Source organism: Paraburkholderia sp. GAS41 (assembly GCF_050436545.1).
GTDB lineage: Bacteria > Pseudomonadota > Gammaproteobacteria > Burkholderiales > Burkholderiaceae > Paraburkholderia.
Map to the genome: position 1 here is coordinate 1 of NZ_JBNDMK010000003.1, position 115,343 is coordinate 115,343.

General features: G+C 61.5%; 102 protein-coding genes and 1 pseudogene (1 of these 103 running past the window's edge). 41 read left to right on the top strand and 62 right to left on the bottom strand.

All coding sequences use genetic code 11. The annotated features are described in order from the left end of the window. Together P3T43_RS06160 and P3T43_RS06165 are read left to right on the top strand one after the other, a co-directional pair. A partial coding sequence (locus P3T43_RS06160; RefSeq protein ID WP_429280517.1) for a hypothetical protein occupies positions 1–204 on the top strand: 204 nt, incomplete at its 5' end. Continuing rightward, positions 116–343, top strand: a pseudogene (locus tag P3T43_RS06165) (transposase domain-containing protein); the annotation flags it as partial. The gene P3T43_RS06160 and the pseudogene P3T43_RS06165, both read left to right, overlap by 89 nt. 503 nt (positions 344–846) lie before the next feature. Here P3T43_RS06165 and P3T43_RS06170 read toward each other — a convergent pair. Both P3T43_RS06170 and P3T43_RS06175 read right to left on the bottom strand, forming a co-directional pair. Further along, positions 847–1,665, bottom strand: a complete 819-nt coding sequence (locus P3T43_RS06170) for a YkgJ family cysteine cluster protein (RefSeq protein WP_429280173.1) — start codon at positions 1,663–1,665, stop codon at positions 847–849. A gap of 66 nt (positions 1,666–1,731) precedes the next feature. Then, a complete protein-coding gene (locus P3T43_RS06175) occupies positions 1,732–2,964 on the bottom strand; it encodes a DUF2252 domain-containing protein (RefSeq protein WP_429280174.1) in 1,233 nt (410 codons plus the stop codon). 270 nt (positions 2,965–3,234) lie between these two features. On the opposite strand from P3T43_RS06175, the gene P3T43_RS06180 reads away from it, so the two are divergent. Further along, complete coding sequence (locus P3T43_RS06180) at positions 3,235–5,340, top strand: response regulator (RefSeq protein WP_429280175.1); 2,106 nt, start codon at positions 3,235–3,237, stop codon at positions 5,338–5,340. A 328-nt stretch (positions 5,341–5,668) separates the two neighbouring features. On the opposite strand, the gene P3T43_RS06185 is transcribed toward P3T43_RS06180, so the two are convergent. The 3 genes from P3T43_RS06185 to P3T43_RS06195 form a co-directional block, all read right to left on the bottom strand. Further along, complete coding sequence (locus P3T43_RS06185) at positions 5,669–6,313, bottom strand: HD domain-containing protein (protein WP_429280176.1); 645 nt, start codon at positions 6,311–6,313, stop codon at positions 5,669–5,671. A 95-nt stretch (positions 6,314–6,408) separates the two neighbouring features. After that, a complete protein-coding gene (locus P3T43_RS06190) occupies positions 6,409–6,831 on the bottom strand; it encodes a hypothetical protein (RefSeq protein WP_429280177.1) in 423 nt (140 codons plus the stop codon). A gap of 26 nt (positions 6,832–6,857) precedes the next feature. Further along, a complete protein-coding gene (locus tag P3T43_RS06195; RefSeq protein ID WP_429280178.1) occupies positions 6,858–7,880 on the bottom strand; it encodes a hypothetical protein in 1,023 nt (340 codons plus the stop codon). Between the two features lie 398 nt (positions 7,881–8,278). Between P3T43_RS06195 and P3T43_RS06200 the strand changes: the two genes are divergently transcribed. Together P3T43_RS06200 and P3T43_RS06205 are read left to right on the top strand one after the other, a co-directional pair. After that, positions 8,279–8,704 (top strand): PRC-barrel domain-containing protein, encoded by a 426-nt coding sequence (locus tag P3T43_RS06200; RefSeq protein ID WP_429280498.1) that lies wholly within the window; start codon positions 8,279–8,281, stop codon positions 8,702–8,704. A gap of 335 nt (positions 8,705–9,039) precedes the next feature. Continuing rightward, positions 9,040–9,963 (top strand): LysR family transcriptional regulator, encoded by a 924-nt coding sequence (locus P3T43_RS06205; protein WP_429280179.1) that lies wholly within the window; start codon positions 9,040–9,042, stop codon positions 9,961–9,963. Between the two features lie 265 nt (positions 9,964–10,228). On the opposite strand, the gene P3T43_RS06210 is transcribed toward P3T43_RS06205, so the two are convergent. The 5 genes from P3T43_RS06210 to P3T43_RS06230 form a co-directional block, all read right to left on the bottom strand. After that, entirely contained in the window at positions 10,229–11,413 is a 1,185-nt protein-coding gene (locus P3T43_RS06210) for an NAD(P)/FAD-dependent oxidoreductase (RefSeq protein WP_429280180.1), read from the bottom strand. Continuing rightward, entirely contained in the window at positions 11,410–11,580 is a 171-nt protein-coding gene (locus tag P3T43_RS06215; protein WP_429280181.1) for a rubredoxin, read from the bottom strand. The genes P3T43_RS06210 and P3T43_RS06215 overlap by 4 nt, the downstream gene beginning before the upstream one ends. A gap of 21 nt (positions 11,581–11,601) precedes the next feature. Further along, complete coding sequence (locus P3T43_RS06220) at positions 11,602–12,669, bottom strand: Rieske 2Fe-2S domain-containing protein (RefSeq protein ID WP_429280182.1); 1,068 nt, start codon at positions 12,667–12,669, stop codon at positions 11,602–11,604. Between the two features lie 185 nt (positions 12,670–12,854). Next, entirely contained in the window at positions 12,855–13,514 is a 660-nt protein-coding gene (locus tag P3T43_RS06225; RefSeq protein ID WP_429280183.1) for a M24 family metallopeptidase, read from the bottom strand. Between the two features lie 21 nt (positions 13,515–13,535). Continuing rightward, the gene (locus P3T43_RS06230; protein ID WP_429280184.1) at positions 13,536–14,045 is read right to left on the bottom strand and encodes a GAF domain-containing protein; all 510 of its coding nucleotides are present in this window, start codon (positions 14,043–14,045) and stop codon (positions 13,536–13,538) included. Positions 14,046–14,818: 773 nt separating this feature from the next. Between P3T43_RS06230 and P3T43_RS06235 the strand changes: the two genes are divergently transcribed. Next, the gene (locus P3T43_RS06235; RefSeq protein ID WP_429280185.1) at positions 14,819–16,342 is read left to right on the top strand and encodes a diguanylate cyclase; all 1,524 of its coding nucleotides are present in this window, start codon (positions 14,819–14,821) and stop codon (positions 16,340–16,342) included. A gap of 133 nt (positions 16,343–16,475) precedes the next feature. Here P3T43_RS06235 and P3T43_RS06240 read toward each other — a convergent pair whose 3' ends face one another. Continuing rightward, entirely contained in the window at positions 16,476–17,540 is a 1,065-nt protein-coding gene (locus tag P3T43_RS06240) for a HoxN/HupN/NixA family nickel/cobalt transporter (protein ID WP_429280186.1), read from the bottom strand. A 140-nt stretch (positions 17,541–17,680) separates the two neighbouring features. Here P3T43_RS06240 and P3T43_RS06245 point away from each other — a divergent pair, with 140 nt between their 5' ends. Then, the gene (locus tag P3T43_RS06245; protein ID WP_429280187.1) at positions 17,681–18,799 is read left to right on the top strand and encodes a 3-deoxy-7-phosphoheptulonate synthase; all 1,119 of its coding nucleotides are present in this window, start codon (positions 17,681–17,683) and stop codon (positions 18,797–18,799) included. A 100-nt stretch (positions 18,800–18,899) separates the two neighbouring features. Here the strand turns inward: P3T43_RS06245 and P3T43_RS06250 are convergent, their stop codons facing one another. The 5 genes from P3T43_RS06250 to P3T43_RS06270 form a co-directional block, all read right to left on the bottom strand. Further along, positions 18,900–20,405: a heavy metal sensor histidine kinase gene (locus tag P3T43_RS06250; RefSeq protein WP_429280188.1), complete on the bottom strand. Its 1,506-nt coding sequence runs from the start codon at positions 20,403–20,405 to the stop codon at positions 18,900–18,902. Next, complete coding sequence (locus tag P3T43_RS06255) at positions 20,402–21,088, bottom strand: heavy metal response regulator transcription factor (RefSeq protein WP_429280189.1); 687 nt, start codon at positions 21,086–21,088, stop codon at positions 20,402–20,404. The genes P3T43_RS06250 and P3T43_RS06255 overlap by 4 nt, the downstream gene beginning before the upstream one ends. An 89-nt stretch (positions 21,089–21,177) precedes the next feature. Next, the gene (locus P3T43_RS06260) at positions 21,178–22,659 is read right to left on the bottom strand and encodes an efflux transporter outer membrane subunit (protein ID WP_429280190.1); all 1,482 of its coding nucleotides are present in this window, start codon (positions 22,657–22,659) and stop codon (positions 21,178–21,180) included. Between the two features lie 5 nt (positions 22,660–22,664). Then, positions 22,665–23,888, bottom strand: a complete 1,224-nt coding sequence (locus P3T43_RS06265) for an efflux RND transporter periplasmic adaptor subunit (protein WP_429280191.1) — start codon at positions 23,886–23,888, stop codon at positions 22,665–22,667. 22 nt (positions 23,889–23,910) lie between these two features. After that, on the bottom strand, positions 23,911–27,114 hold the full coding sequence (locus P3T43_RS06270) for an efflux RND transporter permease subunit (protein WP_429280192.1): 3,204 nt from the start codon (positions 27,112–27,114) through the stop codon (positions 23,911–23,913). Positions 27,115–27,586: 472 nt separating this feature from the next. Here P3T43_RS06270 and P3T43_RS06275 point away from each other — a divergent pair, with 472 nt between their 5' ends. The 3 genes from P3T43_RS06275 to P3T43_RS06285 all read left to right on the top strand — a co-directional run bounded on the left by P3T43_RS06275 (position 27,587) and on the right by P3T43_RS06285 (position 30,668). Next, on the top strand, positions 27,587–29,338 hold the full coding sequence (locus P3T43_RS06275; protein WP_429280193.1) for an IlvD/Edd family dehydratase: 1,752 nt from the start codon (positions 27,587–27,589) through the stop codon (positions 29,336–29,338). Positions 29,339–29,557: 219 nt separating this feature from the next. Beyond that, positions 29,558–30,196 (top strand): LysE family translocator, encoded by a 639-nt coding sequence (locus tag P3T43_RS06280; RefSeq protein WP_429280194.1) that lies wholly within the window; start codon positions 29,558–29,560, stop codon positions 30,194–30,196. Positions 30,197–30,284: 88 nt separating this feature from the next. Beyond that, entirely contained in the window at positions 30,285–30,668 is a 384-nt protein-coding gene (locus P3T43_RS06285; RefSeq protein WP_429280195.1) for a hypothetical protein, read from the top strand. Positions 30,669–30,723: 55 nt separating this feature from the next. Here the strand turns inward: P3T43_RS06285 and P3T43_RS06290 are convergent, their stop codons facing one another. Beyond that, positions 30,724–32,433 carry a SulP family inorganic anion transporter gene (locus P3T43_RS06290; RefSeq protein WP_429280196.1) on the bottom strand — a complete coding sequence of 570 codons (1,710 nt, stop codon included), beginning with the start codon at positions 32,431–32,433 and terminating at the stop codon, positions 30,724–30,726. A 289-nt stretch (positions 32,434–32,722) separates the two neighbouring features. Here P3T43_RS06290 and P3T43_RS06295 point away from each other — a divergent pair, with 289 nt between their 5' ends. Beyond that, the gene (locus P3T43_RS06295; RefSeq protein ID WP_429280197.1) at positions 32,723–33,580 is read left to right on the top strand and encodes a PA4780 family RIO1-like protein kinase; all 858 of its coding nucleotides are present in this window, start codon (positions 32,723–32,725) and stop codon (positions 33,578–33,580) included. A gap of 10 nt (positions 33,581–33,590) precedes the next feature. Here P3T43_RS06295 and P3T43_RS06300 read toward each other — a convergent pair whose 3' ends face one another. The 6 genes from P3T43_RS06300 to P3T43_RS06325 form a co-directional block, all read right to left on the bottom strand. Continuing rightward, complete coding sequence (locus P3T43_RS06300; RefSeq protein ID WP_429280198.1) at positions 33,591–34,670, bottom strand: LacI family DNA-binding transcriptional regulator; 1,080 nt, start codon at positions 34,668–34,670, stop codon at positions 33,591–33,593. A 28-nt stretch (positions 34,671–34,698) separates the two neighbouring features. Further along, positions 34,699–35,781: an ABC transporter ATP-binding protein gene (locus P3T43_RS06305; RefSeq protein WP_429280199.1), complete on the bottom strand. Its 1,083-nt coding sequence runs from the start codon at positions 35,779–35,781 to the stop codon at positions 34,699–34,701. A gap of 3 nt (positions 35,782–35,784) precedes the next feature. Next, positions 35,785–36,702: a carbohydrate ABC transporter permease gene (locus P3T43_RS06310; RefSeq protein WP_429280200.1), complete on the bottom strand. Its 918-nt coding sequence runs from the start codon at positions 36,700–36,702 to the stop codon at positions 35,785–35,787. Then, positions 36,702–37,637, bottom strand: a complete 936-nt coding sequence (locus P3T43_RS06315) for a carbohydrate ABC transporter permease (RefSeq protein ID WP_429280201.1) — start codon at positions 37,635–37,637, stop codon at positions 36,702–36,704. The genes P3T43_RS06310 and P3T43_RS06315 overlap by 1 nt, the downstream gene beginning before the upstream one ends. 8 nt (positions 37,638–37,645) lie before the next feature. Then, positions 37,646–38,884 (bottom strand): ABC transporter substrate-binding protein, encoded by a 1,239-nt coding sequence (locus tag P3T43_RS06320; protein ID WP_429280202.1) that lies wholly within the window; start codon positions 38,882–38,884, stop codon positions 37,646–37,648. An 88-nt stretch (positions 38,885–38,972) separates the two neighbouring features. Then, positions 38,973–40,364 carry a GH1 family beta-glucosidase gene (locus P3T43_RS06325; protein WP_429280203.1) on the bottom strand — a complete coding sequence of 464 codons (1,392 nt, stop codon included), beginning with the start codon at positions 40,362–40,364 and terminating at the stop codon, positions 38,973–38,975. Positions 40,365–40,823: 459 nt separating this feature from the next. Between P3T43_RS06325 and P3T43_RS06330 the strand changes: the two genes are divergently transcribed. The 3 genes from P3T43_RS06330 (at position 40,824) to P3T43_RS06340 (ending at position 42,988) form a co-directional block, all read left to right on the top strand. Beyond that, on the top strand, positions 40,824–41,591 hold the full coding sequence (locus tag P3T43_RS06330) for a DUF4410 domain-containing protein (protein ID WP_429280499.1): 768 nt from the start codon (positions 40,824–40,826) through the stop codon (positions 41,589–41,591). Between the two features lie 156 nt (positions 41,592–41,747). Further along, positions 41,748–42,089, top strand: a complete 342-nt coding sequence (locus P3T43_RS06335) for a hypothetical protein (RefSeq protein ID WP_429280204.1) — start codon at positions 41,748–41,750, stop codon at positions 42,087–42,089. 2 nt (positions 42,090–42,091) lie between these two features. Beyond that, positions 42,092–42,988 (top strand): 4-hydroxy-tetrahydrodipicolinate synthase family protein, encoded by an 897-nt coding sequence (locus P3T43_RS06340; protein WP_429280500.1) that lies wholly within the window; start codon positions 42,092–42,094, stop codon positions 42,986–42,988. A 181-nt stretch (positions 42,989–43,169) separates the two neighbouring features. Here the strand turns inward: P3T43_RS06340 and P3T43_RS06345 are convergent, their stop codons facing one another. The 8 genes from P3T43_RS06345 to P3T43_RS06380 all read right to left on the bottom strand — a co-directional run bounded on the left by P3T43_RS06345 (position 43,170) and on the right by P3T43_RS06380 (position 50,244). After that, positions 43,170–44,057: a PTS sugar transporter subunit IIA gene (locus P3T43_RS06345; RefSeq protein WP_429280205.1), complete on the bottom strand. Its 888-nt coding sequence runs from the start codon at positions 44,055–44,057 to the stop codon at positions 43,170–43,172. Positions 44,058–44,207: 150 nt separating this feature from the next. After that, complete coding sequence (locus P3T43_RS06350) at positions 44,208–44,423, bottom strand: hypothetical protein (protein ID WP_429280206.1); 216 nt, start codon at positions 44,421–44,423, stop codon at positions 44,208–44,210. Between the two features lie 58 nt (positions 44,424–44,481). After that, positions 44,482–44,775: a hypothetical protein gene (locus P3T43_RS06355; protein ID WP_429280207.1), complete on the bottom strand. Its 294-nt coding sequence runs from the start codon at positions 44,773–44,775 to the stop codon at positions 44,482–44,484. A gap of 210 nt (positions 44,776–44,985) precedes the next feature. Further along, positions 44,986–45,699, bottom strand: a complete 714-nt coding sequence (locus P3T43_RS06360; RefSeq protein WP_429280208.1) for a response regulator — start codon at positions 45,697–45,699, stop codon at positions 44,986–44,988. A 209-nt stretch (positions 45,700–45,908) separates the two neighbouring features. Beyond that, positions 45,909–47,162 (bottom strand): NRAMP family divalent metal transporter, encoded by a 1,254-nt coding sequence (locus P3T43_RS06365; protein WP_429280209.1) that lies wholly within the window; start codon positions 47,160–47,162, stop codon positions 45,909–45,911. A gap of 80 nt (positions 47,163–47,242) precedes the next feature. After that, the gene (locus tag P3T43_RS06370) at positions 47,243–48,562 is read right to left on the bottom strand and encodes an MFS transporter (RefSeq protein WP_429280210.1); all 1,320 of its coding nucleotides are present in this window, start codon (positions 48,560–48,562) and stop codon (positions 47,243–47,245) included. 170 nt (positions 48,563–48,732) lie between these two features. Further along, on the bottom strand, positions 48,733–49,521 hold the full coding sequence (locus P3T43_RS06375; protein ID WP_429280211.1) for an aldolase: 789 nt from the start codon (positions 49,519–49,521) through the stop codon (positions 48,733–48,735). Between the two features lie 18 nt (positions 49,522–49,539). Continuing rightward, positions 49,540–50,244: a haloacid dehalogenase type II gene (locus P3T43_RS06380; protein WP_429280212.1), complete on the bottom strand. Its 705-nt coding sequence runs from the start codon at positions 50,242–50,244 to the stop codon at positions 49,540–49,542. Between the two features lie 135 nt (positions 50,245–50,379). Between P3T43_RS06380 and P3T43_RS06385 the strand changes: the two genes are divergently transcribed. Then, positions 50,380–51,231, top strand: a complete 852-nt coding sequence (locus tag P3T43_RS06385) for a LysR substrate-binding domain-containing protein (protein ID WP_429280213.1) — start codon at positions 50,380–50,382, stop codon at positions 51,229–51,231. Between the two features lie 310 nt (positions 51,232–51,541). Beyond that, complete coding sequence (gene hpnH / locus P3T43_RS06390) at positions 51,542–53,104, top strand: adenosyl-hopene transferase HpnH (RefSeq protein ID WP_429280214.1); 1,563 nt, start codon at positions 51,542–51,544, stop codon at positions 53,102–53,104. A 201-nt stretch (positions 53,105–53,305) separates the two neighbouring features. Here the strand turns inward: hpnH and P3T43_RS06395 are convergent, their stop codons facing one another. Beyond that, complete coding sequence (locus P3T43_RS06395) at positions 53,306–54,181, bottom strand: TauD/TfdA dioxygenase family protein (RefSeq protein WP_429280501.1); 876 nt, start codon at positions 54,179–54,181, stop codon at positions 53,306–53,308. Positions 54,182–54,594: 413 nt separating this feature from the next. Between P3T43_RS06395 and argG the strand changes: the two genes are divergently transcribed. Next, a complete protein-coding gene (gene argG, locus P3T43_RS06400) occupies positions 54,595–55,929 on the top strand; it encodes an argininosuccinate synthase (protein ID WP_429280215.1) in 1,335 nt (444 codons plus the stop codon). A 124-nt stretch (positions 55,930–56,053) separates the two neighbouring features. Here the strand turns inward: argG and P3T43_RS06405 are convergent, their stop codons facing one another. From P3T43_RS06405 to P3T43_RS06415, 3 genes are all read right to left on the bottom strand, one after another. Further along, positions 56,054–59,164 (bottom strand): bifunctional diguanylate cyclase/phosphodiesterase, encoded by a 3,111-nt coding sequence (locus P3T43_RS06405; RefSeq protein ID WP_429280216.1) that lies wholly within the window; start codon positions 59,162–59,164, stop codon positions 56,054–56,056. Next, a complete protein-coding gene (locus P3T43_RS06410) occupies positions 59,161–59,955 on the bottom strand; it encodes a substrate-binding periplasmic protein (RefSeq protein WP_429280217.1) in 795 nt (264 codons plus the stop codon). Before P3T43_RS06410 ends, P3T43_RS06405 begins: the two co-directional genes overlap by 4 nt. 361 nt (positions 59,956–60,316) lie before the next feature. Beyond that, positions 60,317–60,643, bottom strand: a complete 327-nt coding sequence (locus tag P3T43_RS06415; RefSeq protein WP_429280218.1) for a DUF4148 domain-containing protein — start codon at positions 60,641–60,643, stop codon at positions 60,317–60,319. Here P3T43_RS06415 and P3T43_RS06420 point away from each other — a divergent pair. After that, on the top strand, positions 60,588–60,806 hold the full coding sequence (locus P3T43_RS06420; RefSeq protein ID WP_429280518.1) for a hypothetical protein: 219 nt from the start codon (positions 60,588–60,590) through the stop codon (positions 60,804–60,806). The two genes, P3T43_RS06415 and P3T43_RS06420, sit on opposite strands and share 56 nt — an antisense overlap. A gap of 109 nt (positions 60,807–60,915) precedes the next feature. On the opposite strand, the gene P3T43_RS06425 is transcribed toward P3T43_RS06420, so the two are convergent. After that, the gene (locus tag P3T43_RS06425; protein WP_429280219.1) at positions 60,916–61,806 is read right to left on the bottom strand and encodes a LysR family transcriptional regulator; all 891 of its coding nucleotides are present in this window, start codon (positions 61,804–61,806) and stop codon (positions 60,916–60,918) included. A gap of 110 nt (positions 61,807–61,916) precedes the next feature. Between P3T43_RS06425 and P3T43_RS06430 the strand changes: the two genes are divergently transcribed. Next, complete coding sequence (locus P3T43_RS06430; protein WP_429280220.1) at positions 61,917–62,372, top strand: cupin domain-containing protein; 456 nt, start codon at positions 61,917–61,919, stop codon at positions 62,370–62,372. Positions 62,373–62,438: 66 nt separating this feature from the next. Here P3T43_RS06430 and P3T43_RS06435 read toward each other — a convergent pair whose 3' ends face one another. Genes P3T43_RS06435 through P3T43_RS06445 form a run of 3 tightly spaced genes read right to left on the bottom strand, consistent with a single transcriptional unit; the run spans position 62,439 to position 65,449 of the window. Continuing rightward, positions 62,439–63,413 (bottom strand): 2-dehydropantoate 2-reductase, encoded by a 975-nt coding sequence (locus P3T43_RS06435; protein WP_429280221.1) that lies wholly within the window; start codon positions 63,411–63,413, stop codon positions 62,439–62,441. 3 nt (positions 63,414–63,416) lie between these two features. Then, positions 63,417–64,205 carry a class II aldolase/adducin family protein gene (locus P3T43_RS06440; protein ID WP_429280222.1) on the bottom strand — a complete coding sequence of 263 codons (789 nt, stop codon included), beginning with the start codon at positions 64,203–64,205 and terminating at the stop codon, positions 63,417–63,419. A 47-nt stretch (positions 64,206–64,252) separates the two neighbouring features. Beyond that, positions 64,253–65,449, bottom strand: a complete 1,197-nt coding sequence (locus P3T43_RS06445; protein ID WP_429280223.1) for an amino acid aminotransferase — start codon at positions 65,447–65,449, stop codon at positions 64,253–64,255. Positions 65,450–65,638: 189 nt separating this feature from the next. Here P3T43_RS06445 and P3T43_RS06450 point away from each other — a divergent pair, with 189 nt between their 5' ends. The 3 genes from P3T43_RS06450 to P3T43_RS06460 all read left to right on the top strand — a co-directional run bounded on the left by P3T43_RS06450 (position 65,639) and on the right by P3T43_RS06460 (position 68,107). Beyond that, a complete protein-coding gene (locus tag P3T43_RS06450) occupies positions 65,639–66,595 on the top strand; it encodes a LysR family transcriptional regulator (RefSeq protein WP_429280224.1) in 957 nt (318 codons plus the stop codon). A 226-nt stretch (positions 66,596–66,821) separates the two neighbouring features. Further along, the gene (locus tag P3T43_RS06455) at positions 66,822–67,679 is read left to right on the top strand and encodes an oxidoreductase (protein ID WP_429280225.1); all 858 of its coding nucleotides are present in this window, start codon (positions 66,822–66,824) and stop codon (positions 67,677–67,679) included. Between the two features lie 14 nt (positions 67,680–67,693). Next, complete coding sequence (locus tag P3T43_RS06460; protein ID WP_429280226.1) at positions 67,694–68,107, top strand: VOC family protein; 414 nt, start codon at positions 67,694–67,696, stop codon at positions 68,105–68,107. Positions 68,108–68,159: 52 nt separating this feature from the next. Here P3T43_RS06460 and grxC read toward each other — a convergent pair whose 3' ends face one another. Both grxC and P3T43_RS06470 read right to left on the bottom strand, forming a co-directional pair. Then, positions 68,160–68,468 (bottom strand): glutaredoxin 3, encoded by a 309-nt coding sequence (gene grxC, locus P3T43_RS06465; RefSeq protein ID WP_429280227.1) that lies wholly within the window; start codon positions 68,466–68,468, stop codon positions 68,160–68,162. 174 nt (positions 68,469–68,642) lie between these two features. Further along, positions 68,643–69,611 (bottom strand): AraC family transcriptional regulator, encoded by a 969-nt coding sequence (locus tag P3T43_RS06470; protein WP_429280228.1) that lies wholly within the window; start codon positions 69,609–69,611, stop codon positions 68,643–68,645. Between the two features lie 163 nt (positions 69,612–69,774). Here P3T43_RS06470 and P3T43_RS06475 point away from each other — a divergent pair, with 163 nt between their 5' ends. Further along, entirely contained in the window at positions 69,775–71,172 is a 1,398-nt protein-coding gene (locus P3T43_RS06475) for a dihydrolipoyl dehydrogenase (RefSeq protein WP_429280229.1), read from the top strand. Between the two features lie 49 nt (positions 71,173–71,221). After that, positions 71,222–71,851, top strand: a complete 630-nt coding sequence (locus tag P3T43_RS06480) for a cupin domain-containing protein (RefSeq protein ID WP_429280230.1) — start codon at positions 71,222–71,224, stop codon at positions 71,849–71,851. A gap of 54 nt (positions 71,852–71,905) precedes the next feature. On the opposite strand, the gene P3T43_RS06485 is transcribed toward P3T43_RS06480, so the two are convergent. Next, positions 71,906–72,718 carry a TlpA family protein disulfide reductase gene (locus P3T43_RS06485; protein ID WP_429280231.1) on the bottom strand — a complete coding sequence of 271 codons (813 nt, stop codon included), beginning with the start codon at positions 72,716–72,718 and terminating at the stop codon, positions 71,906–71,908. After that, positions 72,715–74,121 carry an FAD-dependent oxidoreductase gene (locus tag P3T43_RS06490; protein WP_429280232.1) on the bottom strand — a complete coding sequence of 469 codons (1,407 nt, stop codon included), beginning with the start codon at positions 74,119–74,121 and terminating at the stop codon, positions 72,715–72,717. Before P3T43_RS06490 ends, P3T43_RS06485 begins: the two co-directional genes overlap by 4 nt. A 417-nt stretch (positions 74,122–74,538) precedes the next feature. Between P3T43_RS06490 and P3T43_RS06495 the strand changes: the two genes are divergently transcribed. Then, positions 74,539–75,315, top strand: a complete 777-nt coding sequence (locus tag P3T43_RS06495) for a hypothetical protein (RefSeq protein WP_429280233.1) — start codon at positions 74,539–74,541, stop codon at positions 75,313–75,315. Between the two features lie 23 nt (positions 75,316–75,338). Here P3T43_RS06495 and P3T43_RS06500 read toward each other — a convergent pair whose 3' ends face one another. Next, on the bottom strand, positions 75,339–76,109 hold the full coding sequence (locus P3T43_RS06500; RefSeq protein ID WP_429280234.1) for an IclR family transcriptional regulator domain-containing protein: 771 nt from the start codon (positions 76,107–76,109) through the stop codon (positions 75,339–75,341). Positions 76,110–76,246: 137 nt separating this feature from the next. On the opposite strand from P3T43_RS06500, the gene P3T43_RS06505 reads away from it, so the two are divergent. From P3T43_RS06505 to P3T43_RS06525, 5 genes are all read left to right on the top strand, one after another. Then, on the top strand, positions 76,247–77,134 hold the full coding sequence (locus P3T43_RS06505) for a shikimate dehydrogenase family protein (RefSeq protein ID WP_429280235.1): 888 nt from the start codon (positions 76,247–76,249) through the stop codon (positions 77,132–77,134). Between the two features lie 205 nt (positions 77,135–77,339). Beyond that, positions 77,340–78,647: a shikimate transporter gene (shiA, locus tag P3T43_RS06510; RefSeq protein ID WP_429280236.1), complete on the top strand. Its 1,308-nt coding sequence runs from the start codon at positions 77,340–77,342 to the stop codon at positions 78,645–78,647. A gap of 60 nt (positions 78,648–78,707) precedes the next feature. After that, the gene (locus P3T43_RS06515) at positions 78,708–79,538 is read left to right on the top strand and encodes a 3-keto-5-aminohexanoate cleavage protein (protein ID WP_429280237.1); all 831 of its coding nucleotides are present in this window, start codon (positions 78,708–78,710) and stop codon (positions 79,536–79,538) included. 128 nt (positions 79,539–79,666) lie between these two features. Beyond that, positions 79,667–80,551 (top strand): LysR substrate-binding domain-containing protein, encoded by an 885-nt coding sequence (locus P3T43_RS06520; RefSeq protein WP_429280238.1) that lies wholly within the window; start codon positions 79,667–79,669, stop codon positions 80,549–80,551. Between the two features lie 263 nt (positions 80,552–80,814). Next, the gene (locus tag P3T43_RS06525; RefSeq protein WP_429280239.1) at positions 80,815–81,648 is read left to right on the top strand and encodes a hypothetical protein; all 834 of its coding nucleotides are present in this window, start codon (positions 80,815–80,817) and stop codon (positions 81,646–81,648) included. A 35-nt stretch (positions 81,649–81,683) separates the two neighbouring features. Here P3T43_RS06525 and P3T43_RS06530 read toward each other — a convergent pair whose 3' ends face one another. Together P3T43_RS06530 and P3T43_RS06535 are read right to left on the bottom strand one after the other, a co-directional pair. After that, positions 81,684–82,601 carry a LysR family transcriptional regulator gene (locus P3T43_RS06530; RefSeq protein ID WP_429280240.1) on the bottom strand — a complete coding sequence of 306 codons (918 nt, stop codon included), beginning with the start codon at positions 82,599–82,601 and terminating at the stop codon, positions 81,684–81,686. Positions 82,602–82,806: 205 nt separating this feature from the next. Next, positions 82,807–83,556, bottom strand: coding sequence for an SDR family oxidoreductase (locus P3T43_RS06535; RefSeq protein WP_429280241.1), 750 nt, complete (start codon positions 83,554–83,556; stop codon positions 82,807–82,809). 232 nt (positions 83,557–83,788) lie between these two features. On the opposite strand from P3T43_RS06535, the gene P3T43_RS06540 reads away from it, so the two are divergent. From P3T43_RS06540 to P3T43_RS06550, 3 genes are all read left to right on the top strand, one after another. Continuing rightward, the gene (locus tag P3T43_RS06540) at positions 83,789–84,385 is read left to right on the top strand and encodes a TetR/AcrR family transcriptional regulator (RefSeq protein ID WP_429280242.1); all 597 of its coding nucleotides are present in this window, start codon (positions 83,789–83,791) and stop codon (positions 84,383–84,385) included. Between the two features lie 192 nt (positions 84,386–84,577). Further along, a complete protein-coding gene (locus P3T43_RS06545) occupies positions 84,578–85,300 on the top strand; it encodes an SDR family oxidoreductase (protein ID WP_429280243.1) in 723 nt (240 codons plus the stop codon). A gap of 117 nt (positions 85,301–85,417) precedes the next feature. Beyond that, complete coding sequence (locus P3T43_RS06550) at positions 85,418–85,870, top strand: cupin domain-containing protein (protein ID WP_429280244.1); 453 nt, start codon at positions 85,418–85,420, stop codon at positions 85,868–85,870. A 28-nt stretch (positions 85,871–85,898) separates the two neighbouring features. On the opposite strand, the gene P3T43_RS06555 is transcribed toward P3T43_RS06550, so the two are convergent. The 10 genes from P3T43_RS06555 to P3T43_RS06600 all read right to left on the bottom strand — a co-directional run bounded on the left by P3T43_RS06555 (position 85,899) and on the right by P3T43_RS06600 (position 96,520). Continuing rightward, positions 85,899–86,963 carry a maleylacetate reductase gene (locus P3T43_RS06555; protein ID WP_429280245.1) on the bottom strand — a complete coding sequence of 355 codons (1,065 nt, stop codon included), beginning with the start codon at positions 86,961–86,963 and terminating at the stop codon, positions 85,899–85,901. 24 nt (positions 86,964–86,987) lie between these two features. Continuing rightward, the gene (locus P3T43_RS06560) at positions 86,988–87,284 is read right to left on the bottom strand and encodes a Dabb family protein (RefSeq protein WP_429280246.1); all 297 of its coding nucleotides are present in this window, start codon (positions 87,282–87,284) and stop codon (positions 86,988–86,990) included. A gap of 151 nt (positions 87,285–87,435) precedes the next feature. Then, positions 87,436–88,644 (bottom strand): multiple monosaccharide ABC transporter permease, encoded by a 1,209-nt coding sequence (gene mmsB / locus P3T43_RS06565; RefSeq protein ID WP_429280247.1) that lies wholly within the window; start codon positions 88,642–88,644, stop codon positions 87,436–87,438. 1 nt (position 88,645) lies between these two features. After that, the gene (gene mmsA / locus P3T43_RS06570; RefSeq protein ID WP_429280248.1) at positions 88,646–90,175 is read right to left on the bottom strand and encodes a multiple monosaccharide ABC transporter ATP-binding protein; all 1,530 of its coding nucleotides are present in this window, start codon (positions 90,173–90,175) and stop codon (positions 88,646–88,648) included. A 92-nt stretch (positions 90,176–90,267) separates the two neighbouring features. Further along, the gene (gene chvE, locus P3T43_RS06575) at positions 90,268–91,338 is read right to left on the bottom strand and encodes a multiple monosaccharide ABC transporter substrate-binding protein (protein ID WP_429280249.1); all 1,071 of its coding nucleotides are present in this window, start codon (positions 91,336–91,338) and stop codon (positions 90,268–90,270) included. Between the two features lie 98 nt (positions 91,339–91,436). Further along, positions 91,437–92,525, bottom strand: a complete 1,089-nt coding sequence (locus P3T43_RS06580) for a Gfo/Idh/MocA family protein (RefSeq protein ID WP_429280250.1) — start codon at positions 92,523–92,525, stop codon at positions 91,437–91,439. Between the two features lie 24 nt (positions 92,526–92,549). Beyond that, on the bottom strand, positions 92,550–93,542 hold the full coding sequence (iolG, locus tag P3T43_RS06585) for an inositol 2-dehydrogenase (protein WP_429280251.1): 993 nt from the start codon (positions 93,540–93,542) through the stop codon (positions 92,550–92,552). Positions 93,543–93,583: 41 nt separating this feature from the next. Then, positions 93,584–94,465 (bottom strand): sugar phosphate isomerase/epimerase family protein, encoded by an 882-nt coding sequence (locus tag P3T43_RS06590; RefSeq protein WP_429280252.1) that lies wholly within the window; start codon positions 94,463–94,465, stop codon positions 93,584–93,586. 70 nt (positions 94,466–94,535) lie between these two features. Beyond that, positions 94,536–95,459, bottom strand: coding sequence for an intradiol ring-cleavage dioxygenase (locus P3T43_RS06595; protein ID WP_429280253.1), 924 nt, complete (start codon positions 95,457–95,459; stop codon positions 94,536–94,538). A 146-nt stretch (positions 95,460–95,605) separates the two neighbouring features. After that, positions 95,606–96,520: a LysR family transcriptional regulator gene (locus P3T43_RS06600; RefSeq protein WP_429280502.1), complete on the bottom strand. Its 915-nt coding sequence runs from the start codon at positions 96,518–96,520 to the stop codon at positions 95,606–95,608. A gap of 417 nt (positions 96,521–96,937) precedes the next feature. Between P3T43_RS06600 and P3T43_RS06605 the strand changes: the two genes are divergently transcribed. Then, a complete protein-coding gene (locus tag P3T43_RS06605; RefSeq protein WP_429280254.1) occupies positions 96,938–97,978 on the top strand; it encodes a LacI family DNA-binding transcriptional regulator in 1,041 nt (346 codons plus the stop codon). Positions 97,979–98,057: 79 nt separating this feature from the next. Here the strand turns inward: P3T43_RS06605 and P3T43_RS06610 are convergent, their stop codons facing one another. Beyond that, on the bottom strand, positions 98,058–99,242 hold the full coding sequence (locus P3T43_RS06610) for a porin (RefSeq protein ID WP_429280255.1): 1,185 nt from the start codon (positions 99,240–99,242) through the stop codon (positions 98,058–98,060). Between the two features lie 527 nt (positions 99,243–99,769). Here P3T43_RS06610 and P3T43_RS06615 point away from each other — a divergent pair. Next, positions 99,770–100,696 carry a LysR family transcriptional regulator gene (locus tag P3T43_RS06615; RefSeq protein ID WP_429280256.1) on the top strand — a complete coding sequence of 309 codons (927 nt, stop codon included), beginning with the start codon at positions 99,770–99,772 and terminating at the stop codon, positions 100,694–100,696. A gap of 104 nt (positions 100,697–100,800) precedes the next feature. On the opposite strand, the gene P3T43_RS06620 is transcribed toward P3T43_RS06615, so the two are convergent. Together P3T43_RS06620 and P3T43_RS06625 are read right to left on the bottom strand one after the other, a co-directional pair. Next, entirely contained in the window at positions 100,801–105,885 is a 5,085-nt protein-coding gene (locus P3T43_RS06620) for a trifunctional serine/threonine-protein kinase/ATP-binding protein/sensor histidine kinase (protein ID WP_429280257.1), read from the bottom strand. Positions 105,886–106,382: 497 nt separating this feature from the next. Further along, positions 106,383–107,315, bottom strand: a complete 933-nt coding sequence (locus tag P3T43_RS06625; RefSeq protein WP_429280258.1) for a LysR family transcriptional regulator — start codon at positions 107,313–107,315, stop codon at positions 106,383–106,385. 521 nt (positions 107,316–107,836) lie between these two features. Here P3T43_RS06625 and P3T43_RS06630 point away from each other — a divergent pair. After that, positions 107,837–108,298, top strand: a complete 462-nt coding sequence (locus P3T43_RS06630) for a response regulator transcription factor (RefSeq protein WP_429280259.1) — start codon at positions 107,837–107,839, stop codon at positions 108,296–108,298. Between the two features lie 263 nt (positions 108,299–108,561). On the opposite strand, the gene P3T43_RS06635 is transcribed toward P3T43_RS06630, so the two are convergent. Next, positions 108,562–109,485, bottom strand: a complete 924-nt coding sequence (locus P3T43_RS06635) for an AraC family transcriptional regulator (RefSeq protein ID WP_429280260.1) — start codon at positions 109,483–109,485, stop codon at positions 108,562–108,564. A gap of 298 nt (positions 109,486–109,783) precedes the next feature. Here P3T43_RS06635 and P3T43_RS06640 point away from each other — a divergent pair, with 298 nt between their 5' ends. The 3 genes from P3T43_RS06640 (at position 109,784) to P3T43_RS06650 (ending at position 112,471) form a co-directional block, all read left to right on the top strand. Next, positions 109,784–110,518 carry an SDR family NAD(P)-dependent oxidoreductase gene (locus tag P3T43_RS06640; RefSeq protein ID WP_429280261.1) on the top strand — a complete coding sequence of 245 codons (735 nt, stop codon included), beginning with the start codon at positions 109,784–109,786 and terminating at the stop codon, positions 110,516–110,518. Between the two features lie 100 nt (positions 110,519–110,618). After that, positions 110,619–111,170 (top strand): DUF4863 family protein, encoded by a 552-nt coding sequence (locus P3T43_RS06645; protein ID WP_429280262.1) that lies wholly within the window; start codon positions 110,619–110,621, stop codon positions 111,168–111,170. A 146-nt stretch (positions 111,171–111,316) separates the two neighbouring features. Next, positions 111,317–112,471, top strand: a complete 1,155-nt coding sequence (locus P3T43_RS06650) for an epoxide hydrolase family protein (protein WP_429280263.1) — start codon at positions 111,317–111,319, stop codon at positions 112,469–112,471. Positions 112,472–112,634: 163 nt separating this feature from the next. Here P3T43_RS06650 and P3T43_RS06655 read toward each other — a convergent pair whose 3' ends face one another. Together P3T43_RS06655 and P3T43_RS06660 are read right to left on the bottom strand one after the other, a co-directional pair. Beyond that, positions 112,635–112,922 (bottom strand): hypothetical protein, encoded by a 288-nt coding sequence (locus P3T43_RS06655; RefSeq protein WP_429280264.1) that lies wholly within the window; start codon positions 112,920–112,922, stop codon positions 112,635–112,637. 381 nt (positions 112,923–113,303) lie between these two features. Then, positions 113,304–113,957, bottom strand: a complete 654-nt coding sequence (locus tag P3T43_RS06660; protein ID WP_429280503.1) for a porin — start codon at positions 113,955–113,957, stop codon at positions 113,304–113,306. On the opposite strand from P3T43_RS06660, the gene P3T43_RS06665 reads away from it, so the two are divergent. Both P3T43_RS06665 and P3T43_RS06670 read left to right on the top strand, forming a co-directional pair. Continuing rightward, complete coding sequence (locus P3T43_RS06665; RefSeq protein WP_429280265.1) at positions 113,870–114,661, top strand: MFS transporter; 792 nt, start codon at positions 113,870–113,872, stop codon at positions 114,659–114,661. The genes P3T43_RS06660 and P3T43_RS06665 overlap by 88 nt on opposite strands. A gap of 27 nt (positions 114,662–114,688) precedes the next feature. Beyond that, positions 114,689–115,343, top strand: partial view of a lyase family protein gene (locus P3T43_RS06670; RefSeq protein WP_429280266.1) — the 5' portion only. The gene runs 749 nt beyond the window's last position; the window shows 655 of its 1,404 coding nt (coding positions 1–655); the start codon lies at positions 114,689–114,691; the stop codon falls past the right edge of the window.

A 115,343-nucleotide genomic window follows, 5' to 3' on the forward strand; every position in this document is an offset into this window, starting at 1 on the left:
CTACCCAACGATCCATGCAAGGCGCGTCGCACTGAACCCGTGACGAGCCGTACCATGCAAACTCCGCATAATTTCTGGCTGCGCATTATTCCGGCAATGCAATTATGTGCATTGCCGGAAAAATTTTTTATTCGCTGGCTCAGACAGCGGTGGCGAACGGGCAGCCGCGATGTACGCATTGATTGGCACTTGCAGACTGAATGACATTGATCCGCGTGCCTACCTCGACTACGTGCTAACCCATATCTCCGGTCACAAAATCAATCGCATCAACGATCTCTTGCCCTGGTGTGTGGCCGACAAGCTGCACAACCCAGGCAGTCCGCCAGATACCTCTACCTGACTGGCAGCTTCAGTTCACCATCATGCTTTACGCGCACGCGAATGGACGAACGGCCCAGCCGAGGCGCTTACCTTAATCCTGTTTCTTGTCATGGTTGTCCCTGTTCATTGTATTTGGATGAGGAACAAGCACGCTATACGGGACCAGGTAACGCGAAAATCCTAAAATTGCGACCGCCTTTCACCAACACAAACTACCATCTGCAAGCACCTACAAGCGTGACAGGAAATGTCGCAAGGGACTTTCAGACCACAAAACAGATGTCACCGTCGGATTCTAGCTAGCACCGAATCCAACATGTGAACATCTAGCCTGTTGAATTTGCACAAAACAGATGTTTGTGGGTGCGTTGCGTTGCAGGACAAAATTGTCCACAGAAAATGTTCACAACGCTGTGGACAACCCACCTGGATGCGTCTCAAGTCCCTGACGCAGAACGAGAAATGCGGTGCGTCCTCGGGATGCGCAGCTTGCCCGGCCAAAGGGCAAGCCTAAGGCCAACACTAGGCAGCAGGAAAGAACCCAAGATACTCGAACGCCGCAACACTACCGCTATCGGCATAGTCACCCAGCGCACCGACCGACACGAGTGTCTCCACCGTGGCCCGCCGGTTCGATACGAATCGCCAGCCAGACCCCACAGCAGACGGCATCTCGTCTGCCGCCACCGTTCTAGAAGCAGAAGCAGCACCCGCAGCACTCGCCTGCCCGAGCGCCGCCTGCAACGCAGCCTGCAACACCTCACGCCGCGGCGAATGCACGACGAACCCTTCATTAGCCAACGCAGCCGCATCGATCCCAAGCAACGCACATAGCCGCTGCTTGACCGGCGCATCCACTGCATCCGCCACACGCGACCGCTCGATCAGGTCCACCGTCGTGGCATCGACGAGTCGCCCCGCCCGTATCAACGGCGCGCGCCCCGCCGCCCAAGCTTCCGGAGGACACCCCTTGCTGGCCGGCACCAGTTCGATAAACGGATTGATCTCAGCCGGATAGATCCTGCAGACCATCGGCCGCGCCTCATAGATACCGCAGCGCATGTCAGCCTGCAGATTCGGACACGGTCCAACAAACGCCCCCGTCAGGATCACGACGATCCGCGTGGGCAAGCTGCCGCTTTGCGCCGCAAATGAGCGACGACGCTTATGCGCCGCCTGCAGATTGTCCGCAGCGGGCTCCTCGGGCCACGGCAACGCTTCGCAGAGAATCTGCACGTCGTTACCGCGGGCAAGCCACGCGAGTGCTTCTGTCACCGTCAATGGCAAGCGCAGATCGTGACAGCAATTGCCGCACATCGTGCACTCAAAATCGATATCCATACTCGTGCTCAATCAGCCTTTCGACGCGTCATGCGTCGCCTGCCGGCGGCAGGCCGGGGCACTGTATCACGCGTGCCTTTCGAGCGAATAACGCCGGCAGTGTTCGAGGTAGCCGGCCTCATGACCGCTCACCAGTTCGACGATACTTTTCCAGAGCCACGGCGGCGCATCGAGCGTTTTGCTGCGGCTACGCCGCAGCGCGCCGAGCCACGCCTTGCGTTCGATGTCATCCATCTGGCGCGCGTGCGCCTTGCCCACGACGAGCGCGAGAAAGCGCGCCGCCCTCATCGCTTCGGCACGTGTCAGTTGCTCGATTGTCAGCTTCATGTCTTGCGGCAGCAGTTCACGAATCACCACCGAACGTTTGCCGAGCCGCGCCGCGCGCATCCGGTCACCGAGAAACGGCGCGAGGTGGCGCGCGCCCTCCACCACCCGCTGCGCGTTGTCGCGCGGCATGCTCACGCCCGCATAGCGCGGCGCGGCCGCCTGCACCGCCTCCTTGATGTCGATCAGGCACAGATCGTCGCCATCCAGCGCGGCACCGTCGACGTCGAGCAGCACCGCGTAGCGTAAGCGCCCCAGCGAACTGCACCCTTTCACCCAGTACGCTGCATCCAGCACGGTGACCTTCGCGGTGTCGTCGCCGGCGCGCAGTTCGGTTGCCAGACGCGCCATGGTGCGCTTCTCGAACAGCGCGGCAATCTCGCTGCGTTCGCTTTTCGACAACGGCCAAAAGCGCTTGCCAAGCGGGATCTGCGGCTCGATGTCCTCGATGCGCTCTTCGGCCAGTTCCTGCCACGAGCGCCGCAAGGCCTCCTTCATGACGACGCGCACCGCCTCGGGTTTTTCCGCCTGAATATCGGTGTGATCCGAACTGTCGTCGAAGGCGCGCTCGTAGCCGTCCGCCAACGCTTCCATCATCTGGACCGTGGTCACGCCCGGCAGATCCGAGCCGCGCGCAGCGGTCGCGAGCGACAGGCCCAGCCGGATCAGATCGTGCGCCGGGTTGCCGATCACCGTCTGATCCAGATCGCGAATCTGGATCTCCACGCGGCCCTGCGCATTCGCCACCGGCCCCAGGTTGCCGGCATGACAGTCGCCGCAGATCCACACCGCCGGTCCCTCCGGCAGCGCGTGATTTTCGATGCCGTCGAGCCACTCATAAAATCGTGCCGTGTTGCCGCGCACATAGGCGTGCGCCGAACGCGCCATTCGGGCGTTGCGGCGTGTCGTCAGCAACGCCAGGCGGGCGTCCGGTTTCGGAAGTCCGGTACGCGCTGCAGTGGTTTTCTTCGGCATGGTGGATTGAGTCGTCCGGTGAGTTGTGGGGTCGAGGAAAGACCGTCCGTCAGACGCAATCGTCATGCCACGGCCGCCACCCGCCCACAGGCGGCCACCACCGCACCCGATCGGGCGGTCCCGCACGGACGGCTGGGAACGCGGATTGCTACTGACGGGGCGGTCCTCGCCTGCTAAACATCCCGATGCAATGACGATGCAGTGCGACAAATGAAATCCGCGCGGTTGGCCCGAACCCGCTTATGGACTCGATAACGGTGGAGCAGAGCAATGCCATTCACGGCAGACGACCATGGCTGTCCCGGCTGGAAAGGGGAAATGGCCGAACGCATCCGGGCCTTCGACTGGAGGGCGACCGAACTCGGGCCAATCGATGCATGGCAGCAAAGTCTGGTCGCCGCTGTGCAATTTGTACTCGGCTCACCGCTCCCTCTCGTGATGCTGTGGGGCCAGCAGGGCTACATGGTCTACAACGACGCCTACGCGGAATTCGCCGGTGGCCGCCATCCTTACCTGCTTGGCAGCCCGGTCGAAATGGGCTGGCCGGAAGTCGCCTCGTTCAATCGGCATGTCGTGGATACCTGTCTGGCCGGCGGCACGCTGTCGTACCGTGACAAGGAACTGGTGTTGCTGCGCAATGGCCAGCCCGAAGACGTGTGGATGGACCTCTACTACAGCCCCGTGGCCGACGACAGCGGCGCGCCGGCCGGCGTGATCGCGGTCGTGGTGGAGACCACCGGGCGCGTGCTCGGCGAACGCTCGCGGCACCATGCCGAAACCGCGCTGCTCCAGCTCACCGAAACGCTCGAACAGCGCGTCACGGACGCCGTGGCGGCGCGCGCGCTGGCCGAAGAACAACTGCGTCAGGCCCAGAAGATGGAGGCGATCGGCAGCCTGACGGGCGGCGTTGCACACGATTTCAACAACGTCCTGCAGGTCATCAACGGCAATCTTCAGATGCTCGCCGCGGATGCCGGCGACCACCCCGCCACCCAGCGCAGAATCGCCGCGGCCACCCAGGCCGTCAAACGCGGCGCGCAACTCGCCGCCCACCTGCTCGCCTTCGCACGACGTCAGCCGCTCTCGCCGGCCGTGCTGAATCCGCGGCGGCTGCTCGGCGGCATGAGCGAGATGCTGCACCATGCGCTCGGCGAAACGATCCGGGTGGAAACCGTGTTGGGCGCCGATCTCTGGAACGTCCTCGCCGATCGCAACCAGCTCGAAAACGCCTTGCTGAATCTGGCGATCAACGGCCGCGATGCCATGCGCAACGAAGGCACGCTGACGATTCGCGCCGAGAATCTCGTCGTCACCGCTGATGCGGATGTTATTGCTGGGGAGTACGTGGTATTTGCCATCACCGATACCGGTGTGGGCATGTCCGCCGAGGTCATGGAGCGGGCCGTCGAACCGTTTTTCACCACCAAGCCCAACGGTCATGGCACCGGTCTCGGTCTTAGCATGGTGTTCGGTTTCGTGAAACAGAGCGGCGGTCACACGCTGATCGACAGTACCGTCGGCGAGGGCACGACTGTGCGGCTCTTTTTTCCGCGCAGCGATGAAACGGAGACCACCGATTTCATCGATCAGAGCGAAGCGCCAGTTGGTGGGCGCGAAACCATCCTCGTGGTCGAGGACGATGCGGACGTGCGACTGACTGCCGTCGAAATGCTGGCGGAACTCGGCTACAAGGTACTGACCGCGTCGCATGGCGACGCGGCGCTCGAGTTTATCGACAGCGACGTGCGCCTCGACCTGTTGTTTACCGATGTGGTCATGCCGGGCACCGTCAAGAGCGTCGAACTGGCGAGGCGCGCGGCATTGCGTTTGCCTGCGGTGCCTGTGCTCTTCACGTCGGGCTACACGCGAGATGAAATCTTCCATCACGGCAAGCTGGATGCCGGCGTCACGCTGCTGAGCAAACCCTATCGCCGCGATGACCTCGCGCGCAAGGTACGCGGTGTGCTGAACGCGCATCGCGCCGTGCTGGCAGCGGCGTCCGTCACGACTCCCGTGCGCGTGCTGCTGGTGGAGGACGACGCGCCGTCGCGCGAAGCGATGGCCGAGTTGCTCGCGACGTTCGGGCTGCAATGCACGGCCGTCGCCAGTGCCGAGGAGGCACTCGAACTGGCGACGCTGCAGCGTTACGATATCCTGCTGAGCGACGTCACCTTGCCGGGCCTTCCCGGCGATGCGCTCGCCCGCGCGCTGCGACAGGCCCAGCCAGACTTACGCATCCTGCTGATGTCGGGCTTCGGCGAGCAGGCCAATATCGGCGCAGCCATCCCCGGCGTGCGCCTGCTGCCCAAACCCTTCGATATCGCCGCGCTGCGCCACGAACTGACTGGCTGGGGCGGACACTCCGAACCCACCTGAAGAATCGACGGTGCGTGCATGGTCTGCATGCGTCAGCAGCGGACTTGCTCTGAGCAAGCGGCGCGAAACGCACTGCGCGATGCATCAATACACACAGGCGAAAAAAAGACCGGCTCGCGCCGGTCCAAAGGTTCTAACGTTCCGAGGGCGTGCTAGAACCTGAGAGAGCCGCAATTGTGCCCTGCCCTGGAACGTGTGTTAATTCAATAAGGGCCCGAATGTCGCCGCTTATTCCCGTTTTGACAGGAACGAATTCTGCACGGACCGCGACATCCCAATCTGTGAAACTGCAAGCCGTCAAGCGACCTCTCGCCACCCTCCCGAGCGATCAGATTTCATCCGCGAATTCATCGAGAAAGCGCTGCAAGCGCTCGTGGCGCAAATGCGCGAGCCGGGCACCGGTCACTGTCCGGAAGCCTGAGGCCAGCTTGAGCAGCTTCGCGCGAAAATGATCCAGCGCGTATTGGCGGTCATCGAGCGGCCGCTCCAGCGCATGCGGATCGAGCGGGTCATATAACGCGCTGCCCATCCGGCCTGCAGTGTAAAAGCAGCGCGCCACGCCTAGCATGCCGATCGCGTCGAGCCGGTCGGCATCCTGCAGCGCTTTTGCTTCCAGCGTCAACGGCTCGATGCCGGCCGAGAAACTGTGCGCGGCCACGGCATGCGCCACGGCTTCGATTTTCGCTTGCGGCCAGCCGAGTTCGCCTAGCACGCGGGCCGCCTTTTCGGCCGACAGGCGCGAGGCCTGCGCGCGCAACGGTGAACTCTTCTCGGTGGGGACGCAGTCGTGCAGGATCGTAGCGGCAAACAAAACGTGTGCATCGCCACCGTCTTCTGCCTGAATGGCCGCGGCATTCTTCCAGACACGCTGCAAGTGCGAGGTGTCGTGCGATCCGTCGCCGCTCGCGTCGCCCGCGTGCGGCAACAAGGTCGCGGCCAGATCCTGAAACGGGAAAAATGCGGGTTGTGTCATGGGCATCGCCGGTTAAATGAGCCCGCGATTATCGCCTGGACGCGCGCTAGCCGCAGCGTGCCTTTTCCGCTCGCCGCCTGCCGGTTCAGGCAGATTCAATGCGCGTCGATCGATGCGTGCCACTCCACATTGCGCGCGCTGCTGTTGCAATCGTTCATCTGGCCGCTGACGTTGTGGAACGCGTGCTGGTAGGTCCTGGATGATTTGCCCTCGTGGCGCGCAAGTTCGGCGAGATCGAGCACCGCTGCATACTTCAGTTCGCAATGGATCGATTGGGATGAATGCGGCGCAAGACCGGAAGCGGACAGTTGCGTGCTGTCCATCCCGGGGACAGGCAGCGCGAACGCGTTCGTTTCGCCCGCTGCGCCGGCCGTCACGATAACCACCGCCGTGAGCGCGACGATCAGCATGACGAGCCGCGTACGCTTCAGGAAAGAGCGGGTACGGGTCGCGTTTTCCCGCGTATGGGCCAGGTTCATGCCGTGCCGCCCGTGCCTCGCTTCCAGTTCGTGTCGCATAAGTACTCCCGTTGATTGGACGTCGTTCACGACCAGTGCGCCGGAATCCAGACGCGGCCGTACCAGTGACCCGGCACCCACACCACCGGACGCGGCATCGGCGGCGCGACGTACACGACACGCGGTGCGACATACACAGCCCGCGGCGGGGGCGGGGGCGCATACACAACCGGGGGACGCGGCACATAGACAACCGGCGGCTGCGGTACGTACGCGACCGGCGGCGCCACGACAACCGGAGGCGGCGGCACGTAGGCGACCGGCGGCGCCACGACGACCGCCGGCGAGTGCACCACCACGGCCGTACCGCCCGTCGTAACAGTACCTCCGGCAACCACCGTGCCACCCGTCGTGACCGTTGCGCCTGCAACCACCGTGCCGCTGCTCGTGACGGTGTTGCCGTGCACGCCCGTCACGCTGCTCGACGTCGTCACGACGCCGGGCGCCACCCGCGTCGCGCTGCCCGAGTGATCGACGGTGCCGCCATCCGGACCGTTCACCGAGCCCGAGCGGTAGCAGGAATTGCCCGCGCAGTTGGTCGATGCCGAGTGGTTATACGTATTACCGTTCGATCCCGTGACCGAGCCCGACGACGAATACTGGCCCGGCGCGTCGCGCGTCACGCTGCCGGACGTGTTGGCGGTCTTGCCGTCGGGGCCCGTCAACGTGCCCGTGTGGGAACAGGTGCCGCTGGCGCAACTGGTATCGCCGGCATGCTGGACCGAGTTGCCGTAACGGCCTGTCGCCGTGCCTGAATTCGAAAACTGGCCGGGCGACGTGCGCGTCACGGTGCCGGTGTTGGTGGCGACCCCGCCCCAGGGACCCTCGACAGCGCCTGCGTGCGAGCAGCTTCCGCCACCGCAGGACCCCGCGTGTGCGCCGTTATAGGTGCCGCGCGATGTGTAGGCTGTGCCGTGCGAGGTCCAGGCGAGAGCCGGCGCGCTGCCCAGCACGACGACCGCCGTGCAGGCCGCAAGGGCGAATTGCTTGACCGTGGTACGCGCACGCGCAGCGCTGGTCGTGGAAAGCTGAAACGAGAAGATGTTCATGGTGTGTCCTTCGCAGTTCGGGCCACATTGAGCGTTTGGCGTGGCGACGAACGGACTATAAAAGGACCCGTGCGTTGAGCCTATTGCAAAGATATGTCGCGCCATGTCATCGTCCGACAGTCCGCTGGAAGGCCCGCCACGCGGGCGTTTGCGCGTTTTTCCCGGGACCCCGTGACATCGCGTGACATAAACGCCAGCCGGCGTACATGGGCTGGCGCGACGATCTGCGGCAGGTCTGACAAATGCAGCAAAGCCGCCTGAAAGGTATGATGGAAAACCGCCCCTCCAGATCGTCCGGAGCGGGACATACCGCGCAGTCGCGACGAACAGTTACCCGCGTCGCCGCAAGCGGCATGAAGGATGTGCCAAAAACCGAATCTAACCACGGAGTGAACGATATGGCTTTGCACAAGACAGTATGGGTAGCAGTGGCGCTGGCAGCATCGATCAACGCCCACGCGCAGGTCGCAGGCACACAGCCTCTGAGCCTCACCGTTGAACAGTCCAACGTGCTTCTGCAGGGCTGGAGCGTCAAGAAAAGCGTGCTCGGCAAAACGGTCTATAACGACCAGAATGAAAAGGTCGGCACGGTGCGCGATCTGATCGTCGCCCCGGACGGCTCGGTCTCCGCGGCTATCGTTGCGGCGGGCGGCTTCCTCGGCGTCGCCACGCACGACGTCGCGGTGCCCATCGCCGCGCTTGACGTACGCAGCGGCAACCTGTATTTGCCTGGCGCCACCAAGGACGCCATCAAGGCAACGCCTGAGTTCCAGTACGCCAAGGTGCAATCGCCGCCGAAGCCCAAGAAGGCGGCGGCACAGTAATGCGATTCATGACGTCGTGATTGACGACGTGGTGAAGCAAGGTTGTTGCGGCCGGCAAGTCCGGCCGCAACAACGGCTCGCCGCACTTACGTTGCACCCTCAGTCTGTTCTCCCGCCCCCCCGCACCTGGTCGCACCCACTTCAAGACTTTCTCCATACAGCGTCGTCCATGACCGGCATATTGCCGCGGCCATGAGCCCGTCGCAGCAAGGCTGTGCCAGTGAGCATCGTAGATACCCTCGATTGACGCCCGCTATATCCGCCCATATATTTCGAACGCAGCGTACGCGGACAGGCCTTGATGACGCGGCTGAACCACAAGGATCCCGCATGTCATGTCCAGGGAAATCATCGACTCTCATCTCCTCAAGGTGTTGCATACGTTGCTCACGGAGTCCAGCGTATCGCGCACCGCTACCTTGCTGGGACAGTCTCAGCCAACCGTGAGCGTCGCGCTGCGCAAGCTGCGTGAAATGACCGGCGATCCATTGCTGGTACGCAGCGGCAGCCGGATGGTACCCACCAGTCATGCGCTCACCCTGATCGATCCGGCCGCGCAGGCTTTGAGCAGCATCGCCGCGATCCTGCACCCCACCACGAGCTTCGATCCCGCCACCACGAACCGCACCTTCCGCATCGGCTCGCCGGATTACCTGGATGTGTTTTTCGTGCCGGCCATCGTCGACGCGTTTCATCACGAAGCCCCCAGCGCGAAGATCGAATTCAAGCATCTGATGATGGTCGACGGCGGCTATGAACATGGTCTGGAAAGCGGCTTCCTCGATCTGGTGATCGGCAACTGGCGCACGCCGCCCGAGCATCTGCATCTGCAGCCGCTGTGCAAGGACGAACTGGTTTGCCTGATGCGTGCGGGTCATCCCATCAAGCCTGGCCGCCTCACTCAGGGCGTCTATCAGGAGGCCGAACATCTGGCCGTCACCACCTACAACACCACGGCGTGGGGCACGATCGACGTGGAACTCGCGCGCAACGGCCTGTCGCGCACGGTGACCACCACGCTGCCCTATTTCGGCATGGCGCCGTACGTACTGGTGCGTTCCAATCTGCTGTTCACCACCACGCGCGCGCTCGCCACGCATTACACCGGACTGTTGCCGCTCAGGATCGAACCGATTCCCGGCGGCGCGCAACCGTTGACGTATTACCAGTTGTGGCATGAACGGACGCACCGCAGCGCCGCGGCGACGTGGCTGCGCAGAATGGTGGCGCACGTGGCGAAGCATCTGCCGCAGACATAAAAAAAGCGCCGCAAGCGAGGCCTGCGGCGCAATGCGGAGAATCGGCGGCGTTCAGAGGTGACAGGCCCTTTGACGCAACCGGTCCGGCACGAAGTGAGGTCGGTCAGTCGGAAGATTTATTATGTCCGGAGCCCCGCGACAGGCGGGCCCACGCCAAAGTGTCACCATGCCACGTGATACGTGGCAAGCAACCTCAGTCCTCCTGATGGATTCGCTCGCACGGTTCCCTCAGGCGCACTCGCTGGCGTCGCGTGTGCTTCGGCCACTACGTGGCACTGGTCGCCAGCGTCTTGAGCAACGCCGCCTTGCCTGCCGTCGCCGCCCCAACCAGCGCGAAGCCGATCGGCTGGCCATGCTCCAGGTGATGGCAGACGGCGCGCGCGCCGTGAAGCGTATCGTCCGCAGCCGGATCGATGCGCCATTCGCCTTCCAGTTGCGGCAACACCACCACGGCCGGCGCGGCCGGCGTCTTGACCACCACCGGCATCACCGGGAATGCCACGCGTGTCGCTTCGCCGTCGAGCGTACGGGCCAACGCGCGCGCCGCATGCATGATGGGCAAGACGTACGGTTGCAGTCTGCCTTCGAGCGCCGCGCAGTCGCCAAGCGCATAGACATCGGGCGCGCTGGTGCGGCACCAGGCATCGGTGCGGATGCCCTGTTCGACGACGATCCCCGCCGCGGACGCCAGCGCCGTGCGCGGCACGAGGCCGATCGCCGAGACGACGAGGTCGGCGGCCAGCACCTCACCATCGTCGAGCGTCAACTGGTAGCCGGTTTGCAAACGTTCGACACGCGCGACACCGCGTCCGAGATGAAAGCGGATGCCGCGCTCGCCCAGCGCTTTTGCAAACACCGCCCCGGTATGTTCGGGCAGCAGCCGCGCCAGCGGCGTTTTCGCCGGATCGATCAGCGCAACGGCGTGACCCGCCGAACACAGATCATTGGCAAACTCGCAACCAATCAACCCCGCCCCAAGAATCGCCACCGGTCCGCAACCGCTCAAGGCCTGGCGAAAGCGCGCATAGTCCGCGAGATCGTTGATCGAGAGGATGTCTTCAGCGCCGCTGCCGGCGATCCGCAAACGTCGCGGGTCGGCGCCCGTTGCGAGTACCAGCTTGTCATAGCGCAGCGGCGCTTCACCCTCCACCACGATGGTGTGTTCATCCGGCACGATGCGCTCGACACGCCGATGCGTGCGGATCTCGGTCCCCAACTGCTGCGCCATCGCCGCCGCGTCGAAGCTCGCCAGCGCATGCGCTTCCTTCTTCATCGCCAGCGCGTTGGACAGCATCGGCTTCGAATAAAAGCTGCCGTCGTCCTGACTGATCAGGATCAGCGGGACCGTGCTGTTCAGCTTGCGCAGTTCGCGTGCGACGGTATAACCGGCCAAACCCGTGGCGACGATCGCCACCGGCGCCGGCGCGTGCTTCGTTTCGTTTTCGTTCATGCCGTTACCCGTTGCATTTCGAAGTCATGTTTGCCCGTCGCGCAATCGGGGCAGATCCAGTCCTCCGGTACGTCTTCCCAGCGTGTGCCGGGCGCGAGTCCCGCTTCCGGCAAACCCAATGCTTCGTCGTAGCGAAACCCGCAGATCACGCATTCCCAGATACTCATCGCCGCTCTCCCGAATCCTGTTTAACGTACGTACCCCTGGCCCAGACCGATCTCACCCAGCGCGCGCCGGTAAGCGCCGGACGAGCGGTCGGCCAGAATCGGCGCCTCCGCGCTGCGGTCGATCGGCAGGTCCTCGGGACACTGCAACTCGACAATCGCGCGATCTTCCTCGAAGACCTGGCGGTTGAATTCGTAGACATCGTCGAGCGGCAAATCCTTGTCGAAGTTACGCACGATCGGCACGAACAGCCGCGTCTCGCGCGCGGAAACCGGACTCGCCGCATTCAGGATCGACAGCCGTCCGCCCTCCGGGAAGTGCACGGTGAGGCGGGCAAAAAACGGCACGTCGATTTCGAAGATGCGCCGCCACAGAAACCCATCCGGCGCGCGATGCTGCATCGATTTCGGGAAATTGCTCACCGTGCTGACATATTCCGCATGCAGGCCGCGCTCGCGCCGCTCCACGGAATACTGCGGCACGACCGGGTTCGTGCGATCAGCAAAGCTGCCGTGGTGAATCCACGCGAAATGCGCGACGTCGATAAAGCCCTCGGTTTGCCGGCCCGCAGAAGCGCGAATGTCGATCGAGGGCGGCAATATCTGCTGAAACGACGGATCGTCCCAGTTCGGAAACTCGGGCAAGGCTTCGGTGCCGCCGCCAAGCGAAACCCAGATGAGACCGTAGGCTTCCTGCGTGGCGTAGGTGGTCAGATGCAGACGCTCGGGAATCGGCCCGTCCCCTTGCGACGGGATGTGTTTGCACTTGCCGTCGCCGCCGTACGCGAGACCATGGTACGGACAGACCAGATTGCCGTTTTCGACCCAGCCCTGGCTCAGCGGCGCGCCGCGGTGCGGACAGACATCGCGCGCCGAGACGAGCTGGCTGTCCGCGCCGCTGCCGGTGCGAAACACCACCAGCCGCTCGTCCAGCAGCGTCACGCTGAGGGGCTTGTCTTTCACGTCGGCAGCGAACGCCACCGGATGCCAGTAGCGGCTGAGAATGTCCCAGTCGTGGCTATCGAAAGTGCAGTTGCGCGGCTGCGTCGCCGAGCGTTGAAACGTCAAAGGGGCTACTTGCGGGGAAGTCATGTTGTGTCGTCTCCAGGACCTGACGTGGATTCGTCGCAGCCGCGGTGTTATCGGACTGCGTGGACACAACAATAGCGGGATGCGGCAGGCGAACCCATCCCGCGCCGGGCATCTAGTCTATGTAGGGATTCGCATAGCGCAGGTGCGTGACACGCGGCGTGGCGCCGCGTGCCGCACGCCGCGTGTCACGCAAGCAGGTCTTCGTAGAAGGCGCCGAACGGCCGGGTGAGATGGGCGATCTGGATTTCCAGAATCCACAGGCTAGCGTCAGGCCGCTCGTCGAAATCGCCCAGATTGCCGGCCTTGTAGATCGCATGCGGGAAATCGCTCACCCGATGCCCCTTGATATCCACGTTCAGACGCCAGCCGAGTGCCTCGGCGCGTTGCGCGGCGTACTCGTAGAGCGCTGTGCCGCCGGCGCCGGTGGTACGCCAGTGATGCTCGACTTCGTCGAAGATCGTTTTGACCGCTTCGGCGCAGGCCTTCATCTCCGCGTCGTTGCCCACCACGTAGGAGGCGCCGGCATCGCCCTCGTGATGATCCCAGACGACGCCGAGATCCACGAAGAAAATATCGTTTTCGGCGAGTTGCGGATCGCCGTCGGAGCGCTCGTTGAACTTCTTCAGCGTGTTTTCGCCAAAGCGGATCAGGATCGGATGCCAGATACGTTCCATGCCCAGTTCGTGCAGCACGGTCTTGCAGATGGCGTTGGCTTCCGATTCGCGCATGCCCGGCCGGATCTGCTTCGCGACTTCATCAACCACCTTCCACGTCATCACCCGTGCGTGCTGCATCGAGTCGGCGGAAAAGTCCTTGCCGACCGCCTGTGTCGCGCTGCTATTCAAAGCTCACCTCTTTCTGTTCAATTACTTCGCAGCGGCACGCGACCACGCGAGTTCGACGAACACCCGGCATAACGCTTCCATGCCCTTGGCGTCTTCGTCGTCGAAGCGCGCGAGCAGCGGACTGTCGACGTCCCACACGCCGATCAGCGTCCCGTCAGCGGCGATCAACGGCACCACGACTTCCGATTGCGAAGCCGAATCGCAAGCGATATGTCCTGCAAACTCATGCACGTCGCGCACCACCTGGGTGGCACGGGTGTGCGCCGCGGTTCCGCACACGCCCTTGCCGAGCGCGATGCGCACGCAAGCAGGCTTGCCCTGAAACGGGCCGACCACCAGTTCGGTGCCGTCGAAAAAGTAAAAGCCCGCCCAATTCAACCCTTCCAGCGAATGGAATACGAGCGACGAGAAGTTCGCCGCATTGGCGATCCGATCCGGCTCGTCGGCGAGCAGCGCGCGCGCCTGGGCGACCAGTTCCTCGTATTGAGCCGGTTTGGAAAGTTGCGATGAAGCGTTGGAAACCTGAAACATGATGCAAGTCCGTAGCGGAAACCAGGGGAACAGAGCGGCCTCCAGCGTTACCCGCCGAGGAGGCCGTCCGTGTCGTGAACGCGTATCTTACGCCGGTCGGGCCGCCGGCGTGACGGTGCCGCCGTTGCGGACTCAGGTATGGCTTTCGCCCGGAAAGCGCCGGGGCGAGTCAGCCAATAGCGTGGCCGGTTGTAATGCCTGCGTAAATCCATCGGTATCAGTCATCCATTGACTCCTGACAGGTTGAAAGAAAATCAGGGCGCGAAGCGGCAGCTTGATTCGGGTTACTGTTTCGCCATATCGCCACCCCTATTTACACGAGGAACGGGATATCCACGATATCCTGAAGCCGGGAACGGTAAATCCGCTCCCTTCACTAAAATACCCGTGCCACTATCGCTACGACGCAATCTCCGGGGAAAGATTAAACGCCTGTTCGAGAAAGAGCGATTGTCGGATTAAAGGAAAAGATGCGACACTGCCCGAAAAGCGGCGGCTCAATGTCTGAATGACCCGGTTCCAAGGCATTGGCCTCCTTACGGATCAAACTGAAGTGCGTGTACCTATGCGTTTCAAATCCATTATTACGTGACTTAATCTAGGGGATAACCATCAGTCGAAACCACATTCAGCCCGTGGCGTTCAAGTTATCAGTTTATCTGCCGTAGATCAGATTACATGGACTACCGGCATAAACCCGTCAGAAAACCCTTGAATCGGCGAATGCCTTTCTGCTGGCTTTCGTTCACCTTCTTTACTTCCGGGATCAAACTGTGCGCCGCCCGCCCAAGCTGAACTCTCTCGTGCTATTGGCTGTTCTGTTCGTTGCGCTGCACGTGATAAGTCTGCTGGTGTTCAAATCCGGCGCAGCGTCCGCGGTCGCCAGCTATCCGTTCCTGCTGCTGGCGCCCACGCTGGCCTTTGCAAGTTGCTGCTGGCGCGCCGGAGCCGACGAGCGCGAATGGCGCTCGGCGTGGATTCTGCTCGGCGCCGGTATGTGCCTGTGGACATGCGGCATTGTCCTCAGCGCATGGGAGGATATCTTCCAGCACATTCCCGTCAGCGCCGCGTGGTTTTCCGATTTCTCATTCTTCCTCTATGGCGTGCCGGTACTGCTCGCCATCTCGTCCGTTTCGGCGAAACAGCGCATCCTGTTTTTCGTCTGGATGGACGCGGCTCAGGCGCTGATGACCGGCTTCCTCGCCTACGTCAGCATTTTTTCCGTGCTGCCGTTTTCCGCTACCCCGCTCGCACCGATCGCGGCGTCGACGCTGGTTCTGACGTATAACGCCGAGAACTTCATCCTTGCCGTCGCCGCGACGCTCCGGCTGCTTGCCCAGCCACGCGGACGCGAACGCCGCTTCTACGTGGTGCTCTGTAGCTACCTGTGGATCTACGCGGTGTCGGCCTACGTGTATAACAATTGGGCCGCCACCTCGGACGGGCATGGCGTCATGGATACCCTCGTCGATATTCCATTCCTGTTCTTCGCCGTCGCGACCATGGCGCCGCGCCCGCTCCGTAACCGAGTCGAAGAGCAGCAGGACAAACAGACGCTCACGCTGTTCATCGAAAATGTCAGCCCGATCTTCTATACGGTGGCGCTGCTGGCGCTGAGCATGTGGGTGATGCGCGAGCATTTTTATGTCGGCACGGTGGGGATTTTTACCGCCCTCGTCGTCTACGCCACCCGCGCGACCACGCTGCAAGGGCGCTATATGCGGGTGCAACGCGAATTGCACGAGGCGCGCGACCGTCTCGAACAGATGGCGCTCACCGACGCGCTGACCAACACCGCCAACCGCCGGCGCTTCGACGACGCGCTGGCGCTCGAATGGAATCACGCCATCCGCAACCGGCAGCCGCTGGCGCTGCTGCTGGTCGATATCGACTACTTCAAGCTGCTCAACGATCGCTACGGGCATCCTGCCGGCGACCGCTGCCTCGTGTCCATCGCGCTCGCCCTGCAATCGGCCTTGCCGCGCAGCGGCGACCTGCTGGCGCGCTATGGCGGCGAAGAGTTTGCGGCGATCCTGCCCGCCACGGACGAAGCAGGCGCACGCGTCGTGGCTGCGACCATGCAAGCGGCGGTCCACGCGCTGAAAATCCGCAACGAAAGCTCGACGGGGCTTTATGTCACCGTCAGCGTCGGGGTGGCGGTATTCGGATCGCCGCAAGCCGACGCGGCGGAAATCATCGAAGCGGCCGATCAGGCGCTCTACCGCGCCAAGCAGGGCGGCCGCAACCGTATCGAAGCGACCGCGCAGCACGATTTCCTGCGCAACGGCACGCGGTAGGCCGCTTGCGGTGACACAGTGATGCGGTGCTGCGGTGCCGCGGTGCTGCGGTGCTGCGGTGCTGCGGTGATGCGGTGACGCAACGCTGCGGCGCTGCGCTCAGCCACCACTGCCCCACTCAGCCAGGCGCCGATCAGAGCGATTCGACGCGGATCTCCACCTCTTCAAAGCGCTTCCACCGATAGATCGCGGCCGAGAGCAACCAGCTCACGATAAACACGCCGACGATCACGTAGCCGATCAGGCCGAAGTTGTCGTTCAGGCTGCCGATGATGCCCCAGAACGCCCCGGACAGATGCAACTGGCCGCCAATCAGCCCAAGCCCCTCGATACCGCCCACCAGCAGCGCCACCAGCACGGAGATCGTGGTGATCGTGATGTTGTAGTAGAGCTTGCGGATGGGTTTGACGAAGGCCCATCCATAAGCGCCCAGCATCAGAATGCTGTCGGTGGAGTCGACCAGCGTCATGCCCGCCGTGAACAGCGCGGGAAACACGAGGATCGACCAGATCGGCAGACCTTGCGCCGCGCTAGCAGCCGAAATCCCCAGCACGCCAATTTCCGTCGCTGTGTCGAAGCCGAGACCGAACAGAAAGCCCAGCAGGTACATATGCCAGCTTTGGGTAATCAGACCGAACAGCGGCCGGAACAGACGCGCGAGAAAGCCACGGCTCGCGAGCAGCATGTCGAAGTCCTCGTCCACATAAGGCTCGCCGTTGCGCACGCGGCGAAACGCGTGCATCACGCTGCGCAGGATCACGAGGTTCATCAGCGCAATCGCGAACAGAAAGAGCGTCGACACGATCGTGCCGACCACCGCGCCGACTTCCTTCAAACCGTCCATCCGGTGCTGCAGCGTCAAAGCGGTAGCAGCAATGCCCGCCGAAGCGAGCACCACGATCGTGGAATGACCCAGCGAAAACATCAGCCCGACGCTCACTGGTCGCTTGCCGCTTTGCATCAGCTTGCGCGTCACGTTGTCGATGGCGGCGATGTGATCGGCGTCCACCGCATGCCGCAAACCGAACGAATAGGCGAGCAGGCTCGTCCCCATCAGTAACGGGAAACGGTGAAACGCGCTGAATGCCCACGCCCATGCCGTCACGTTGAACAACAGCAGAGACGCGTAAAGCCCGACGATTTTGCGCCGCAGCGGACCGTTGCTTTCGCTGAACAGCGCTTTCATCAGATGTGTCATGGTGGGTCCGCTATCGCGATCCTGAAGTCCGGGCGGCACCATAGTACTTTTTTCAAAAAGATCCTGTCGCCGGGTTAACCGGCCGTCTGCGCGGCAAGTGCGATAATCGAGGGCTGAAACCGCGCACCCAGGAGAGCATTTTGAGCGCCATCGACAATCCTTTACATGACCAGGAAGTCGGCGTTGCCGACGCCACCCAGGACACGACCCGTATCGACGACGTGCGGATCGGCGCGGTACGCCCGCTCATCTCGCCGGCCCTGCTGCAGGATGAACTGCCGGTCCCGGCACGGGTGCAGACGCTGGTCGAGCAAAGCCGCGCGGCCATTGCCGACATCCTGCACGGACGCGACGACCGGCTGGTGGTGGTGGTCGGCCCGTGTTCGATTCACGATCACGACCAGGCGCTCGACTACGCGCGCCGCCTCAAGCTTGCCGCCGACGCCTTGCAGGAAGACCTGCTGATCGTCATGCGCGTGTACTTCGAAAAACCGCGCACCACCGTGGGCTGGAAGGGCTATATCAACGATCCGCGGCTCGACGGCAGTTTCCGCATCAACGAGGGCCTACGCCGCGCTCGGCAACTGCTGCTGGACATCAGCGCCCTAGGTTTACCCACGGCCACCGAGTTCCTCGATCTGCTGAGCCCGCAATATATTGCGGACCTGGTGGCTTGGGGTGCCATCGGCGCGCGCACCACGGAAAGCCCGAGCCATCGCCAGCTCGCTTCGGGCCTGAGCTGCCCGATCGGCTTCAAGAACGGCACGGACGGCGGCGTGCAGATCGCCTCGGACGCGATCGTCGCCGCGGGCGCAAGCCACGCGTTCATGGGCATGACCAAGATGGGCATGGCGGCGATCTTCGAAACGCGCGGCAACGACGATGCCCACGTCATCCTGCGTGGCGGCAAGAAAGGGCCGAACTACGACAGCGCATCGGTCGAAGCATGCTGTGCGGTCCTGCGCGCGGCGGGTCTGCGCGAGCAGGTCATGGTCGACTGCTCGCACGCCAATTCGAACAAGTCGCACCTGCGTCAGATCGACGTGGCGCAGGATCTGGCGCAGCAACTCGCGGCGGGCGAAAACCGCATCATGGGCGTGATGATCGAGAGCAATCTCGAGGAAGGCCGTCAGGATCTGACGCCCGGCGTGCCGCTGCGATGCGGCGTGTCGATCACCGACGCCTGCCTGAGCTGGGTGCAGACCGAGCCGGTGCTCGATGCGCTGGCGAAAGCGGCGCGCGAACGCCGCGCGCGCTGAGCGGTTTGGCGCGCGAACACGTAGCAACAGGAAAGTGAGGTAGCGCGTCTGCGGGTTACTTCGGTGGCGGGTTTGCGAGCTGCCCGCCACCGTGAGCATGTCACATGGACATGCGCCCGGCCGGCGCCGGCTCGGTTGTCACGGTGTTAGTGCTGCTCACGCTGCTGACGGTATTGACGGTATTGACGCTATTCACGTTACGCTCGACCGTCATCACCGCTTCGTGCACGCCAGGCACTTCGATACGCGACGCGTCCACCGAGAACGCGAAGGTATTGATTCCGCCCGCACTTTCCACCGACACCGCACCGCGATGCATCTCGGCAATCGCCTTCACGATCGCCAGCCCAAGGCCGTGATTCTCGCGGCTATTGGTGCGTGACGCTTCGGCCCGATAGAAGCGGTCGAACAGATGATCCAGCGTCGAAGGATCGATCGGCGTGCCGGGATTGCTGACGGCAATGCGCACCTTGTCCTCCTCGCGCGCGATCGTCACCTTGACCGTGTCGTGAGAGGCGCAGTGCTGGATCGCGTTCATCAGCAGATTGGTACAGGCGCGGCCGAACAGCGAGCGGTTCACGAGCGCCATCGCATCGCCGCGCGACACCGCGCGCACCTGGGCCTCTTCGAACGGAATCTCGAGAAACTCCAGCGTGCGGGCCACTTCCACCGCCAGTGAAACCTCCACCAGCCCTGTGGCACGCTCGCCCTGATCGGCACGGGCGAGAAACAGCATGTCGTTGATGATCGCGCGCATGCGTTCGAACTCTTCCAGATTCGATTGCAACGTATGGCGCAGATCGTCGACCGAGCGGTTACGCGTCAGCGCAACCTCGGTCTGGCCGATCAGGATCGTCACCGGTGTGCGCAACTCGTGCGCCACGTCGGCATTGAACGATTCGAGCCGGCCATAGGCGCCGTCGAGCCGTTCCAGCGCGCCGTTGAAGGAATGCGCGAGATCGTTCAGTTCGAGCGGCAGGGAAGCGGTATTCAGGCGCTGCGAGCGATTGTTCGGACTGACCTCGGAAGCATCTTTGGTCAGACGCCTGAGCGGCGCGAGTCCGAGGCGCGTGACCGAATAGCTCAACAGCAGCACCGCCAGACTGCCCAGCGCCGACAGCGCCGCGAGCGCCGCGCCGAACGCCCGCATGGTCCGCACGTTCGGCTGACAACTGGCCGCGACTTGCAGTTGCACCGTGGGCCGCACGCCGCTTGCCGGGATCGAGACCGTGCGCGTGAGCATGGCCTGGCCGCCTTCCTCAGGTTCCACGCGCACATAGCCGCCCGCCCAGCTATCCGTCACCCGTCCCTGAACCGCCTGACCATAATGGAAAGCCGGGTCGGCGCTGGAAACGGAATAAGCCGTGGTGCCGTCGCGCGGCGACATGTCGGTCAATTTCTCGCGCGCCATGTGCCACTTTTCCGCCGTGACCGAGTGATACACGATGATCTTGGCAATCTCCAGGCGGTCGTCGAGCGACTCGCGCAGGTGATGGTTCAGTTGCACGCGCATCACGAGAAACAGTCCCGTGCCGACCAGTGTAAAGACCGACAAGGCGACGAGTGCGAACATCATCGCCAGCCGGCGGGCAATCGAGCGGTTCATGACAGTTCCGCCTCCTCACGGACTTCGAGTACATAGCCCATGCCGCGCACCGTATGCAGCAGCTTGGTGCGAAACGGACCGTCCAGCTTGGCGCGCAACCGTTTGATCGCGGTTTCGACCACGTTCGTGTGACTGTCGAAGTTCACGTCCCAGACCAGCTCGGTAATCGCCGTCTTCGACAGAATGTCGCCCTGGCGGCGCGCCAGCACACTCAGCAACTGGAATTCCTTGGCGGTGAGATCGAGGCGCACACCGTCGCGCGAGGCACGGCGGCCGATCAGATCGACGAACAGATCGCCTACGGAAATCAGCGTCGATTCCTGCGAACGGGTGCGGCGCGCGAGGGCATGCAGCCGCTCCACCAGTTCAAGGAACGAGAACGGCTTGGTCAGATAATCGTCCGCGCCTTCGCGCAGGCCGCGCACCCGGTCGTTGATGTGATCGCGCGCGGTCAGCATGATGACCGGCGTGGATTTGCGCATGCGCAGCGCCTTGAGCACGCTGAAGCCGTCGCGTTTGGGCAGCATCACGTCGAGGACGATCACGTCGTAGTCGAATTCCGTGGCCAGATGCATGCCTTCCTCGCCGTCGAGTGCGATGTCGACCACCCAGCCTTGCTCTGTCAATCCCGAGCGCAGGTAGTCCACCACCTTGTGTTCATCTTCGACGATGAGCAGTTTCATGTACGCCCCCTGATTCCTTACATTATACGAAACGCCTCGTTTTGCCGTCTGCCAGCCGCACACGTCCTCCCAAGGTCAACAGGTGAAACTCAGTTCGACTGATTCATGGCCTGCTGTTTCTCTTCAGCTGGGGCGCTGACATCCCAGCCGCCCCCCAGCGCCTTGACCAGCGAGACCGACATCGTCATCTGCTGGCCGTGAATCTGCACATCCTGGCGCTCGCTCGTGAGCAATGTCTGCTGGGCGGTAATCACGTCCAGATATGCGACGAGGCCGCCGGAATAACGATCGTTGGCAAGCGACAGCAAGCTCTGCGAATCGACCACCGCCTGATGCGACTGCTTGGCCGCGCCATCCAGCACGGACAGTCCGGTCACGCCGTCCTGCACCTGCTGGAATGCGGTGAGCACCGTCTGGCGATAATTGGCCTCGGCCGCCTGGTACCCTTCGCTCGCGAACTTGACGTTGGCCGACCGGCGGCCGCCGTCGAACACCACCTGCGAGACCGCGGCGCCGAGCGTCCACATCAGACTGGGCGCGCTCAGCAGGTCGGCGAAGTTGGTGCTCTGCCAGCCAATGCTCGGCGTGAGCGTCAGAGTCGGAAAGAACGCCGCCCTGGCGACGCCGATCTGCGCATTCGCCGCGGCCATCGAGCGTTCCGCGGATGCCACGTCCGGACGCCGCTGCAGCACATCGCTTGGCACACCCAACGGAATCGACGGCACCGCGGTAGTGACGACCTTCGGCTCGATGACGAATTGCGGTGCGGGTACGCCAACCAGCGCAGCGATGGCATGTTCGAATTGCGCGCGCTGTACCAGCAGCAGTTGCGCCTGCACCTTCGTCGAATCCAGTTCCGACTTCTGCTGCAGCACGTCGAGCCCCGACACCGAGCCCAGATCATGTTCCGAGGTGACGTAGTCGAGCGCCTTCTGCTGCAGGACGACCGACTGGTTCAACACGTCGATCTCGGCATCGAGTTCGCGCAGCGAGAAGTAGTCGCTCGCGAGATCGGTGGTCAACACGAGCCGGGCGTTGGCGAGATCGTCGGCCGATTGCTCGGCCGACGCCTTGGCCCCTTCCACTTCACGGCGGATCCGGCCGAACAGATCGGTGTCCCAATTGATCGACGGACCGACGATCACGCCGTTTTGCACGGTGCTCTGGTTCGGCGTGCCATATGAGGTGAGCGGCCGGTCCTTCGAAATCTTGAAGCGCTCGCCCGTGCCGCCCACATCGACTTCGGGGATCCGTTGCGCCGAGGTATTCGCGAGCGTCGCCTTGGCCTGCTCGTAATGCGCCACTGCCGCGGCGAGCGTCTGGTTCTGGTCGAGCGCCTGGCCCTCCAGCGTGCTGAGCGTCGCGTCGCTAAAGCTCAGCCACCAGGTGGGCGCGATCGGCGCATGCGACGGCTGCGCCACATGCCAGTAGGAATCGGTGCGCCATTCGGGCGGCGCATCGGCATGCGGCTGCTGGTAATCGGGGCCCACGGTACAGGCGGCCAGTAACGCGGCACCCGCAGCGGCACCCACAGCCGCAGCCACCGTGCGCAGCGCAGCGTTCGGCGACACGCGCATCACGCCGCCCCCTTGCTGGTCTTCGACGGTTGTTCGACCTGCACGTGATCGCCATCGGCAATCGAATCGCTCGGATTGATGATGACCTTGTCGCTCGCCTCGATGCCGCTTTCGATTTCGAGCGTATTGCCGAGATCCTGCGCAATCACCACCTTGCGCAAATGCACAACGCCGTTGTTGTCGACCACGGCCATCTGCGTGCCTTGCGCCCGGAAAATCAGCGCATTGCCGGGCACGATGATGTTGGCATGGGTCGTCGCGGGGACCGCGACCTGGACATACGCACCCGGGCGCAGCGCGCCGTCGGCATTCGGCAGCCGCACTTCGATCTGCAGCGAACGGGTCGGCACATCGATCGCGCCGGCAATGTTTTCGATGGTGCCGTGGAACTGCTTGCCCGGCAATTCGGCCTGGGTCACGACCACCTGCTGCCCCACCTTGACGTTCTGCGCATACGCCTGCGGCAGTTGCACGTAGACGCGCAGCGGATCGGACTGCGCCAGCGCGAACAACGCACGGCTCGTGCCGCTGCCGGCGTCGATCAGGTCGCCGACGTCCACGTTACGCTGCGTCACCACCCCTTCGAATGGCGCGACGATGCGTTTGAACGATTCAAGCTGGTTCAGGCGCCGCACGTTGGCATCGGCAGCGGCGAGATTCGCCACGTCCTGCGTATAGGTGCTCTGCCGTTCATCCAGTTCCTGTTGCGAGACCGCGTCGCGTTGGCGCAGTTGCTGCCAGCGCTCGTACGAACTCTTCGCCAGCCCGAGGCTCGACTCGATCTGGTCGCGCTGCGCCTTGGCCTGCTGCAGTTCCTGGTCGATTTCTGGCGTGTCGAGATCGGCCAGCAATTGCCCCGCCTTCACATGCGCGCCGATATCGACATACCAGTGCAGCAGGTAACCCGTGGCGCGCGCAAAGATCGGCGATTCGACATAACCACGCAGTGTGCCTGGCAACAGCGTATTGCCGCTGCCATCGGCCTGCTTCGGGGTGACCACGTTCACATATTGCAACGCGTTTTGCTGGGTCGATTCGGCCACCGAACGGTTTTGCAAAATGTCCGCCACGACGGTGCGCAAGGCGCCGATCGCGAGCAACGCCAGCACGATCCAGATGGCAATCTTGGCGCGCTTCCATTCCTGGTTACGGGGTGGCAACGCGTGTCCGTTCTCAGTGTCCCGCGCGGGGATTGCTAGCGAAGCATGGGTTTTTTCGGTCATCTCAGTCAGCCGTCATTTAACGTTACGCGTGCTTGCCATCGCCGGCGCCTGCGCCGTCGTCGGGGCCCTGCTCGCCATGCGCACCACCGTTACGGCGAGCGAGGCGCGTATGAATCGCCGCAAAAACCAGCGGCACAAAAAAGAGCGTCGAAATCGTGGCAAACAGCAGGCCGCCGATTACCGCGCGCCCCAGCGGCGCATTCTGCTCCGCGCCCTCACCGAGACCGAGCGCCATCGGGATCATGCCGATGATCATCGCGAAGGCGGTCATCAGCACCGGGCGGATCCGGCTCGCACCGGCTTCGAGCGCCGCGGCCAACGGCGGCGAACCGGCGGAGAGACGCTGCCGCGCGAACGACACCATCAGAATACTGTTCGCGGTGGCCACGCCCATGGTCATGATGGCGCCGGTCAACGCCGGCACGCTGAGATGCGTGCCGGTGAGGAACAGCATCCACATGATCCCGGCCAGCGCCGCCGGCAACGCGCTAATGATGATCAGCGGGTCGACCCACGACTGGAAATTCACCACGATCAGCAGATACACCAGCACGATGGCCATCGCGACGCCTACGCCCAAACCGAAGAACGACGTGCGCATGGTCTGCACCTGACCACGCACGACGATCTGGCTGCCGCGCGGCAACGTCGCGCGTGCCTGGTCTACCAGCTTGTTCACCTGCGCCGCCACGCTGCCCAGGTCGCGTTTTTCAACGCTTACATACACGTCGATCACCGGCCGGATGTTGTAGTGCGAAACCAGCGCGAACTGGGTTTGCGCCCCCACGCGCACCAGGTTGCCGAGCAGTTGCGTCGGCCCATTGGCCGTCGCCGAAACCGGCGTGCGCAACAACTGGTCGATCGACGAGATGTCGTATTGGGGCGTCTGTATCGCGACGCTATATTCCACCCCGTTCTTGTTGTTGAACCAGAAGCTAGGCGACGTCTGTGTGCTGCCCGATAGCGAGATCAGCACGTTCTGCGCCACGTTGTTGGCGTTGAGATTCAGTTGCTGCAGGCGGGTGCGATCCATGTCGAGATTGATCACCGGCTCGTCGACCAGCTGCTGGATGTGCGTATCCACCGTGCCCGGGATCAGCCTCACCTGCTTGTAGAGCTTGCGCGCCACGTCGAAGTTGCCTTGCTGGTCGTTGCCGACCACCTGCACGTCGATCGCCGCCGGCAAGCCGAAGTTCAGGATCTGCGTCACGATGTCGGCGGGCTGGAAGAAAAATTCCACGCCCGGAAAGCGCTGCGGCAGGAGCGTGCGCAGCTTGTCGACGTAGCCCTGGGTCGGTTTGTGATCCTTGTTAAGCGCCACCTGAATCTCACCGTCCAGCGTGCCGATCGTGCCGGAATTGCTATAGGATAGATTGATACCGCTATACGGCAACCCCAGGTTGTCCAGAATCGTCACCAGTTCCTTCTGCGGCACCACTTCACGCACGACCTTTTCCACCTCATCGGCAAGACGCGCGGTTTCTTCGATCCGCGTACCGGTGGGCGCACGCATGTGCAGGCGGATATCGCCGGCGTCGACCGCCGGGAAGAAATCTTCGCCGAGTACGAACACGAGTCCCATCGACAGCACGCAGAATCCCAGGAACATCGTGCCGAACCGGCCGCGCCGCACCAGCACACTGCTCAGGATGACGATATACGCCGCCCGCATGCGCTCGAAACCCGCGTCGAAGCGATGATAGAGCCGCATGAACAGATTCGGCTTGCTGCCCTCTTTCGGCTTGTGCGCGTGACCCATCAACAGCATGGCGAGCGTCGGCACCAGCGTACGCGAGAGGATGTACGAGGCGATCATGGCGAACACCACCGCTTCGGCGAGCGGCACGAACAGGTATTTCGCCACGCCGGTCAGGAAGAACATCGGCACGAACACGATACAGATACAGAGCGTGGAGACGAGCGCAGGCACCGCGATTTCGCCGGCGCCTTCGAGAATCGCTTCGTGCAGGTCCGTGCCCATATGCAGGTGCCGCTCGATGTTCTCGATGGTCACGGTGGCGTCGTCCACCAGAATCCCGACCGCAAGTGCGAGCCCGCCCAGCGTCATGATGTTGATTGTCTGACCTAACGCATGCAGCACGATCAGCGAGGTGAGAATCGACAGCGGAATCGACACCGCGATAATGCAGGTGCTGCGCCAGTTGCCGAGAAACAGCAGGATCATGGCCGCGGTCAGCGCGGCCGCGACCAGTGCCTCGCGCACTACGCCCTGCACCGCCGCCTTCACGAACACCGATTGATCGAACAGCGCCTTGACGTCGATATCAGGCGGTAACGCGGCGCGGGCGCCCGGCAGCAACGCCTTCAGGGTATCGACGATCGCCAGGGTCGACGCGCTACCGGTCTTGAGCACCGACATCAGCACGCCGCGATGGCCGTCCTGGCGCACCACATTGGTCTGAGGAGAGTAGCCGTCGCGCACGTGCGCGACCTCGCGCAGATAGGTGGTTGCGCCATTGAGCGTGCGCACCGGCATATCGTTGAGACCTGCAATCGTGGCGGGCGAGCCGTTCATGTTGACGGTGTATTCCTTGGGCCCGATCTTGGCCGTGCCGGTCGGCAGAATCAGGTTCTGCGCGTCGAACGCGTTCACCACGTCGGCCGGCGTCATGCCTTTTGCCAGCAAGGCGCGGGTGTCGAGGTCGACCGACACCAGCCGTGATTTACCGCCGTATGGATACGGCACCGCGGCGCCTGGGATCGTCACCAGCTGCGGGCGCAGGAAATTGAGCGCAGTGTCGTTGAGATCCTGCTCGGATTCCTTGGGACTGGACAGCCCTAGCTGGATCACCGGAATACTGGAGGCCGAGTAACTGATGACCAGCGGCGGCGTGGCCCCTGGCGGCATCTGTTTCAACTGCGCCTGTTCGACCGCGACCGTCTGCGCAATCGCGGTCTGAATGTTGGCGTTCGGCTGCAGGAACAGCTTGATGACCGTGATACCGGCGAGAGACTGCGACTCGATGTGCTCGATGTCGTTGACCGTCGTGGTGAGACTGCGCTCATTGACGGAGGTGATGCGGTTGGCCATATCCTCGGCCGACAGACCCGTGTAGCTCCAGATGATGCTGACGACTGGAATATTGATTTCCGGCAGCACGTCGACCGGCGTCGTCAGCAGGACAAATGGCGTCGCCAGCAGGATCAGAATAGCCATCACGATGAACGTGTATGGCCGCTTTAGCGCAACGTTGACAATCCACATTGAAACGCGCCCGAAAGAATGCTGGAAAGGATGAGAAGTCGCCGCGGCCCAACGTACACGTCACGTTCGCGCCCGATCGACGTTGACGACGGCGCAGCACGACCGCCGGGCGAATCGCGCAACGGATCGACGACACGTCGCGCCCCGTGAGCGAACGCCATACCGCACCTGAGAGCCGCACCGACAACCGTGCCGACAGGTCAGCCCCCGCAAGCGACCCCGTGCCACGGTTAAGCTAAAGGCTATGCTAATTGCTTGGCACCAACGTCTGCATGGCGCCAAAATGGCAAAACTGTCAGGAAGGTTACTGTAATCCAATCTGGCCGGAAGGATGCGCCTGGCAATCTGTTTGGCATCCGGCGCACAATGCTGTTTGCGTCTGAAGATAGCGCGCTCTGCTCGCTGCCGCTCCGGCATGGACGGCAGCTTACGCAAATCGTGCACCGCCCCTTCCCCCTTTCGAGCCCAGCCCATGACCGACAAGCCCGCCTCCCCGCCGCCCGGCGACACGCCCACCGGTCTGCGCAAAGGCTTGACCCATTACGGCGACAGCGGCTTTTCGCTGTTTCTGCGCAAGGCGTTCATCAAAGGCGCGGGTTACACGGATGCGGCGCTGGAGCGGCCCGTGATCGGCATCGTGAATACCGGTAGCGCCTACAACCCCTGTCACGGCAATGCGCCGCAGCTGATCGAAGCGGTGAAGCGCGGCGTGATGCTGGCGGGCGGTTTGCCCATGGACTTTCCGACCATCTCGATCCACGAATCGTTTTCGCAGCCGACCAGCATGTATCTGCGCAACCTGATGTCGATCGACACCGAGGAGATGATTCGCGCGCAACCTATGGACGCGGTCGTGCTGATCGGCGGTTGCGACAAGACGGTGCCCGCGCAACTGATGGGGGCTGCATCGGCGGGCATTCCCGCCATCCAGTTGATCACCGGCGCGATGCTGACCGGCTCGCATCGCGCCGAACGGGTCGGCGCCTGCACCGATTGCCGCCGCTACTGGGGCCGCTTTCGTGCCGAGGAAATCGACGAGCAGGAAGTCGCCGCGGTCAACAATCAACTCGTTGCCAGCGTGGGCACCTGCTCGGTGATGGGCACCGCGAGCACGATGGCCTGTCTCGCCGAAGCCCTCGGCATGACCGTGCCGGGCGGCGCCTCACCGCCCGCGGTCACCGCGGAGCGCATACGCATCGCCGAACTGACCGGCACCCAGGCCGTGCAGATCGCGCATGCGCGCCTCACCGTCGATCAGGTGCTGACCGCCAAGGCGTTCGAGAACGCGATGCGCGTGCTGCTGGCGATCGGCGGCTCGACGAACGGCATCGTGCATCTGAGCGCCATCGCCGGGCGGCTCGGCTTCGAGGTGGATCTGCAGGCGCTCGACCGCATGGGCCGCGAAACGCCCGTGCTGCTCGATCTGAAACCGTCCGGCCAGCACTACATGGAGGACTTCCACCAGGCAGGCGGCATGGCCACCTTGCTGCGTGAGCTGAAGCCGCTGTTGCATCTCGACGCGCTAACCGTCACCGGCCGCACGCTGGGCGAGGAGATCGACGCGGCGGGCCCCGGTTTTACGCAGGACGTCGTGCGTCCGCTCGACCAGCCGATCTACCCGCAAGGCGGCATCGCCGTGCTGCAAGGCAACCTCGCGCCGGGCGGCGCGATCATCAAGCAGTCCGCAGCGGACGCGAAACTGATGGAGCACACCGGCCGCGCGGTGGTATTCGAAAACGCCGAGGACCTCGCGCGCCGCATCGACGCCGATGATCTGGACGTCACCGCCGACGACATCCTCGTGCTGAAGAACATCGGCCCTAAAGGTGCGCCGGGCATGCCCGAAGCGGGCTACATTCCGATTCCGAAGAAGCTCGCCCGCGCCGGCGTGAAGGACATGGTGCGCATCTCCGATGGCCGCATGAGCGGGACGGCGTTCGGCACCATCGTGCTGCACGTCACGCCTGAAGCCGCGATGGGCGGCCCGTTGGCCTATGTGCGCAATGGCGACTCGATCCGCCTGAGCGTCGCGCAACGGCAGATCAGCCTGCTGGTAGCGGATGAGGTCCTCGCCCAGCGAGCCCGCGAGCAGCCGGTCAGCGTGCCGAGCGCCGATCGCGGCTATCTGAAGCTGTTTTTGCAGACCGTCACGCAGGCGGATCAGGGCGTCGATTTCGATTTTCTGCGCGCGACCGAGAGTCGCGGCAGGATACCCAAAGCTTGAGTCACGCGACTGTCGCAACGGAGTTTGGGAGCACCACTGCGCTTCCAGTCAGGCGCGCTTGCGCATGCCCACGCGTGGACTGTCCTGCTGCGCCGCACGCGAACTGTATCTGTAAGCCCCCCCTGCCATCAGGCAGAATAGCTTTGCCCACCCGCAGGTTGGGCACTGACGACCGATCCCGTCACACCCTCCCTCATTCGCCTCTGGAAACCCCGTTCCATGACTGCCAGCGCCTTCCTGTCGGCCAACGTCCTGCTTGCCTACGCCGCCTATTTCATCGGCAGCGCGAGCCCCGGCCCGAGTAATCTCGCCATCATGTCCCTCGCCATGGGATCGGGCAGAAAAGCGGCATTCGCCTTCGCGCTCGGCGTGATGTCGGGTTCGTTCTCGTGGGCGCTGCTCGCTTCGCTCGGGCTGTCTGCGGTGCTTGCCAGCTACTCGCAACTGCTGGTGGCAATCCGCCTCGTGGGCGGTCTCTATCTGCTCTGGCTGGCGTGGAAATCGGCCCGCTCGGCGCTCACGCCGCAGATGTCGCTCGCCAGCACCACGCGCGCACCCGACTCCTCGCAGCGGCTCTACGTGCGCGGCCTGCTGCTGCATCTCACCAACCCCAAGGCGATTCTGGTCTGGCTGTCGATCGTCTCGCTGGCCGTCCCGGCAACCGGTGGCGCTTCGCACACTGCACCGGTCGTGCTTGGCTGTATGGGCATCGGTGTGTTCGTATTCACCAGTTACGCCGTGCTGTTTTCGACTGAGACCGCACGCCGCATCTATGCCTCGATCCGGCGCTGGCTGGACGGCTCGCTGGCCGTCGTGTTCAGCGTGGCCGGCGTCAAACTGCTGACCTCGCGTAACTAGTCCGGCATGCGTCGAAGGTCAGGGCCGCGGCGCTTTGCGCTACTGTGACGGTCATTGCTCGCATCCACGCACAGTAACGGGACACCGCATGAGCCGTGAGGAATCACAGGAGGCGCCGCAACGGCACTCACCATGGCAGATTCGTTTGTATCTGGCGAGTGTCGTCATTCTCGTCGCAGGGTTGATCGGCGCAGCCGTCATTTATGTCACCGCGCCGGGCGAGGACAGTGCGGAACTGACCTATGGTGTCGCCAACGACCCGCGTTACATTCTCGAACTGCAACGCATCGGCGGTAACGCCGAGGTCGTGATGGCCGAGCTTCATCAATGGTTCGACGGTCTCTGGCAGGGCAAACCGCTTGCGTACACGGTGGCGGTGTTATGCACCGCGGCGGCGGCCCTGTGTTTTCTGGCAGCGCGTAGCCGGATCTTCGATCCGGCACACGAGCAGACTGACGATACGGACAGTTAGTCGTCCGCATGACCCAGTGGCGTTTTCCATGACGCGCCGATCGCCGCCGTTCTGGTTAGATCGCGCCCTGCGTTCGCGGATTCGCCGGTACGCCCACCGCAGCCAATGCCTCATGCAAGGTGCTGAAGATGCATGACGCCTTGACGACCTGGGTAATGCCATGCCGGTCCATGTCGGAGCGCAGATAGCGGTTCACCCGCGCAAACACCACCGTGACGTTGCGCTGCGTCAACAGTTCGAGCAGATCGGTCAGCGAACGCGCCGCCGAATAGTCCAGATCCGTGATCGCGCTGGCATCGACGATGAAGGTGCCGATCGGGCTCGGCGCGCGATCGATCAACTGGCGCACATCTTCGACGAAGAAATGGTCGTTGGCATAGAACAGGTCGGCACCAAAACGGTAGACGATCAGCCCAGGCGCCGTCTGCGTGCCAGGTTTCGTGGGCACCGGCTGCCAGCGTCCGTCGGCGCCGGGCACCAGCATCATCGTATGCGGCCGGTAGCTGTGACGCACATGCCGCAGCAGCGACAGCGCCACCGCAATCAGAATCCCATGTTCGACGCCCAGCACCACCACCGCCGTCGCAGTGACGAGAGCAAGCGTAAATTCCCCGGGACTCTCGCGCCGGATCGCCTGCAGGCTTTGCACATTGATCAGCCCAATCGCAATGGTGAACACAATGCCGGCCAGCACGCAGTGCGGCAGGTATTGCAGATAGCGGCTGAAAAACAGCAGCACCACGACCACCACACCAGCAAATGCCACTTGTCCCAACTGACTGCGCGTGCCGGCGCGATCGGCCATGGCGGTCTGGGTCGGGCTGCCGTTGACGACAAAGGCACCCGAGACGGACGCCACCGCATTCGCGGCGGCGAGGCCGAGAATGTCGGCGTTCAGATCGACCTCTTCGTGGTAACGCTGCGCGAACACGCGTCCGGCGGCCGCGCTTTGCGCCACGATCATCACGAAGCAGGAAGCCGCCACGGGCAGCAGATCGAGGGTCTGGCGCCAGCTCGCATGCGGCAGCCGCAAGGGCGGCAGGCCACCGGCGACGGGACCGAGGATCGCAATGCCATGCGCGGAAAACTGGTAGAGGTCGCTAGCAGCGATGCCCCCCACTACGGCCAGCAACGGCACCGGCAGGCGCGGCAGGAAACGCTTCGCGCCGAGAATGCTCCCGACCACGATCGACGAAACCGCGAGCGTCGGCAGACTGACCTGCCCCAGGTGCGCCACGACCTGCGCCAGCTGTTCGGTGCTGTGCGGCGAAGACACGGCAACGCCCAGCATGTCGCCCAGCATGGCGATGCCCACCTGCACGCCCACGCCGGCCAGAAAGCCGACCAGCACGGTGCGCGACAGGAAGTCGGCGAGGAAGCCGAGCTTGAACACCCGGGCCACGAGCAGCAGGATCGCGGTCAGCAACGCGACCATGCCCGCCAGCGCGACGTATTCGCCGCTCGCGATCGGCGCCATGGTGGAGAGCTTGCTGGCGAAAATGGTGGCGGTGGCGGAGTCGGCGGCCACCACCAGATGACGCGATGCGCCGAAGAACGCAAACGCCAGCAGCGGCAGAAACACCGTGTACAGGCCGGTCACGGCCGGCATGCCGGCGATGCGCGCGTAACCGAGCACCTGTGGAATGTCCATCGACGCCAGCGTGATGCCGGCAAACACATCGCGCAGTGCCGAGGCGCGTTTCAGCGGGAGGATGCCCTTCAGGAGGCCGAAACGGCTGGCTAATTTTTCTGGAGACTCTTGCATGCGGGGACGTCGTCGCAATCAGGTGGGAATCCCGCATCCTGCCGCGAGTAGGCACGACAACGCAAGACTCGATTGCGAATCGTGCCTCCTTCAAGCGCATGAGACCCACGAGGCTTACCAAACCGAAAGGCGTCCCCGAAATTCTGCCGATTGCCCCGTACACCTTATAATCCGGCATGACTCTATTTCCGCTCCAGGCTGCTTGCGCTCAGGCAGCCACGCTCACGCGATCCGCCGTTCCCCGCTCCACTTCGCTGGCCTCCCCGTGCAACCTGCCGGCGGTGGCCGCATGAAAACACCCAAGCGTCTCATTCCGCTCGTCGAAGAAGGCCTGATCGACGAAGTCATCAGCCAGTTGATGAGCGGCAAGGAAGCCACCGTCTACGTGGTGCGCAGCGGCGATTCGACCCGGTGCGCGAAGGTCTACAAGGACGCCAAACAGCGCAGTTTCCGCCAGGCCGCCTCGTACCGCGAGGGCCGCAAGGTCAAGAACAGCCGGGAAGCGCGTGCCCTCGAAAAAGGCAGCCGGTATGGCCGCGAGGTGCAGGAACAGCTGTGGCAGAACGCGGAAGTCGATGCGCTGTTTCGTCTGGCCAATGCCGGCGTGCGCGTGCCGCAGCCGTATATCTGCACTGACGGCGTCCTGCTGATGGAACTGGTGACCGACGAGGACGGCAACGTCGCGCCGCGCCTGAACGATGTGGACATGAGCGAAGCCCGCGCGGTCGAACTGCACGCGCTGCTGCTCAACCAGGTCGTGCGCATGCTGTGCGCCGGCGTGATTCACGGCGACCTGTCCGAGTACAACATCCTGCTGGCCGCCGACGGCCCCGTGATCATCGATCTACCGCAAGCGGTGGACGCGGCCGGCAATCTCGAAGCGCCGGCCATGCTGGAGCGGGACGTGGACAATCTCGCGGCCTACTTCGGCCGCTTCGCGCCGCATCTGCTCAGCGCGAGCTACGGCAAGGAGATCTGGGCGCTGTTCGAAGGCGGCGAGCTCAATGTCGACGTGCAACTCACCGGACGCGTCGAACTCGACACCACACCGGTCGACCTGGAAGCGGTCCTGCAGGAACTGGAGGACACCCGTCTCGATGAAGAGGCGCGCATGCGCCACGAACAGATGCTGCGCGACAGCGCCTGAGCGCGCTGCTTCAACCCGGTTTGGCCGCGCCGCGCGGCCGGGGTGATACCGCCGGGCGCGTGCGTTTCGCTGTCCGCGAGCGCGGCGGCGCCGCCCCCACCGAAGCACGCATGGTCACCGTGACGGGAAATTCGCGGAAGATCTCCCATGCCGTTCCATAGCATTCGTTGACGAGCCAGCGCACGGCGTTGCGCGTCAGGTCCGCGGTCGGAATATGCACCGAAGTCAGCGCAGGGGCAGCATAGGCCGCGGAATAGTCGTCGTCGTAGCCGATCACCGAAACGTCGCCCGGCACCGACATGCCCGCCTGCTGAAAGCGCGCGAGCGCGCTCACCGCCATCGTGTCGTTGGCGCAGAAGACCGCCGTAAAGGGCTGCTTCGATTCGAGCAGCGTCTGCGCCGCGGCATAGCCGCCCTCCGGCGAGAAGTCCGATTCGATCAGCGCCACGTCCGCGCGTTCGATGCCGTGACGCGCCAGCTCCGCAAAAAACCCGTCGATACGCGCCTGATTGTCCGAGGCGGCAAAGGGCCCGGCGATCACCGCGATGTCCCGATGTCCATACTCGACCAGGGTGCGCGCGGCCAGCTCGCCGCCGCGCACGTGATCCGCGCAAAATGACGCCTCAGGCAGTTGCCCGAAGGTCCGGTTGAGGAACACCATCTTCGGATGCATCTTGTGCAGACGAATCAGGTCCTCGTCATGCAGATCGTGGCTGATGACGATCACGCCGTCGCAATCGCGGCCAATCAGAAACTCCACCGCCTCCATGGCCTGCTCGCGCGGCGACGCCTCGCCGCAACCCGTGGCCACCACCACGTGACGGTGGACGGTGCGCAATTCGGTATCGGTCTGCTTGAGGATGGTGCCGTAGTACGAGCCGAAAAAAGTCGGCACGAACAGGCCGATCATGCCGAGCGATTGCGTCGCCATGGCACGGCCGATCGAAGACGGGCGGTAGTTCAGCGCCTCGATCGCGGCCTGGACTCGACGAGCGGCGTCGGCCGACACCGGCCCTTTGCCGGAGATCGCCCGCGATGCCGTCGACATACCGACACCCGCCAGTTCCGCCACGTCTTTCAGGGTTGCCACGCAACGCTCCGTCATCAAGCCATGCCGTTCAAAGACGGGCGCCACTGGCCTCGTCGAACAGCGAAATATGGGCGCTGTCGAACGAAAAGGCACACGTGTCGCCCAATGCGATGGGCGACTTGTCCTGATCGATCGACGCGATCTGGGCGCCATGATAATCGAGCCAGATAACCTGATGGTTACCCATCGGCTCGACCAGCGACACGCGGCCGCGCTGCGCCAGATCCGCGCCCACCCGCACATCCTCGGGACGCACACCCAGCACGCACGGCAACGTGGTATCCGGCAAGGTTTTGAACGGATAACGCGAGACGTCGAGATCGAGATGTTCGGTGCGAAAACGCATGCCCTCCTCGCGCCGTTCGAGCCGTCCTTGCAGCATGTTCATGGCCGGCGAGCCGAGGAACGTCGCGACGAACAGGTTGTCCGGCCGCGCATAGACCTCGGCAGGCGTGCCGATCTGCTGGATCACGCCACCGCGCATCACGGCCATGCGGGTGGCAAGCGTCATCGCCTCCACCTGGTCGTGCGTCACGTAGATCATCGTCGCGCCCAGCCGCTGATGCAGTTGCTTCAGTTCGCGGCGCAATTCAGTGCGCAGTTTGGCGTCGAGATTCGAAAGCGGCTCGTCGAACAGAAACACATCCGCTTCGCGCACGATCGCCCGGCCGATCGCCACCCGCTGACGCTGCCCGCCGGACAGTTGCGCGGGCTTGCGCTTGAGCAGCGGTCCGAGTTGCAGCATCTCCGAGGCGCGCGTCACGCGGCGCTCGATTTCCGCCTTGGGCGTGCCATTGATACGCAGTGCAAACGACAGATTGCGCTCCACGTTCATGGTCGGATAGAGCGCGTACGACTGGAACACCAGCGAAATGCGGCGATCTTTCGGATCGGCCCACGTCATGTCCTGGCCGCCAATTTCGATGCTGCCGTCGGTGACGTCGATCAGCCCCGCAATGCTATGCAGCAGGGTGGATTTTCCGCAACCGGACGGGCCGAGCAGCACCACGAATTCGCCCGCATTGACATCGAGATCGAGCGCCTCGATGACCTTGTTCGCACCCAGATCGATCCGCAGGTTACGAATCGACACGTTCGATACATTGGTCATGCTCTATCCCTTGACTGCGCCGGAAGCAATGCCGCGCACAAACCAGCGGCCCGAGATGAAGTAGATGGCGAGCGGCACCATCGAGGTCAGAATGGTGGCGGCCATATTTACGTTGTAAAGCCGCTCGCCCGTCGTGGTGTTGATGATGTTGTTCAACTGCACCGTCATCGGCAGATTTTTGGTGCCGGCGAACACCAGCCCGAGAATGAAGTCGTTCCAGATGCCGGTCACCTGCATGATGACCGCGACCACGATGATCGGGGTCGACATCGGCAGCATCAGTTGCAGGAAGATGCGCCAGAAGCCGCCGCCGTCGATCCGCGCCGCCTTGAACAGTTCCAGCGGAATCGACGCGTAGTAGTTGCGAAACAGCAGCGTCATGATCGGCATGCCGAAGATCGTATGAATCACCACGATGCCCGGCAGCGAGCTGAACAGATGCACGCTCGCCAGCACGCGCACCAACGGATAGACCATCACCTGCACCGGAATGAAGGCGCCCATCAGCAGGATGGCGAACAGTATCCCCGCGCCGCGCGGCCGCCAGAACGACAGGGCGTAGCCGTTCACCGCACCGATGGCGATCGACAGGATCGTGCTCGGCACCACGATGCGCACCGAGTTCCAGAAGCCGACCTGAATGCCGTTGCAGTCGAGCCCGGTGCAGGCCGAGGACCACGCATCGCGCCACGGTGCGAGCGTGACATGCATCGGCAACGCCAGCAGATTGCCCATGCGGATCTCGGTCATCGGTTTGACCGAGGTCACCAGCATCACGTAGAGCGGCAACAGGAAGAACACCGCTGCGGTAATCAGGAATGCATAGACACCAAAGCGCGCGGGCGTGAAATGCGGGCGACGCTTCGGACCTGGACGCGGGCCTGGGACGGCGGATTTATCAACGGAAGAGACCGTATTCATCAAACGTCCTTGCGCAAGGCCACGCGGCTACGCAGATAAAAGAACGGCGCGAGAATGGCCAGCACGGTCGTCAGCAGAACGATCGAAGCTGCCGACGCCAGACCGATGTTGGCGCGACCGAACAGATAGTCCATGATGAACTTGGCCGGCACTTCGCTGGCCGTGCCGGGACCGCCCTGCGTCATCGCCACCACCGCGTCATAGAGCTTGATCACCATCACGAACAGCAGCACGAAGGCTGTGGACATCGAGGTCTTGAGCATCGGCACCACGATGCTCATGTAGACCCGCCAGCGTGGAATGCCGTCGATGCGCGCGGCCTTCCAGATCTCGTCGTCGATGCCGCGCAGCCCCGCCAGCAACAAGGCCATGACGAGCCCGGACGCCTGCCAGACCGTGGCGATCACGAGCGTATACACGACCCAGTCCTGATCGACGATCCAGTCGAAGCGCGCATGCGGGAAGCCGATCCGATGCAACACCTCCTGCACGCCCAGTTCCGGATTGAGAATCCATTGCCAGACGAGACCGGTGGCGACGAACGACATCGCATACGGATACAGGAACACCGTGCGCAGCGCGCCTTCCGCCACCACCCGCTGGTCGATGAAGATGGCCAGCAGAAGGCCGATCACCATGCACGCAATGATGAAGCACACCCCGTAAATCACGATGTGCTGCAACGACACCATCCAGCGGTCGTTGTTGAAGAGCCGCACGTATTGCGTCACGCCGGCGTACTGGTTCGACGGAAAGGTGCGCGACAGCGTCAGCGACACCCGCGCGGTCCAGAGCATGGTGCCGAGATACGCGCAGACGACCGTCACCACCATCGGCACCAGCGCGATCCAGGCGGCCAGCGGCCAACGTCGGCCGAGCGGCTTCGAGCGTCTGGACGGTCGTGCCGTGGTGGAGTTCAGGTCGAGTGCGCGCATCGCAGGGCCTAGCCCTTCAATGCGCTGGCGAAGGCCTTTTGCGCATCCTCGGCCGACTCGTTCTTGTTCCAGAAGTTGGTGATGACATCCGTCAACGCGCCTTGCACGTCCGGCGAAATCAGCATTTCCGGGTTAGGCAACTGACGCGATTTGTCTTTCATGATCGCAATGCCCTCTTTCGCGCAAATATCCAGGCTCGAGGTATCCACGTCCGGGCGGATCGGGATGGAGCCTTTCTTCGCGCTGAAAGCGACCTGCGCCTCAGGCGAGGTCATGACCGTGGCCAGCAGGTTCTGCGCCTTGATGGCATTGGCGTTGTCGGTCTTCGGGAACACGAAGACGTCGCCCGCCACCATGTACGGCGATTTCGGACCAAAACCCGGGAAGCAGCCGAAGTCCTTGCCGGCCACCTGATTGGCCGCGGAGAACTCGCCCTTCGCCCAGTCGCCCATCACCTGCATGCCGGCCTTGCCCGAGATCACCAGCGCCGTCGCGTCATTCCAGTTGCGGCCCGGGGAGCCCGCATCGACGTAGTTGTGCAGACGTTTGAAGGTCGTGAGCACGTTCTTGAAGGCGGGCGAGTTGACCGCGTTCTGATCGCGGTCGCGGTAGACCTTCATGTAGAGATCCGTGCCGCCGACATCGGCAAACACCGCGTCGAAGGTGATTTTCTCCTGCCAGGCCTGACCGCCGAGCGCGAGCGGGATGTAGCCCGCGGCTTTCAGCTTGTCGAGATCGGTGAACAGTTCATCGAAGGTCTGCGGTTCGCCTGCAATGCCCGCTTTCTTGAACGCCGGCTTCGAATAGAAGAACCAGTCCTGCATGTGAATATCGACGGGCGCGGCGTAGAAATGCCCGTTGACCTTGATCGAATTGAGAATCGACGGCGGGAAAATCGTGTCCCAGTTTTCCTTGGCGGCGACCGTGTCGACGTTGTTGAGCATGCCCTGATCGATCAGGTCATGGAACTGCTTCGACGTGTTGAACTGCGCGGCGGTGGGTGGATCGCCACCGACGATCCGGTTGATCGCGGTGGAGCGCGCCTGATCGGCACCAGCGACCGCATTGTCGACCCACAATCCGCCGGCCTTGTTATAGGCGTCCGCGAACTGGCGGATCGCGGCCGATTCGCCGCCCGAGGTCCACCAGTGAATCACGTTGGCCTTCAACGGGTCAGCGTGGGCAACCACACCATTGAGCGCGAGCGCGAGAGCAATCCCACTCACGAGTGTCCTTCTGCTGTGCATTCCGTCTCCTTCAGGCTTTGCGCCCTTGTTTCAGGTGGACATACGAACCAGCTTTGCCTTGTGCCGTTGCAGGCACCTGATACGTGACTCAGTTGCGTTGCTTGCGCTCCGCGAGAAACGTTGCGATCAGTTCGGCACTGCGTTTGAACGTGCGTTTCTGCGTTTCATAGTCGACGTGCACCACGCCGAAACGCCGTTCATAACCAAACGCCCATTCGAAGTTGTCCATCAGCGACCACACGAAATACCCGCGAATATCCACACCCGCCTTGATCGCACTGTCTACCGCGGCAAGGTGGCGCTTGATGAAGGAAATGCGCTGCGGATCGTCGACGCGGCCTTCGATCACCTTGTCGTCCGACGCCATACCGTTCTCGGTGATATAGATGGGCGGCAGGTTCGAGTAGGTCTTGTCGAAGCCGGTCAGCAGGTCGCGCAATCCGTCCGGATGCACTTCCCAGCCCATCTGCGTGCGTTCCACACTTTCCGGCGGGACTTCGGTGAAGCCGTGCGCGCCATCGCTCTCGACGTTGGTCCGGAAGTAGTAGTTGATGCCGAGGAAGTCGAGCGGAGCGGAAATCGTCTTCAGATCGCCGTCCAGCACCAGCGGCTCGGTGCCGGGCCACAGTTCGAACAGATCTTCCGGATACGCGCCTTTGAGCAGCGGGTCGAGAATCCAGGCGTTGTGCTGCACTTCGAACAGATGCGCCGCACGCTGGTCTGCGGCGCTGGCGGAATTCGCGGTACCCCGGCCGACGTTGGCGACGATGCCCTTCTGCGACGCCGGATCGTTCGCGCGCAGCACCGGAATCGCCAGACCATGCGCGAGCAGCAGCTGGTGCATGGCCTGCGTCGCGAAGCGTCCATTCGCGAGCCCCGGCGCATGATGGCCGTTGCCGTAGCCGAGGAACGCCGAGCACCACGGCTCGTTGAGCGTCATCCAGGCATCGACCTGGCCCGCGAGCTCGCGGCTCATCAGATCGGCATAGTCGGCAAAGCGATACGCGGTGTCGCGATTGAGCCAGCCGCCGCGATCCTCGAGGTGCTGCGGCAAGTCCCAGTGGTACAGCGTGACGAACGTCTTGAGGCCCTTCTCCTTGAGGCGGCCGAGCAGCCGCTTGTAGAAATCGAGTCCCTTCTGGTTCGGCCGGCCGGCTTCGTCCATGACGCGCGGCCAGGCGATCGACAGACGGTACGCTTCGAAGTTGAGCGCCGTCAGCATGTCGAAATCGCCTTCCCAGCGATGGTAGTGATCACAGGCCGTCTCGCCTGTATCGCCGGCGAGCACCTTGCCTGGCGTCGCCGAGAAAGTGTCCCAGATCGACGGCAAGCGGCCGTCTTCATGCACGGCGCCTTCGATCTGATACGACGCGGTGGCCGCGCCAAGCAGGAACTGCTTGCGCCAGAGCGAGGAATCGGCGGGTGGGGAGAACGGATCGCCGTTCAGGTCTTGGGACAGAGCGGATGCGTCGTTTGCCACGGATTCTCCATGTGTCGACCGGAGCGGGCGCCTGGGTTGCCGACCCGAGCTGGCGCCTGGGCGCTGACTCCGGTCTCTTGCAAAGCGCTTACTGCGGTCCCATGCAACAGCGTTGCCAGGGTCGTTGAGCAGCTTGGGTGGAAGCGGAGTGGAAGCGCTTCCACAAGACCTGCGAACGATAGCAGTGGGCAATTCCTCGCAGCAATCAGGGTTTGTCTGGATGAGAGCCCGGGGCAGCGCGAGGCGGCGTGACATCGCTCGACATAATCAATGCGTGGAGTTCAAAAGGTCGCTCCGCCATACTTCGTTCCGCTGCCAGTGCAACTGCAACGTACCCGAGAGCAGCAGGTGTATCGCGCATGAATGAGATCGGAGATGAATCTGCATCCAACGGTTTCGCAATCATCGGACGATACGATCAAGCGAGTGATGACACAACCGTATCAGGACAGGACGACCATGTTGAATGCAATTCGATTCGTAGCAAATGAGGGGGCACGCGGCGCCTCGATGATCGTGATAGTGCTTTGCGTTTTGCTGACAGGATGTGCCGGCGGCGTTACCCAGACCGCGCAGTATTCGGCCCAGCCGCAAGTGCGCCCGGACACCATTTACGTCTATTCATTCGATAGCACTCCGGATCAGGTGAAGCTCGACAACGGTGGCATGATCCAGAAAGTCGCCTCGCAGTTCAGCGGCGCCTCGGCCGCGCAAAAACAGACGCAGGAAGCGTTCGAGGTGCGTGAGCAGGTGGCCGATGACATCGTGCAGCAACTGCAATCCATGGGGCTGCACGCCATCCGCGCGGATGCACCTGCTCCGGCGAATCAGAACGTCCTCATCGTGCAAGGCAAGTTCGACACGATCGATTCGGGCAATCGTCGCCGGCGGATCCTGATCGGCCTCGGTGCCGGCAAGAGCGAACTCAGCACGTCGGTTCAGCTTCTGTATAAACCTGCCGGCGGCGCTGCACGGCTCGTGCAAAGTTTCGACGCGGACGCAGACAGCGGCAAGATGCCTGGCATAGCGGAAACAGCGGGCGTGGGTGCGGCGGCCGGCCATCTGGCGACATCGGCGGCAGTGGGCGGAGGCTTGCATGGCGCATCCGAAAGCAAGCACGGCGGCGCAGCGGGCAATGCCAAAAAGCTGGCGGAGTCGATCGCCAAACAGGTGGCGCAAATGGGCAAAACGCAAGGCTGGCTGCCTGCTGAGCGTACCGAAGGCTAATCATTTGGGTCGATGCCCAGCTCTTGTAGGGCATCGACCCGCTGCAACACCACCACCGTATTTTTCCGCCAAAGGCGCAGATCTTAGCGCGATGTTTACACCGGGGGGTCTACTCTAGTCACTGTGTTGAACAACCACAGCAGCGACTCACCTCTCATGGCTCTCTCTCTGTCTCTTCATGTCTTCGACGCCGGACCGCAACGTGCGCAACCCGTCTCCCGCCAGAACGTCATCCCCTTTCCTTCGCCCCGTGTGCAGTTACCGGTGACCCTCCTCGGCGTATCCGAGGACGATGCGCGCACCCAACTCAAGACGTTGTTGCATTCGCCGCTCGGCGTTTATGTCGTCAGCACCGAGATCAAGCACGACCATGTGCACCTGAACCTCGACATCGCCCCCGACGACCTCGACTTCACCATGCACGCGCTGATTACGACCCTCCCCTATGCCATGATCGGACCGCTCAAGCGCCGTCATGTTGGTAAGGAGGCGTCCTGATGATGTACTCAGGTATCTGGTTGCCGCTCGTCACGCCCATGCGCAATGGCGAAGTGGATATCGACGCACTTCAGCATCTGGCTGACTACTATTCGCGCACTGAGATCAGCGGTTTTGTGGCGCTCGGCACGACCGGCGAAGCCGCGTTGCTGTCGGAATCCGAACGGGTCACGGTGTTGCAGGCCATCACCGATGTGGTCCGCGGCCGCTTGCCGGTACTCGTCGGGGTGGGCGGGTCGGACACGCGTGAGGTGGTCCGCGAACTTCGGCGCTACGAACATTGGGATTGCGCCGGCTACCTCGTTTCGCCACCGTCCTACATCTGTCCCGACCAGGCCGGCGTGCAATGGCACTTCGAACAGGTTGCGCTCGCAACCGACCGCTCGATCGTGCTGTACGACGTGCCGCATCGCACCGGTGTGGCCATCGCGCAGGAAACCGTCGCGCGCCTTACTGAATGCGACAACATCGTCGCGATCAAGGAATGCGTCAAGGATCGCTTCGAGAAGCTGCGCAGCGTGCCGATCAGCGTGTTGTGCGGCACGGACGACGCGTTTATCGACTGCCTCGGGCATGGCGGCGCGGGCGGCATTCTGGCGAGCGCCCATCTCTGCGCGGATCTGCTGATCGAGGTGCAGGCGCTTGCCGAAACCCATTGCGTGGACCAGGCCAAGGCGCTCTTCACCCGCTTGCAGCCCGTGATGCGGCTGTTGTTCTCCGCGCCGAATCCGGCTGCGATCAAGGCCATGCTGGCGTTCGATCATCCAATGACGGACGAAACCCGCATGCCGATCGCGCGCGCTTCTGCTGAACTCGTTGCACGACTGAGCGAAGCGCGTGAGGCTTTGCAGGATTTGCGTGAGGCGTTCGCGGGTGGTGTTCTGGTGGGCGCTGCCTGATAGTGCTTGTCACCCGCTCAGTGACGTTCAGTGACGTTTAGTTGCGGTACTTCTGAGCGTCACTTCGTTTGAGCCGGCATGTAATCGTGAAACGCGGCCCATCGCTTCAAGGTGATGGGCCGCGTTTTACGTTGACAGCAGGGTTTCACGACTCTGGAAATAGCATCGGCGACGTTTAAGCTCAAGCCGCCTCATACGCCACAAAAAGCTGGCACACCGCCTGCGCATTGTCACAGGCATGCAATTGCTCGCGGAACTGGTGATCACAGAAACGCTCCGCCACATCGGCCAGCAAACGTAAATGGGTCGTGTTCGCCCATTTTGGCACGAGCAACGCGACGATATCGCTGACGGGTTGGCCATCTGGTGCGTCGAACGCGATCGGCGTGCGGGGACGGACATAGAGCACCATCGCCTCGCGCAACCCCTTGATCTGTCCATGCGGAACGGCCACACCTTGCCCCAATCCCGTCGAGCCCAGCGCTTCACGCGCCGCCAGTCCAGCAATCACGGCCGCGGCCGGCAACCCGTAACGTTGTTCGTAGAAGCGGCCCAGTTCAGCGAACAGGGCCTCGCGGTCGGACACGTCCAGACCCAGCAGGACATGATCGTGCGACATCAACTGAGCGATTGCGCCACCGGCAAGCTCGGCGTCGGCATTGGCTGCCTCGGCCTCGTCCGCTTCATTGGACGCCTTGATGCGCGGCGCGGATTCCGCATGCATCAAGCCGCGCCAGGCATCGGTGGGAGCATCGGGAATTTCGAAGAACTGACCTAATTCAGCGCCCGGCGCGATGTGCGCGACCTGCTGGATCGCGCCATTGATCGCAGTCCTCGGCAGATACAGCGATAGCCGCACGCGGCCCGTTCCAGGCAGCGGTGCGACACGAATGGTCCATGGCTGGTCGCCGCAGTCGCGGATGAGCGCCTGCCGCAAAGGGGTGGCGTGTTGCGCATCGAGCGTGACGTGCATCATCACGTTGCGGCCCGCTGTGGCATGGGGCCGAGGTTGAGCCGTGTTCTTGCCCGAGCCGAGAAAAGCTCGCAGGCTTGTCATTGGGTGCGTCATGTCGCCCCTCGTTTCGTTTGCTTGATATCAGGCTACACGAATTGGCGTCAAGCTCGCGTAAAAATATCGGCATGTGCCAACCGCTTTTCCCGTCGCGCTCACCGCGAGCAAACGCGACCGGAAAAACGGTCGAAGAGCATGCCGCCTGTCTCAGAGGCCGAGAATGCGCCGGGCTTCGAGTTCCGCCAACTCCAGTGCAGCGTCTGCGCTGCGCATGGGTCGGCCGCAGCCGCGTCCAGTGATCTGGCGCAACGCTTTGTCGTTACGCAGTGTGGTCACACGGAGCGCGCCTTTGAACATCTGGCCCGGAGCGGGAAACACGCAGGCCTCTACGGTCATGCTTCCCTTGGTTTGCTTGAACGCCATACGATTCCTTACACTGGTGAGCGCGCCGTCATAGCGCGGCACGCTTTGCTGTTGCGCTTCAATGCGCCGCGCCGTTGATCGCGAGACCCGCAGGACGTGCTTCGAAGCGGTACTGCAAATGGGTCGGATAATGCGGGTCGACTTCGCGCACCAGGCGGTCGATTTCGCGCCCGAGTTCACCGCAGCCTTCAACGCCAAGCAATTGCATGGCTTTCGCAATGCCCTCGCCGAACTTCTCGACCATCAGTGCCGCCAGCGCCGGCGTTTCCACACCCCGTGCGACGTCGCCCACGCGATTCTCCGCATAACGCCGGATCTCCACGATCAACGCCTTGATCTCGTCAGTGTTCATTGTTTTCGAGCCTCCACTATTGACCGCTGTGCTGATGTTCGGTCCGTACATCGCCATCGCCATTCCGAGCGGCGACAGGGTTACCCATACTTAGAACTCCGAATGCTCTAACGGGTCCATCACGATGCTTGTATTTCAGCATATAGCGTGTCAAGAACCCGAAAAACCGCGCGTGCTTGCTGCAAAGATTGTGTAATGACGCGCCGCGCCCTATTCGTCGCGCGGGTCTTCGACGCCGATCAGCCGGTAGCCCACGCCGCTCTCGGTGACAATGTGCTCGGGCTGCGCCGGGTCGCATTCGAGCTTCTGCCGCAAGTGGCCCATGTAAATGCGCAAGTAGTGCGAATTGTCGGCGCGGGCCGGGCCCCACACTTCCTGCAAAAGCTGATGATGCGTGAGCACGCGGCCCGGAAAGCGCGCGAGTGCGGACAGCAGGCGGTATTCGATCGGGCTCAGATGCACGGTCTCCGTGCCGCGCACGACACGTCTCTCGCCCAGATCGAGCGTGATGGCGCCGAAGCGGACCTGCGCCAGCCCCGCGCGGCCGCCGCGGGTTTGCCGGCGTAAATGGGCGCGAATGCGCGCCATCAGTTCCGGCAGGCCGAACGGCTTCGTCAGGTAGTCGTCGGCGCCCGCGTCGAGCGCGCTCACCTTCTCCTCCTCGCGACTGCGACCCGACAGGACGATCACCGGCACCGTCGACCATCCGCGCAGTTCGCGGATCACCTCCGTGCCGTCCATATCCGGCAAGCTGAGGTCGGCGATCACGAGATCGGGACGCCGTGTGGCGGCCTGGGCCAGTCCTTGCAGACCCGTGTTGGCTTCGAAGACTGCCATGCCCTCTGCTTCCAGAGCAGCTCGGACAACACGTCGAATATTTTTTTCGTCGTCGATCAGGACGACGATCACGCGTGGCTCGCTCATGGTGCTAGTCGAGCTCGACGAGCCAGATCATCAAATTCAAAACGAACCTCATTTTTATAGGCGAAATCACTCGACACCGATGCGTGCGCAACCGTGTCGCGACCTGCTTTTTCAGGTCCGCTAAATATATAGCGCGATGCGAATAAAAATGTCGTAAATCCGTGCGTTGTGTGAAACGCGCGGACTAATCGGCAGTGGCTCGTCGTCCGTTAGACGAGGCCCATGGCCGCGCCGACGAGGCCCGCGACGCTCACCAGCACGGCGGTGCCTGAGACCAGCCAAAGATAGAGGCCACGGGGACGCTGCGGCCCGGAAAGCACCCGCATGCCAAGCGCGATCAGCAAGCCGGCCACCAGCGGCAACATCAGGGCGTTGACCACCTGAGCAGCCACGTTCAACCAGATGAGGTCCGGCGCCAGCCACACCAGATAGGCACTGCCGGCGACCGACGCCACGTACACGCCGTAAAACCACGGCGCGCCACTCGGCCGCGCTTCGAGCGACCGATTGTATCCCGCGACTTCGCCAAGTCCCCAGGCGAGCGCGAGCGAGCAGACGATCGCCGCGACCATCGACGCACCGAGCACACCCGCGCTGAACAGGATGCGGCCCGCTTCCGGACCCACGACCGTGGCGAGCGCATGGCTGATTTCGCCGACACTTTCCAGCGCGTGCGGTTTGCCGTCGCCCGCGAGCGTCGTGGCGACGGCAACCAGCACGGCGGCCGTCAGCAACTGCGTCAGCACCGCACCGAGTGCGGTTTCTGCGCGGGCCGCCGAATAATCCCGCGCGGTAAGCTCTTTATCCGCCACCGCGGCTTGCTGATAGAACACCATCCACGGATTGAAGGTCGCGCCAATCAGCGCCGCCGTCATATATCCGAACTGGCGATTGCCGAAGGGAAGATGTCTGATTTGCCGGAACACCTCGCGGATGTCGGGATGCGCCTTCCAAGCGACGACGAAGAACGTCAGTTCGAAAGCGCCAATCAGGATGGCCGCCTTGTCGACGCGCTTGTGCGAGCCCGTGGTAACGATGGCGATCAAGGCGCACACGGCGAGCGGCAAGCTGACCGAACGCGACACGCCGTACAATTCGCCGATGCCCGCCACACCCGTGAATTCCGTCACCAGCGAGCCGAGTACCGCGATGACGAGTCCCGCCGCCGAGATCCATGCCCACACCGGGCCGAAGTTCGACCGGATCAGTTCGCCATGGCCGCGTCCTGTGAAGATGCCCAGCCGCACGGTGAGTTCCTGAACCATGTAAAGCAGTGGAATCAGCGCGAGCAGCACCACCACGAGCTGTAGCCCCCACTGCGCGCCCGCCTGCGCCGCTGTGACGACGTTACCGGCATCGCAATCGGCCAGCATGACGAGCAGGCCCGGCCCCCATAAGGCAAGCCAGCGCAGACGGGGGGAGAGCTTCGGTTGGTTCGGCTGGAACGGGGATGCACCGGACATGCGTTCTGAAAGCTGACAAGGGTTGAGGGGTGGCGCGAAGCGCGCGTCGCTCGATGCGCAGCGCTTCGCTAGTCCGGCATTCAACCGAGCCTGGCCTGCAACTCGGCCGCCCCCCCGCGCCGGTACAACACCAGTGTCGCGATGAACCCGCACAACGCCGCGAAGATCAGCCAATAGGCCGGCGCGGCCTTGTCGCCGGTCATTTCGATCAGGAAGGTGGAGACAGCCGGAGTGAAACCGCCAAACAAGGCCGTCGACAGACTGTACGCCAGCGAGAAGCCCGCGACCCGCACTTCGACCGGCATGACCTCGGTGAGCGCCGCGACCATCGCTCCGTTGTACACGCCAAAGAAAAACGAAAAGTACAGCAGCACGGTCAACATGCGCAGAAAGCTCGGCGCGTGCGCGAGCCATTCCAGTGCCGGATAGGACGTGACGATAGCCAGCGCCGAGATGAACAGCAGCAGCGGACGACGCCCGATACGGTCCGAAACCGCGCCGCCGATCGGCAGCCAGACAAAGTTCGAGACGCCCACCAGCAGCGTGACGACCAGCGCATCCGACGTGCTCAGGTGCAGCACTGCGCGGCCGAAGGTCGGCGTGTAGACGGTAATCAGATAGAACGTGGTGGTTGTCATCGCAACCATCATCATGCCGGCCACGACCGTCTTCCAGTTGACCAGCATCGAGCGGAATACTTCCGAGGTGGCCGGATGATGGCGGCGCGCCTGAAACTCCGCCGTTTCCTGCAGCGAACGACGCAGCACGTAGAGAAACGGCACGATCAGGCAACCGACCAGAAACGGCAGCCGCCAGCCCCACGCACCGATCTGCGCAGACGTGAGCGACAGGTTCAACGCATAGCCAAGCGCCGCCGCGACCACGATGGCGACCTGCTGGCTGGCCGACTGCCAGGCGGTGAAAAAGCCCTTCCTGCCCGGCGTTGCCATTTCAGCCAGATAGACCGACACGCCGCCGAGTTCGGCCCCCGCCGAAAAACCCTGCAGCAGACGCCCGATCAACACCAGCGCCGGCGCCAGCAAACCAATGGACGCGTAGCCCGGGACACAGGCGATCAGAATCGTACCGCTCGCCATGATCCCCAGCGTGACGATCAGGCCGGTGCGACGCCCCACCTTGTCGATGTAGGCGCCGAGGATGATCGCGCCCAATGGCCGCATCAGGAAACCGGCGCCGAACACGGCAAAGGTCTGCATTAACGAGGCGAACTCGCTCGCGGCCGGGAAAAACGTTTTGGCGATGTACGTGGCGTAGAAGCCAAACAGGAAGAAGTCGAACTGCTCGAGAAAGTTGCCGCTGGTCACCCGCAGGACTGCGCCGAACTTCGAAAGTTTCGGCGCCGCGCCGCCCGGCGGCTGGGTCGGTTGATCGGATTGCATGTTGTCTCCTGAGTCGTTTGAATACGGCTCTTTTTATTATGAATGATGCAAGGTCCGTCGTCTCTCATATTAGTCGCTCGTGAGCTCGTGAGCTCGTGAGCCCGCGAGCCGCGTGCCGTGGCGCCGTTTCTGGCGCCCACGCCTGCGCGGCCGGCCCGCGGATGGAGCCGTCACCTGTCGAACGCAATCCCCCGCCCACGGAGTTGCCGCATCGCACTGTCGAGATGCGCGCGCGCGCTTTCCTTGTCGCCGAGACGCATCTGTTCGTAGGTTCGCTGCGCCACCTCGTGGGGCACCGCCTTGAGCGGCCGGTTGCTGCTCATCGCCTTGAGCTGGACCTCGGCGGCCCGCTCCAGGTAGTAGAGGTCGTCCCAGGCTTCCGCGATGCTGGCGCCGGCCACCATCACCCCATGGTTCTTCAGGAACAGGACGTCGGCCTCGCCCATCGCCGCTGCAATTCGGTCGCCTTCCGACTCGTCCAGCGCGAGGCCCCCGTACGCTTCGTCGACGGCAGTGCGGCCGTAGAATTTCAACGCCGTCTGTCCGAGCCACAGCAACGGCGGCCCCTCCAGCAGGCAGAGCGCCGTGGCGTTCGGCATATGGGTGTGAAACGCAGCCTGCACGCGTGGCATCGCACGGTGCAAGCGCGCATGAATGTAAAACGCAGTCGCCTCCGGCTGGCCTTCGCCTTCGACGACGTGTCCATCGAAATCGCAAACCAGCAGCCGTGAGGCGCTGATCTCGGCGAACGCATAACCATACGGATTCACGAAGAACAGATCGTCGTGGCCCGGCACCACCGCCGAAAAGTGGTTACAGACCCCTTCCTCGAAACCGTACTGCGCCGCTAACTGGAAACATGCCGCCAGTTCGATGCGCGCCTGCATGATGGCGTCGGAATCGAGCCGCAGCGCGCGCGACGGGGCGGTCGAGCCGGCGGATAAAAGCGTGTGCGCCATGGTGTCTACCTTTGAAATTTACCAGCCGGCCGCAGCGAATAGCGCCGGCACCTGATCGAGTGTCGCTAGCGTAGCATCGGGCGTGTAATCGGGCAGCAGGCTGCGCCCCGTGCCCCGATCGATCCAGACGCAGCGAAAACCGAGATCGCGCGCGGCCGCGTGATCGAGATGCGGACTCGCGCAAATGTGGACGACGTCGTCCTTCGTCACGCCGAGTTGCTCGTGGGCGTAATCGAACAGCCGCCGCGCCGGCTTGTAGGCGCCCGCCTGCTGAGCCGTCACCACGCGGTCGATGTGGCCGCCAAGCTGCGCGACGTTGCCCGCAATGATGTCGTCGTCGGTATTCGACACGATGCACAGCCGATAGCCCAGTCCCTTGAGTTGCCGCAACGTATCGACCACCTCGGGAAACGGCGGCATGGCGGAAATGCGGCGGGTCAGGACGTCAGCGTCGCTTTCGTCACTGCGCAAACCGAGCTCTTGCAGCGCCAGACGCAGTCCGTCGCCGGCGACCTGACGAAACGAGCGGTGCGGCACCGCCTGCTCCAGCGCGTGTTCGTGCCGGTCGTACACTTCGAGCAGTTTTGCCGGCTCGACGTCGTTGCCAGGCTTCGTGCGCAGGATTTCGCGCACCGCCGCCTGCAGACCTTCGTCCCATTGAATCAGCGTGCCATAGCAGTCGAACGTCAGCCAGACGGGACGGCGGGTGTGATGAAGTGTCATGCGTGGCTCCCGGAAATTAAGAAATGCAGAGACGAAGCGGTTGGATGCGCACAGATTAAGCGGCCCCGCGGACATTTGAAAATTAAATTAAAATATGAACGTCAGTTGAAATTCAAATAACCTAGCGAGCCGATCATGCTGGATCTGGATCTATTGAACACGCTAATTTGCGTCGTCGACGAAGGCAGCTTCACGCGCGCCGGCGAACGCGTGCACCGAACCCAATCGACCGTCAGCCAGCAGGTCCGCAAGCTCGAAGCCCTGGTCGGCCGCACGCTGTTGCTGCGCGACCGCACCGGCAATCAGGTGAGCGCAACCGAGCATGGCGAATTGCTCGCGCAATATGCCCGCCGGCTGCTCGCGCTGGCGCAGGAAGCCGAGGACGCGCTGACGAGCGAGGTGGAAATGACGCCGCTGCGTATCGGCGTGCCGGAGGATTTCGACGCGCGGCGCATGTCGGCCATGCTGTCCGGCTTCGTGAAGGAGAAGCCGGGCGTGCGGCTGGAGACAGTGGCCGGCATGAGCGCCGACCTGCAACGCAAGCTGGCGGCCGGCGAGATCGAGATTGCGCTGGTCAAGCGGGAACCGGGCAGCGGCGAGTGCCTCGCGGCGTGGCCGGAATCGCTGGTGTGGGTGCGCGGTCAGGAGGTCGAACTGGCTCAGGAACCGGCGGATCAACCCATCCCGCTGGCGCTCTTCCCGCACGGCTGCGTCTACCGGCAACGGGCCATCCGCAGCCTGGACAAGGCGCAGCGGCGCTGGCGCATCGCGTTCGGTAGCCACAGTCTCACCGGCATCCAGGCGGCGGTGTCGTCAGGGCTGGGAATCTCCGTCCTGCCCACGACGGCCGTGGTTCCCGAGCACCGCGTATGCACGGGATTGCCGGACTTGCCGCCTACCGAACTGGCGCTCGTCAGCGCCGGCGGCGTACTCAATGCACTTCAGCAGGCCCTGGTGGATTTTCTGCGTGCGGAAGTCACGGCGTAGGCACTGCCGGATGCGCACCGTTGAACGGACTTCGCAACCCGCCGCCGCACGGGCGTCCGCGGGCCGCCGCAGCGGACCGAAACAGGCGCCGTTTCGACTGCAAAGTCCGGTTTGTGCGATCATTGCACTATTTTGAGAATTCGGGCCCCACAAACCCGTCCAGTGCCAGATTGATTTTCGCCCGATCGGGCGGACGTGATCGGCCCTGTTGAGCACACGATCGCGTCCATTTGGCGCGCGAAACGATCTAATGAACACAGTCGCGGGCTCCGTCCGCGGCGCATTACAGTTATTAAGGAGCATTGCCAGTATGGGAGTGCCAATTTCGCAGGCCTGGACGGTCGCCACTTATGTCCTGAAACAGAAGCTGATGCGGCGCAGCCGCTATCCGCTCGTCCTCATGCTCGAGCCGCTCATGCGCTGCAATCTGGCGTGCGCGGGCTGCGGCAAGATCCAGTACCCGGCGCACGTCCTGAAGTCGCAACTCACCCCCGAGCAATGCTTCAAGGCAGTCGAGGAATGCGGCACGCCGATGGTCGCCATTCCGGGCGGCGAACCGCTGCTGCATCCGCAGATGCCCGAGATCGTCGCCGGTCTGGTGGCGCGCAAGAAGTACGTGTACATGTGCACGAACGCCTTGCTGCTCGCCAAGAATCTGCACCTCTTCAAGCCGAGCAAGTATCTGTCGTTTTCGGTTCACGTCGACGGCCAGCGCGAGCATCACGATTTCGCCGTGTGCCGTGAAGGCGGCTACGACATCGCCATGGAAGGCGTGCGCGCGGCAGTCGCGGCAGGTTTCCGCGTCACCACCAACACCACCCTGTTCGACGGCGCCGATCCGAACAGCGTGCGCCTGCACTTCGACGAAATGATGGAAGTGGGTGTCGAAAGCATGATGGTCTCGCCGGGCTACACGTACGACAAGGCGCCGGACCAGAAGCACTTTCTCGGCCGTGCGCGTTCGAAGAAGCTGTTCCGCGCGATCCTGTCGAACCGGAAGAAAAGCTGGCGCTTCAACGCCTCGCCGATCTTCATGGAATTCCTGATGGGCAAGAAGCAGCTCACCTGCACGCCGTGGGGCATGCCCACGTACAGCATCTTCGGTTGGCAAAAGCCGTGCTATCTGCTGCAGGACGGTTATGCGGACAGCTTCGATGAGCTGATGGAAAGCGTGAAGTGGTCCGAATACGGTACGGAAAGCGGCAATCCGAAGTGCGCTAACTGCATGGTGCACTCGGGCTACGAAGCGAGCGGCGTGAACTACACGTTTGGCTCGTTCAAGGGCATGTTCCAGACCGTCAAGGCCATGCTGTTCGACAGCTACAAGGATCCGGGCGCAAACGAGATTCTCGCCGACTGGAAGAAGACGACGCATGAAGTGCCGATGGTCTTCGTCCCGACGAAGCCGCGTTCGGACGCAGCCAAGGCTGAACAGGCGACTTCCGCCGCCATCGCGCAGAGCGCCGCTCCGATCAACCCGGATCAGCAGGAAACCGCGGCTGGCACGGTACACGAGCAGCTCGAAGGCTGGACTCCGGAGCTGACGACCGAAGCCGAAGTTCGCGAAGCCATGGAAAAGGCTTTCGACTATCGCGGCGACGTCACGCTCACGCGCAAGGATGGCTCGAGCATCGCAGGCTATCTGTATGACCGCCAATACGGCGCGGCCTTCAAGGACTGCTTCGTACGGATCATTCCGACCGGCAAACAGACGAAGGAAGTGGTTCCGTACGCGGACATCGGCGCCATTGCCTTCACCGGCAAGGATACGGCGGCCGGCAAGACCTTCGAAAACTGGGTCAAACGCTACTGGGAAAAGAAGGCTGCTGGCGAAACCAACATCCAGATCGAACCGGAATATCTGGGCGACTGAACGTCACCCAGTGTACAAAAATGCCGGCCGGGCTCGCGCAGCCCTGGCCGGCATTTTTTTATCCACGCCACCTCGCTTTCATTCGCTCACCGCGAGGCATGCGCGCAGGCTCGTCGTGCAAATACGTGCATGCGTGAATCCGTTTAACCTCGCGGACTGGATCGCACAGACCCCAGCGAATACTGGCGAACGCCTATGCCGTCAAACCGGCACATCGCCTTCGATAGTTGTGCGATACATCTTGCGGCGCAGATGATCGGGCGTGCCCGCCGCGAGATGCATCAGTGAACGGTTGTCCCAGAACACCATGTCGTGCTCGGCCCATACGTGCCGGTATAGGTGCTCAGGGTGCACGCTGTGGGCGAAGATTGCCTCGAGCAATGCGTTGCTTTCGTTTTCAGGCAGCCCGATCACGCGGGTCGTGAAATGCTCGTTGACGAACAGCGCCTTGCGGCCGGTTTCCGGATGCGTGCGGACCATCGGCTGCAGCACCGGCTTCACCTCGGCAATCTGCTCGGCGGACAAATTGGGACGCCACGGGCTGCGCTTTTGCAATTCCGCGTACTTCGCCAGATACGTATGCTCCGCGAAGCGCCCTTCTACCGCGTCACGCAAATGCGACGGCAGCGTGTCCCACGCGAGATGCATGTTGGCAAACAGCGTATCGCCGCCTTCGGCGGGCAACTCTTGCGCGTGCAGCAGCGAGCCGAGGCTCGGTTTCTCCTTGTACGACAGATCCGAATGCCAGAAATGGCCGGCGTCGCCCAGACCGATCGGTTTGCCGTTTTCGACGATATTCGATACCACCAGCACTTCCGGATAGTCCGCCAGCTGGAACTGACGCAGCACGTGGATCTGCAGCGGCCCGAAGCGGCGGCTAAAAGCGATCTGCTGGTCGGGTGTGATGCGTTGATCGCGGAACACCAGTACGTGGTGATCGAGGTGCGCGCGATGAATGCGCGCAAAATCCTCGTCGCCGAGCGGTTGATTCAGATCGAGGCCCAGCACTTCGGCACCCACCGGGCCGTCGAAGGTGCGAATTTCGATGCGTTGCGGGGCGGCTGGCTGGGAATGCACGGCCTGGGGCGCTTGGGCGGCTTGAGCGGCTTCGGCGGAAACAACGGGGTGGGAAGCAATCGTCACGCGAAACTCTTCGTTCAGTCAGAGCGGAAGCGCCGGACGCGGCGCGATCAGGCCAATCTACCGGCCCACTCGCGCGAGGGCAACGAAGCAAATTCCATACGCTTATCTGCTGGAATGATAAACCCGACGCTCGATAGGACGCGGGACGGTGCCGCCGCTCAGGCTCGCCAAAAACTTTCATGTATATTACGAAACCTGCCCAAAATGCCCGGCATTACCCCGTTTCAGGCCCCATCCGGCCCGCGATACTGCCCAACCCGCGCACCAGACTTGCCTTGTGAGCAGGCACAGTCGATACTTGTCAGTTGCGCGAAATCCCTTCACCCCTCGATTTAACGGCTTTTCTCATGAGCACAATCCTTGAAAGTCTCCCGTCCGGCCAGAAAGTCGGTATCGCCTTCTCCGGTGGACTCGACACGAGTGCCGCTCTGCACTGGATGCGGATCAAAGGCGCCGTCCCCTTCGCCTACACGGCCAACCTCGGCCAGCCCGACGAAGACGACTACGATTCGATTCCCCGTCGTGCCATCCAGTACGGCGCGGAAGGCGCGCGACTCATAGACTGCCGGGCTCAACTGGTCGCCGAGGGTATCGCCGCCCTGCAAGCAGGCGCATTCCACATTTCGACCGCCGGCGTGACCTACTTCAATACGACGCCGATCGGCCGCGCCGTGACCGGCACCATGCTGGTGGCTGCGATGAAGGAAGACGGCGTCAACATCTGGGGCGACGGCAGCACGTACAAGGGCAATGACATCGAGCGTTTCTACCGCTACGGTCTGCTCGTCAATCCGGATCTGAAGATCTACAAGCCGTGGCTCGATCAGGCCTTCATCGACGAACTGGGCGGCCGCGCGGAAATGTCCGAGTTCATGCGGCAAGCGGGCTTCGAATACAAGATGTCTGCGGAAAAAGCCTATTCGACCGACTCGAACCTGCTCGGCGCGACCCACGAAGCGAAGGATCTCGAGAGCCTCGAAAGCGGCATCAAGATCGTCAATCCGATCATGGGCGTGGCATTCTGGCGCGACGACGTGCAGATCGCGAAGGAAGAAGTCACGATCCGTTTCGAAGAAGGTCAGCCGGTCGCGCTTAATGGTGTCCAGTTCAAGGATGCCGTCGAGCTGCTGCTGGAGGCGAATCGCATTGGTGGCCGCCACGGTCTCGGCATGAGCGACCAGATCGAAAACCGCATCATCGAGGCGAAGAGCCGTGGCATCTATGAAGCGCCAGGGCTCGCGCTGCTGTATATCGCGTACGAGCGTCTCGTCACGGGTATTCACAACGAAGACACCATCGAGCAGTACCGCGAAAACGGCAAGCGCCTGGGGCGCCTGCTGTATCAGGGCCGCTGGTTCGACCCGCAGGCCATCATGCTGCGCGAAACGGCACAGCGCTGGGTGGCACGCGCGATCACGGGCGAAGTCACGATCGAACTGCGCCGTGGCAACGACTACTCGATTCTGAGCACGAAGTCGCCGAACCTGACCTACCAGCCGGAACGCCTTTCGATGGAAAAGGTCGAGTCGACCTTCTCGCCGCGTGACCGGATCGGTCAGTTGACGATGCGTAATCTGGACATCACGGATACGCGCGCCAAGCTGCTGATCTATTCGGATGTTGGCCTGCTCGCACCGGGCGAAGCGCTGGCGCTGCCGGAGTTGAAGGACGATAGCAAGTAAAGACGCCGGCCATCAGCCGCTGTCCCTCACGGCCGGACGGAAGCGTTGCTTCCTCCGGCCGGTTCCCCGCCACACGCCCCCTCGCTTCACGCCCAACGTCGAACCGTCTTAACGCCTCGCGCGTCTATTCCGTCACGCATTGCCCCACTTCGAGCCGGCTCAAAAACGTTTCGAAATCCTCAATAGGAAGCGGGCGGCAGAAATAGTAACCCTGATACGCGTGGCACCCTGCCGCAGCGAGAAAGTCCCGCTGGGCTTCGGTCTCCACGCCTTCGGCAATCACCCCGAGGCCCAGACTCTGTGCGAGCGCGACGATGGCTCGGGCAATCACCGCGTCGTTGGGATCGACCAGCACGTCACGCACGAAGGACCGGTCGATTTTCAGCTGATCCAATGGCAGACGCTTCAGGTACGACAGCGATGAATAGCCGATACCGAAGTCGTCCAGCGAGAACACCACGCCTCTCGCCTTGAGCGCGCCCATCTTCTGGATGATGTCCTGGGCATTGTCCACTAGCACGCTCTCCGTCAACTCCAGCTTCAGGCGATCCGGACGCGCGCCGGTTCGACCGAGGATGGTCAGCACTTTCTGCACGAAGTCCGCTTCGCGGAACTGCTGGACGCTGACATTGACGGCAATCGTGAGATCCGCCGTTTCCGGCCGTTGGGCCCAGCGCGCCAACTGGGCGCAGGCGGCCTCCATGACCCAGCTTCCTAGCGCGAGGATCAAGCCGGTTTCTTCAGCCAGCGGAATGAAATCGGCCGGCGGCACGATGCCGCGCGTGGGATGCTGCCAGCGCACGAGGGCTTCAGCGCCCGTGATGCCGGTGCCGTCGACCTGTGCCTGGTAGTGCAACAGGAACTGGCTGTCCTCGATGGCATTGCGCAGTCCCGCTTCCAGCGCGGCCCGCTCCACCACCACCGTCTGCATGTCCGGATCGAAAAAGCACACCGCATTGCGGCCCTTTTCCTTGGACTTGTACATCGCAAGGTCGGCCTGCTTCAGCAGTTCGTCGATCGATGCCTGATGTCCCCTGAACACGGTCGCACCCACGCTCGCCGTGCTGCGGTATTCAATCTCGCCGAGTTGATACGGACTCCCGAGGACGGCGAGGATCCGCTCGCCGAGGACTTCGGTCTGACTGGCCGCCTCTTCCCAGTTTTCGTGCAGGCTTCCCAGCACCACCACGAATTCGTCGCCCCCAACCCGGGCCACCGTGTCGCTTTCGAGCACGCTCGACGCCAGGCGTTGCGCCACTTGCTGCAACAGCAGGTCGCCTTTGTCGTGGCCCAATGTATCGTTCAACGTCTTGAAGTGGTCCAGATCGATGAACAGCAACGCGCCGCACGCTTCGCTGCGGGCGCTGGCCGTGATCGCCTGCTTCAGCCGGTCCAGCAGCAAGGTGCGGTTCGGCAGGTGCGTGAGCGCGTCGAAGAAAGCCAGTTCCTTGATGCGCTCTTCCGCGATCTTGCGCTCGGTGATGTCATGGTGCGTGCCGACGTAGTGACTAACGACCCCATCCTCGCCCAGCACCGCGGAAATCGCGAGCCACTTGGGATACACGTCGCCATTCTTGCGGCGGTCCCAGATTTCCCCTTGCCATCCGCCGTCGCGGTGGATCGCTTCCCACATCTCGCGAAAGAAAGCAGCGTCGTGACGACCCGACTGCAGGACGCGCGGCGTTAAGCCCACGATTTCCTCCGGTGCGTAACCGGTGCACTCGGTGAATGCCGAGTTCACGCGCAGGATTTGCGCGCCGGCGTCGGTAATCATCATCGGTTCCTGCGAGTCGAAGGCGACCGCGGCAATCCGCAGTTCGGACTCGACCTGCTTGCGCTCGGTAATGTCGCGCCCGCTCGTGCGAAAGCCGATGAAATCGCCCTTGGCGTCGCTGATCGGCACCCACGAGACGGAAAGCCAGATCAGCGATCCATCCTTACGAATGCAGCGAAACTCCAGGTCCTCGCCGCGAAGTCCCTGCTGCCCCTTCAGAAGCTCAGCCGTGACGCGCGGCAGATCTTCCGGATAGATCAAGGTGCCCGCGAAGTCGGACATGGCCATGCATTCGTCCACCGTATAGCCGATGTACTCCTCCACGGACGGGTTGATCCAGCGCGGCTTGCCGTCGCGTCCCCACCAGACTTCCCAGTTGACCGTGCAATCGGCGATCGCACGGAATTTCTCCTCGTTCTCGCGCAATTCTCTGGTCATGGCCGAGGCGAGCCGCATCGCGCGGCCCCGGCCGGTCATCATGAGCCACGTGAGGAAGGCGAGCAACAGACTCAGGCCCGTGCCGATGCTGGCGATCAGCCACGCGGCGTTACGGCCGAAGCGGTCCTTGAAGTCGTCCTGGGCGCTCATTGCCAACGTCCAGTCATGACCGCCGACCACCAGATATTCGTTGGCCGAAATATCGGTGGGCAAATGCCGGCCCGCCGCTTCCGGGGTCCGGTGCAGCAGTGCCGTCGCCGTCGGCTCGACGCCGTCGTAGATCGCGATATTGAGGCCGGGCGGCTGTGAGCCATACAGACTGGCGATCACGTCGTGCATGCGGAACGAGGCGAAAACCCAGCCGACCAGATGGGCCCGCCGCTGGGCAACCGTGTCCTGCGGCTGGCCACGCGCGTAGATGGGCAGGTACATGACGAAACCCGGGCGCGCGTTGGCTTCGGTATCCACCGACAGCCGGACCTTGCCGGAAATGGTCGCCATGCCGGAATCGCGCGCCTGCTGCATGGCGCGGCGCCGGACCGGTTCGGTCCAGGCATCGAAGCCGGCGGCGGCTCGATTCAGGCCGATATAGGGCTCGCGCTGGATGATGGGCGCATAGTCGTCGCGCGGACCGGCGGGCTGGATCGCATAGTCGGGCAGCCCCTGGCGCCGCATGGCGGCGACATGGTCGTCCTTGTGTGCCGCCGGCACCCACGCGACGATACCGATCGCCTGGATACCCGAAAAATTGGCGTCGAGATCGAGCGTGCCGACGTAATCGCGGAAGCGCTCGCGGTCCATCGCGTCGGTGGCGGCGAACAGGCTCTGCACGCCGCGCAGCAGCAGTTCGTACGTGCCCATGCGCTGTTCGATCCGGCTGACGGCGTCGTCCAGCGAATAGTCGAACTGCGTGAGCAGCTCGTGATGGGCTGCCTGCCGCTCATGGTCCCAAAGCGCCCACGTGACGCTCAGTGACGCGGAAAAGACCAGCAGCGGAAGGAGAACGAGGCGCGCCCAGCTCACGGCGGCGTCTGGAAATTGACCATCGAATCGGCAAGGTCGTGTTTGAAATACTTCTCGAAGATACGCCGTATGGTGCCGTCGGCACGCATGTCGTTGACGAGAGTGCGCCACTTTTCCCGCTCTGCCGGCGACAGCGCTCGCTTCGACATGATGAGGCCATGTGGGACGGCTGGGTCGTTGAACTCCACGATGGACGTCACGTCGCGGATTTTCTTGTCGTCGATGGCGGGGTAATCGAAGGGCTCGATAATCATCCCCTGGATGCGCCGCAGGATCAGCGCCTGATACAGCGGATCCAGACCGCCGGCCTGACTGACGCGGTTTTCGGCCGTCAGCGTATCGACCAGCCGGTTGGCCGACTCGCTATAGCGGAAGCTGCGGATCACACCGAGCTGGAACTGTTCGTTGTGCTCGAAATCGGCGAGCTGGTGAATGCCGGCGTCATTGCGCACCAGCAGATAGTATTTGTTGCTGAAATACCAGGCGAAATCCGCGTACTGATTGCGCTCGTCATCGGCAATGCCGGACAGGCTGAAATCGAGTGCGCCGGATTCGATCACCTTCCAGATGCGCGCCCGCGACATCAGGCTAACCCTGATCTGGCAACCGCTGCGGCGGATCAGCTCGTCGGCGAAATCCTTGTCGATGCCCGTATCCGTGTCGACCGAATAGAGCAGACCGTGATCGTGCAACGCCAGCGTAAATGAACGCGAACAGGTCGGACCGGCCGCCATGGCGCTGCTGAGGCAGCCCAACATGAGTAGCAGACCGGCAAGGCTACGTCGAATCACAGCGTCTCCATCGTTTGAAGGTGACCAGGACACTGCCTTCATTTTTTGTCAAAAATGAGGCGCACCAAGGATGTCCGCGTCCCCGCGGCTTCGTGGTAGCGCCGACAGCATACGTATTTTCCTGCAACTTTCCGGCGATTTTTTCCGGTCGTCAGCTTACACCGGCCTATTGGCGCCGTGGGAGCACTCAATCGAGACTAGTCCTTACGCCATATCGGCAGCGCCGGACATTTCTGAAGGGTGTATTTGAATTATTTTTTGCGAGCAGGCCAAGCCGGGTCGAGATGCTGTGGTCGTCACAACAGGCGCGGGCGGATAGCGCGTCGCGCCCGCCCCGCTCCGTACATGACGGACTACTGACTCACTGACTCGCCCCTTGACCGATGCCCGCCTTCTTCTCGGCGTCCTGAAGATCCTGCGGATAGTTCGGATCGTTTTGCGACGGGTGATAACCCGCGTCTTCGAGTTTCTTCAGTTCGGCGTCCTTCTTCGCCCGGGCCTGCTTGCGTGCCTCCTTGCGTTGCGCCTTGGTCGTCTTGGCCGTCGACGAGGCGGCCATAGCGGCAGTCGCCGTGTCGCCGGTCGCAGAACTGCTGCTGCTTTGAGCGAACGCCGGTGCAGCGACTCCAGTCATGAGCGCCGCCGATGCCAGCCAAACCGCCATTTTCTTGGAAGATGAAAAGGACATTTTTTTCTCCAGACTAATGCGAGGATTGAAGAGCATCACCGTCAGTGCGGTGCCAGCAGCACTGGCCGCCGCACTAGCCGCCGCACCGTTTTACAGATCGATGCTTCGTTTGATTCCCCAGGACGACATGGCATGGGAACCCTCAATGTACCCGAATAGGTGACCTTACCAAATAGGCCGCGACGATTTCTAAGGCGGCATGAGGCGACTGCGGCCCGTATGAAACGCATCGGGCTGCCACGCATCGCATGCAACGGCGCGGCGACGAAGCATCAAGACCCGCCCTGACCTGTCAACGCGTCGATCAAAGCACGAACTCGCGAAGGCATCATGCGCGAAGCCGGTATCAGGACGTTCACGGGCAGTGGCGCGGGGCGGCACGCAGGCAGCAATTCGATGAGCCGTCCGTCGCGCAAATGATGCTCCACCATGTGCTCGAGCACCTGCGCGATGCCTGCGCCATCGGATGCCGCTTCGACCATCGCATCGCCGTGACTGCTCGAAAAGCGCGCTCGCGGACGTATCTGGACGGCCTCACCATTTTCCAGAAACTCCAGCGGACGTTCCCGGCCCGATGTCGGCATCCGGAACGCGATGATGGAATGCGCCTCGATGTCCGCGACGGAACGCAGCGCACCGTGACGTTGCACGTATTGCGGGGCCGCGCACAGCAACAGATGCTGCTCGCTGAACTCGCGCGCCACGAGGCTCGAATCTTCATTGGCGCCGATACGTATCGCCGCATCCAGACCCTCCTCTACGAGATTCACTCGCTCGTCGCTCAGGCGCATCTCGATGTTGAGCGCGCGATGCGAGGCCAACAGACGGCTCAGTACGGGCACGATCTTGCGAGTCCCATAGCCGATCGGCGCGCCGACCCGCAGCGTGCCCGCCGGTCCATCGGTCGTATCGGTGACGAGTGATTCGAGCAGCGTGATTTCGTCGAGGATACGGCCGCACTGGGCGAACAGCGTGGTGCCTTCCTCGGTCAGACGCAGCGAGCGAGTCGTTCGATGAAACAGCCTGAGTCCCAGTTCGCCTTCGAGGCGCGCGACGCTCTTGGCCACCGACGACGGCGCGAGACCCAGCTCGCGCGCGGCCGCGGCGAAGCTGCCGTTTCTCGCCACCGAAGCAAAGCTCAAAAACTGGTTGAGGTTTTTCATGATCGATTCACGGTATTTTGTCGTCACTCAAACGGCCTGAGCATCGTTTTTCTGCTTCGACAGGCGGGCTATAGTGGTTTGCCAATAGCCACCATTCATCGAGGAAAACCATGTTCGTACTGAACACGAATGCACCTGAATACAATTTCGCGGGCACCCGGGTGCGCATGCTGATGTCCGGCAAAGAGACCCGCGACGCGTTTTGCATGATGGAGATGTTTAGCCCGCCTGGCAAGGGGACGCCATTGCATGCTCACGCCCGCGAGGAAGAAACCATCACCGTGCTCGAGGGTGTGCTCGATGTGATGATCGACGGTAAGACCGTGAGATTGCACGCCGGCGAGACGCTCCTCGTGCCGCGCAATGTCCCGCATAAGCTGGCGAACACCGGCGATGTGCTGTCACGCTATCTGGTTGTGTGCACACCGGGCGGCTTCGACGACTTTGTCGACAACTGCGCCGATGTGCAGGCCGGCCCGGTTACGCCTACCCCGCCGGGCCCTGCCGATATCGCGCGTATGCGTGAAGCCGCACCACGGTTCGGAATCTCGTTGATGCCGGGGTGATCGACCCGAGCCTGCCGTCCATAGAATGAGATCGACGACAGGCTCACGTGCCTGGCACTACGAACCTCAGTACAGCCCCAAGGTTCGCGCGTGCAGGCGGCTCAGACCGAGCAACGCGTCGATGAATGGCGTGGGAACCTCGGTGATCTGGCCCAGCTCGCGCACCGCGCCCACCAAGGCGTCGATCTCTACCGCCTTGCGCGCCAGAACGTCCTGCAGCATGGAGGTTTTCATCGCGCCCAGTTTCAGCGTCACGGCATGCCGGTCGCCAGGGGCCTGGTCGATGGGAATCCCAAAACGCGCGCCAATTTCCTTTGCCTCCAGCATCGCGCTCGTCACGAAGCCACGCACGAGGTCGTCGCCGAGGATCTTGTCGGTGGTGGCGCCCGTGATCGCACTGATTGGGTTCATCGTCATGTTGCCCCACAGTTTGAACCAGACGTCCCGCTGGATCTGGTCCGAAGCGGAAGCGTTGAAGCCGGCGGCAGCGAACGTCTCCACCAGACTCCTGACGCGCTCGCTCGGCACGCCGCATGCCTCGCCCATTATCAGTCCGTTGCCGAGATGATGGCGGATCACACCTGGAGCGTCCTGCAGGCAACTCGCGTGCACCACGCAGCCGACCGTTTGCGCGCTTGGAATCGCCGCTGCGATGGAACCGTCCGGGTCCACCGACGTCAGCCGCTTGCCTGCAAAGCCGGCACCCAGACCATCGCAGAACCACCACGGAACGCCATTCATTGCCGTGACGACGGTGGTGTGGTTCGTCAGCAATGGCGCGATGCCGGCCGCGACCGCGCTCATTGCCGGCGCTTTCACGGCGACGATCACGATATCCTGCGGACCCAGTTCGACGGCGTTCGCGACGGCCTTGACCGTTGCCGTTGTCGTCTTGCCTTCTTCTATCAGCTGCAGGCCGTGTTCGTTGAGCGCGGCGAGCGTCGCACCGCGAGCCATCACGCTGACCTCGTGGCCGGCCTGTGCAAGTCGCACACCCATCCAGCCGCCAATGGCGCCGACGCCATAAATACAGATTTTCATGCCTTATTCCTTATAGCCTGTGTCAACGCGATCGAGTTGCCGTACCAGCGCATCGAAGACGTCCTGGCCCGCGCCGTGACGCGCGTCGAACTGAAGTGAATCGCGCGAGCAGCCCTGTGCGATCGCTTCCGGAATACGCAACGCCGGCCCCATGGAGAACGTCGCCACCTGGATTTCGCAGGCGCGGTTCAGCGTCCATAGCACAGCGAAGGTTTGTGCCAGCGTGGAGCCCCATGCCAGCAGACCGTGGTTGCGCAAAATGACCGCCTGTCGGTTGCGGATATTCGCTACCAGACGCGGTCCCTCGTCGGCGTGAATCGTAATGCCTTCGAAGTCGTGATACGCGATCCGTTCGTACAACTGCGCGCTGTAGAAGTTGGTCTGCTGCAAGCCGCCTTCCAGACAGGCGACCGCCACACCCGCCGTGGTGTGGGTGTGCATGACGCAGTGCGCGTCCGGAATACCTTCATGAATTGCGGCATGAACGGTGAAACCGGCCGGGTTGACGGGATACTTCGAGCCGTCGAGGATACGGCCCTGCGCATCGATCTTCACCAGATTGCTGGCCGTGACTTCACTGTAATGCAGTCCGAAAGGATTGATCAGGAACTGCCGTTCGCCGCCTGTCACGCTTTCCGGCAACCGCAACGTGATGTGGTTATAGATCATCTCGGTCCAGCCGAGCTTGTCGAAGATGCGATAACAGGCGGCGAGTTGGACCCGTGCGTGCCACTCGTCGGGGTGGATTCCCGTTCGAGTGGACGCACCCGCTGGCTCAATGGCGGTACTCATGCAACTCTCCTATGTTTCCCTTGTTCGGCAACCCGAGGTTAGGCAACCTAAGCACCGACGACCTCAGCGATCGAAGACGCCACGTACGCGACATTTCGCTCATTCAATCCGGCGACGCACATGCGCCCTGAGCGCAGCAGATAGACGCCATGGTCGGCACGCAACCGTTCCACCTGGTGTTCCGCGAGTCCCGTGTACGTGAACATGCCGTGCTGCGCCAGGTAGCGCGCCCGCATGACCTCGTCGACCCGGCCAGCGAGTCCTTCATGAATCGCATGACGCATCGCGAGAATGCGTTCGCGCATCCCGCCCAGTTCGGTTTGCCATTGCTGCTGCAACGCCGGGTCGCGCAGCACGCCGGCTACCAGTTTTGCGCCGTGCGTCGGCGGATTGCTGTAGTTGGCGCGAATGGCCGACATCAGTTGGCCGAGCACGCGTACGGCTTCATCGGCAGAGGCACACACGACGTTCAGCGTGCCGCAACGCTCGCCATAGAGCGAGAAATTCTTCGAGAAGGAGCTCGCAACGATAAGCGGAACGCCAGCCTGCGCCAGCAAGCCGATACAGGCTGCGTCCTCGGTGAGCCCTGCGCCAAAACCCTGATACGCCATATCGACGAACGCGATCAGGTCCCGGCGCTGCAATACCGGGACCAACTCGGCCCATTGGGCGGCGCTCAGATCGACGCCGGTCGGATTGTGACAGCAGGCATGCAGCAACACGACGCTTTTTGCCGGAAGACGGTCGATCGCCGCCAGCATATCTTCGAAGCGCAAACCGCCGGAGCTTTCGTCATAGTACGGATAGGTGTTGACGACGAGACCCGCACCCTCGAAAACCACCCGGTGGTTCTCCCAGCTGGGATCGCTGATCCACACTTGCGACGCGGGAAAATAGCGCTTCAGGAAATCCGCGCCCACCTTCAGGGCGCCCGACCCCCCGACCGTCTGCACCGTCGCCACGCGGTTAGCCTTGCGCACTTCGGAGTCCGCACCGAATACCAGCGCCTGGGCGGCCTCGCGATAGTCGGCGAGCCCCGCCATCGGCAGGTAAGGACGGGACGCCTGGGTCGCCAGCAAAGCGACCTCGGCTTTGCGCACCGAATCCAGCATCGGCAGCTTGCCGTCTGCGTCGAAATAAATGCCAATGCTCAGATTGACCTTGTCCGTGCGGGGGTCTAGCTGGAAATCCTCGTTCAGACTCAGAATGGGATCGCCCGGATAGCTGGGAACATGTTCGAACATCAGAAGCTCCTGTGTGTTTTCGGTGCAACGGTTGCCGCCGCCCGGGCGGCGCTATCGTCTCCGGCATTCGTGACGGCCCGTTTGACGACTGAGGTAATGCTGACGAAGTACCCCAGTGTCCGATACCGCCGGCTTGCTGACAATCAATCGATTCTTTATCACTTTTCAGTTTTTCTTTAGAATCGGCCCATGCCACTGACCCGCGTCACGATTCGGCAATACGAGACGTTCCTTGCTATCGCCGATTTGCACAGTATCAGCGCGGCTGCGGACCGGCTCGGTCTGACTTCCTCGGCGATCAGCCAGTTGCTCGCCGAACTGGAAACCGAACTCGGCTTTCGCCTGTTCGATCGCACCACGCGGCGCGTCAATCTGTCGAGCGCGGGCCGCGACTTCCTCCCTGCGGCAGAAACGATACTGCGCCATGTGCGGGCCGCCGAGCAATCCGCAGACGATATCCGCAACCACGCGGCCGGCACCGTGCGCGTCGGCGCACCGCTGGTACTCGCGAGCACGGCGTTGCCCGCTGCCATCGCACAGTACGCTTCGCATAAGCCGAAGGTGGTGATTCGAATCTTCGACACCGTGGTCGAACAACTGGTGGAGCGCGTGGCCAATGGCGACATCGACCTCGCGATCGGCCCGGACCGGCCTGCCGGCAGCCGCGTCAGTTGCGAACCCTCGTTCGATAGCGCGTGGGTCCTGTGGTGCGCGCCCGGTCATCCGCTGGCTTCGCACCGCCAGGTGCGCTGGCAGGATCTGCGCGGCGTGCCGATCGTCGCCACCGGGCGCGACCACGAGCGAGGCGTGGCGCAAATGCTGGCGGACGTTCCCGTTGCGAGCCGCATCATGCCGGTGGAAGTCGTCGACAACGTCACGACGGCGTTTGGACTCGCATCCCAAGGGGTCGCCGTCACGCTCGCGCCGGCTTACGTCGCGCAACTGGCACGCACGTTCGGACTGGTCATGCGGCGCATCACCGACCCGGAGACGATCCGCCAGGTTTGTGTCTACCGTCCGCTGGAGCGGTCCCTCTCTCCATCCGCGGAGGGCTTCGCGGCGTTTATCGGCGCGTGGCTCAAGCGCTGGGACCGCGACACGCAACGCCATCGCGAACGTGCGCGGTCCGCTCGCAGCGTCGATTGATGAACGTTGGTATTCAATCCTCGCCACTTTCGCCAGGCGCTCGTCGCCCACCCCATCGGATCGCATCGAAAAATTGACTTTGCCCACCCCGCTTCCATAATGATCGCCGAAGTGGCTGCATCGGCAAGACGTTGCACATGGCGCCCATCGTCTATGGAATGGGGCGTGGCGGACCGGCATACACGCTCTGGAATCCCTCGAACGACTTCACCGCAGGAGAGACAGCATGGTCGACGTAGCGAAAAGCGGTTTCAAGCGTGTCTGGTTCATCACCGGCGCGTCGCGCGGTCTGGGCGCGTTGATGGCCAAGGCAGCACTTGCCGACGGCAATGCGGTGGTGGCGGCCGGCCGCAATGCCGCGTCGATCACCGACCGCCTCGGCGAATTGCCCGCGCTGTTGGCCGTGGCATTGGACGTGACGGACGAAGCGCAAGCCCATGCCGCGGTGAAAGCCGCGGTAGAGAAATTCGGCCGGATCGACGTTCTGATCAACAACGCGGGCTTCGGTTTGCTCGGCGCCGTCGAAGAGTCCACCGACGCCGATGTGCGCCGCATGTACGACACCAATGTCTTCGGTCTGCTGAATGTCACGCGCGCCGTTCTACCCGTGATGCGCGCCCAGCGGGCCGGCCACATCATCAACATGTCGTCGATCGGCGGCTATCGCGCAGGCGCTGGATTCGGTCCCTACAGCTCCACCAAGTTTGCAGTCGAAGGTCTGACCGAGTCGCTACACGCGGAATTGAAGCCGCTCGGCATTCACGCGACGGTCGTGGAACCCGGCTACTTCCGTACCGACTTCCTCGATGCCTCGTCATTGCTGGTCGCCAAAGAAGTGATCGCGGATTATGACGAGACATCGGGCAATGTGCGCCGCCGCGCCGCCAGCATGAATCACAGCCAGCCGGGCGACCCCGAAAAACTGGCGCGAGCCATGGTGAAACTGGTCGACGCAGAAGCGCCTCCGCTGCGCTTGCCGCTGGGAACAGATACGCTAAAGGCTATCGCCGAGAAAAACACCTACGTCACGCAGGAAACTGAAACCTGGAAGACGTTGTCCGCATCCACTGACTTTTCCGTTTGAGAGGGGTATCGATTATGACGACTGAATCGCTGACGCGCGGCATTGACCACGTCGGACTGACCGTGCGGGATCTCGCAGCCACGCGCGATTTCTTTACCCAATGTCTGGGATGGAAGGAAGTGGGAGGCAAACCGGAGTATCCGGCTGTGTTCGTCTCCGATGGGCAACTTCTCCTGACGCTCTGGCAACTCAAAGATGAAGCCAATCGGGTCGAATTCGACCGCAAGAAAAATGTCGGACTTCATCATCTGGCGCTTCGGGCTGCCAACGAACAGGCCTTCACGACAATTTTCGAGCGCGTCTCCAGCTGGCCCGGCGTCAAGGTCGAATTCGCGCCGGAAGCATTGGGCACTGGTCCGAAACGCCACACCATGGTGTACGAACCCGGCGGCATCCGGCTCGAGTTCGATTTCGATCCGCGTACCTGATCGTTGCCGGAGACCTCGCGTATGCCCGCCGTCGCGGGCATACGCGCGCGGGCTATCGACCCAATAGCGGATCGAGACCACCTGCCGCATCGAGTGCCCGCACGTCGTCGTAACCACCCAGGTGGGACGCGCCGATAAACACCTGCGGCACCGTGCGGCGCCCGGTTCGTCCCGCTAGCGCGGCCGCTGCAGGGCCGTCGCCTTCAATATTGATTTCGCTGTACGTCACACCTTTGCCTCTCAGCAGCGCTTTGACAGCGATGCAATAAGGACACGTTGGCTTGGTGTAGATCGTTACGTGGGGCGTGCCAGCCCCATTCGTCTGCGATGCAATGAGCTGGGCCGGGTCGTCGCGTTTCATGATGATGCTCCTTGAAGAGGGTACCGCCGTGACGGTATGGCTGAACTATAAGATTCAGCGTTTGCCCGGTTAATACCGGGACGGCTCATCAAGATGCTTGATCGGCTCAATCCGCATAGCCCGATCTGCAGACGAATAGACTCATGGACTAACGGCCGGTAAGCCGCCGCCCTTTTACACCGCTTCGACTTTGCCGCCCAAGGTTCGATAGCGCGACGGCGTCACGCCGATCAAACGCTTGAAAATACGCTGGAATGCGGCGTTCGACTGGTAACCCACCATTTCGCCAATTTCGGCCACCCCAAGGTTCGACTCGACCAGTTTGTGACCGGCGAGTGTCATGCGGATATCGGTCAGCATGTCGGTTGCGGAGCGTCCGATCACGTCCTGGAACTGTCGCACGAAGGTGGCTCGCGACATATTGCACAGGGCCGCGAGCTGATCGAGCGTCCACGGTTTATCGGGGGCTTCGAACATCGCGGAGATCGCCGGTTGCAGGCGCGGCCGCGCAGCGAGCGCCAGCAGACCATGCGGCGGCTGCGCGCTGCCGCTCGCGAAGCGCAACGTCAAGGCAAACAGCGCGGCGGATAAATGATTGACGAGGGCTTCGCTGCCCGGCCCTTCATCGACCGATTCCTCCCGCATCAAACCGATCAATCGCGTGAGGCGCGTGTTACATACCGACGCCCCGGCTTCACCCGCGCCGTTCGAGGTGACCCCGCCGTTCTCGGCGCTGCGCACCACGAGACGGTCGGGCAGATGCTCGCGCAGCAGCCGGTCGGGCACCGCGCCAATCAGGAACCGGCCACACAGGATGTCGGCACTCGCGCCCGCGCCTTCGTTCTCCATGACCACCAGCGAGACGTCGCGCCGCTCGGCCAGCGCTGCCGGCTGCCGGCCGCTGCCGTCGTGAAGCCGATGCGCGTCGCCGGTGGGAAACAGTACGATATCGCCCGCGATCAGTGGCTCGGATGGGCCCTCGCCATGCTCCAGCACGGCTTGCCCCGAAAGCAGCACATGGTAGGGAATTTCGCGCACCGCAGCGCTGGCCTGTTCGATTGCCCACGGCGCACCGAAATGGCAGCGCACCTCCAGACGGCCGCTGACGGGAATGAGAGAAAGGACTCGACTGAGCAGATCCATATGAGTCGCTTGAGCAGATTTTTGCGTCGTTTGAGGATTAGCGCCGGGAGGGTATCCGCCTAAAGTGTGTGTCACGCACTTGAGCAGTCAGATTCTACCCGAGCAACCGCACCACCAAGTTAGCGCTGCGGTTGCCCCTTCGCATCAGGATTTCGAGGAAATCATGAACACAGTCAACATTGATGTAGCCATTATTGGCGCTGGTAGCGCCGGTTTGCCAGCCTATCGCGCCGCGAAAGCCGCGGGGGCCTCCGCTATCCTGATCGAAGGCGGACCGCACGGCACGACTTGTGCGCGGGTTGGATGTATGCCGTCGAAGCTGCTGATCGCCGCCGGCGAGGCCGCCCATGCGGCGCGCCACACGGCACCGTTCGGTGTGCACATCGACGGCGCGATTCGTATCGACGGCCGCGAGGTCATGCAGCGCGTAAAAAGCGAACGCGACCGTCTGGTGGGCTTCGTGCTGGATAGCGTCGAGGCCATCCCGGCCAGCGACAAGCTGACCGGCTACGCCCACTTCATCGACGACGGCTTGCTGCAGGTGGGCGACCACACGCGCGTGCGGGCACGCAGCGTGGTGATCGCAACCGGTTCTTCGCCAGTGGTGCCGCCGCTGTACCAGGCCCTCGGCGATCGTGTGATCATCAATGACGACGTATTCGAGTGGTCGGACCTGCCGCGCAAGATTGCGGTCGTCGGCGCAGGGGTGATTGGACTCGAACTGGGCCAGGCGCTTGCCCACCTCGGCGTAGAAGTGACCGTGCTGGGCGCGCGCGGCCGCGTCGGCCCGCTCACGGACCCGGCCATCAAGGCGTATGCGGAGCGGACCTTTCAGGACTCGTTCCGTTTCGAAGCACAGGCCGAGGTCGAAGCGGTGGCGCGCGTGGGCAACGAAGTGCAGATCCGCTTTCGCACCGGCAGCGGGGAACAGGTCGAAGACAGCTTCGACTATGTTCTCGTCACGGCTGGCCGCAAGCCGAATTTCGACCGGCTCGCGCTGCAGAACACGTCCCTGACGCTCAACAGCCAGGGCGTGCCTCTGTATGATCCACGTACGCTGCAGGCGGGGACGCATCCGGTGTTCATTGCCGGTGACGCCAATGGCGTATTGCCGCTCCTGCACGAAGCCGCGGACGAAGGCCGGACCGCAGGAACGAATGCCGCCCGCTTCCCGGATATCACGCCTTTGACTCGGCGCGCGCCCATCTCCGTGCTGTTTTCGCATCCGGGCATCGCGATGGTTGGCGCCCGGCACGTCGATCTGCAGCCGGACACCTTCGTGACCGGCGAAGTCAGCTTCGAAGACCAGGGCCGTAGCCGCGTGATGCTGAAGAATCGCGGACTGATGCACGTGTATGTCGACAAGGCTAGCCGGCAGTTTCTGGGTGCGGAATGGATGGGTCCGGACGCCGAACATATCGCCCACCTGCTTGCCTGGGCGCTTCAAATGAAGCTCACGGTGGATGCCATGCTGGAGATGCCCTTCTATCATCCGGTGGTTGAAGAAGGCTTGCGCACGGCGCTGCGCAATGCGGCGGCCCTGCTGCGGACTGACGCCTAAAGCGGATCACAGGCAGAATGGCTTTGAGCCACGAAATAGAGGGGTAGATATGCAACCGGATCTGATTGAAACCGCAACGTTCGATATCAGCGAAAGCCTGACGGCGATCACGAGCGTGCTGCCCCTCTCGGCTGCCGACGACCCGCGCTGGACAGGCGTCGTAACACTCGCGCCGTCAAATGAGTACGTTTTACCGCCGCTCGCGAGACACGATATCTACGTGCTGCGCGGCAGCGTCGACGCAGGCAGCGGCATGCTCGGCGAAGGCGGATTTGCGAGCCTCTACGAAGCCGGCGTGCTGCGAGCCGGCAGCGAAGGCGCGAGGTTGTTCATCTATCGCGAGCGTGCCGCCAGTCATGGCGAAACCATTACGCAGCACGCGCAGCAACGCGAATGGCGCGCAGGCCAGAACCCCGGCATGCGCATCGCGTCCCTGTCGTCCAGCGACTACCCATTGACGTTAGTCGCGTGGGAACCAGGCACGCGCACACGCGATCACGGTCACCGCAACGGCGAAGAGATCCTGGTTCTGAGCGGCGAACTTCGCAGCCACGACCAGCGCTATCCCGCCGGTACCTGGATACGCCTGCATCGCGGCGCACGGCATGAGCCGTTCACGGATATCCCCACGGTCATCATGTTGCGCAATGGCCATCTGGATGCGGCGCCGCAGCGTTAAGCGAGCGCAGCGAGCGAGCCGGCGTGGTATCGCACACGACGGCTCATTTCCACGCTAGCGCGCCGCGCTGACGGACGCCGGATACAGCGTCTCAAGCGCGTTTTGAAACGTGGCTTGCGAGAACGGCCCCAGATGGACGGCCAGCAATTTTCCCGTGCCGTCATAGAACAGCGTGGTTGGAAACGCCCGCGCGCCGACCGCGCGAGCAACCGCGAGAGAAGGATCGAGCGCGAGATTGCGTAACGACAGTCCTTGCGTCGTCACGAAATCGCTGACCGTCACGCGGGATTCGCCTTGATTGACGAATGCCAGGTCTACGCCGGTGAACTCACGTTGGGCCTCTGCGAGAACCGGCATTTCACCGCGACAGGGTCCGCACCAGCTTGCCCACAGATTGACGACCAGCGGTTTGCCGTCGTTGCGTGCGAGCGTTTGCATAGTGCCGTTCATATCGACCAGTTGCACGGCGGGCAGAAATTCAGACTCTCGGCCCGTGCCGGCAAAAGCGCTCGCGGCACTCCACGTGAATACGCCAGCAAGCGCCGCGATAACAGCCGCGCCGCGTAAATGACGGCGACGCAACACAACCCATAACAACATCAGGGCACCGGCCACTACACCCGGCAGCCGGTCAAAACCCTGGTCACGAAAGTCCAGCATCTTCAGCACATCTCCCTGATACGCAGGCAGATAGTGCGCGACAAACGACAGTCGCGACACCACCAGCCCCACGATCACGCTATTGACAATGGCACCTTCAGCATCGCGAGCGCCTCGTCCGGCGAGGCGTGCGGCTACCACGGCGATTGCGACGCTCACCAGCAAGATGAGCGGCGCAACCGGAAAAGACAGGGGTCCGAGATTCATTGACCGTTCGCGCGTGGCGGAACTTTGGAGAACAGAATATTCAGTCCTTCCGACATCAACGGATGCCCAATGATCGCGTCGCGCACCGCCGTGTACGGCAGTTTGCCGAGCATGGCCATCTGCACGGCAGTCACCACATCGCCCGCATTGGTCCCGAGCATGGCGAAGCCGAGGATCTGGTCAGAATGCGCGTCGACCAGCACCTTCATAAAGCCTTTCGTCGCACCATTGGTGCGGGCGCGCGGAACCACCGCCAGCGGAATCTTCGCAACCCGAACCTCGATGCCACGCGCTTTGGCATCCGCTTCGTTGAGGCCGATACGGCCGAGTTCCGGCTCGATAAACAGCGCGTAAGGAATGATCCGGTCGTTGGTGGTGAGGTTGCCGCCAGCCAGTTGCGACTTCAGCACGCGATAGTCGTCAAAGGATGCATGCGTGAACATCGGGGTTCCCGCCACTTCGCCGATCGCCCAGGTGTTCGCGGCGCTTGTCGCGAGCCGCTCGTCGACCTTGATGAAACCGCGCGCATCTACGTCCACGCCAGCGGCTTCCAGCCCTAAGCCTTTGGTAACGGGCGTGCGTCCCGCTGCAACCAGAACGTGACTGCCCGTCACACGCTCGCCATTGGCCAGCTCCAGCGTGACGCCCTGACCTGAGAGACCGGACACGCTCACCGGCGCGACGCCAACCCGCAGGTCGATGCCTTCTTCTGTCAACGCGGCCTGAATTTCAGCGGCCACGTCTTCGTCTTCACGCATCGCCACGCGCGGCGCTTCCTGAATCAGCGTCACCTTGCTGCCAAGACGCCAGAACGCCTGGGCCATTTCGAGGCCGATATAGCCGCCGCCAATGACGATCAGATGCTCAGGCAGCGACTCCAGTTGCAGCGCTTCCACGTGAGTGAGCGGCTGGGCATCCCGCAGACCGGGAACATCCGGAATCGCAGCCGTCGTGCCCGTATTGATGAACACGCGCTCGCCTTCGATCACCCGCTCCGGCCCTTCGTTCATCCGCACCTGGATCTTGCGCGGCGCGATGAAGTGCCCGGTGCCGAGCACGAGTTCCATCCCCGAGGCGATAAACGCCTTATGGTTGACTTCGACCAGGCCGGCGACGACGCTACGCACGTTCCGCGTGACTTCCGCCATATTGGTTGCGTGACGAGGCGAGCCGTCGTCATTGGCCGGCGCATGCCTGCGCACGTGAGCGACCCGCGCGTTCTGGATCAAGGCCTTGGTGGGAATACATGCCACGTTGATACATGAACCGCCAATCATGCCGCGTTCGATCACCGCAACCCGCTTGCCGGCCTGAGCCAACTCCATGGCAAGGGTCTTGCCACCTTTTCCTCCGCCGAGGAAAACGTATTCAAAGTGTTCAACATGCGGTTCGATGTTCGACATGATGCGATCCTCTTTGGAGTTTGATATGAGTTCGGTGGCCGGTTTGATCGTGCCAGGCAGGCAGCCAGGCAACCCGGATGACGCTCATCAAATTCTAGGAGGATGTTCGGCTTATACCGATGCCCGCGACACTCACAAAGATGCTTGATCGTCTCAACGTCGTGACTGGACAGCGCGGCGCAAGCAGTTTGTGCCCCTACTGAAAGCTGGCGATGAGGATTCCTTGCATGTCGCTGTGCGTGCGCCTGAATGTTTTGCAACCTGGCGTCCTCGCAACTCCACTTGCCTCGAAATGGCTCGGGGATCCATAAATGATTTGTCAGACGGGACGGCTGCCCTCAATATCTGCAGGCAGACGCCAGAGGCATGCTTCGCGCGTCCTTCGGACCTGGCATTTTCAACCTTGCTTCGCGACTCATGGATCTTCTCGTTTTCAAACTCGTGGTCACGCCGCTGTTGCTGGTAGCCGCAAGTATCGCCGTGCGCCGCTGGGGCGAAGCGATCGGCGGGTTCCTCGTGGGACTGCCGCTCACCTCAGGGCCGATTTCGGTGTTCCTCACCCTGGAGCATGGACCCGCGTTTGCGGCGCAGGCGACGGCGGGCTCGCTGGTCGCGACGGCAGCGCAAGCGGCCTTTTGCGTGATCTATTGCAGACTGGTGCGCCTCGGATGGGTCGCTGCCCTCGCGGCTGGTTGCGCCACGTTTGCGATCGTGGCCGCGCTGCTGCAATGGAGCCCATTGCCGGAAAACGCCCTGTTTCTGATCGCCATTCTGGCCGTCACGCTTGCGCTCAATCTCATCCCCAATCGTGCAGCCAGGACCGGCAAGCTCGATCCGCCGTGGTGGGATCTGCCCTTGCGCATGGCGCTCATCGCCGGACTCGTGGTGGGTGTGACGCTGATCGCGTCGTATGTCGGGCCCAAGGTCAGCGGCGTGCTCGCGTCGTTCCCGTTCATGGTGATCATTCTCACGGTTTTCGCGCACCGCATGATCGGCCAGGCGGCGGCACAGCAACTGCTGCGCGGTGTGGTCGCAGGACTTCTGGGGTTCGCGGCGTTTTTCTATGTGCTCAGCCTGACGCTGACACGCCTGAACCTGGTTGCTGCTTACAGTGTCGCGATTCTGCTTACGCTCGCGATACAGGCGGTCTCCCTGTATCGCATGCGCCTGCCTGTCGCGTTGCCCACGGAGTGAGGCGCTCGCCACCGTTGCCGCTGCTAGAGCACATTGAGCATCGCCAGCGCGGTTTCCTGCAGAGGCTGCAATACGCGGCCCAGCGCGCCTTCGGTCTTTTCCTTGCCCATCGGCATGTTGGTGCTGAGCGCCGCGACCACTTCGCCGTGGCGGTTTTTCAGCGGCACGGCGATACCTCGCACGCCAATCTGAAGTTGCTGCTCGATGACAGCAAAGCCATCCGCGCGCGCCTGGCGGATCGTCTCCATTAGACGTGTCTTGTTGGTCAAGGTATGGGGCGTAAAAGGCAGCAACTCGGTACCGTCGAGCCATTCGCGCACGGAATCCATGTCGGGTCGATGCGCCAGCAGGACGACACCGGGCGAGGCCAGTGCAGCGGGCACGCGTGCACCGAGGACGAAGCCCGTCGTCATCACCCGCGAGGTGCCGTTGCGGGCGATGAAAACCAGTTCCCATTCATCCAGCACGCTGACATACACCGACTCGTTGATTGCCGCGCTCAATTGCTGCAGGTACGGCTGAACCCGCTTGGGCAAGCGCGCTGAGTCGAAGTACGACCACCCGACCCGCAACACCCGCGGCGTCAGGCCGAACTGCTTGCCGTCGCCTTGCACGTAGCCGAGGTGTTCGAGCGTCAGCAGATAGCGGCGCGCCGCCGTGCGTGTCATGCCGGTGCGCGCTGCCGCCTCGCTGGGCGTCATGCGCGCGTGCTCGCTGTCGAACGACTCGAGAATCGCCAGCCCTTTCTCCAGACCGGCAATCCAGTCACGCTTATCCAATGGCGGTCTGGTCATAGAGAAAACCCTTATTTTGCGCGTTCAACGTACCGTGATGCGCGATTATCGCGCGAACCCTGTGCGTTGTGCTTGGGACTTCGCGTGCTGCACTCGTAAGCTTCATGTATCGGAAACGCCCAACCTCTGGAGTGGCGATGAAAATTACCGGACGTACCCGGGTCTTCTACTGTATGGCAGACCCCATCGATCAGGTGCGCGCACCTGAGGTCTTCAACGAAGTCTTCGAGAGGCACGACGTCGACGCGGTGATGATCCCGATGCGCGTGCATCCTCTGCAACTCGAAGCCACGTTGCGGACGCTGTTCGAATCGCCCACGGTTGGCGGCGTTTCCCTGTCGATCCCGCACAAGGCGGCGGCCGCGGCGATCGTCGACCATTGCTCACCGGGTGCGAGCGTGGCCAATGCCGTCAATGCGGTCCGCAGGAGTGCGGCGGGTGGACTGGAAGGTGAGCTGTTCGATGGCGAAGGCTTCCGGCGCTCGCTCGATTGCGCCGGGATTGCCTATGTAAACCAGCGCGTGCTGCTGATCGGCGCTGGCGGCGCGGCATCGGCGCTCGCCACTGCGCTGGCCGCGGCAGGTGTCGCGGAAATCGCAGTCTACGACCCCAACCGTGCGAGAGCCGAACAACTCGTCAAGGTGCTGGGCGGCTCATTCGGAATTCGGGCGACGAGTGCCGCCGACAACGATCCGCGCGGCTTCGACCTGATCGTCAACGCGTCGCCTCTTGGTCTGGAACAGTCCGACCCGCTCCCCGTCGACGTCAACGCGATCGCGCGGCACGCGGCGGTGTGCGACATCCTGATGAAAAACCAGCCTACGCCGCTGCTGCGCGCGGCACTGGCGCGCGGCCTCGTGGCCGAGCCCGGCTTCGACATGCTGATCCAGCAGACGCCGCTCTACCTCGATTTTTTTGGCTACCCAGAACTGGCCGCATCAGTCCGCCTGGACGACACCTATCTGCGGGAAATGCTGGTCCCTGCCCACATGCGGTTGCCGCGCGATCTTATGACGTACCACTGAAACGGGTTGGCGCCGACGCCTGGTGCAATCCCTGAAAATGAGCGTTAATCGCGCACTTCCGTTCGATTAACGATCTGCTACCCCGCAGAAAGCATTGCCCGTTCTACCGCACGCCTCTATTCTGGAATCACCAGTCGCGCAGCGAGCGCCTCTGCCGGCCAGCCGCAAGTCGAACCGGTAAAACGAAACACATTCGAGACACGCCATGACATTCGCAATCCGATCTCCCGAAGTCCCGACCTTCGTCAGCACCGAAAAGAGCCGCGCGCGTAAGGCCGCGCTGGGCAGCTTTGTCGGCGCGGTCGTCGACTGGTACGACTTCCTGCTCTACGGCATCGTCGCCGCCATCATCTTCAATCGCGAGTTCTTTCCGCAGATCAGCCCGGCGATGGGCACGCTCGCCGCGTTCGGAACCTTTGGGGTGGGTTTTCTGTTTCGCCCCCTCGGCGGCTTCGTATTCGGGCATTACGGCGACAAGCTCGGCCGCAAGCGCATGCTGGTGCTGACCGTCATGATGATGGGTCTGTCCACGGCGCTGATCGGCTTTTTGCCGACCTTCGCGACGATCGGCTGGTGGGCGCCGGCCTTGCTGGTGTTGCTGCGTGCAATTCAGGGCTTCGCGGTCGGCGGCGAATGGGGCGGTGCGGCGTTGATGGCCGTCGAAAGCGCGCCGGAGAAAAAGAAGGCGTTTTATAGCAGCGGCGTGCAGGTGGGTTATGGCGTCGGGCTGATACTCGCCACCGGCATCGTGTCGATCCTCAGCCAGACCATGGACAACGAAACCTTCAGGACATGGGGCTGGCGCATTCCCTTCGTATTCAGCGTGGTGCTCGTGCTGATTGGTCTGTGGGTGCGTTCGAGCATGGAAGAATCGAAGGAGTTCGTCGAGAAGGTCGAAAAGCCCCATCATCAAGCTCGCCTGCCGATCGTCGAGGCACTGCTGCAAAACCCGAAAGCCTTTTTGCTGATCATCGCGCTGCGCCTCGCCGAACTCTTCACGATGTATATCGTCACGGCCTTCGCCCTCAGCTATTCAACCAGCAACCTCGGCATGCCGCGCCAGTTCTTTCTCAACGTCGGCCTGCTGGTCGGCGTGGTGAGCGTCGTGACCATTCCCTGCTTCGCGATGCTCGCTGACCGTTTCGGACGGCGCCGTATCTACATCATCGGCGCGCTGGTCGGCATGCTGAGCGCGGTGCCGTTCTTCCTCGCCCTCGACGCGCGGTCGACACTCTGGATCGTCGTCTTCGCCGTGATGCTGGCCAATGTTGCGCACGACATGGTGGTGAGCGTCCAGCAACCGATGTTCACCGAACTGTTCGGCACCGAGTTTCGCTATAGCGGCGCAGGCGTGGGCTATCAGGTCGCGAGCGTCGTGGGCGGTGGCTTCACGCCGTTCATCGCCGTCGGACTGGTCAGCCTTGCCGGTGGCTCGTGGCATCCGGTGGCGGGGTATCTGTTTGTCGGCTGCCTGCTGTCGCTGCTCGTCGCCGCCCGTATGAAAAAGCGCTAACACGCCGCCTGATCCCGCATATCCACAACCGATCCACTCGTCCGTCGACGGAGACTCAACATGACTTCACCCTGCATCATCACCGTTGCCATCACCGGCTCTGTCCCGCGCAAGAAGGACAATCCCGCGGTCCCTATTTCGATCTCCGAACAGATCGAGAGCACGCACCAGGCTTTCGAAGCTGGCGCCACGCTCGTTCATCTGCACGTACGCGACGAGCAGGAGAATTCGAGTTCCGATCGCGCGCGCTTTGCCAAACTCCAGGACGGGATTCGTCAGCATTGCCCAGGAATCATCGTGCAGTTTTCGACGGGTGGCCGCGGGCGTTCATTCGAACAGCGCGGCGCGATGCTCGATCTGCGCCCGGACATGGCGTCGCTCGCGACGGGGTCGGTGAATTTCCCCACTACGGTGTATGAGAACCCGCCTGATTTCGTGCGCTCGCTCGCCGCATCCATGCTCGAACATGACGTCAAGCCGGAAATCGAAATCTTCGATCTGGCCATGCTCTACAGCACCGTCGACCTCGTCGAGCAAGGTCTGCTCAAGGGCGCCGTGCATGTTCAGTTCGTGATGGGCGTCAAGAATGCACTGCCCGCACGCCGCGAGATTCTCGAATTCGAAGTGAAGCAACTCCGCGCCCTGTTGCCCGACGCGACCTGGACCGCCGCCGGAATCGGCCGGCACCAGCTCGAAGTGAACCACTGGACGCTGGAAATGGGTGGCCATTGCCGCACCGGTCTTGAAGACAACGTGCGCTGGGACAAGGACACGCTCGCCACCAGCAACGCGCAACTGGTTGCACGCGTTGCCGCGCTTTGCGCCGAGTACGAGCGCCCCGTGGCGAGCGCCGCACAGGCGCGTGAGTTGTTGGGCTTGAGTCCAGTCTGAATGCGCTAATGCGCGGCGCGAACATCCCTCGCAGCGGCAGCACCGTAGAGGCCGATACTAGAAAAATAGGCTAAGGTTCCGGATATAGCGGACACTGATGACCTTAATCGACCTCTCGGGATGCGGCAATGGATAGCCTCAATGGCATTGCAATGTTCGTCCAGGTAGCGGAAACCCGCAGCTTTACGGAGGCGGGACGCTTGCTCGGGGTGTCGTCTTCGGCTGTCGGCAAGAGCATTGCGCGCACGGAGGAGCGGCTCGGCGTGCGGCTGTTTCATCGCAGCACGCGAAGTATCACGCTAACGGCCGAAGGCGCCCTGTTCCTCGATCGGTGCCGGCGCATTCTCGGCGAAATCGAAGCGGCCGAAGCCGAACTGTCCGATGCCGCCGGCAGTCCGCGTGGCAGGCTGCGCATCAGCACGCCGCAGTTGTCCTGCCTCATCATGCCGGCGCTGGACGGCTTCATGGGGCAATACCCGCAAATCGAACTCGACATCGATCTCTCGGACCGGATGGTGGACATCATCGAAGAAGGCTTCGATGCCGTCATTCGCACGGGTGAACAGCACGATTCGCGGCTGGTGTCGCGCCGGCTCGGTTCCTGCGGTCAGGTGCTGGTCGCCTCGACCGTCTATCTCCAGCAGCACGGCGTCCCCACCCATCCGTCCGACCTCCTCCGCCATGCCTGCCTGCTGCATAAGTTTCCTGCCAGCGGCAAGCTCGAGCGCTGGCCATTTCAGCTTGGCGCAGGCGAAGCGGAACCGGAGTTACCGCAGACTTTCGTTAGCAATACGATCGAAGTGCTGGGTTTCCTCGCACTGCAGAATAAGGGCCTCGCCTTCCTGCCGACCTTCCTCGTACGCGACGAGCTGGCAAGCGGCCAGTTGCAGGTGGTGCTGGATGACTTTATCGACCAGACCGTCACCTTCTGGATCTTGTGGCCGGCAAGCCGTTACGCTTCGCCCAAGTTGCGCGTGTTCATCGACTACGTCAGTGAAAATCTGCAGATCTGATCAACGCAGCTCCTTCAATTCAAAATCCCCAGCCCGCACCGTCTTGTCTAAAAGCGCGCGGCAGCCCCTCTGACTTCGACGCCATCCCTCTCTGACTGTTTCGCCACGAGACGGGCGTCATCGCGCGTATTCGCCTGCAATACATCGTAGACAGTCTTCCAATCCATCATGCCGGCGATATCCAACACGTTGGCACCGCACAGTGGGCACTTCCCGCTGCGGTGCCGCGTGCTTGTCGTAACGTTGATATTCAGGAGGCACTTATGTTGGCAACAAAAATTGGACTCGTCGATACGACGGGCGAGGTGGATTCCCAGACCATGGCGGCGGTCGCCGCGGCCATCAATGTTCAGGTGACGCGCGACTTGCCACAATACTGGACGGTGAACGCGACGGTCTCATATCTCACCGATCCGAAAAAAATCCCGCAGGGCGTATGGCCGGTTCAGCTCGTCAAGTCGCTGCCGCCAGGCGAAGGCGGCTTCCATATGACACGGCATAACCAGCCCTATGCGAAGGTGATCGTCACCCCGCACAGTGAAGAATGGGCCGTCGACGCGAGCCATGAAATCATGGAAATGCTGATCGACCCCAACGGCAATCGCCTGCAAACCTCGACCTCCATCGAGATCGTGGGCGGCCATATCCAGGACGGCACTGGCCGCTTCGAATATCTGGTCGAGGCCTGTGATCCGTGTGAAGCCGATCCTTATACCTATACGATCGACGGGATTTCGGTGTCCGACTTCATCACCCCGCACTTCTACGACCCACAGGTCACCGCCGACGCGCGCTATAGCTTCACGGGCGCGGTCAAAAAACCTCGCGAGATCTTGCCTGGCGGCTATATCAGCTGGATTGACCCGAGCACCGACCTGATGCAGCAGATCCTCTGGATCGACCCGAGCAAACCACCGGTTCAGCGCGATCTCGGACCTGCATCCAGCGGCAGTCTGCGTCTTTTTGTCGAATCGAAGACGTACCACGACTCACGTCAAGCCCGCAAGCCACCCACGGCAGAGGCCAAGGCGAAGAGGCAGGCGTATCGCGAAGCGTTGGCAGCCGCCGCCGCGACACGGGCTCGATACTATGAATAGCCCAGCATACCTGCCAACCCGGCTACACTCCTCGCCTACACCAGCAGATCGAGCCCGCTCACCAGCCGTTTAGCCAGACGCGGCTGGCGTAACTGCTCCAGCCACCATTGAAGCGCGCGCCCTTCGTGGTCGCCACGCCAGGCAACGTAGAGTACGTTGGGCTCGCGCGGATCAGCGGTGTCTTTCTCAACGAGTTCGCCTCGCTTGAGCAGCGACGCAATCCTGCGTCTCGGCAGCCAGCCGACCCCGAGGCCGTCGCGCTGGGCGAGAATTTTCGCCCGCATGCTGGGCACGGCAAGCGACGCCTGGCCGCCAACCACGCCGTAGGCGCGTCCAGGCGTCATTTTTGACGAATCGGCCACGACGACACCGCGGTGGGCTGAAATCGCCTCACGCCCGAGCGGACGTTTGGCCGCCGCCAGGGGATGATGCGGCGCCACCGCGAACACCCATTCCATGACACCCAGTTCGAACCACCGCAGACCCGGAATGGCCGGCGGTTCGTTAGTTGCCCCAATCACCAGGTCGCCACGGCCATCGCGCAACGCCTCCCACGTGCCGCTCAGCACTTCGTTCGTGAGCCGCAGCGTGACCCCGGACTGCAACGCGTCGAAGGTACGAATGACCGGCATGACCAGTTCGAACTCGATGATTTCGTCGGTCACGATCCATAAGCGATCCTCCCAGCCGCTGGCGATCTGCCGAACCCGCTGGGTCATGCGCGCCATGTCCAGCATGAGCCGGCCCGCCTCTTCGGCCAGCACATGCCCGGCCGGGGTGAGCTGCAAGCGGTAGCGCCGGCGATCGAACAACAACGCGTCGAAACGGCTCTCGAGTTGGCGCGCGGCGTGCGAAACAGTAGACGGCGCCTTGCCCAATTGCGCAGCCGCGCGCGACAGGCTCCCGGTTTCCCGAATCGCTTCCAGCAATGCCAGTTCTTCCGCCGACAACATGTTCCACTCCGTCGAACGTGTCCAATGGGCAAAATCGTACGGCAAAACCCTGTTGCCAGTCCATCGTGCGGTAACGACGCTGCGTGGCCGTTTCGTGCTGGGATTCGAACCCCATGTCATGCGCAACCGTACCGGCATCCTCGTTCACGAAAGGCACCGGTACGGTATCTGGGTTGCGGGTTGCGGTGTAATTCCACCGCGTCGTTCAGAGCTGGCTCATACCGCCGTCAGCGATGATCGCCGTGCCGACGATGAACGCCGATTCGCGTGCCGACAGATGCAAAACAGTGGCGGCGATTTCCTCCGGCGTACCAAAACGTCCCAACGGAACCTGAGTGAGGATCTGAGCCGCCGTCGCCTCCAGGGTCGCGGCATCCAGGCCGAGTTTCCCGTACAGCGGCGTTTGCACGGGCCCGGGGCTGACGACGTTCACGCGCACGCCGCGCGGCAAGAGTTCCGAGGACAACGTCTTGGCGAGCGAGATCACGGCAGCCTTGCTGGCGGCATACACGGATGAGCCCGGCATGCCGATATGCGCGTTGATCGAGCCGTTGATCACCACCGAAGCGCCGCGATTCAAATGCGGCAAGAGCGATTGGATCTGAAAATAGGCGCCCTTGACGTTGGTATTGAAGGTCGCGTCCCAGAGCGCCTCGTCCACGTCCGTGAAAGGCGCGAACTTTGCCGCGCCCGCGTTGATGAAAACGGCGTCGAGCTTGATGCCGGCGTTGCCGATTGCCGTGGCGAGTTCGCGCGCCGCCGCCACCGAGCCGGCGTCGTTACGAATGGCCACCGCATCCGCGCCAAGCACGCGTTTTGCCTCTTCGAGCGCCGCGATGTCACGGCCCGTGATCACCACCCGGGCGCCTTCCGCTGCGAACGCCTGTGCCGTGGCCAGACCAATGCCGCTGCTGCCACCCGTGACCAATACAGCCTTACCTTGAAAGCGAGTCATATTCTTCTCCGTTGAGTTCAGTGAGTTACCGTGATTGAATGGTGCGCGGTATCACTTGAAATGCCGTACCACCTCATCGATGCAATCGTTCGAAATTATCGAACGTCTTTTGGCTCGAATGTGCGGGTAATCAATCCAGACATAAAGCCAAGGTCGCAAGCCGAACGTCCTCAGGATGCGTGTTGGCGCATGATAGCCATCAGTGTCAAAATAGCGATTCGTGGATGACACTATGAGGGATCGTATGGCTGGCGTGCGTCAGTTCGATGAAGAACAGGCCTTTACCGAGGCACTGGCTGTATTCTGGCGTAAGGGTTACCGCGCTACGTCCATGCTGGATCTCGCGGAAGCGACGGGCGTCCAGCGCGGGTCGCTTTACAACGCCTATGGAGACAAGGAAGAGATCTTCATTCGCGTATTCGAACGTTACACGTCCGCGTTCATCGCCAACGCGCGCACGGCGCTGGACAAGCCCGATGTTCGCGAAGCGCTGACTGCATTTTTTAATTTCGCCATTCGCTCGATCCGCCAGGGCACGCCGGCACGCGGCTGTCTGTCCACCAAGACGGCGCTGGACCTCGACGCGGAATCGCCCCGCGTGCGCGCCGCGCTGCAAACGATGCTCGACCAGCTCGAGGCTGTCGTGCTCGACGCGTTGAGCAGGCCCGCAGCGGACCAGCAACTCGCCATCCCCGCGCGTCACGCTGCCACGCTCATCGTCACCGTCACGCGGGGTATTGCGGTCATGGAACGCGTGTATGCGGACCCCAAGAGTCTCAAGCAGACCGCCGCCGCGCTCATTGACGCAGTGGCGCCGCCGCACTCGTGAACGGCGCGTAGTTGCGCTTCGCTCTGGAACGGCGCGAGCGACCGCAACATGACGCCGCCCGTTGGCGGGCAGGATATGTTCTGTTTCAGCAACAGTCTTTCGACAGAAGTCATCCTTATCACTGTTGTCAAGTTTCCATACGATCCAACATTGACAATTGTGTCAATAATCCTGCATCGAATGGAGTACACCGTGACGAAACGCACATTTCTTATAACGGGCGCAAGCAAAGGTATCGGCCGCGCGCTTTCGGAAAGGCTCGCCCGCGATGGCCACGAGGTGATCGGTCTGGCCAGACGGGCCGATGACGCCCACTTTCCAGGCAAGCTGCGCTCGGTCGACCTCACCGATCCGGTCGCCACCGACGCTATCCTGCGCGAACTGGTCAGCGAGTATTCGTTCGACGGGGTGGTCAATAACGTCGGCTTTGTCCGCCTGGCCCCGCTTGGCGAAATCACGCTCGATCAACTCGCTACCTCGTTCAGTTCCAATCTGAATCCAGCGGTCCAGGCCGTCCAGGCGTTGCTGCCGCAGATGCGCGAGAAGGGCTGGGGACGTGTAGTGAACGTTTCCAGTCTGGTCGCGCTGGGTGTCGCCCAGCGCTCCGCCTATGCGGCCGCCAAGGGCGCGATGAACAGCCTGACTCGCACGTGGGGACTGGAACTCGCCGCGACCGGCATTACCGTCAATTCGGTTGCGCCCGGACCGGTTGAGACTGAACTGTTCCGCGAGAACACGCCAGCCGGTAGTGACGCGGAACAACGCTTCCTTTCCCTGGTTCCAATGCGTCGCCTTGGCAAGCCCGCCGAACTGGCGGCAAGCATTGCGTTCCTGATGTCGGAGGAAGCCGGGTACATCACCGGACAAACGCTGTATGTCGACGGCGGCGCGTCAATCGGCCGTTCTTCTGTGTAGTACCGCAGCTTACCCACGCGCAACGGGTTATATTCTCGCTACGGTCTGTTACGTTCCGGGAATATCCCACGCGCCGCCTGAAGCACTCGACGCCGGCCCTCATTGTCTGGAGAAGCAATGAACATTAGCGCACCTAAGCCTGACACCTCCACCTGCCAACTGGTCCAAGCCAGACCTCAGTTCGAGGGAAAACAGGGGCTGACCTACGCTGTAGGTATCTCCGCTGAAAGTGTGGGATCGAAGTTTGTGCATCTTCAGCTTGCAACCATTCCGCCGGGTGCCCGTGCCAAAGCGCATCTCCACGCGGAACATGAGACGGCCATCTATCAGTTGAGCGGCGTTTCGGGCTGCTGGTACGGCGAAAGAATGGAGAATCATGTGGTGGTTCGGGCTGGAGATTTCTTCTACATCCCCGCGGGAGTGCCACATATTCCCTATAACGTGAGCGCGGATGAACCATGCGTTGCGGTCATCGCCCGAACCGATCCCAACGAACAGGAAAGCGTCACGATGCGGCCGGATCTCGACGCCCTCCCCGACTGGTCGAGCGTTACGCCCGCGCCGCTCTGATCCGGCCACACAAAGCCTCGCAACGTACTCAAGTGGGACGAGGCGGGCTGCCCTCCCACGCGCGCTGGAGCAACGCCCTGAGTGGCCTTTCTTCCACGGGACGCGGATTCCAGTAAGGATTGGACAGGGCGACTTCGCAAGCACGATCGAGGTCGCTCTCGAGCAATCCGATATCACGCAGACCACGCGGCACACCGAGTTCCTGGCCCAGTTCGTACAAGCCATCTGCGGCGAATTCCGCGTCGACAGCCCGCGCAATGCGTGACATGGCATCAGCCGCGGCGTTGCTGTTGTAGGCGAGCGCGTGCGGAAGAACAATCGCATGGGTCTCCGCATGCGGCAGGTTGAATGTGCCGCCCAGTGTGTGGCAGAGCTTATGATGAAGCGCCATACCCACACTGCCGAGCACCATTCCGCAAAGCCATGCACCATAGAGGCACTCACTGCGCGCATTCGGGTCCCTGCTGCTCTTTTTCACGCCCCGCAGACCACGGGAGAGCGCACGGATGCCCTCTTCGGCCATCAGCGACATCACCGGGTTTCCATCTTTTGCGTACAAGCCCTCTGCGGCGTGCGCAATGGCATTCAGACCGCTCACGACCGAAAAAGGAACCGGCAAATCCACCGACAATTCCGGGTCATAGAGAACCGTTTTCGGCAACACCCTGGAATCCCGTCCCGTCTGCTTGAGGCCACTTTCGGTAATGCCGTAGATCGGGGTCATTTCCGAACCCGCATAAGTGGTCGGAATGGCGATGATCGGCAGGGACGATTCAAGCGCAATCGCTTTTCCGAGGCCAATCGTCGAGCCCCCGCCAACCGCCACCGCACAATCCGCGTCGACCGACTTCGCGTACTCACGGGCCCGGCGGGCGTTTTCAATGGGAACGTGCATCTGTGCCCCGTCGAAGACGCCAGCGCTCGACGGACCCAGCAGGGACGAAACCACCTCCGCCTGCGCCCGCTGTTCCGGAGTACACAGCACTAACGCTCTGCGAGCGCCCAGAACTTCGACTTCCTGCTGGATGAGCTTCATGCTGCCGGCGCCGAACACCACCCGGGAGGCCGGTGTCGTATAGGTAAAGTGGTACATACGGGCTCCTTATGGTTACTCGGCTCAAACGTAATCGACCTGGTGCCGGGCAATACGGCTGTCTCCAATGACCTGCTTGACGCGCAGATGCTCAGGATGCGATGCGTACGCGTCCAACGATTCCGAGTCTTCGAACTCGGTGTAGAGCACGACATCGCAGGCGTAATCGACCCCGCTCACATCCATGCCGACCTCGAGCTTCGTCAGTCCCGGGATTTTCCCGATCAGACTTTCGAAGGCGCTTTTCACCCGTTGCGCCGCGTCCTTCTTCTGCTCGGGCGTTTCACCGCGAACATCCCACATAACGATGTGCTTAATCATGTCGATTCCGTGTCTTCCACTGATGCCTGCCCGATCCAGCCGTTCAGGAAGCCTTATTGATCGCTGCTTTACCTGACCCGGCCGGGCACACCAACGCTAAAAAATCGGCTTCTCGTCCGCACGATCCAGCAGCGCGTCCGGAATCCGGAACTCAGGCTTTGTTCTTGTTGTACACATCGACAAAAACGGCCGCGAGCAATACGACGCCCTTGATCACCTGCTGGTAGTCGACGCCGATGCCCATAATGGACATCCCGTTGTTCATGACGCCCATGATGAACGCGCCCACCACCGCGCCTACCACCTTCCCGACACCGCCAGAAGCCGACGCGCCGCCGATAAAGCATGCCGCGATGACATCGAGTTCAAAACCTGTGCCTGCTTTGGGCGTGCCGCTGTTCAAGCGGGCGGCGAAGATGAGGCCGGCCAGGGCAGCCAGCACACCCATATTCACGAACGTCATGAAACTGACCGCCGGAACGCTGACCCCGGACAACCTGGCGGCTTTCGCGTTGCCACCGACTGCGTAAACGCGGCGACCCATCGTGGTGCGATTCATGATGAACGCGTAGACACCAATCAGCACGACCATGATGACGAGCACCGTCGGCAGGCCGCGATACGACGCAAGGATGGAGCAGAGAAACACGATCAGACCGGTCAGGATGATGTTCTTTGCGACGAACATCGAGAACGAGCCGCTACCCATACCGTATCGGGTCGCGCTTGCCCGGTGCCGCAGTTCAATCACGAAGAACATCACACCCACCATGATCCCCAGCAGGATCGACGTGATGTGCAGACTTTGCCCATGAAACACATCCGGAATAAAGCCGGAACTGACAGCAGCGAAAGCGTCCGGGAACGGTCCGATGGACTGCCCTTGCAAGATCAGGTTTGTCAGTCCACGAAATACCAGCATGCCGGCCAGCGTGACGATGAACGATGGCATCCGCCAGAACGCAATCCAGTAACCCTGAATGGCACCAATCAGCGCACCGGTGACGATACAGATGACCGTGGCCAGCACGTAGTTGACGTTGAACTGCACCATCAGTACCGCTGCGAGTGCACCCACGAGCCCTGCGGTCGATCCAACCGAGAGATCGATATGACCCGCGACGATCACCATCAGCATGCCGAGCGCCATAATGACGATGTAACTGTTCTGCAGAACCAGGTTCGTCAGATTGAGCGGCTGCATCAAGACACCGCTCGTCGACACCTGAAAGAATGCCATGATGACGATGAGCGAAATCAGCAGTCCGTATTCGCTCGCACCGCGCTTGAATGCCCGAACGATTTCGCTTTTTTCCATTCCGGCGTCCTGCGGCGCCGCCGGCGAGAGTACCTTACGCATTTTAGATGCCTCCATTTCGCATGATTGCCCGCATGATCTTTTCCTGCGAGACCTCTTCCGCGGTGAACTCGCCGACAAAGCGGCCTTCGTTCATCACATAAACGCGGTCGCACATGCCAAGAAGCTCCGGCATTTCCGAAGAAATCATGACCACGCACTTACCCGCTTCAACTGCCTGATTGATGATGCTGTAGATCTCGTATTTGGCTCCCACATCGATGCCTCGCGTGGGCTCATCCAGCATCAGTACTTCGGGTTCCGAAAAAAGCCACTTGCTCAGTACGACTTTCTGTTGATTGCCACCGGACAGATTGGCGACGACGTGGGTTACGCCCTGGGCACGGATGCGCAGCTTCTTGAGAAAATCTGCCGCGACCGTGGTTTCCTCATGTTCGTTGACCACGCCGAACCTCGACACGCCGGGCAGATTCGCCAACGAGATGTTCCGCTGGATGTTGTCGTCGAGCAGCAGACCATTGCCTTTACGGTCTTCGGTGACGTACGCAAGTCCCGCTTTGATGGCCTTTTTCACCGACGACACGTCAACCGGCTTCCCATGCATCAGCACCGTGCCGGAAATGTCTTGCCCGTACGTTTGTCCAAAGACGCTCATGGCGAGCTCGGTGCGACCCGATCCCATCAACCCGGCAATCCCCACGATTTCGCCCTTTCGCGCCTTCAGGTTGACGCCCTTGATGACCTCGCGCTCGCGTTGGGTGGGATGCTGTGCGCGCCAGTCCCTGATTTCGAAGATCACCTCGCCGATGTTCGGTACACGCCTGGGATAACGATCGGACATCTCCCGGCCGACCATCGCCTTGATGATGCGGTCTTCACTCACGGTCTCGGCCCGACAGTCCAGCGCATCGACGGTCGACCCATCGCGGACAATCGTAATGCCGTCGGCAACGCGTGAAATCTCGTTGAGCTTGTGCGAAATGATGATGGACGTCACGCCACGCGCCTTCAATTCCAGCAGGAGATTGAGCAGCGTGTCGCTGTCCTTTTCGTTGAGACTTGCGGTGGGCTCGTCCAGGATCAACAGACGGACCTCTTTCGACAGCGCCTTGGCGATCTCGACAAGCTGTTGCTTGCCGATACCGAGCGTGCCGACAAGCGTATCGGGGGAGTCGGTCAGACCGACCTTCGCCAACAGTTCCTTTGCCTTGGACCGGGAACCCTGCCGGTCGATCACGCCGCGTTTCGACTGTTCGTTGCCGAGAAAGATGTTCTCCGTAATCGAAAGCATGGGCACGAGCGCGAGTTCCTGGTGGATGATGATGATTCCCACCTCCTCGCTATCGGAGATATCGGCGAACGCGCGCCCTTCGCCGTCGTAGACCACGTTGCCCGCGTAAGAGCCGTGCGGGTAGACGCCGCTCAGAATCTTCATCAGCGTCGACTTGCCTGCGCCGTTCTCGCCGCATATGGCGTGGATCTCGCCCTTTTGGACTTTCAGATTGACGTTATTCAGGGCTTTGATCGCGCCAAAGCTCTTCTGAATCTCGCTCATCTCCAGAATGGTTTCCATTTCCGTATTCCCTGGATCGGTCACGTAGACGAACTGTCTGCGAAGCGCCGGCTGCCACTGGACATCCAGCCCCCACTACGAACAGAACCGGACTACTTCAACTGCGCCTGCGTGTAATACCCGCTCGTGACGAGCTCCGTCTGGAAGTTGTCCTTGTCGACGAGCACGGGCTTCACCAGGTAGGTCGGAACGATCTTGGCGCCATTGTTGTAGCTCTTCGTATCGTTCACCGGCACAGCCTTGCCCGTCAACGCGTCGTCCACGATATCGGCGGTGATAGTCGCCAGCTTGCGCGTATCCTTGAACACCGTTGTCGTCTGATCTCCGCGAATGATTCCCTTGACGTTCTGCAGGTCCGCATCCTGTCCCGTGACGACCGGCATGACCTGTTGAGCCGAGCCGTAGCCCACACCCTTGAGCGATGAAATCACCCCAATGGCAATCGCATCATTCGGTGTCCATACTGCATCGAGTCGATTGTTGCCATAGAAGGCGCTCAGCAGATTGTCCATGCGGGACTGGGCCGTTGCGCCATCCCAGTTGCGGGTCGCAACCTTATCGAAGGTCACCTGCTTGCTGCGGATCACAAACTTTCCGCTATCGATATACGGCTTGAGCACCGACATCCCGCCGGCGTAGACCATATGCGCATTGTTATCGTCCGAAGAGCCGCCGAATACTTCGATATTGAATGGGGTTTTGCTGCCTTTCTTCTGCCACACAGCCACGATGCTCTGACCTTGCAGCACGCCCACCCCGTAGTTGTCGAACGTGGCGTAGTAGTCGACATTTTTAGTCTGGCTGATCAAGCGGTCGTACGAGATAACCTTGATGCCCTTCTGTTGAGCGAGTGCCAATGCATCCGAAAACGTCTTGCCATCGATCGGTGCAATCACGAGCGCCTTGACGCCCTTGGCCAGCATGTTCTCGACCTGGTTGACCTGGGTCGGTACGTCGTAATTCGCGTACTGAAGATCCGCGGCGTAGCCTTTCGCCTTCAGGGCGTCCACGATGCTCTTGCCGTCGGTGATCCAGCGTGACTCTGTCTTGTCAGGCAGAGAAATCCCTACGACGCCCTTGTCCTGCGCAAAGGCGGACACCGACACCGCGGACAGTGTGATCGAAGCGGCCAATGCCACCACAACGCTCTTGATGATATTCATAATGTGTCTCCTGATAAGGATTCCGAATTGATCGATCGACTATCGTCAACCTGTTTCGCCGGCTGACCCCGAAGGGAGGCCAGCCTTTCATGTTGTTGCTATTCGATAAAAATCTCTGCGCCCGCCTGCTTCGACGACGCGAACATCGCCTCGATGACGCGACTGATGTTGTACGCCTGGCTAGCGGGCACTACCGACGGCGTACCGTTGCAAAGCGCATCGAAAAAGGCGTGCGATTCGCGATCGAAGTAAACCGGGTTACCGATTTCCGCAATATCAGGCGAGTATTCGGTCTTCTTCGTGGCCCAGATTTCGGGGAAGCTCGTTTCCTGCCATTCGGTCCATCCCTCGGGGTGGTTTCCTTTGCCCGCGTCGTAGATCTTGTAGCTCGACGGCAGCGAACGGGACGACATGATGCCTTCGGTCCCGTAAGCCGTGATGTCCCAACTTTCCGTCCACGGCAACACGTCCCACGACATGAAATCGATAACGACAATCTTGTCTTCGTAGTTCAGGACCGCGCCCGCCGCATCTTCACGCGACTCGTCGCCGTGGAAATTCGCAAACTTCGTAATGCGGGCGTTGACCGATCGCGGCATGCCGAAATGCAACAGGATGCGATCCACGAGATGGCAGCCAATGACAAACACGGCGCCGCCAATGTCACCCGGCTGCGTCATATGAGCCGTGCCTGCTTCGTCATGCGAGCAGCCGCCGTGCGCCCTTACCTGAACCACCTTGCCGAGACGGCCACTTTTCAGCGCAGCCTGCATGGCATCCACGGACGGAGCAAAGCGCCAGCAGTAACCCACTTGCACGAGACCGCCCGTGCGTTCGACTGCGGCGACGATACGTTTCGCATCTGCTGAACTACGCCCCGCGGGCTTTTCGCACAGCACCGACTTGCCTGCCTCGAGCGCTTCGATGGTCAGATCGGCCATCTTTTCGCTCTTCGAATGCACGAGCACGACGTGCACGTTTTCGTCGGCGAGAATGTCCTCTTTCGTACGCACTTCGAGGCCGAGCGCATCCACGAAGGGCTCAAGCAGTGGACTCGTGTCCCACGCGCCAAGCATCCTGGCGTCGGTACGACGCTGGATTGCCTTGACCCGGCCGGACGTGTGCGGATGCGTGATGCCCAGGCACGCCACACCCAACGTCTGGTTCGCATCCATCTTTGGCGTCATGATTTATCTCCTCCAGATGAACTGTTAGACCTTGACCGATTTTCCCGACACCGCGGACTCGTACGCACACTCCGCCAGACGCAACGCCTTGAGCCCGTCCTGCACCGAAGTCGGCAGCGGCGCATTCGTATTGAGCGCTTCCACGAAGGCTTCGAGTTCAGCCTTGTAGGCAGCCTCATAGCGCTCAAGGAAGAAGTTCAGCAGCGGTTCGCGGACATCGGTCGCCTCCTTGGTCCAGCGACGGATCGTAGAAGGCCGAAGATTCTCCTGCAGAAGCATGCCTTTGGAGCCAGACACCTCCATGCGCTGGTCATAGCCGTAGACCGCTTCGCGACAGCAGTTGATATGGCATTGCTTGCCGGAAGCAGTGCGAAGTTGCACCATCACGGTGTCGAAATCCGAGAGCTCTGCCAGTGACGAATCGACCAGCCGGCTTGCCAGCGCCATGACTTCCACCGGCTCCTCGCCCAGTAGCCAGCGTGCCATGTCGAGGTCATGGATCACCATGTCGCGAAAGATCCCACCGGAGTGCTCAACGTAGTCACGCGGCGGCATACCCGGATCGCGGCTGGAGATCACGACCTGGCGAACTTCGCCAACGTCGCCCGCATCGATCGCCTTGCGAAATGCCTGGGACGTCGGATCGAAACGGCGATTGAACGCCAGCATCACGCGGCCGCCGAGGCGCTCCACCTCGTTGGCTGCGGCGAGCGATTTTTCCATATCGAGGTCGATAGGCTTTTCGCACAGGACTGCCTTGCCGCTTGCGACCGCTTGCAACATGAACGTGATGTGGGTATCCGTAGGTGTACCGATCACCACTGCGTCGATGTCGCCGCGTTCGAGCACTGCCGCGCAATTCGTCGACGCTTCGCAGCCGAGCCGTTCCGCAAGCGCGGTTGCCGCCTCTTCAAAAGGGTCCGCGACCACCACCAGTTTGGCGTTGGGGCTAGCAGCAACGTTAGCGGCGTGAATACGACCAATGCGGCCTGCGCCGAGTACAGCGATTCGAATCATGGGAGTCTCCAGAAGGACGGTGTGTTCCAGGATCAACGGCTTCAGGCGGAAATCGCGCTTTTTGCCGGGAACTGTGCGACGGTGGTCTCATAGGCGCGCTTGGCCATCTCGTCGAGTGGCAACTTCCGGTGCGTCTCGGAGATGAGTTCCACGCCGTAGTAAGGAAGCGTGCAGCCCGCTTTTTGCAGGGCATCGATAAAGGCCGGACAGTCGCCTGCACCTTCGCCGCACAGCTGACGGTTAAAGCTCGAGTCGTCGAACAGCGAGCCCTTGACCTGCGCGCCCACGTCATCCAGTTCGACTCCCGTGATAAAGCGCGCGGGGATGCGGGCGACCTCGCTATAGGGGCTGCCGCCGCGTGCTACATGCCAGTGGTCAACCATCAACCCGCCGTTGGGTTGGTCGGCGCCTTCAGCAATCCTCAGCGCCTCGGCGATGTTTCGAATGGGCGAGAACGGCATGAATTCGATTGCGACCGTCGCGCCGACCGTTGCCACGTCTTCGCAGAGTGTTGCGAATTCGCTGGTCATACGGGCAAAGTCGGGCACGCTCTCATCGAAGGGGTTCGCGCCGATTTTCAGGTTGCGCATGCCAAGCTCGCCGCCGAGTTCAATAACACGACGCCGGAAACTGTCGGATTTGGCACGTGCTTCGCCATCGAGGTACCAGTCCATCAGAATTTCCAGCTCGAAGTACTTCATACCCGTGTCGTCCAGAATATTCTTGACGCCAGACAGTCCGTATTTTCCGATGCTGTGCTCGAGGTCATCGAGGATCAGCCCGATGCCACTCCAACCCGCACGCGATGCCGCTTCGCAACGGTCTCGCAGCGGAAATGGACTGATTTCGACGGGTCCGCACGGGTAGACGTCGCCGGCGATAGTCCAGTACGCCGCTACCAGTTCAATGTTTGTCGTGCTCATGTGTAGTAGTCCTGTTACTCGGTTTCATCAGTGGGTCGCGACAGCACACGTTCCGCGTGCCAAAAAACAACTATGGGATTGCCCGCCTGGGTTGGGTCGACGCCGCAAGCGTGAAGTCCCACGACACAGACCAGAACGGTGCTGAGAACCCGACGCGCTCAGCAGCATCCGGATCGTCAATCTTGTTGAACTCGGCAATGAGCTCACGCTTGACGCCGAACACCGCGTCTGCGTCGCGATACGGGCAGTCGGGCGTGAAGATGTGCGTAATGACAGAGTCATAGCCCGGTGCGGTAACGATGAAATGAAGGTGTGCCGCACGGTTCGGGTGGCGCCCGATCGCACCCAGGAGTCTGCCAACCGGACCATCTGACGGAATCGGATAGTGACGCGGCTTGACGGACCTGAACCAGTACCGTCCCTCTGCATCCGAGGTCAACACGCCACGCAGATTCGAGTCCGGCTGAATGCCTTTTTGCTGGACGTCGTAGAAGCCGTCGTCATTGGTCTGCCAGACTTCGAGCTTCGCGTTCGCGATGGGTCTGCCTTCGATATCCCTCACACACCCCGCCACGCGCAACGGTTCACCTTTTCCGTCCAGGCAGATATTGGCGCCGTTCTCGTACTCTGGCGAATTCGCCACGTAGAACGGCCCGAGAATCGTATTGGGCGTGGCCCCGCTTGGCCGGCGATGATTGATCGCATCGACGAGCATCGACACGCCGAGGATGTCCGAGAGCAGGATGTACTCTTGCCGCCAGTCGGTGCACATCTGGCCTGTTTCAGTCAGAAAGCGAATCGCAGCAAGCCATTCCTCGTGCGACGGTTCGATTTCCTTCACCGCTGCATGGAGATGCTCGACAAGGATCGTCATGACCTGGCGCAGTCGCGCGTCGGCATTCGGAGCCATCCGGGCGTTGACGACATCGGCCGAATGAGCTTCTTCGAAATACAGTGATGAGGATGCCGAATCAAAAGGTGTTACAGGTTTCATGAAACGTCTCCGTCAATATTCTCGTTCAGCTTTGAGACCAGTCTATATTCCCCGAAGCCGACAAAACAGAGCTGAAAAGGGAATCTCTTTCGCAAAGGTTGGGAAAGTCGAGACCGGCAGGCGGGACTACCCTGGGCGTGCAACGCTCACGCGGTCCAGTGCCGCTCGTACTCGTTTTGCTGAAACCGCTCGACCAGCGCATCGATAAACAGGCGAACCTTGACCGGCATATGCGCCCGCGTCTGGAAGGCGATGTTGATCGTGAGTCGTGGCAGGTCCCAATCGTCCAATACCGGCACGAGACGGCCAGCCACGAGGTCGTCATGGACGATGTACTTTGGCTGCACGAGGATGCCCATGCCGTCGAGCGCGGCAATCCGGAGTATCTGTCCGTCATTGGATTCAAGAAGCGGCTTTATCTTCACGAGAACCGATTCGCCTGTGCGGCAAAATGCAAGCTCACGTGGATTGTCGGCAAGTCCGTAATTCAATACCTTGTGCTTGGCCAGTTCCGCCGGAAAGCGCGGCGACCCATTTGCTTCGAGGTACGAAGGAGCAGCGGCCAGCACCCGCCGCGTCGCGGCAAGCCGTCTTACCGTTATGTTGCTGTCTGCCTCCAGAACCTTGGTGCGGATTGCGACGTCGATGCCATTTTCGATGATGTCGTGGTAGCGATTGGCGGCTACCACCTCCACCGTGATGTCCGGGAAGCGAGCCGTAAACTCGGGAAGCATCGGGGCAATATGTAGCATGCAGAACGAAAGCGACGCAGTCACGCGAAGTACACCGCTGGGTCGCACCGTCGCGTCCTTGATCATCGACTCCGCTTCAGTGAGGTCGGCCAGGATAGATTTACAGCGTCGATGGAATTCCGCCCCCGCCTGAGTGAGATACAGATTGCGTGTTGTTCTGCGCACGAGCTGGACGGCAAGCCGGCTCTCCAAAGCGATCAGATAACGGCTCGCGGCGGAAATGGAGAGGTCCACCACCTCGGCCGCCCGACTGATACTGCCGGTCTCGGCAACTTCGACGAAAAGCTGCAATTCCTTAAACTGATCCATCTCGTGTACCTGCTTTTCCCGATGCGCCACCGCGAGTAAAAATGCGGACGCGATAGTTTCGGAAGAATCCCTCGCCTACATCCGTGCGACGCATCGGCAACGCCCCGGCATCGCTTTGATCGAGGGAGATCTGAAAGACATCAAAAAAACATCAATTTCGGGGTTTACCCAAATCTGACTGTATTTCTATCGAACGCTGTCATGCAGCGTGACCGTTTGAGGCGAAGGGGCGCCGTGGCATCTCCGAATATGGATTGGGTATACCGTCAATATTTGGCACAGCGTGGCACCTGCGGCGCTGGATAAACTCACTAGACCACCACCTGTCTTCCTGTATGCGTCATAGGATAGTCCCGCAAATCGCGAATCGGATATCATAAATACATCAAAAAGACATCAAAACTGGGAATATGCGAGATGGCGCACCGCTTTCTTATCAAAGAGATTGCTTTACAGGCGGGACTTGGAGCGGCCACCGTCGACCGTGCGCTGAATGGACGGGCGCACGTTCGCGAACACACGCGTAAGCGCGTCGAGCAAGCCATCAAGGAGCTTGAGAAGCAGGAAATGCAGTTGGCAACCACCGGGCGAAAGCTCATGGTGGACGTGGTCGTAGAAGCACCCGCGCGCTTTACTGACGAAATCAGGGACGCACTTGAAGCTGAATTGCCAGGCATGCATCCGGTGGTCTTTCGTCCGCGTTTTCTGCTGCAGGAAACCATGGCAACGACTGAAGTCGTCGATGTGCTTCGCTCGATTGGACGTCGGGGAAGTCACGGCGTGTTCCTCAAGGCTCGCGATGTCCCCGAGATCGCCGAGGCAATTGGCGAACTGCAACAGCGTGGAATCCCGGTCATCACCATGTTCACCGACATCCCCTTGTCCGGACGCATTGCATACGCAGGGTTAGATAATCGGGTTGCCGGCGCCACGGCGGCGTATCTCGTTGCGCAGTGGCTAAGCCCACAGCCCGACAACATCCTGATCACCATGAGCGATGAACGGTTCCGAGGTGAAGAGGAGCGCGAAATAAGCTTTCGGCGTGCATTGAGACTCCGATATCCGCAACTCACATTAGTTGACGCCAGTGGCGGCCACGGTTTGGACACGCAAACCGAAGCTCGCGTCCACAAGCTTCTCTCGACAGGCATCAGGATCTCCGCGGTCTACTCCATGGGAGGCGGCAATGTCGCCATTCTTCGGGCGCTGGAAGCGCAACAGCAGTCGCCCGTGTGCTTCATCGGACACGACCTGGATCGCGACAACGTACGGCTACTGCGCGAAGGCAAGGTACAGGCCATTCTTCATCACGATTTGCGTCAGGACATGCGCTCTGCTTGCCAGCACATCATGCTGTTCCACAAACTTCTACCGGCGGCCGCCGTCTCGCCCTCTTCATCGGTCGTGGTCGTCACACCGGAGAATATTCCCCAGCATATTGCGAGCCGGTTTCGTTGAAAACGGCGAGAGCGTCTGTGCGCATGCGTAAGTTCAGGTAGCACGATATTTCCCAATACGCACTACCGCGTCCTGCCTGTCAGAACTGGTGCGCGACGCCTGCAATGACACCGAATTGGCTCTTGCCGTAATTCGGGTTGCTGTTCGATGCCCCACTGTTCGTCGGATCGTCGTTGGTGTTGGCGCCATACAGGCCACTGTCCAGCCCAAGATTCGACGTCGCACTGTTTCGAACGTAACCGAGTTCGGTATAGAGGAGCGTGCGCTTTGACAGGAAATAGTTCGTGCCCAGTGTATAGAGCGTCGCGTTGCCATTTCCCCGATTCGCGTTGGCGTGATATACCGCCCCCGAAACAGCAAGTGTCCCTGTCACGTTCCAGATTGCACCGACCCATTCGTGATCGACCGCCGTCGGCAACGACGTGCCTGTCGGCAGAGTCGTTGGAATGGCGGTGCCAAAGTATCCCCCGCTGGACGCGTTGGGCGCGCTGAGATGCTGATAGCCGAGGTACGCTACGACTGGACCCAGCGCGTAAGTCGCGCCCGTGAGAATGGAACGCGAGGCCAGATATACATTGCTGAACTGACCGTTCGGATCACGTACTTCGTCATAAGTCGCCTGCCAGTAAAGGCTGCCCACTTGGTATGAGAGCTTGATGCCGTCCGATCGCCCCTGGGCGCTGCCCAAACCACTTGATGAACCCAACTGGCCGGGCGCACTTCCCGGATTACCTGAGTTCCATTTCGTCGAATTGGTCAGATCGTACTGCCCCTGCAAGATAAATCCGCCAACCAACGGTGACAGATACTCCACACCGTTACCCGCCTGCGAAAAGATCCGGCCGCGCACCAGCGTACCGATTGCATATTTCTTTGTCTGCTGGGGATCGACATCGCCCGAATACTGACTAATTTCAGCCGAACCCATGTTGCCGAGCTTCACCTGTCCCCACGTGTCATTATGCAAACCGACGGTCGCCTGTCCCTCGAAGAAGCTGCCGTTGGCAAAGCTGCCGTTCTGCGTGTCGAGGCGAGACTCAAGATGGAAAATCGCCTGAGTGCCGCCGCCGAGATCTTCGGTACCTTTAAAGCCAAATCGTGATTGAGCCCATCCTCCGCTTTGTGCACCGAACACGTGCCCCTTCGGCATTCCAGTCTCGTATTCGAGCCCATTGTCTACGATGCCATACAACGTGATGCTGCTCTGCGCGCTGGCCGCCGCAGACGCCGTCATTGCGATCAGACCAATCAGAACCTTCTTCATCGCATCTCCTATTGAACACAGAACATCAGGTATGCTGATCATTCTTGTGTGTCCTGTTGTATTGAGTTGAATTCGCCTGATGGCGCACAGCATGACTCACACGGACGCCTCAGGCGACCGTGGAGTGCGTTTCATCGAGGCACGGGAGGTTGCGAAGCAGAGAACTGCTTGCGTCAGGACGTGTCTTCATCGTTGTTCTCGATTGATTCGAGGCCAAGTTTATATTCGTCAACGATGGAGACACAGAGCCGAAAGGGGAATCTCTTTCGCGCAAATCGGGAAAGTAGCCTCTTGTAAAGAAGAGGACTGGAGACGCAACCAGCGCATGGCGTCCCGTTCCCGTTGCTCACCACGACCGCGAGGAATCCACCTATACATCCGTATGCCACGTCGACACGAACGTATGTTGCGGCTACAGCGTTGCGCCCTCTATGCTCGCTACCGCTCGGTTGAGTCGACGCTAACCCTCGTCTCGCCGATGCTCAAACACAGGTGTGGTTCCTGAATATCAACCTTCCGGGTGCGGCTTGCGAGAAATCAATCAGCAACGTCTGCGGTATTTTTACGCGGTCCTGAGTCACGGCACGATCCGCGGTGCGGCGGAGAGTCTCAATACGTCGCCATCCGTCATCACGCGGCAGATCAAGTTGCTGGAAGACGAACTCGGCTCGACACTGTTCGTACGCGAAGCGCGCGGCGTCAAACCCACCGAGGCGGCCGGCCACCTGCTGGAGTTCTGGCGAGGCTATTGCGGATATCAGGAACAACTCGAAGACCGGCTTCAGGCGCTTAAAGGCTTGCAGGAAGGTCACATCAAACTGGTCCTGAGCGAGGGCTATGTCGACGGATTGATCGACGAAGTACTCGCTGATTTCTGCATGCAGTACCCAAAGCTACATGTCACGATCGGCATGCTGCCGGTCAACGACGTGGTCAAGGAAGTGGCCGAAGGTCGCGCGCATATTGGACTTGCGTATAACCCGCAGTCGCATCCGCGCGTCGAGTGTGTTGCGAGTTCCTCTCAACCGGTCGTGCTGCTGGTCCGAAAAGACCATCCGTTGGCGTTGCGGGACGGTCCTGTTTGCTTCGAGGACGTACTCGCCTATCCGCTCGCCTTGATGCCAGAGACGTACGGGATCGGACAGTTCATTGCGATGCTGTCGTTCGCCGAAAATGTCGAAATCCGCCCGACCCTGACCACGAACTCCCTGACGGGACTGAAGCGCATGGCGGCATCGGGCGATTTCGTGGCATTGGTTGGTAAATTCGCGGCGTATCGGGAGATACTATCCGGATATCTAACTGTCGTGCCGATCGATCATCCGCTATTTCGTGGCATCAAAGCCAAGGTGCTAGTGAAATCCGGGCGACCTCTGGTCGCCGCCGCTCAGGAATTGCTCGACTGGATCTTGCGTCGAATGGAGATGTTCGGCGAGCAAGCGGATCTCCCCTAGCCCGTAGCCCTTATCGCTTAGCCTGACGCAGACCGGGTCAAAACGATGCTCGCTCAATATCAGATCACTCTGTTCCGCAAGTCAGCGCGAATCATCACGGCGTGTCAGATCACGTTCCCGGCCGCGTCGCGACAGATCTCCGCCGACGAGCCCCCTACGGGTAGTCGGACCTTGAAGGTGGCGCCCTGTCCTTGCGTCGAGGTCACCGTAAGGTCGCCTCCGTGCGATTCCACGATGGTCCTGCAGATCGACAGACCCATGCCCATGCCACTTGTCTTCGTCGTGACGAACGGATCGAAAATCCGCGTGATCGCTTCAGGACTCAGTCCTTCGCCGTTGTCCTGAACAGTGACGACGGCGTCCTGTGCCTCGGTCAATTCCGACCAGACGACAATCTTGCGGACCTCCCGATCGACCGGCGACATGGCCTCGATTGCGTTCATCAACAGGTTGAGCATGACCTGCTGGAGTTGAACCCGATCGCCATTGACGAGCAGTGTTCCCTGCACTGACGTCCTGTCCAGCTGGATCGAGGCCCGATGAAGTTCGGTTCTTGCCAACGCCAGCACTTCGCCAATCGCCTGGTTGAGGTCGAATACCACGCGCTCCGGCGCGGCTTTCTTCGCAAGCGCGCGCAAACCACGGATCACGTCCGCCGCCCGGGTGCAATCCGTGATGATTTTCTGGAAGATCGTCCTGGCTTCAACGACGTCAGGCTTATCGCGGTTCAACCAACGCACCCCTGCATTGGCCCATGTATTCACCGCGGTGATGGGCTGGCTGACTTCGTGAACAATTGAGGCAACCAGTTGACCCATCGTCGTCAGGCGCGTCACTCGCGCCAACTCCAGCCGCGACACCTTCAGCGCACTCTCGACCTCGGTACGCTGCCGGTTTTCTTCCACAAGCTCGGCATAAAGACGCGCGTTCTCCAACGAAATCGCAGCCTGAGAAGACAGGACGTCGAGGACTGCAGATCGTTCGGGCGTGAAAACACCAGGCGCGAGATTGTTCTCCATATACAGCAAGCCCACCAGTTGGCCTTGTTTGAGCAAGGGCAGGCACAGGACCGAACGGGGCGCATGCGAGAGCACATATTCGTCTTGCAGAAATGAACCGACCGAACGCGCATCATCGAGAACAATGCTCGTCTGCGTACGCATCACAGTGAATATCAAGGATTTCGGTAAGGTCGTCGAATCAACCACGGCGGGCTGCAGATCGAACGCGATGGCCGATGGACCTGAACTCGCACGCGCCGCAATCTGAAGTTGACCGGCGCGCAAAAGCGCCAGCACACCATACCGGGCGCCCGCGTGTTCGATCGCGATGCCAAGCAGGGTCTTTAGCAGGCTTTCGAACACGATTTCGCTGGACAGCGCATGCGACGCCTTGACGACCGCTACGACGTCGAAGTTGGCCCCACCCGACAGTTGCTTGCTCTCCAGCGCGAGGGGCGACAACGGCCCCATAATCCCCGGATAGCGCCGGTCGATATCCATGATTTTCGCGTCGGCGCCCCAACACAGGTAGGCGTATCGCGCATTGCGTGCGTACATATGCGCAATGGTGTGCAGTGTGCGTTCGGAATAAAAATCGGCCGCAAGTTCGGTTGCTAGCGCTTCAACGTGCAAGAATTGCTGCGCTTTTGCGGTCTGCATCGCCCGTTCGTACAGGTGTTCCGCATCCAGAAAGCGCGACTCGGCACGAGCGATTTCAGCGTCGACGAGGTATACCCGACAGGCGAAATTGGCCTCGCAGTTCTCCTTCCATATAGAGAGCAGTTCTAGATGACCGTCAAGTGCCTTGCGATGCACGTCCGCAAGCCAGCCGTTTTCCGACGGACGCAACGCAGCCGCGCGTGCCAGCGCACCATAGAAATGATACTCGGCCGTTTCCAGAAAGCCGCGCGACGACGCGTAGAACTTGAGCGCCTCGCCTTCGGCCGCAATGGCGCCTTGCACATCGCCAAACAACAGGCTGGTCGTGAGCGAATGTGTCCAGTACGAGAACGCTGCAATTGCGCGGTGCGAACTTTCACCTCGCGCGAACCGCTCGATCCATTCTCGGTCGTAACCCGCCGCCAGTAGCGACGCCACATCGACAGGCATTCCGCGAAGCCGACGAAACATCACAATCTGCGCGAGGTGCGCATCAACGACAAGGCCGAAATGCTTTTCCCGCGCAAACGCCATGCCAAGTTCGGCTTCGCGCTGCATTTCCTCGATTGAGGTTCCCGCGAAAATCAGGTTACTCAGAAGATTGCGCTTACAGTAAACCTCGAACGTCACATCGCCGCTCTCGGCCGCGACCGACAGGGCCTGGCGCATGAAAATCTGCCCTTCCCCCACGGGCTTTTTCCACGGCAACACCAACGCACCGTACGACATCTCGGCGCGAGCCCGGAAGCGTGCGAGCCCCTTCTCGGTAATGAGGAAGCGCGCGAGCTCGCCGAACTTGAACGCGGAGTCGTAGTCCCCAAATCTGAAGCCGAAGATTGGCGATGCATATCCGTAACACGAAGCATCGCAATGACCGTGTTCGAGGCTCAAGCTCGTCATGCGCAGCCGCATGAGGTCGTGGAGATTCGCGTCGGTGAACAAGGCGGCAGGGACGAGATCCGCAAGAACATCCATCGTGCCGCGCCAGCGCAGCTCACGCATCAGCGGCAATTCGCGCAGTTCGTTGATGTCCCGCCCGTTCAAAAGCCCCAGTATCCTTGCATGCTCGCGCTCGACCTCTGCATCAGCGGGATGCAATGGCATCTCCAGGCCGACCATTCTCAAGTAGTCAAGTCCGACTTCGAGCGCCACGTCGGGACGGTCGAGTGTCGTGTACAGGGCTGCTCGCAAACGGGTCAGTTCGGCGCGAAGCGACAGGTCGAGATTGCATTTCGATAGCTCTGCAAATCGCTTCTCGGCCACATCGAGGGCGCCCGTCAGATACTCGCACTCGGCCCGATGCAGCGCAATCGCATGGACTGTTCCGCAGTCGCCAACCGTTCCCTCCATGAGTCGCGCGGCCACGCTGAGATACTCCAGAGCGGACGCGTATGCAGTTGCAGCCTTTGCACGCTGTCCCGCCAGCAGGTTTAGCCTGCCAAAGCGCTCGCGCTCTGCCAACGAGGTCACTAATGCCGATCCCCGGTTGATCTGGTTCGCGGTTTCGAACAGACTTTCTGCTTCCTCTTCCAAGCACACGTTGCTCAATAGCCGCCTGCCAATTTCGAGGTGCAGGCCCTCGCGCGCTTCGATAGGCACGATGGCGTACGCGGCTTCCTGAATTCGGTCGTGCCAGAAGGCATACCCGTCATCGCGCTCGTAGACGAGATTAGCGGTACACGCCTCGGCCAGCGTCGTGTGCACCACCTCTGGCGACACTGCCGCCGCAACACTAAGGGTTCGTGTAGCCGCTCCGCTGCCAAGGCAGGTCAAGAACTGCAGCAGCACTTTCGCGCTCGCCGACAGCAGATCGAATTTCTGCAGGACGAGGTCGACGACATTGTCTGAATAGCCCTTGGCGGTGATACGCGGAATATCCCATTCCCAAGTGAACGCCTCGTCGTCGAAGTAAATCAGATCTTCGTCATGCAGCGCGGTAATGAACTGGATCGCAAAGAAAGGATCGCCCCGGGTCTTTTCGTGGATGAGCGCGGCGAGTGGCATGGCAACGTCCCTCGCACAACCGAGCACGTCAGAAACGAGATGTCCGATATCCGCTTCGCGTAGCGGCCGTAGAGCCAAGGTCCGTTCGACGGCGCGGGCTTCAGCAAAACCCTTACGTAGCGGATGCTTGTCATCCACTTCGCCGGTTCGATACGCACCGATCAAAAGAATATTCCGCACGGTCTGATCAGTGACGAGATATTCAACGACCGCAAGTGTGCCCGCATCGATCCATTGGAGATCATCCAGGAACAGGACCAGCGGTCGCCCCTCGGCGCCGAACGCCCCGATAAGCCGCGTTGCGAGCCGCAGAAAGCGCTCCTTCTCCGCCGGAGGAGGCAGATGCGAAATCGGCGGTTGCTCCCCCATGATCAGCGCGAGTTCGGGAACCAGTCCGGACATCAGCCGCACGTGCGTGCCAAGCGCGGCCTGCAGAATCGTGCGCCAGCGTGCGTATTCAGCATCTTCGTAGCCAAGAATCGGATGCACCAGAGCCTGCAGAGCTTGCGCCAGGCCCGCGTACGGGGTCGCACGCTTCACCTCATCGAACTTTCCTGAGGCAGAAAAGTGTGGACAGCAACGCAACTGGTTGAATACTTCGCGCACCAGCGAGGACTTTCCCGAACCCGATTCGCCACTGATCAACAACAGTTCTGGGGTACCGGTCTCCGCGACCCGATCGAAAGCCGCTACCACTGCCGCAACTTCCAGTTCGCGGCCGTAAAGACGGTTCGACAACTTGAGACTGTAGGAAACGTGTCTGCTATCTAGTGGAAACGCGTCAATTGCGCCTTCCGTTTCTAAAGCGGCAAGACATCGCGAAAGGTCCATCACCAATCCCGCGGCGCTCTGATATCGCTCATCTGGCGCCTTTGAGAGCAACTTCATCACGATCGCGGTGAGTTGCGGCGGCACACCTGCCACGCGTTCGGCAGGTGAAGGCGGCTCTTTCGCAACGTGGGAGCGGAGCAACGCCTCGGCGTCTCGAGTGTCGAACAGCGTGCTGGCGGTCAGCAACTCGTAAAATATGCACCCTATTGCATAGAGGTCCGAACGCACATCGACAGGGCGATTCATACGCCCACTTTGCTCGGGCGCCATGTAATTCAATGAGGTCAGGCAGAGATCGGACGGCACGCCCTCGGCAGCTTGCCCATCCGCGATTCGATGTGCCCTGCCGAAGCCAGTCAGCCACGCTCGCCCATGCGGCACGCGGACCAGCACGTTGTCCGGATTCATTCGCGTGTGAATCAGCCCCTTGGCATGCACGCGGCTTAGAGTCGAGGCGATCGATATGGCGATCGGCAGGAAATCATGTAATGCCTGCGGTGCGCCGCAAAATGCGCGTAACAGCACGCCGCTTGGATCGCGTAGCACGAGCGCGGCACTGTCATTGAAATGAGTAAACTCGACAGGTACGCAAGCCCAATCGGGGTGAAGGTCGGAACGAAGCGCGTATTCGTGGCGCAACGTCTCCAGCTGGGCCTCCAGAGCGGTCGACCCCGCCGGAATAGCGATAAGCACCGAGCCGTCTGCGCCCCTGCGTCTATACAAGGCAAACTCACCCGTGCCCAGCAGTGTGAATCTATAGTCCGATGACGTCATGGATCAACAAGTAATGTCTGCGGTCAATCTAACAAATTGACCGTGCTCGAATGAATGGCACGCGCAAAGCGTAATGAGTGACACACACCGGCGCTCAGGTTACTGACCAAATAGCAGGATCCGGATCACGAGCCGATCACAGTGGAGGGGTTGTACCCGGCGTGCAGCGGAAGGAAGATATTCGCAATTGTCTGGCAGCGCAATCGGCCTTATGTCTGCTGGCACACAGCCGATGTATGGGCTGTTCTATACGAAGGTGTTAGTACCCATGTGAAGATGCTTTCCCACGGCTCGAAAAGTGCGTCAGCTTTGAGTCGCTGTTGAGACGAAGGCACGCTATCCCCGGCTCGTTGCGCTTGCTACCCATGTCCCGGGTCCAGATAAGAACCGGGGAACCAGGAAGCTGCATGCTGCAGCTAGGCTACGGCGCGCAGTGTGACCGGAGAATCATGAATCGCCGTCTGCTGGAACCGGTCCAGCACGAAATCGATGAATCCACGCACCTTCGCTGTCAAGCTTCTGCGTTCGTGGTACACGAGCGCAATGTGTCGCGGACCGCCGTTGATCTGATAACCCTCGAGCAGGGAAACCAGCCTTCCCTTTGCGATATCGTCTGCAACAAGCGGCATGGGCAGCAATGCAATGCCCATATTGACCAGCGCGACGGATCGCACAGCATCACAACTGGTTGCACTCAGTATGCTATTGACGATGACTTGCTGCACCCCCTCATTCGCGCCGGTGAATTCCCATGAACGCGCTCCGTCGCGCTCCATGAGCAGATCATGCTGCTGAAGATCAGCGGGCGCCTGCGGCTTGCCTCGAGACTCCAGATAGGCGGGAGAAGCAACCAGTATCTCCCTGATGAACATCAGAGGCCGACGCACAAGCGAGTTGCTGACAGGGTAACGGTCCGTAGAAAAGCACACGTCGAACCCGCCGTCGATTACGTCGATCGGTGTGTCGTACGTGGTCACGTCGAAGTCGACGCGTGGCGCCACGGCGCGATACGCCGCAAGCAGCGAAGCCAGACCGGTTGTGGCAAACACCGCCGGTGACGCAATCCGCAGCACTCCGTAGTGATCGTGCGCCGAGCGGACCAGACCCGATTCGATTTCATCGAGCGCGTGGGTCACGGCGCGACAGCCGTCGAGATAAGCCTTGCCTGCCTCGGTCAGCGAAAGACTGCGCGTCGAGCGATTCATCAAACGCACGTTGAGTTGCGCCTCCAGCATCGCAACATTGCGCGTAATGGCAGCCGGCGACTTGTTCAATTGCTTGCCGGCAAGCGAAAAACTGTTCAGATCGGCAACACGCATGAAAACACGCATAGCTTCTAGCTTGTTCATGTTCGGGCTCGTCTATAGAAGGCGACCGGCTGAACATCAGCCAGGCGAGGCAAAGGAAGATCCTGACTCGAACGAGTCGATCTGGTCTGGATAGTGGGTCAGAACGATGCAGGCACCTGACACGACATCACGATACGGGTAGATCCATAAAAATCAAATAATACAAACTGGTACGGTCGCCCCTGCGCAAACGTCAGCGGGTCATACATACGTATGTTCCGTGGCAGGTTATGGGTTGAATAATGGCCTCCCCCGCGATTCTTCCTTGCAGCATTTTCCGTTTGCATCCGGTATCTGCTGATCCACGGCGAAGAATTGGGTCGTCTCAGCCCCATACCTAGGGATGGAGTGGCCTAGTCTCACGCGCTACATTTCTACACTTCATAGGTGTTGAGATAGGCGATGGCTCCAGATAACCTTTAGGGTAAGGTCCTGGCGGACAGAGTCCATCCACTGCCGACTCAATTCACTCTCTGCGACGCGATTGCATTATTGCCCCAGAAGCCAACCGGGAATACATTTTGGTTGCGACCAACGTAGTCGCCGATTCTTCTGTGTGGGGCTCCTACAAGATGAAACCACATTCGCTTCCCACTATTATCGCCGTCGTCGATGACGACGAGTCTGTCCGGTTCGCGACAGCAAGTTTGCTGAGATCATGCGGCTGGACCGTGCGATCCTATGCCTCCGGTAGCGCACTGCTGTCCGAGATCGGAGCCACTGATATCTGCCTCGTGGTTGCCGATGTTCAGATGCCCGAAATGGACGGCTTCGCGCTCACGCAGAAGCTCGCCGAGCGATCGGATGTCCCCGTCATTTTCGTGACCGCTTATGAGACTCGGGACATCGTCAAAAACGTATCCACAACCGGCGCGGCCGGGTTTTTCACCAAGCCTTTGGACGATGTTCTGTTCCTCGCCCGCGTTGCGGAGATTGTCGGCGCTACGCCGCGTGCGACCGGGCTAGCTTCACCTGTCAGATGACACATTGGGTGTCGAGTTGATCGTCACACCCCGAAGTATGACCTCGCAAAACAAAGATGGGGCTTAGGCATCCGCTCGTAGAATCGCTTATATCGGCATTCCGAAGTACCTTAAATGCAATGCGGCGCCGTCGATATTCGCTCTTCGAATCCATGGCGCGCTCCGTTGCGCCGTCATCACATTCGCCGGCGGCGTGACCCGGCGCAGTCCCATCATCCGCTTCATGCCGCAAGTCAACTGGCCGGCATTACTTCGACAGACCTTCAAACCTTGCCTCGTACTTCCAATCGATACCGGCTAGGACTCTGACCAAACATCTTTTTGAAAGTCGAACTAAACGTCGTTTCGGACGCATAGCCCACTGCGGCTGCGATGCTCGACAGGTTGTCGTTACCCGTCTTCAGGGCATCTCTTGCGATCGTCATGCGCCAGCGGATTAGATACTCCACCGGAGGCAAGCCCACAAGATCCTTGAAGCGCTCGATGAACGCCGTGCGTGACATGCCGACCTTCAACGCCAGTTCCTCCACTTTCCAGCGACGTGCGATTTCTTCATGCACCATCCTTAGTGCGGAGCCGATCCTCGGATCGGCCAACGCACCCAGCCAGCCCGCGGATCTCGGGCTGGCTGCAAGATGTGCACGCAGAATGTTCACCAGCACGATGTTCGCGACGCTGCCCGCCATCGCTGCCGCGCCTGGCCGCACTGATTCTGTCTCCGCTCTGATCAATTCGAGGGCCGCGCTCAACGATCTGGCATCCGGAGAATCCGCGGAAACGAGCACGAGCGGGGGCAGCAGATTGAGCAGCAGCCCGCTCATATCGCCATCGAACTCGAACAGTCCTCCCACGCTCATCGCGCACATTTCCCCCGTTCCATAGCGAACAATTCCGTCCGCGCCCAGCTTGTTGCCAAGCACCTTCTCGCCGTCGTGCAGTACCACGTCCGGATCGCTGGCGAAACAGTACGGTGATCCGTCCGTGAGAAGACAAAAGTCCCCTGCCTTCATTTTCGCGGGCGCGGTGACGCCTTCGATCCACACCCATCTGTCGCCCTTGATGACGCCGACGAACTTGACATGCCGATAGGCCGCAAACCGCAAAGCCCACGGTTCGGCAGCCTCAAAGCGCGCCGAAAGCACACTTTTGACCTTCAGCAGGGAGAACACGTCGGAAAGCGGATCCATAAGCGATTTGTACGATTCAATAGGAAATTTGGCCGATTGATTATGGATCGAACGGAGGCTTTGAGCAAGAATCGCTGTTCACAGTCTGATGGAAATTGCCGGGGCCATGACGTGACACCCGGTTTTCTGTCGCAGAAGCCCCTGAGCACGACGCTCGACCTTAGCCTCACAGAGGAGTTAGTTTGCAAATGCGCACAATTGAATTGCCCCATGTGGAACGTCGCATCCACGAAACGCTGATCGCGCATGCGGCCGGCCAAAACAGCCATTCCAGCCACGGAAAAGTGGAGGCGACCTCATGCCAGTCGCGCTAATCACGGGAGCCAGCCGCGGCATTGGCGCGGCGATTGCGATGAAGCTGGCCGGACAGGGGTACCGGGTAGTCGTCAATCATCGCGACAGCGCGCAGCAAGCCGACGAAGTGGTGGCAGCGATCGTCGCGGCCGGCGGGCAAGCCATCGCGACCCAGACCGACGTCACCCGCGCCGACGATGTCGCCAATATGGTCAATGAAGTCAATCAGCGCTGGGGCGGGATCGACGTTCTCATGCACACCGCGTTGACGCCGTATGTCATTACCTCGTTTGCCGAACTGACCTGGGAGCAACTCGGCGGCAAGCTCGACACCGAAATGCATGCCGCGTTCCTCGTCACGAAGGCTGTGGTGCCCGGCATGATCGCTCGTGGTTACGGGCGGCTGATCTACATGAGTGCCCTGCCGTCCCGTCGTGCGCGTGAAGGGATGATTACGCTAGGGACCTCCAAGGCGGCGTTGGACCAGTTTGTCAAGTATGTCGCGCTGGAGTTGGCGCCGCACGGCATTACCGCCAACCTCGTCGCGCCGACCACCGTGGAAGGCGGTACTGCGACCAGGCTGATCCCGCCTGAACGCCTGCAGGCGATCGCCGCGGGCATACCGATGAAACGGCTCGCCCGCTCCAGCGACGTGGCCGACACGGTGGCCTTTCTTGCCAGCGAAGGGTCGGGATTCACCTCCGGCCACTATATTCCGGTGAGCGGCGGCCTGGAGTAATTCAGCTCACCTATCCGGTTCCATCCGTCGGCGATCCAGAGCGGTGTCATACGTATAACGCCATCAAGTATCGCCGATGTTCAGAGGTGCTACATAAAATATGTCTCCGATCCAACCTATAGGTGGTAAAGACGACCTTGTCGCCCGTTTCATTCCCTTGCTGCAAGAGATCAAGGACATGACTACGAGCGCAGAATTCGAACAATGGCTGAATACGAAATATGGCGTGGATAGTGCCTTGTATCAGGACCTTTCGCGGCTCATTACCCTGGGTGTAAAGGCCGGCTGGGCGGCCGACAGCGAGGTCGCCGGCCCACGGTACCGTCGTTCGCAAGTCGTCACGCCTCGCGCTGAGACGTTCTTCTTCAGTGCGACGGCAGTATTGCTGGACAGCACGGATAACACCCAGAACAACCCGGAAGGCAGTTTCCGCGCCGGCTATCATTTACACCCCTATGGCGAGATCAACCTGGTGGTCCCGCTCAATGAAGGTGCCGCGCTCGCTGGCCCGAATGGCTGGTGTTATGGCGGCTGGACCGCACCCGCGCCAGGCAGCCACCACTTTCCGGAAGTCAAGGGCGGTGCCGTCATCTCGCTGACGTTTCTGCCCGCGGGACGAATTGCGTTCGACGTCAAACTACCGCAGCTTTGAAGCGATCGGGCGAGGCACGCATACCATTGGCCGGCGTGCCTTGACTTGGCCATTCCACGAAGAACCCAGAGTCGTTGTACCCTGAGTGGGTAGCGCAGAAAGCGGCGCGCACTGACGCATCATGTGAGTTCATTGTGGAGTGTTCGATGACAGCCCAACCCCTTCCGTTCTCGCTGAGTATCAACGACCAGGACATCGCCGAGCTTCGTTCCCGATTGGCACGTACCCGATTTCCCGATCAGGCGCCCGGAGACGCGTGGCGCTTCGGGACCGACGTCGACTATCTCCGCACGCTCATTGATTACTGGCAGTCTGCTTTCGACTGGCGTGCCGAGGCAGCGGCCCTCAATCGGTTTCCACAGTTCAAGATCGGATTGCATGATATCGATCTCCACTATCTTCATGTACCGGGCGTGGGCCCCGCTCCGACACCCCTGCTGCTACTGCACGGTTGGCCCGGGTCCGTCTTCGAATTTCTGGAGATCATTCCGCGCCTGACCGACCCGGCTCGTTTTGGCGGCGATGCGGCCGACGCCTTTACGGTTATCGTGCCATCGCTTCCTGGTTATGGACTTTCGTTCCGCCCAGGGCAAGCGCGTTTTGACGTTCCGCAGATGGCCGAGTGCCTATTCGACCTCATGCACGATGTGCTGGGTTATGAGCGCTTCGGCGCCCAGGGCGGCGATTGGGGTGCCGCTGTTGCCAGCCGGCTTGCCTACACGCATCCGGAGGCATTGATAGGAGTCCACCTCAACCTGATGTCGGCCGTCAGCCGCGAAGCCGCTTCATTTCCGAACCCGACCGAAGAAGAACGTCGGTACCTGGAAGACGTCGCGAAGTGGACGCAGGAAGAGGCCGGCTACGCAGCCATTCAAGGCACGCGTCCACAGTCGCTCGCCTTTGCCCTGACGGACTCGCCAGCAGGCCTCGCCGCTTGGATAGTGGAGAAATTCCGCGCATGGTCGGACTGTGGCGGCGATGTCGAACGCGCCATCAGCCGCGATCGCATGCTGGCCGACATCTCACTGTACTGGTTCACGGGTTCGATCAATGCGTCGTTCTGGCCGTATTACGGCCGACTCCATGGCGCAGCCATCCTCCCACCCGGTGCGACCATTTCAGTGCCGACAGGTTACGCTGAGTTCCCGCGAGAAATGATCAGGCCTCCGCGTGTTGCCGCAGAGCGCGTCTTTTCCGACATTCGCCAGTGGAACGTGATGCCGCGTGGCGGTCACTTCGCCGCACTCGAGCAACCGGATTTGCTTGCTCGGGAAATCCCGGCATTTTTTGGGTCGCTCTGAAAACGCCCGGCAATGCTCATTGCGAGCATGTATCCGTACGCTACGTTGGAGTGCCGCCACCAATAAACTGTAGCGTCGATCAGAATGACAACCACGGCTTACGTGATCAAATCGCCTAGTCGCTTTTAATGGGTCTACTCGTGGTTGTCGTGCTCAATTGCTGTTATTGGCCAGGCGACGACACGCTCGGAGTCGCCAGCGTGTTGTGACTTCCCGGCGCATTGGTGAGGGACGTCGCGCTATTGTTGGTGCCATTTGACACGTTCGAGTTCGCCGACCCAGCGCTCATGCCGCTATCCGAACCGGTGACGCCAGGCGTGCCGTAGCCGCTCGTTGCAGCGGCGGGTGACACCGTGCTGGGGGTCGCCAGCGTGTTGTTCTGTGCATAAGCGACGCCCGACAGCGTGAGTGCGGCGACGGCCGCAATTAGCGTGCTGATTGCCTTGTTCATGATCCGTTCCTCGTTGATTAGACTAGATTTTTGACGCAAACGATCCATCCGCGTGTCTCCATCGCAGTAGCCGTATACCTCGCTCGTGGCGCTAACAGTCACGCTATCGCCTCAAGCGGTGCACACGAAGCAAACTACAGATTGCCGCTGAGGGCGGGCACCAGGACATCTGTTTCATTCCCGGGCGGAATCTTCGGCCGCCTTAAAGAACGATCGCGCGCCGACAGCGCGCGATCGAACCTTTAGCTGGCGATACCAAGTTTAGGAAAATGGCCGCTAATAATTAAGCACCTTATCCGCAAAGATCAATTGCGATTTTCGAAATCCAGGTGGCGGCCGCTCAGGACACGCCAACCGAGATCTCACCTTGGCGTCTATCGATTAGAAAAGGTGTCTGAAAGAAACGAGAACCGCGGTCTGATTCATACTCGACGAGGGTGCATCGGCCCCCACCAGCACGGCCTGACCCAATGGAGCGGCAAAGCCGTCAGTGTGCGACTTACGCTGATAGGCAAGCTGCATGTAAACGTCAGTGCGTTTGGTCAAATTGTAGTCGACCATTCCACCCAGATTCCCCCAATGCGGGCGTGCCTGACCCGCTGCGCTGTCGTACTGTGCCACGGTGTAGGTGTACATCAAACCGGCATAAAAGGCCGGGGTAAACTGATACCTGGCGTTGATTTCGAAGTTATTGAACCTGAGCGAACTTGCCGGATTGGCGAGATTGCCAAAGTACTCGCTTCCGGTCACGTTTGTCAGGTTCGTATGGGTGTAGACAAAGCCCACAATGGCAGATGAGGTCAACGCGTAGTTGATGCCGCCACCAAAGATCTGGTTACGTTGCGCCGAGAAGTCGGTATCCGCGGAAGAAACCGCTCCGCCAGGATTCGAGGTGGCGTTGCCATTGACCTGCAGATACGCGGCCACTGCCGTAATCGGACCGTGTGATGCTGCTCTCGAGCGCGGTGCCTGCCGCGGTGGTGTTCCTGTTTCGCGTCCGCATTCCGGAATCGCCGTTGTGGCTGCAATGCGCAGGCCGCACCCGCGAAGCGCTGGCCATGATCCGCGACAACATTGGTCCGAACATCGTTCTGAATCGTCCTGTAGAAGCGGCGCGGAGTGCGAACGCGGCGTCACCCACCGGCTCGACCTTCGCCAACCTGTTCTCGCGCCAATGGCGCACGCGGCTTTTCATCGCCCGCTTTTTCTACATGTGTCTCGTGATTCCGTACTTTTCCCTCGGTACCTTTTCGCCGATGTTCGCCTCGCTGCACATTCAGAACAAGTTTCTCGCGGGTCTGATCTATAACGCCTTCCTGCTGGTCGGCACGGTTGCCGGCGCGCTCGTGGTGGACCGTATCAGCCGGTGCGCCTTCCTGCCAGGAGGCTTTTTCCTGTCCGCGATCGTGCTCGCGCTCCTGTCATTCGGCTCACATCTGCCAGGTACAGTCGTCGTGGCGTTGTTCGCCGTGTTCGCACTCGTGCTGAGCGGCACCCACAACCTGTGCTTTCTGTATCCGCAGGAGTTGTTCACCGCCGAGCTTCGCGCCACCGCGCTCGATTTTGCCGTCGCCGCAAGCCGGATTGGATCTGCCGTCACGACCTTTCTGTTTCCCAGCATCGTTGCGATCTACGGCGGTCAGGCCGCAGTCTATCTTTGCGTGGCCGTGCTGGTGATAGGGGGAGTGATTTGCGCGATCTGGGCGCCCGAGACGCGTCATGCCTCGCTCGAGAGCTGACACTGCAATTCAAGGAACAGTAAGACAATGGAACAACAACGCATCGAAGTCGACGCGTTAGGCGAACGCAGGCTTCCAGTGGACGCCCTCTACGGCATTCATTCTCTGCGGGGGCACGACAACTTCCCCTATAGCGGCGAAACGCTTGCCCAATACCCTGCATTCGTCAAATGGCTGGCCCAGACGAAAATGGTGATTGCGCAGGTCAACGCGCAGCATGGCAAATTGAATGCTGCGCAGTGCGAAGCGGTTGTCATGGCGTGCGTCGAACTCGCGGAAGGACATCATACTGCCGCGCTGATCGTCGATCCTCTCGAAGGATCGTGCGGTACGTCGATCAACATGAATATCAACGAAGTGTTGACCAATCGCGCGCTGCAACTGATGGGGCACCAGCCTGGGGAATACGCATTCCTGCATCCGCTCGATCACGTCAACTACGCGCAGTCCACCAGCGACGTGCTGCTGACCGCAGCCAAACTGGCGTTGCTCGAAGAACTCGACCTGCTCAGCGCCGCGGTCGGTCACCTCGCGGCATCGCTACGGGAAAAGGCGCGCGAATTCGAGGGCATCCTGCGAATCGGCCGGACCTGTCTACAGGATGCGCTGCCGATGCGGCTCAGCCAGGCGGTGAGCGGTTATGCCTCTCTCGCGCAACGGATGACTGCGGCGCTCGATGCGC

Excerpts from the sequence above, each read along its gene's own strand:
- P3T43_RS06445 (WP_429280223.1), bottom strand. The coding sequence starts at position 65,449 with ATGTTCGAACATGTTCCCAGCTATCCGGGCGATCCCATTCTGAGTCTG.
- P3T43_RS06515 (WP_429280237.1), top strand. The coding sequence starts at position 78,708 with ATGACTTCACCCTGCATCATCACCGTTGCCATCACCGGCTCTGTCCCG.
- P3T43_RS06170 (WP_429280173.1), bottom strand. The coding sequence starts at position 1,665 with ATGGATATCGATTTTGAGTGCACGATGTGCGGCAATTGCTGTCACGAT.
- P3T43_RS06285 (WP_429280195.1), top strand. The coding sequence starts at position 30,285 with ATGAGCCGTGAGGAATCACAGGAGGCGCCGCAACGGCACTCACCATGG.
- P3T43_RS06280 (WP_429280194.1), top strand. The coding sequence starts at position 29,558 with ATGACTGCCAGCGCCTTCCTGTCGGCCAACGTCCTGCTTGCCTACGCC.
- P3T43_RS06335 (WP_429280204.1), top strand. The coding sequence starts at position 41,748 with ATGGCTCTCTCTCTGTCTCTTCATGTCTTCGACGCCGGACCGCAACGT.
- P3T43_RS06305 (WP_429280199.1), bottom strand. The coding sequence starts at position 35,781 with ATGACCAATGTATCGAACGTGTCGATTCGTAACCTGCGGATCGATCTG.
- P3T43_RS06240 (WP_429280186.1), bottom strand. The coding sequence starts at position 17,540 with ATGACACATCTGATGAAAGCGCTGTTCAGCGAAAGCAACGGTCCGCTG.
- P3T43_RS06375 (WP_429280211.1), bottom strand. The coding sequence starts at position 49,521 with ATGGCGCACACGCTTTTATCCGCCGGCTCGACCGCCCCGTCGCGCGCG.
- P3T43_RS06200 (WP_429280498.1), top strand. The coding sequence starts at position 8,279 with ATGGCTTTGCACAAGACAGTATGGGTAGCAGTGGCGCTGGCAGCATCG.
- argG (WP_429280215.1), top strand. The coding sequence starts at position 54,595 with ATGAGCACAATCCTTGAAAGTCTCCCGTCCGGCCAGAAAGTCGGTATC.
- P3T43_RS06640 (WP_429280261.1), top strand. The coding sequence starts at position 109,784 with ATGCCAGTCGCGCTAATCACGGGAGCCAGCCGCGGCATTGGCGCGGCG.
- P3T43_RS06380 (WP_429280212.1), bottom strand. The coding sequence starts at position 50,244 with ATGACACTTCATCACACCCGCCGTCCCGTCTGGCTGACGTTCGACTGC.
- P3T43_RS06560 (WP_429280246.1), bottom strand. The coding sequence starts at position 87,284 with ATGATTAAGCACATCGTTATGTGGGATGTTCGCGGTGAAACGCCCGAG.
- P3T43_RS06425 (WP_429280219.1), bottom strand. The coding sequence starts at position 61,806 with ATGAAAAACCTCAACCAGTTTTTGAGCTTTGCTTCGGTGGCGAGAAAC.
- P3T43_RS06290 (WP_429280196.1), bottom strand. The coding sequence starts at position 32,433 with ATGCAAGAGTCTCCAGAAAAATTAGCCAGCCGTTTCGGCCTCCTGAAG.
- P3T43_RS06555 (WP_429280245.1), bottom strand. The coding sequence starts at position 86,963 with ATGTACCACTTTACCTATACGACACCGGCCTCCCGGGTGGTGTTCGGC.
- P3T43_RS06605 (WP_429280254.1), top strand. The coding sequence starts at position 96,938 with ATGGCGCACCGCTTTCTTATCAAAGAGATTGCTTTACAGGCGGGACTT.
- P3T43_RS06530 (WP_429280240.1), bottom strand. The coding sequence starts at position 82,601 with ATGTTGTCGGCGGAAGAACTGGCATTGCTGGAAGCGATTCGGGAAACC.
- P3T43_RS06490 (WP_429280232.1), bottom strand. The coding sequence starts at position 74,121 with ATGTCGAACATCGAACCGCATGTTGAACACTTTGAATACGTTTTCCTC.
- P3T43_RS06230 (WP_429280184.1), bottom strand. The coding sequence starts at position 14,045 with ATGTTTCAGGTTTCCAACGCTTCATCGCAACTTTCCAAACCGGCTCAA.
- P3T43_RS06255 (WP_429280189.1), bottom strand. The coding sequence starts at position 21,088 with ATGAAACTGCTCATCGTCGAAGATGAACACAAGGTGGTGGACTACCTG.
- grxC (WP_429280227.1), bottom strand. The coding sequence starts at position 68,468 with ATGAAACGCGACGACCCGGCCCAGCTCATTGCATCGCAGACGAATGGG.
- mmsA (WP_429280248.1), bottom strand. The coding sequence starts at position 90,175 with ATGGAAACCATTCTGGAGATGAGCGAGATTCAGAAGAGCTTTGGCGCG.
- P3T43_RS06525 (WP_429280239.1), top strand. The coding sequence starts at position 80,815 with ATGTTGGCAACAAAAATTGGACTCGTCGATACGACGGGCGAGGTGGAT.
- P3T43_RS06185 (WP_429280176.1), bottom strand. The coding sequence starts at position 6,313 with ATGACACAACCCGCATTTTTCCCGTTTCAGGATCTGGCCGCGACCTTG.
- P3T43_RS06480 (WP_429280230.1), top strand. The coding sequence starts at position 71,222 with ATGCAACCGGATCTGATTGAAACCGCAACGTTCGATATCAGCGAAAGC.
- P3T43_RS06600 (WP_429280502.1), bottom strand. The coding sequence starts at position 96,520 with ATGGATCAGTTTAAGGAATTGCAGCTTTTCGTCGAAGTTGCCGAGACC.
- P3T43_RS06295 (WP_429280197.1), top strand. The coding sequence starts at position 32,723 with ATGAAAACACCCAAGCGTCTCATTCCGCTCGTCGAAGAAGGCCTGATC.
- P3T43_RS06475 (WP_429280229.1), top strand. The coding sequence starts at position 69,775 with ATGAACACAGTCAACATTGATGTAGCCATTATTGGCGCTGGTAGCGCC.
- P3T43_RS06385 (WP_429280213.1), top strand. The coding sequence starts at position 50,380 with ATGCTGGATCTGGATCTATTGAACACGCTAATTTGCGTCGTCGACGAA.
- P3T43_RS06315 (WP_429280201.1), bottom strand. The coding sequence starts at position 37,637 with ATGCGCGCACTCGACCTGAACTCCACCACGGCACGACCGTCCAGACGC.
- P3T43_RS06370 (WP_429280210.1), bottom strand. The coding sequence starts at position 48,562 with ATGCAATCCGATCAACCGACCCAGCCGCCGGGCGGCGCGGCGCCGAAA.
- P3T43_RS06435 (WP_429280221.1), bottom strand. The coding sequence starts at position 63,413 with ATGAAAATCTGTATTTATGGCGTCGGCGCCATTGGCGGCTGGATGGGT.
- P3T43_RS06175 (WP_429280174.1), bottom strand. The coding sequence starts at position 2,964 with ATGCCGAAGAAAACCACTGCAGCGCGTACCGGACTTCCGAAACCGGAC.
- P3T43_RS06610 (WP_429280255.1), bottom strand. The coding sequence starts at position 99,242 with ATGAAGAAGGTTCTGATTGGTCTGATCGCAATGACGGCGTCTGCGGCG.
- P3T43_RS06645 (WP_429280262.1), top strand. The coding sequence starts at position 110,619 with ATGTCTCCGATCCAACCTATAGGTGGTAAAGACGACCTTGTCGCCCGT.
- mmsB (WP_429280247.1), bottom strand. The coding sequence starts at position 88,644 with ATGCGTAAGGTACTCTCGCCGGCGGCGCCGCAGGACGCCGGAATGGAA.
- P3T43_RS06655 (WP_429280264.1), bottom strand. The coding sequence starts at position 112,922 with ATGAACAAGGCAATCAGCACGCTAATTGCGGCCGTCGCCGCACTCACG.
- P3T43_RS06420 (WP_429280518.1), top strand. The coding sequence starts at position 60,588 with ATGAGCGCCGCCGATGCCAGCCAAACCGCCATTTTCTTGGAAGATGAA.
- P3T43_RS06330 (WP_429280499.1), top strand. The coding sequence starts at position 40,824 with ATGTTGAATGCAATTCGATTCGTAGCAAATGAGGGGGCACGCGGCGCC.
- P3T43_RS06350 (WP_429280206.1), bottom strand. The coding sequence starts at position 44,423 with ATGGCGTTCAAGCAAACCAAGGGAAGCATGACCGTAGAGGCCTGCGTG.
- P3T43_RS06270 (WP_429280192.1), bottom strand. The coding sequence starts at position 27,114 with ATGTGGATTGTCAACGTTGCGCTAAAGCGGCCATACACGTTCATCGTG.
- P3T43_RS06205 (WP_429280179.1), top strand. The coding sequence starts at position 9,040 with ATGTCCAGGGAAATCATCGACTCTCATCTCCTCAAGGTGTTGCATACG.
- P3T43_RS06345 (WP_429280205.1), bottom strand. The coding sequence starts at position 44,057 with ATGACGCACCCAATGACAAGCCTGCGAGCTTTTCTCGGCTCGGGCAAG.
- P3T43_RS06635 (WP_429280260.1), bottom strand. The coding sequence starts at position 109,485 with ATGGATCCGCTTTCCGACGTGTTCTCCCTGCTGAAGGTCAAAAGTGTG.
- iolG (WP_429280251.1), bottom strand. The coding sequence starts at position 93,542 with ATGATTCGAATCGCTGTACTCGGCGCAGGCCGCATTGGTCGTATTCAC.
- P3T43_RS06500 (WP_429280234.1), bottom strand. The coding sequence starts at position 76,109 with ATGACCAGACCGCCATTGGATAAGCGTGACTGGATTGCCGGTCTGGAG.
- P3T43_RS06190 (WP_429280177.1), bottom strand. The coding sequence starts at position 6,831 with ATGCGACACGAACTGGAAGCGAGGCACGGGCGGCACGGCATGAACCTG.
- P3T43_RS06340 (WP_429280500.1), top strand. The coding sequence starts at position 42,092 with ATGTACTCAGGTATCTGGTTGCCGCTCGTCACGCCCATGCGCAATGGC.
- shiA (WP_429280236.1), top strand. The coding sequence starts at position 77,340 with ATGACATTCGCAATCCGATCTCCCGAAGTCCCGACCTTCGTCAGCACC.
- P3T43_RS06540 (WP_429280242.1), top strand. The coding sequence starts at position 83,789 with ATGAGGGATCGTATGGCTGGCGTGCGTCAGTTCGATGAAGAACAGGCC.
- P3T43_RS06460 (WP_429280226.1), top strand. The coding sequence starts at position 67,694 with ATGACGACTGAATCGCTGACGCGCGGCATTGACCACGTCGGACTGACC.
- P3T43_RS06215 (WP_429280181.1), bottom strand. The coding sequence starts at position 11,580 with ATGAGTATCTGGGAATGCGTGATCTGCGGGTTTCGCTACGACGAAGCA.
- P3T43_RS06210 (WP_429280180.1), bottom strand. The coding sequence starts at position 11,413 with ATGAACGAAAACGAAACGAAGCACGCGCCGGCGCCGGTGGCGATCGTC.
- P3T43_RS06535 (WP_429280241.1), bottom strand. The coding sequence starts at position 83,556 with ATGACTCGCTTTCAAGGTAAGGCTGTATTGGTCACGGGTGGCAGCAGC.
- P3T43_RS06520 (WP_429280238.1), top strand. The coding sequence starts at position 79,667 with ATGGATAGCCTCAATGGCATTGCAATGTTCGTCCAGGTAGCGGAAACC.
- P3T43_RS06505 (WP_429280235.1), top strand. The coding sequence starts at position 76,247 with ATGAAAATTACCGGACGTACCCGGGTCTTCTACTGTATGGCAGACCCC.
- P3T43_RS06595 (WP_429280253.1), bottom strand. The coding sequence starts at position 95,459 with ATGAAACCTGTAACACCTTTTGATTCGGCATCCTCATCACTGTATTTC.
- P3T43_RS06250 (WP_429280188.1), bottom strand. The coding sequence starts at position 20,405 with ATGAACCGCTCGATTGCCCGCCGGCTGGCGATGATGTTCGCACTCGTC.
- P3T43_RS06220 (WP_429280182.1), bottom strand. The coding sequence starts at position 12,669 with ATGACTTCCCCGCAAGTAGCCCCTTTGACGTTTCAACGCTCGGCGACG.
- P3T43_RS06580 (WP_429280250.1), bottom strand. The coding sequence starts at position 92,525 with ATGACGCCAAAGATGGATGCGAACCAGACGTTGGGTGTGGCGTGCCTG.
- P3T43_RS06360 (WP_429280208.1), bottom strand. The coding sequence starts at position 45,699 with ATGAGCGAGCCACGCGTGATCGTCGTCCTGATCGACGACGAAAAAAAT.
- P3T43_RS06355 (WP_429280207.1), bottom strand. The coding sequence starts at position 44,775 with ATGAACACTGACGAGATCAAGGCGTTGATCGTGGAGATCCGGCGTTAT.
- P3T43_RS06450 (WP_429280224.1), top strand. The coding sequence starts at position 65,639 with ATGCCACTGACCCGCGTCACGATTCGGCAATACGAGACGTTCCTTGCT.
- P3T43_RS06550 (WP_429280244.1), top strand. The coding sequence starts at position 85,418 with ATGAACATTAGCGCACCTAAGCCTGACACCTCCACCTGCCAACTGGTC.
- P3T43_RS06275 (WP_429280193.1), top strand. The coding sequence starts at position 27,587 with ATGACCGACAAGCCCGCCTCCCCGCCGCCCGGCGACACGCCCACCGGT.
- P3T43_RS06625 (WP_429280258.1), bottom strand. The coding sequence starts at position 107,315 with ATGAACAAGCTAGAAGCTATGCGTGTTTTCATGCGTGTTGCCGATCTG.
- P3T43_RS06415 (WP_429280218.1), bottom strand. The coding sequence starts at position 60,643 with ATGTCCTTTTCATCTTCCAAGAAAATGGCGGTTTGGCTGGCATCGGCG.
- chvE (WP_429280249.1), bottom strand. The coding sequence starts at position 91,338 with ATGAATATCATCAAGAGCGTTGTGGTGGCATTGGCCGCTTCGATCACA.
- P3T43_RS06430 (WP_429280220.1), top strand. The coding sequence starts at position 61,917 with ATGTTCGTACTGAACACGAATGCACCTGAATACAATTTCGCGGGCACC.
- P3T43_RS06665 (WP_429280265.1), top strand. The coding sequence starts at position 113,870 with ATGCTGCTCTCGAGCGCGGTGCCTGCCGCGGTGGTGTTCCTGTTTCGC.
- P3T43_RS06455 (WP_429280225.1), top strand. The coding sequence starts at position 66,822 with ATGGTCGACGTAGCGAAAAGCGGTTTCAAGCGTGTCTGGTTCATCACC.
- P3T43_RS06485 (WP_429280231.1), bottom strand. The coding sequence starts at position 72,718 with ATGAATCTCGGACCCCTGTCTTTTCCGGTTGCGCCGCTCATCTTGCTG.
- P3T43_RS06195 (WP_429280178.1), bottom strand. The coding sequence starts at position 7,880 with ATGAACATCTTCTCGTTTCAGCTTTCCACGACCAGCGCTGCGCGTGCG.
- P3T43_RS06440 (WP_429280222.1), bottom strand. The coding sequence starts at position 64,205 with ATGAGTACCGCCATTGAGCCAGCGGGTGCGTCCACTCGAACGGGAATC.
- P3T43_RS06495 (WP_429280233.1), top strand. The coding sequence starts at position 74,539 with ATGGATCTTCTCGTTTTCAAACTCGTGGTCACGCCGCTGTTGCTGGTA.
- P3T43_RS06265 (WP_429280191.1), bottom strand. The coding sequence starts at position 23,888 with ATGACCGAAAAAACCCATGCTTCGCTAGCAATCCCCGCGCGGGACACT.
- P3T43_RS06470 (WP_429280228.1), bottom strand. The coding sequence starts at position 69,611 with ATGGATCTGCTCAGTCGAGTCCTTTCTCTCATTCCCGTCAGCGGCCGT.
- P3T43_RS06590 (WP_429280252.1), bottom strand. The coding sequence starts at position 94,465 with ATGAGCACGACAAACATTGAACTGGTAGCGGCGTACTGGACTATCGCC.
- P3T43_RS06320 (WP_429280202.1), bottom strand. The coding sequence starts at position 38,884 with ATGCACAGCAGAAGGACACTCGTGAGTGGGATTGCTCTCGCGCTCGCG.
- hpnH (WP_429280214.1), top strand. The coding sequence starts at position 51,542 with ATGGGAGTGCCAATTTCGCAGGCCTGGACGGTCGCCACTTATGTCCTG.
- P3T43_RS06365 (WP_429280209.1), bottom strand. The coding sequence starts at position 47,162 with ATGTCCGGTGCATCCCCGTTCCAGCCGAACCAACCGAAGCTCTCCCCC.
- P3T43_RS06650 (WP_429280263.1), top strand. The coding sequence starts at position 111,317 with ATGACAGCCCAACCCCTTCCGTTCTCGCTGAGTATCAACGACCAGGAC.
- P3T43_RS06180 (WP_429280175.1), top strand. The coding sequence starts at position 3,235 with ATGCCATTCACGGCAGACGACCATGGCTGTCCCGGCTGGAAAGGGGAA.
- P3T43_RS06310 (WP_429280200.1), bottom strand. The coding sequence starts at position 36,702 with ATGAATACGGTCTCTTCCGTTGATAAATCCGCCGTCCCAGGCCCGCGT.